The sequence below is a fragment of the Mycobacterium sp. 852002-40037_SCH5390672 genome (assembly GCF_001665875.1).
Lineage (GTDB): Bacteria > Actinomycetota > Actinomycetes > Mycobacteriales > Mycobacteriaceae > Mycobacterium.
This window is the reverse complement of record NZ_LZTA01000078.1, coordinates 1-115,343: the sequence shown is the minus strand read 5'-3', so window position 1 is coordinate 115,343 and position 115,343 is coordinate 1. Positions and strand designations below refer to the sequence as shown.

99 protein-coding genes, 1 tRNA gene, 2 pseudogenes and 1 riboswitch are annotated in these 115,343 nt (G+C 67.3%); of the genes and pseudogenes, 61 read left to right on the top strand and 41 right to left on the bottom strand.

Annotated elements, in window-relative coordinates; all coding sequences use genetic code 11:
• Positions 1–76: 76 nt before the first annotated feature.
• Positions 77–262: riboswitch (M-box (ykoK) riboswitch) on the top strand.
• 287 nt (positions 263–549) lie between these two features.
• Positions 550–801 carry an Rv1535 family protein gene (locus tag A5782_RS13465; protein ID WP_067100458.1) on the top strand — a complete coding sequence of 84 codons (252 nt, stop codon included), beginning with the start codon at positions 550–552 and terminating at the stop codon, positions 799–801.
• Positions 802–1,173: 372 nt separating this feature from the next.
• Positions 1,174–4,302: an isoleucine--tRNA ligase gene (gene ileS / locus A5782_RS13460; RefSeq protein ID WP_067100454.1), complete on the top strand. Its 3,129-nt coding sequence runs from the start codon at positions 1,174–1,176 to the stop codon at positions 4,300–4,302.
• 13 nt (positions 4,303–4,315) lie between these two features.
• Here the strand turns inward: ileS and A5782_RS13455 are convergent, their stop codons facing one another.
• On the bottom strand, positions 4,316–4,837 hold the full coding sequence (locus A5782_RS13455; RefSeq protein WP_197694219.1) for a hypothetical protein: 522 nt from the start codon (positions 4,835–4,837) through the stop codon (positions 4,316–4,318).
• 72 nt (positions 4,838–4,909) lie between these two features.
• Here A5782_RS13455 and A5782_RS13450 point away from each other — a divergent pair, with 72 nt between their 5' ends.
• Entirely contained in the window at positions 4,910–6,295 is a 1,386-nt protein-coding gene (locus tag A5782_RS13450; protein WP_197694218.1) for a DNA polymerase IV, read from the top strand.
• On the opposite strand, the gene A5782_RS13445 is transcribed toward A5782_RS13450, so the two are convergent.
• Positions 6,260–7,216 carry an asparaginase gene (locus A5782_RS13445; RefSeq protein WP_067100382.1) on the bottom strand — a complete coding sequence of 319 codons (957 nt, stop codon included), beginning with the start codon at positions 7,214–7,216 and terminating at the stop codon, positions 6,260–6,262. The two genes, A5782_RS13450 and A5782_RS13445, sit on opposite strands and share 36 nt — an antisense overlap.
• A gap of 54 nt (positions 7,217–7,270) precedes the next feature.
• Here A5782_RS13445 and lspA point away from each other — a divergent pair, with 54 nt between their 5' ends.
• Both lspA and A5782_RS13435 read left to right on the top strand, forming a co-directional pair.
• Positions 7,271–7,951: a signal peptidase II gene (gene lspA / locus A5782_RS13440; RefSeq protein WP_067100378.1), complete on the top strand. Its 681-nt coding sequence runs from the start codon at positions 7,271–7,273 to the stop codon at positions 7,949–7,951.
• Positions 7,944–8,870, top strand: coding sequence for an RluA family pseudouridine synthase (locus tag A5782_RS13435; RefSeq protein ID WP_067100374.1), 927 nt, complete (start codon positions 7,944–7,946; stop codon positions 8,868–8,870). Before lspA ends, A5782_RS13435 begins: the two co-directional genes overlap by 8 nt.
• A gap of 1 nt (position 8,871) precedes the next feature.
• On the opposite strand, the gene A5782_RS13430 is transcribed toward A5782_RS13435, so the two are convergent.
• Together A5782_RS13430 and A5782_RS13425 are read right to left on the bottom strand one after the other, a co-directional pair.
• Positions 8,872–9,630: a class I SAM-dependent methyltransferase gene (locus A5782_RS13430; protein WP_067100371.1), complete on the bottom strand. Its 759-nt coding sequence runs from the start codon at positions 9,628–9,630 to the stop codon at positions 8,872–8,874.
• Between the two features lie 104 nt (positions 9,631–9,734).
• Positions 9,735–10,145, bottom strand: coding sequence for a group 1 truncated hemoglobin (locus tag A5782_RS13425; protein ID WP_067100368.1), 411 nt, complete (start codon positions 10,143–10,145; stop codon positions 9,735–9,737).
• A gap of 283 nt (positions 10,146–10,428) precedes the next feature.
• On the opposite strand from A5782_RS13425, the gene A5782_RS13420 reads away from it, so the two are divergent.
• The 4 genes from A5782_RS13420 to dnaE all read left to right on the top strand — a co-directional run bounded on the left by A5782_RS13420 (position 10,429) and on the right by dnaE (position 16,628).
• On the top strand, positions 10,429–11,469 hold the full coding sequence (locus A5782_RS13420) for an SDR family NAD(P)-dependent oxidoreductase (protein WP_067100365.1): 1,041 nt from the start codon (positions 10,429–10,431) through the stop codon (positions 11,467–11,469).
• Between the two features lie 4 nt (positions 11,470–11,473).
• Entirely contained in the window at positions 11,474–12,277 is an 804-nt protein-coding gene (locus A5782_RS13415; protein WP_067100361.1) for an SDR family oxidoreductase, read from the top strand.
• A gap of 224 nt (positions 12,278–12,501) precedes the next feature.
• Positions 12,502–12,933 carry an SRPBCC family protein gene (locus A5782_RS13410; RefSeq protein WP_067100358.1) on the top strand — a complete coding sequence of 144 codons (432 nt, stop codon included), beginning with the start codon at positions 12,502–12,504 and terminating at the stop codon, positions 12,931–12,933.
• A gap of 122 nt (positions 12,934–13,055) precedes the next feature.
• On the top strand, positions 13,056–16,628 hold the full coding sequence (dnaE, locus tag A5782_RS13405) for a DNA polymerase III subunit alpha (protein WP_067100356.1): 3,573 nt from the start codon (positions 13,056–13,058) through the stop codon (positions 16,626–16,628).
• Here the strand turns inward: dnaE and A5782_RS13400 are convergent.
• Complete coding sequence (locus A5782_RS13400; protein ID WP_067100353.1) at positions 16,617–17,558, bottom strand: MBL fold metallo-hydrolase; 942 nt, start codon at positions 17,556–17,558, stop codon at positions 16,617–16,619. The genes dnaE and A5782_RS13400 overlap by 12 nt on opposite strands.
• On the bottom strand, positions 17,555–18,001 hold the full coding sequence (locus A5782_RS13395) for a PPOX class F420-dependent oxidoreductase (protein WP_067100350.1): 447 nt from the start codon (positions 17,999–18,001) through the stop codon (positions 17,555–17,557). The genes A5782_RS13400 and A5782_RS13395 overlap by 4 nt, the downstream gene beginning before the upstream one ends.
• A 62-nt stretch (positions 18,002–18,063) precedes the next feature.
• Between A5782_RS13395 and A5782_RS13390 the strand changes: the two genes are divergently transcribed.
• From A5782_RS13390 to A5782_RS13375, 4 genes are all read left to right on the top strand, one after another.
• Positions 18,064–18,465, top strand: a complete 402-nt coding sequence (locus A5782_RS13390; RefSeq protein ID WP_067100349.1) for a helix-turn-helix domain-containing protein — start codon at positions 18,064–18,066, stop codon at positions 18,463–18,465.
• A complete protein-coding gene (locus A5782_RS13385) occupies positions 18,462–18,938 on the top strand; it encodes a VOC family protein (RefSeq protein ID WP_067100347.1) in 477 nt (158 codons plus the stop codon). Before A5782_RS13390 ends, A5782_RS13385 begins: the two co-directional genes overlap by 4 nt.
• Before the next feature lie 99 nt (positions 18,939–19,037).
• Positions 19,038–20,864, top strand: coding sequence for a fatty acid--CoA ligase FadD11 (gene fadD11, locus A5782_RS13380; RefSeq protein ID WP_067100344.1), 1,827 nt, complete (start codon positions 19,038–19,040; stop codon positions 20,862–20,864).
• Positions 20,861–22,753: a lysophospholipid acyltransferase gene (locus tag A5782_RS13375; protein ID WP_067100341.1), complete on the top strand. Its 1,893-nt coding sequence runs from the start codon at positions 20,861–20,863 to the stop codon at positions 22,751–22,753. The genes fadD11 and A5782_RS13375 overlap by 4 nt, the downstream gene beginning before the upstream one ends.
• 27 nt (positions 22,754–22,780) lie before the next feature.
• Here A5782_RS13375 and A5782_RS13370 read toward each other — a convergent pair whose 3' ends face one another.
• Positions 22,781–23,329, bottom strand: coding sequence for a helix-turn-helix domain-containing protein (locus A5782_RS13370; RefSeq protein ID WP_067100338.1), 549 nt, complete (start codon positions 23,327–23,329; stop codon positions 22,781–22,783).
• A 91-nt stretch (positions 23,330–23,420) separates the two neighbouring features.
• On the opposite strand from A5782_RS13370, the gene A5782_RS13365 reads away from it, so the two are divergent.
• Positions 23,421–23,951 carry a hypothetical protein gene (locus A5782_RS13365; RefSeq protein WP_082942912.1) on the top strand — a complete coding sequence of 177 codons (531 nt, stop codon included), beginning with the start codon at positions 23,421–23,423 and terminating at the stop codon, positions 23,949–23,951.
• A gap of 25 nt (positions 23,952–23,976) precedes the next feature.
• The gene (locus tag A5782_RS13360; protein ID WP_067100335.1) at positions 23,977–24,756 is read left to right on the top strand and encodes an SDR family oxidoreductase; all 780 of its coding nucleotides are present in this window, start codon (positions 23,977–23,979) and stop codon (positions 24,754–24,756) included.
• A 26-nt stretch (positions 24,757–24,782) separates the two neighbouring features.
• Here A5782_RS13360 and A5782_RS13355 read toward each other — a convergent pair whose 3' ends face one another.
• A complete protein-coding gene (locus tag A5782_RS13355) occupies positions 24,783–25,385 on the bottom strand; it encodes a TetR/AcrR family transcriptional regulator (protein WP_067100332.1) in 603 nt (200 codons plus the stop codon).
• Between the two features lie 211 nt (positions 25,386–25,596).
• On the opposite strand from A5782_RS13355, the gene A5782_RS13350 reads away from it, so the two are divergent.
• The 4 genes from A5782_RS13350 to A5782_RS13335 all read left to right on the top strand — a co-directional run bounded on the left by A5782_RS13350 (position 25,597) and on the right by A5782_RS13335 (position 30,319).
• Positions 25,597–26,766 (top strand): spirocyclase AveC family protein, encoded by a 1,170-nt coding sequence (locus A5782_RS13350; RefSeq protein ID WP_067100329.1) that lies wholly within the window; start codon positions 25,597–25,599, stop codon positions 26,764–26,766.
• Complete coding sequence (locus A5782_RS13345; RefSeq protein ID WP_067100326.1) at positions 26,767–27,585, top strand: CbbQ/NirQ/NorQ/GpvN family protein; 819 nt, start codon at positions 26,767–26,769, stop codon at positions 27,583–27,585.
• Positions 27,582–29,294 carry a nitric oxide reductase activation protein NorD gene (locus A5782_RS13340; RefSeq protein WP_067100324.1) on the top strand — a complete coding sequence of 571 codons (1,713 nt, stop codon included), beginning with the start codon at positions 27,582–27,584 and terminating at the stop codon, positions 29,292–29,294. The genes A5782_RS13345 and A5782_RS13340 overlap by 4 nt, the downstream gene beginning before the upstream one ends.
• 239 nt (positions 29,295–29,533) lie before the next feature.
• Positions 29,534–30,319: a DUF6065 family protein gene (locus A5782_RS13335; protein WP_067100321.1), complete on the top strand. Its 786-nt coding sequence runs from the start codon at positions 29,534–29,536 to the stop codon at positions 30,317–30,319.
• A 6-nt stretch (positions 30,320–30,325) separates the two neighbouring features.
• On the opposite strand, the gene A5782_RS13330 is transcribed toward A5782_RS13335, so the two are convergent.
• Positions 30,326–31,795 carry an FAD-dependent oxidoreductase gene (locus tag A5782_RS13330; protein ID WP_067100318.1) on the bottom strand — a complete coding sequence of 490 codons (1,470 nt, stop codon included), beginning with the start codon at positions 31,793–31,795 and terminating at the stop codon, positions 30,326–30,328.
• A 142-nt stretch (positions 31,796–31,937) separates the two neighbouring features.
• Between A5782_RS13330 and A5782_RS13325 the strand changes: the two genes are divergently transcribed.
• The 3 genes from A5782_RS13325 to ilvA all read left to right on the top strand — a co-directional run bounded on the left by A5782_RS13325 (position 31,938) and on the right by ilvA (position 34,434).
• Positions 31,938–32,495, top strand: a complete 558-nt coding sequence (locus tag A5782_RS13325) for a TetR/AcrR family transcriptional regulator (RefSeq protein ID WP_067100314.1) — start codon at positions 31,938–31,940, stop codon at positions 32,493–32,495.
• 170 nt (positions 32,496–32,665) lie between these two features.
• Positions 32,666–33,103, top strand: coding sequence for a nitroreductase family deazaflavin-dependent oxidoreductase (locus A5782_RS13320; protein WP_067100311.1), 438 nt, complete (start codon positions 32,666–32,668; stop codon positions 33,101–33,103).
• Between the two features lie 38 nt (positions 33,104–33,141).
• Complete coding sequence (gene ilvA / locus A5782_RS13315) at positions 33,142–34,434, top strand: threonine ammonia-lyase (RefSeq protein WP_067100308.1); 1,293 nt, start codon at positions 33,142–33,144, stop codon at positions 34,432–34,434.
• Here the strand turns inward: ilvA and A5782_RS13310 are convergent.
• Positions 34,431–35,093: a pyridoxamine 5'-phosphate oxidase family protein gene (locus A5782_RS13310; RefSeq protein WP_067100305.1), complete on the bottom strand. Its 663-nt coding sequence runs from the start codon at positions 35,091–35,093 to the stop codon at positions 34,431–34,433. The two genes, ilvA and A5782_RS13310, sit on opposite strands and share 4 nt — an antisense overlap.
• A 40-nt stretch (positions 35,094–35,133) precedes the next feature.
• Here A5782_RS13310 and A5782_RS13305 point away from each other — a divergent pair, with 40 nt between their 5' ends.
• A complete protein-coding gene (locus tag A5782_RS13305; RefSeq protein WP_067100302.1) occupies positions 35,134–36,462 on the top strand; it encodes an aminotransferase class I/II-fold pyridoxal phosphate-dependent enzyme in 1,329 nt (442 codons plus the stop codon).
• A gap of 7 nt (positions 36,463–36,469) precedes the next feature.
• Here the strand turns inward: A5782_RS13305 and A5782_RS13300 are convergent, their stop codons facing one another.
• The 7 genes and pseudogenes from A5782_RS13300 to A5782_RS13270 all read right to left on the bottom strand — a co-directional run bounded on the left by A5782_RS13300 (position 36,470) and on the right by A5782_RS13270 (position 46,957).
• A complete protein-coding gene (locus tag A5782_RS13300) occupies positions 36,470–36,652 on the bottom strand; it encodes a hypothetical protein (RefSeq protein WP_067100299.1) in 183 nt (60 codons plus the stop codon).
• Between the two features lie 56 nt (positions 36,653–36,708).
• Entirely contained in the window at positions 36,709–38,439 is a 1,731-nt protein-coding gene (gene treZ, locus A5782_RS13295) for a malto-oligosyltrehalose trehalohydrolase (protein WP_067100296.1), read from the bottom strand.
• Entirely contained in the window at positions 38,432–40,732 is a 2,301-nt protein-coding gene (gene treY, locus A5782_RS13290; RefSeq protein ID WP_067100293.1) for a malto-oligosyltrehalose synthase, read from the bottom strand. Before treY ends, treZ begins: the two co-directional genes overlap by 8 nt.
• Positions 40,733–40,735: 3 nt before the next feature.
• Positions 40,736–42,937 carry a glycogen debranching protein GlgX gene (gene glgX / locus A5782_RS13285; RefSeq protein WP_067100289.1) on the bottom strand — a complete coding sequence of 734 codons (2,202 nt, stop codon included), beginning with the start codon at positions 42,935–42,937 and terminating at the stop codon, positions 40,736–40,738.
• Positions 42,938–42,998: 61 nt separating this feature from the next.
• Entirely contained in the window at positions 42,999–45,167 is a 2,169-nt protein-coding gene (locus A5782_RS13280) for an acyltransferase family protein (RefSeq protein ID WP_067100286.1), read from the bottom strand.
• Positions 45,168–45,470: 303 nt separating this feature from the next.
• A pseudogene (gene ripD, locus A5782_RS13275) lies at positions 45,471–46,151 on the bottom strand (NlpC/P60 family peptidoglycan-binding protein RipD); the annotation flags it as partial.
• A gap of 329 nt (positions 46,152–46,480) precedes the next feature.
• Positions 46,481–46,957 (bottom strand): hypothetical protein, encoded by a 477-nt coding sequence (locus A5782_RS13270; RefSeq protein WP_067100280.1) that lies wholly within the window; start codon positions 46,955–46,957, stop codon positions 46,481–46,483.
• Between the two features lie 62 nt (positions 46,958–47,019).
• Here A5782_RS13270 and A5782_RS13265 point away from each other — a divergent pair, with 62 nt between their 5' ends.
• From A5782_RS13265 to A5782_RS13250, 4 genes are all read left to right on the top strand, one after another.
• Positions 47,020–48,324, top strand: coding sequence for an adenosylmethionine--8-amino-7-oxononanoate transaminase (locus tag A5782_RS13265; RefSeq protein WP_067100277.1), 1,305 nt, complete (start codon positions 47,020–47,022; stop codon positions 48,322–48,324).
• A gap of 61 nt (positions 48,325–48,385) precedes the next feature.
• Positions 48,386–49,531, top strand: coding sequence for an 8-amino-7-oxononanoate synthase (locus tag A5782_RS13260; RefSeq protein WP_067100273.1), 1,146 nt, complete (start codon positions 48,386–48,388; stop codon positions 49,529–49,531).
• 9 nt (positions 49,532–49,540) lie between these two features.
• The gene (gene bioD, locus A5782_RS13255; RefSeq protein WP_067100271.1) at positions 49,541–50,221 is read left to right on the top strand and encodes a dethiobiotin synthase; all 681 of its coding nucleotides are present in this window, start codon (positions 49,541–49,543) and stop codon (positions 50,219–50,221) included.
• Positions 50,221–50,727 carry a 2'-5' RNA ligase family protein gene (locus A5782_RS13250; protein WP_067100268.1) on the top strand — a complete coding sequence of 169 codons (507 nt, stop codon included), beginning with the start codon at positions 50,221–50,223 and terminating at the stop codon, positions 50,725–50,727. Before bioD ends, A5782_RS13250 begins: the two co-directional genes overlap by 1 nt.
• A 57-nt stretch (positions 50,728–50,784) precedes the next feature.
• Here A5782_RS13250 and A5782_RS13245 read toward each other — a convergent pair whose 3' ends face one another.
• The 4 genes from A5782_RS13245 to A5782_RS13230 all read right to left on the bottom strand — a co-directional run bounded on the left by A5782_RS13245 (position 50,785) and on the right by A5782_RS13230 (position 54,648).
• Positions 50,785–52,149: a hypothetical protein gene (locus tag A5782_RS13245; protein ID WP_067100267.1), complete on the bottom strand. Its 1,365-nt coding sequence runs from the start codon at positions 52,147–52,149 to the stop codon at positions 50,785–50,787.
• Complete coding sequence (locus tag A5782_RS13240; protein WP_067100266.1) at positions 52,146–52,508, bottom strand: hypothetical protein; 363 nt, start codon at positions 52,506–52,508, stop codon at positions 52,146–52,148. The genes A5782_RS13245 and A5782_RS13240 overlap by 4 nt, the downstream gene beginning before the upstream one ends.
• A gap of 4 nt (positions 52,509–52,512) precedes the next feature.
• A complete protein-coding gene (locus A5782_RS13235; protein WP_067100265.1) occupies positions 52,513–54,345 on the bottom strand; it encodes a hypothetical protein in 1,833 nt (610 codons plus the stop codon).
• Positions 54,346–54,462: 117 nt separating this feature from the next.
• Positions 54,463–54,648, bottom strand: coding sequence for a hypothetical protein (locus A5782_RS13230; protein ID WP_067100263.1), 186 nt, complete (start codon positions 54,646–54,648; stop codon positions 54,463–54,465).
• Between the two features lie 134 nt (positions 54,649–54,782).
• Between A5782_RS13230 and bioB the strand changes: the two genes are divergently transcribed.
• The 3 genes from bioB to A5782_RS13215 are packed head-to-tail and all read left to right on the top strand — an operon-like array spanning position 54,783 to position 56,749.
• Complete coding sequence (gene bioB / locus A5782_RS13225; RefSeq protein WP_067100260.1) at positions 54,783–55,820, top strand: biotin synthase BioB; 1,038 nt, start codon at positions 54,783–54,785, stop codon at positions 55,818–55,820.
• 33 nt (positions 55,821–55,853) lie between these two features.
• On the top strand, positions 55,854–56,081 hold the full coding sequence (locus A5782_RS13220) for a hypothetical protein (RefSeq protein WP_067100256.1): 228 nt from the start codon (positions 55,854–55,856) through the stop codon (positions 56,079–56,081).
• Positions 56,078–56,749, top strand: a complete 672-nt coding sequence (locus A5782_RS13215; RefSeq protein ID WP_067100252.1) for a DUF2567 domain-containing protein — start codon at positions 56,078–56,080, stop codon at positions 56,747–56,749. Before A5782_RS13220 ends, A5782_RS13215 begins: the two co-directional genes overlap by 4 nt.
• Here the strand turns inward: A5782_RS13215 and A5782_RS13210 are convergent.
• Positions 56,744–58,084, bottom strand: coding sequence for a lipase family protein (locus A5782_RS13210; protein WP_067100443.1), 1,341 nt, complete (start codon positions 58,082–58,084; stop codon positions 56,744–56,746). The genes A5782_RS13215 and A5782_RS13210 overlap by 6 nt on opposite strands.
• A gap of 163 nt (positions 58,085–58,247) precedes the next feature.
• The gene (locus A5782_RS13205; RefSeq protein WP_067100248.1) at positions 58,248–58,973 is read right to left on the bottom strand and encodes an NUDIX domain-containing protein; all 726 of its coding nucleotides are present in this window, start codon (positions 58,971–58,973) and stop codon (positions 58,248–58,250) included.
• A 46-nt stretch (positions 58,974–59,019) separates the two neighbouring features.
• On the opposite strand from A5782_RS13205, the gene nadA reads away from it, so the two are divergent.
• From nadA to nadC, 3 genes are read left to right on the top strand one after another with little or no spacing between them, the layout of a single operon-like run.
• The gene (gene nadA, locus A5782_RS13200; protein WP_067100246.1) at positions 59,020–60,069 is read left to right on the top strand and encodes a quinolinate synthase NadA; all 1,050 of its coding nucleotides are present in this window, start codon (positions 59,020–59,022) and stop codon (positions 60,067–60,069) included.
• Complete coding sequence (locus A5782_RS13195; RefSeq protein WP_067100243.1) at positions 60,066–61,646, top strand: L-aspartate oxidase; 1,581 nt, start codon at positions 60,066–60,068, stop codon at positions 61,644–61,646. Before nadA ends, A5782_RS13195 begins: the two co-directional genes overlap by 4 nt.
• Positions 61,643–62,503 carry a carboxylating nicotinate-nucleotide diphosphorylase gene (nadC, locus tag A5782_RS13190; RefSeq protein ID WP_067100240.1) on the top strand — a complete coding sequence of 287 codons (861 nt, stop codon included), beginning with the start codon at positions 61,643–61,645 and terminating at the stop codon, positions 62,501–62,503. The genes A5782_RS13195 and nadC overlap by 4 nt, the downstream gene beginning before the upstream one ends.
• A 50-nt stretch (positions 62,504–62,553) precedes the next feature.
• Here nadC and A5782_RS13185 read toward each other — a convergent pair whose 3' ends face one another.
• Positions 62,554–62,967: a nitroreductase family deazaflavin-dependent oxidoreductase gene (locus tag A5782_RS13185; RefSeq protein ID WP_067100239.1), complete on the bottom strand. Its 414-nt coding sequence runs from the start codon at positions 62,965–62,967 to the stop codon at positions 62,554–62,556.
• 95 nt (positions 62,968–63,062) lie between these two features.
• Here A5782_RS13185 and hisD point away from each other — a divergent pair, with 95 nt between their 5' ends.
• The 9 genes from hisD to A5782_RS13140 all read left to right on the top strand — a co-directional run bounded on the left by hisD (position 63,063) and on the right by A5782_RS13140 (position 70,759).
• Positions 63,063–64,409: a histidinol dehydrogenase gene (gene hisD, locus A5782_RS13180; RefSeq protein ID WP_067100238.1), complete on the top strand. Its 1,347-nt coding sequence runs from the start codon at positions 63,063–63,065 to the stop codon at positions 64,407–64,409.
• Positions 64,406–65,548 (top strand): histidinol-phosphate transaminase, encoded by a 1,143-nt coding sequence (locus tag A5782_RS13175; RefSeq protein WP_067100237.1) that lies wholly within the window; start codon positions 64,406–64,408, stop codon positions 65,546–65,548. The genes hisD and A5782_RS13175 overlap by 4 nt, the downstream gene beginning before the upstream one ends.
• On the top strand, positions 65,545–66,165 hold the full coding sequence (hisB, locus tag A5782_RS13170; protein ID WP_067100236.1) for an imidazoleglycerol-phosphate dehydratase HisB: 621 nt from the start codon (positions 65,545–65,547) through the stop codon (positions 66,163–66,165). The genes A5782_RS13175 and hisB overlap by 4 nt, the downstream gene beginning before the upstream one ends.
• Positions 66,162–66,782, top strand: a complete 621-nt coding sequence (hisH, locus tag A5782_RS13165; protein ID WP_067100235.1) for an imidazole glycerol phosphate synthase subunit HisH — start codon at positions 66,162–66,164, stop codon at positions 66,780–66,782. The genes hisB and hisH overlap by 4 nt, the downstream gene beginning before the upstream one ends.
• Positions 66,783–66,864: 82 nt before the next feature.
• Positions 66,865–67,596, top strand: coding sequence for a bifunctional 1-(5-phosphoribosyl)-5-((5-phosphoribosylamino)methylideneamino)imidazole-4-carboxamide isomerase/phosphoribosylanthranilate isomerase PriA (priA, locus tag A5782_RS13160; protein WP_067100234.1), 732 nt, complete (start codon positions 66,865–66,867; stop codon positions 67,594–67,596).
• A gap of 6 nt (positions 67,597–67,602) precedes the next feature.
• Positions 67,603–68,403, top strand: a complete 801-nt coding sequence (locus A5782_RS13155) for an inositol monophosphatase family protein (protein ID WP_067100233.1) — start codon at positions 67,603–67,605, stop codon at positions 68,401–68,403.
• A 1-nt stretch (position 68,404) separates the two neighbouring features.
• The gene (gene hisF / locus A5782_RS13150; protein ID WP_067100232.1) at positions 68,405–69,193 is read left to right on the top strand and encodes an imidazole glycerol phosphate synthase subunit HisF; all 789 of its coding nucleotides are present in this window, start codon (positions 68,405–68,407) and stop codon (positions 69,191–69,193) included.
• Positions 69,190–69,537, top strand: a complete 348-nt coding sequence (gene hisI / locus A5782_RS13145; RefSeq protein ID WP_067100231.1) for a phosphoribosyl-AMP cyclohydrolase — start codon at positions 69,190–69,192, stop codon at positions 69,535–69,537. The genes hisF and hisI overlap by 4 nt, the downstream gene beginning before the upstream one ends.
• A 130-nt stretch (positions 69,538–69,667) precedes the next feature.
• Positions 69,668–70,759 carry a calcium:proton antiporter gene (locus tag A5782_RS13140; RefSeq protein WP_067100230.1) on the top strand — a complete coding sequence of 364 codons (1,092 nt, stop codon included), beginning with the start codon at positions 69,668–69,670 and terminating at the stop codon, positions 70,757–70,759.
• A 3-nt stretch (positions 70,760–70,762) separates the two neighbouring features.
• Here the strand turns inward: A5782_RS13140 and A5782_RS13135 are convergent, their stop codons facing one another.
• Positions 70,763–71,221: a peroxiredoxin gene (locus A5782_RS13135; protein ID WP_067100228.1), complete on the bottom strand. Its 459-nt coding sequence runs from the start codon at positions 71,219–71,221 to the stop codon at positions 70,763–70,765.
• Between the two features lie 127 nt (positions 71,222–71,348).
• On the opposite strand from A5782_RS13135, the gene A5782_RS13130 reads away from it, so the two are divergent.
• The 11 genes from A5782_RS13130 to A5782_RS13080 all read left to right on the top strand — a co-directional run bounded on the left by A5782_RS13130 (position 71,349) and on the right by A5782_RS13080 (position 83,578).
• Complete coding sequence (locus A5782_RS13130; RefSeq protein WP_067100439.1) at positions 71,349–72,887, top strand: anthranilate synthase component I; 1,539 nt, start codon at positions 71,349–71,351, stop codon at positions 72,885–72,887.
• Positions 72,880–73,563 carry a TIGR02234 family membrane protein gene (locus A5782_RS13125; protein ID WP_067100225.1) on the top strand — a complete coding sequence of 228 codons (684 nt, stop codon included), beginning with the start codon at positions 72,880–72,882 and terminating at the stop codon, positions 73,561–73,563. Before A5782_RS13130 ends, A5782_RS13125 begins: the two co-directional genes overlap by 8 nt.
• A 112-nt stretch (positions 73,564–73,675) precedes the next feature.
• The gene (trpC, locus tag A5782_RS13120) at positions 73,676–74,494 is read left to right on the top strand and encodes an indole-3-glycerol phosphate synthase TrpC (RefSeq protein ID WP_007776189.1); all 819 of its coding nucleotides are present in this window, start codon (positions 73,676–73,678) and stop codon (positions 74,492–74,494) included.
• Between the two features lie 70 nt (positions 74,495–74,564).
• The gene (trpB, locus tag A5782_RS13115) at positions 74,565–75,827 is read left to right on the top strand and encodes a tryptophan synthase subunit beta (RefSeq protein WP_197694215.1); all 1,263 of its coding nucleotides are present in this window, start codon (positions 74,565–74,567) and stop codon (positions 75,825–75,827) included.
• On the top strand, positions 75,824–76,639 hold the full coding sequence (gene trpA / locus A5782_RS13110) for a tryptophan synthase subunit alpha (RefSeq protein ID WP_067100218.1): 816 nt from the start codon (positions 75,824–75,826) through the stop codon (positions 76,637–76,639). Before trpB ends, trpA begins: the two co-directional genes overlap by 4 nt.
• Positions 76,636–78,195: a prolipoprotein diacylglyceryl transferase gene (locus A5782_RS13105; RefSeq protein ID WP_067100216.1), complete on the top strand. Its 1,560-nt coding sequence runs from the start codon at positions 76,636–76,638 to the stop codon at positions 78,193–78,195. Before trpA ends, A5782_RS13105 begins: the two co-directional genes overlap by 4 nt.
• 177 nt (positions 78,196–78,372) lie before the next feature.
• A complete protein-coding gene (locus tag A5782_RS13100) occupies positions 78,373–78,726 on the top strand; it encodes a DUF2752 domain-containing protein (RefSeq protein ID WP_067100435.1) in 354 nt (117 codons plus the stop codon).
• 66 nt (positions 78,727–78,792) lie between these two features.
• The gene (gene pyk / locus A5782_RS13095) at positions 78,793–80,211 is read left to right on the top strand and encodes a pyruvate kinase (protein WP_067100214.1); all 1,419 of its coding nucleotides are present in this window, start codon (positions 78,793–78,795) and stop codon (positions 80,209–80,211) included.
• Positions 80,212–80,303: 92 nt separating this feature from the next.
• On the top strand, positions 80,304–81,152 hold the full coding sequence (locus A5782_RS13090; protein ID WP_156623932.1) for an acyl-CoA thioesterase II: 849 nt from the start codon (positions 80,304–80,306) through the stop codon (positions 81,150–81,152).
• A gap of 144 nt (positions 81,153–81,296) precedes the next feature.
• Positions 81,297–82,697: a bifunctional lysylphosphatidylglycerol flippase/synthetase MprF gene (locus A5782_RS13085; protein WP_067100204.1), complete on the top strand. Its 1,401-nt coding sequence runs from the start codon at positions 81,297–81,299 to the stop codon at positions 82,695–82,697.
• A 164-nt stretch (positions 82,698–82,861) separates the two neighbouring features.
• Positions 82,862–83,578 (top strand): maleylpyruvate isomerase N-terminal domain-containing protein, encoded by a 717-nt coding sequence (locus tag A5782_RS13080; protein WP_197694214.1) that lies wholly within the window; start codon positions 82,862–82,864, stop codon positions 83,576–83,578.
• Here A5782_RS13080 and cydC read toward each other — a convergent pair.
• From cydC to A5782_RS13050, 6 genes are all read right to left on the bottom strand, one after another.
• Positions 83,540–85,228 carry a thiol reductant ABC exporter subunit CydC gene (gene cydC, locus A5782_RS13075; protein ID WP_082942916.1) on the bottom strand — a complete coding sequence of 563 codons (1,689 nt, stop codon included), beginning with the start codon at positions 85,226–85,228 and terminating at the stop codon, positions 83,540–83,542. The two genes, A5782_RS13080 and cydC, sit on opposite strands and share 39 nt — an antisense overlap.
• Positions 85,229–85,262: 34 nt before the next feature.
• Positions 85,263–86,876 (bottom strand): thiol reductant ABC exporter subunit CydD, encoded by a 1,614-nt coding sequence (cydD, locus tag A5782_RS13070; protein WP_067100197.1) that lies wholly within the window; start codon positions 86,874–86,876, stop codon positions 85,263–85,265.
• 62 nt (positions 86,877–86,938) lie between these two features.
• Positions 86,939–87,979 (bottom strand): cytochrome d ubiquinol oxidase subunit II, encoded by a 1,041-nt coding sequence (gene cydB, locus A5782_RS13065; RefSeq protein WP_067100193.1) that lies wholly within the window; start codon positions 87,977–87,979, stop codon positions 86,939–86,941.
• Positions 87,980–88,019: 40 nt separating this feature from the next.
• Entirely contained in the window at positions 88,020–89,492 is a 1,473-nt protein-coding gene (locus A5782_RS13060) for a cytochrome ubiquinol oxidase subunit I (RefSeq protein ID WP_067100190.1), read from the bottom strand.
• Positions 89,493–89,580: 88 nt separating this feature from the next.
• The gene (locus A5782_RS13055; RefSeq protein WP_156623927.1) at positions 89,581–90,174 is read right to left on the bottom strand and encodes an HdeD family acid-resistance protein; all 594 of its coding nucleotides are present in this window, start codon (positions 90,172–90,174) and stop codon (positions 89,581–89,583) included.
• Positions 90,175–90,219: 45 nt separating this feature from the next.
• Positions 90,220–91,551: an adenylate/guanylate cyclase domain-containing protein gene (locus tag A5782_RS13050; protein WP_067100184.1), complete on the bottom strand. Its 1,332-nt coding sequence runs from the start codon at positions 91,549–91,551 to the stop codon at positions 90,220–90,222.
• A 1,052-nt stretch (positions 91,552–92,603) separates the two neighbouring features.
• On the opposite strand from A5782_RS13050, the gene A5782_RS13040 reads away from it, so the two are divergent.
• Positions 92,604–92,996, top strand: a complete 393-nt coding sequence (locus A5782_RS13040; RefSeq protein WP_067100181.1) for a nuclear transport factor 2 family protein — start codon at positions 92,604–92,606, stop codon at positions 92,994–92,996.
• 451 nt (positions 92,997–93,447) lie between these two features.
• Here the strand turns inward: A5782_RS13040 and A5782_RS13030 are convergent.
• Positions 93,448–93,524 (bottom strand) — tRNA-Leu (locus tag A5782_RS13030).
• Between the two features lie 113 nt (positions 93,525–93,637).
• Between A5782_RS13030 and A5782_RS13025 the strand changes: the two genes are divergently transcribed.
• Positions 93,638–94,252 (top strand): ANTAR domain-containing response regulator, encoded by a 615-nt coding sequence (locus tag A5782_RS13025; RefSeq protein ID WP_067100175.1) that lies wholly within the window; start codon positions 93,638–93,640, stop codon positions 94,250–94,252.
• Between the two features lie 142 nt (positions 94,253–94,394).
• Here A5782_RS13025 and A5782_RS13020 read toward each other — a convergent pair whose 3' ends face one another.
• Positions 94,395–95,603: a lipid-transfer protein gene (locus tag A5782_RS13020; protein ID WP_067100151.1), complete on the bottom strand. Its 1,209-nt coding sequence runs from the start codon at positions 95,601–95,603 to the stop codon at positions 94,395–94,397.
• Positions 95,603–96,100, bottom strand: a complete 498-nt coding sequence (locus A5782_RS13015; protein ID WP_067100149.1) for a Zn-ribbon domain-containing OB-fold protein — start codon at positions 96,098–96,100, stop codon at positions 95,603–95,605. Before A5782_RS13015 ends, A5782_RS13020 begins: the two co-directional genes overlap by 1 nt.
• 164 nt (positions 96,101–96,264) lie before the next feature.
• Here A5782_RS13015 and polA point away from each other — a divergent pair, with 164 nt between their 5' ends.
• From polA to coaE, 3 genes are all read left to right on the top strand, one after another.
• On the top strand, positions 96,265–98,925 hold the full coding sequence (gene polA, locus A5782_RS13010) for a DNA polymerase I (RefSeq protein ID WP_197694217.1): 2,661 nt from the start codon (positions 96,265–96,267) through the stop codon (positions 98,923–98,925).
• A 215-nt stretch (positions 98,926–99,140) separates the two neighbouring features.
• Positions 99,141–100,577 carry a 30S ribosomal protein S1 gene (gene rpsA, locus A5782_RS13005; protein WP_067100145.1) on the top strand — a complete coding sequence of 479 codons (1,437 nt, stop codon included), beginning with the start codon at positions 99,141–99,143 and terminating at the stop codon, positions 100,575–100,577.
• Positions 100,578–100,595: 18 nt separating this feature from the next.
• The gene (coaE, locus tag A5782_RS13000) at positions 100,596–101,810 is read left to right on the top strand and encodes a dephospho-CoA kinase (RefSeq protein ID WP_067100143.1); all 1,215 of its coding nucleotides are present in this window, start codon (positions 100,596–100,598) and stop codon (positions 101,808–101,810) included.
• A gap of 125 nt (positions 101,811–101,935) precedes the next feature.
• Here the strand turns inward: coaE and A5782_RS12995 are convergent, their stop codons facing one another.
• The 6 genes from A5782_RS12995 to A5782_RS12970 all read right to left on the bottom strand — a co-directional run bounded on the left by A5782_RS12995 (position 101,936) and on the right by A5782_RS12970 (position 108,480).
• The gene (locus A5782_RS12995; protein WP_067100140.1) at positions 101,936–102,349 is read right to left on the bottom strand and encodes a hypothetical protein; all 414 of its coding nucleotides are present in this window, start codon (positions 102,347–102,349) and stop codon (positions 101,936–101,938) included.
• 48 nt (positions 102,350–102,397) lie between these two features.
• Positions 102,398–103,183 carry an Fpg/Nei family DNA glycosylase gene (locus A5782_RS12990; protein WP_067100137.1) on the bottom strand — a complete coding sequence of 262 codons (786 nt, stop codon included), beginning with the start codon at positions 103,181–103,183 and terminating at the stop codon, positions 102,398–102,400.
• Entirely contained in the window at positions 103,176–104,066 is an 891-nt protein-coding gene (ligD, locus tag A5782_RS12985) for a non-homologous end-joining DNA ligase (protein WP_067100134.1), read from the bottom strand. The genes A5782_RS12990 and ligD (A5782_RS12985) overlap by 8 nt, the downstream gene beginning before the upstream one ends.
• On the bottom strand, positions 104,066–105,064 hold the full coding sequence (gene ligD / locus A5782_RS12980; protein ID WP_067100132.1) for a non-homologous end-joining DNA ligase: 999 nt from the start codon (positions 105,062–105,064) through the stop codon (positions 104,066–104,068). The genes ligD (A5782_RS12985) and ligD (A5782_RS12980) overlap by 1 nt, the downstream gene beginning before the upstream one ends.
• Positions 105,065–105,183: 119 nt before the next feature.
• A complete protein-coding gene (locus tag A5782_RS12975) occupies positions 105,184–105,624 on the bottom strand; it encodes a DUF402 domain-containing protein (RefSeq protein WP_067100129.1) in 441 nt (146 codons plus the stop codon).
• 96 nt (positions 105,625–105,720) lie between these two features.
• Positions 105,721–108,480 (bottom strand): FHA domain-containing protein, encoded by a 2,760-nt coding sequence (locus A5782_RS12970; RefSeq protein WP_197694213.1) that lies wholly within the window; start codon positions 108,478–108,480, stop codon positions 105,721–105,723.
• A gap of 307 nt (positions 108,481–108,787) precedes the next feature.
• Between A5782_RS12970 and A5782_RS12965 the strand changes: the two genes are divergently transcribed.
• The 3 genes from A5782_RS12965 to A5782_RS12955 all read left to right on the top strand — a co-directional run bounded on the left by A5782_RS12965 (position 108,788) and on the right by A5782_RS12955 (position 114,729).
• On the top strand, positions 108,788–110,863 hold the full coding sequence (locus A5782_RS12965) for a serine/threonine-protein kinase (RefSeq protein WP_067100127.1): 2,076 nt from the start codon (positions 108,788–108,790) through the stop codon (positions 110,861–110,863).
• Positions 110,864–111,060: 197 nt separating this feature from the next.
• Positions 111,061–113,220 carry an excinuclease ABC subunit UvrB gene (uvrB, locus tag A5782_RS12960; protein ID WP_067100123.1) on the top strand — a complete coding sequence of 720 codons (2,160 nt, stop codon included), beginning with the start codon at positions 111,061–111,063 and terminating at the stop codon, positions 113,218–113,220.
• A gap of 57 nt (positions 113,221–113,277) precedes the next feature.
• Positions 113,278–114,729, top strand: a complete 1,452-nt coding sequence (locus tag A5782_RS12955) for an MFS transporter (RefSeq protein ID WP_156623925.1) — start codon at positions 113,278–113,280, stop codon at positions 114,727–114,729.
• On the opposite strand, the pseudogene A5782_RS12950 reads toward A5782_RS12955, so the two are convergent.
• A pseudogene (locus A5782_RS12950) lies at positions 114,713–115,343 on the bottom strand (hypothetical protein); the annotation flags it as partial. The gene A5782_RS12955 and the pseudogene A5782_RS12950 overlap by 17 nt on opposite strands.

Genomic DNA, 115,343 nt, shown 5'->3' with positions numbered 1-115,343 from the left:
ATGAATGCGTACAGAATCCGCGACACACTGTGCAGGGATTTGACCGCGTCATACCCGTCGTGCATTATCGGTCGGGTATGCACCTCGTTAGGTGAGGCGTCTACACGAATACAGGCCACTGACCCCGAACGTCGAAAGACGCCCCGGGTCAGGACAGCTCCTCCCGGCTTAAGGGTTGAGCCCAGGTGGCTTCCGGCTCGGATTGTTTCTCCAGGCCAGGACACGTCGTGTGGTGCCGAAGCTCTGACGAGAGGGGTGCGGATATCCGACGGTCGTCGGGTTCTGTTCCTTTGCTGCGCATAGATTGCATGCGACCCGCGCATGCGTCGTGACCGCGAGGAGGTGAGGGACACAATGCGTTCTAGCGATAGTCCGGATCGAAGTCCGAACTGTGTTTCGTCCCCATCCGGTCTCCGGCGCGACCTTCTCGGCTGAGTCGTCGCAACGCTAAGTGGTTATCGGCCAAGCGTTCTTGAGATCGGAACCGACACGGGACGGGACACGTCAGTCCAATCAATCCCCGTTGGATGTCCCCTCTAGGAGGCGATGATGACCGCAGCTCTGCACGACGAAGTGGTAACCGTAGCGCCCGCCCGCGCGCTGACCGTGGTGCGCGACACCGCCACGATTCCGGCTCCCGCTCAGGCTCCCGTGGCCACGGCCCGCCGCCGGGCCGACACCCCGCCTTTGGGCACCGGGGGCGACCCGCTGGTGGACGGCGCCGCGCGCCTGCTGAGCGTCCCGCTGCGTCACGTGTACGCCGCGCTGTGGCGGGTTGGCGTCCTCGAAGTCCGGGCCTGAAAGCCGACCTTCGATGGACGCCGAGCAACTCCTGCTCCAAGGGGTCGCTTGGTCGCAGACCTAGTTCTGCGCCTTGGCGACCCCTTGGAGTGCGCCCGGATTTGCGGGTCTTCGTAGAATCGACTTACTGGCGTCGATCCGGCCATCACCGGGGAGCCTTCGGAAGAACAGCCGTCCTGGCTCAGTAGAACCGAACGGGTAGGCCCGTCACAGCCGTCATCGAGTGGCCACGCGAAAGCGCGGCAAGCGGGGTGGTACCGCGGCGCTCGCGCAGCCAGCGCGTCGTCGTCCCCGGTTTGCACCGTGGCACAGGAGACAACGCGCACCGTGACCGACACATCCGGCCCCGAAGCCGACCGCGACGCTCAGCTCGTGGACTCCGTCCAGGCCTACCCCAAGCCGTCCGGTGGAGCGCCCGACTTCCCCGCACTCGAACTCGAGGTGCTCGACTACTGGGCCCGCGACGACACCTTCCGTGCCAGCATTGCCCGCCGTGACGGGGCACCGGAATACGTGTTCTATGACGGCCCGCCGTTCGCCAACGGGCTGCCGCACTACGGGCACCTGCTCACCGGCTACGTCAAGGACATCGTCCCGCGATACCGCACCATGCGCGGCTACAAGGTGGAGCGCCGCTTCGGCTGGGACACCCACGGACTGCCGGCCGAACTCGAAGTCGAGCGCCAGCTGGGAATCACCGACAAATCGCAGATCGACGACATGGGCATCGCCGCGTTCAACGACGCCTGCCGCGCTTCGGTGCTGCGCTACACCGACGAGTGGCAGGCCTACGTCACCCGCCAGGCCCGCTGGGTCGACTTCGACAACGACTACAAGACGCTGGACCTGCCCTACATGGAGTCGGTGATCTGGGCGTTCAAGCAGCTCTGGGACAAGGGCCTGGCCTACGAGGGCTACCGGGTGCTGCCCTACTGCTGGCGCGACGAAACCCCGTTGTCCAACCACGAATTGCGGATGGACGACGACGTGTACCAGAGCCGCCAGGACCCCGCCCTCACGGTGGGGTTCAAGGTGGTCGGCGGTGCGCTGGACGGGGCTCACCTGCTGGTGTGGACGACGACGCCGTGGACCCTGCCCTCCAACCTCGCCGTCGCCGTCAACCCCGACGTGACCTACGTCGAGGTCAACGCGGACGGCCGTCGATTCGTCCTCGCGCAACCCCGGCTGGGCGCCTACTCCCGCGAGTTGGGGGAAGAACCCGAGATCCTGGCCACCCATCGCGGCGCCGACCTGCTCGGCACGCGGTACCTGCCGCCGTTCCCGTATTTCATGGCCGGGGAACCGGGAAGAGAGGAAGCGTTTCAGGTGCTGCCCGGTGAGTTCGTCACCACCGAGGACGGTACCGGCATCGTGCACATGGCGCCGGCCTACGGCGAGGACGACATGGCGACCACCGACAAGGTCGGCATCGTCCCGGTCACGCCGGTCGATTCCAAAGGACGGTTCGACGCAGAGGTCCCGGATTACCAGGGACAGCATGTCTTTGACGCCAACCCGCACATCATCCGCGACCTGAAGAACGGCAGCGGACCCGCCGCGGCCAACGGGGCGGTGCTGCTGCGCCACGAAACCTACGAGCACCCCTACCCGCACTGCTGGCGATGCCGCAATCCGCTGATCTATCGTGCGGTGTCGTCGTGGTTCGTCGCGGTCACCCAATTCCGGGACCGCATGGTCGAACTCAACCAGCAGATCACCTGGTATCCCGAGCATGTCAAGGACGGTCAGTTCGGCAAGTGGCTGCAGGGCGCCCGCGACTGGTCGATCTCACGAAACCGCTACTGGGGCACCCCGATTCCGGTGTGGAAGTCCGATGACCCCGCGTACCCGAGAATCGATGTCTACGGCAGCCTCGACGAACTCGAACGCGACTTCGGGGTGCGGCCCACCAACCTGCACCGGCCGTTCATCGACGAGTTGACCCGGCCCAATCCCGACGACCCGACCGGCGCTAGCACGATGCGGCGCATCCCCGACGTGCTCGACGTGTGGTTCGACTCGGGTTCCATGCCCTATGCGCAGGTGCACTTCCCGTTTGACAACGAGGAGTGGTTCGACACCCACTATCCCGGTGACTTCATCGTCGAGTACATCGGGCAGACCCGCGGCTGGTTCTACACGCTGCACGTGCTGGCCACCGCGCTCTTCGACCGCCCCGCATTCAAAACCTGTGTGGCACATGGCATCGTGCTGGGATCCGACGGCCAGAAGATGAGCAAGTCGCTGCGCAATTATCCCGATGTCAGCGAGGTGTTCGACCGCGACGGATCCGACGCCATGCGCTGGTTTTTGATGGCCTCACCGATCCTGCGCGGCGGCAACCTCATCGTCACCGAGCAGGGCATCCGCGAGGGCGTGCGCCAGGTGCTGCTGCCGTTCTGGAACGCCTACAGTTTTCTGGCGCTCTACGCGCCCAAAGTCGGTACCTGGCGTACCGATTCAACGCAGGTGCTGGACCGCTACATCCTGGCCAAGCTCGCCGAACTGCGCGACGACCTGACCCACGAAATGGACACCTGCGATATCTCGCGGGCCTGCGAGCAGCTGCGCCAGTTCACCGAGGCGCTGACGAACTGGTATGTGCGGCGGTCGCGTTCACGGTTCTGGGAAGAAGATGTCGATGCCATCGACACCCTGCACACCGTGCTGGAGGTGACCGCGCGGCTGGCCGCGCCGCTGCTGCCGTCGGTGACCGAGATCGTCTGGCGCGGCCTGACTTCTGCGCGGTCGGTGCACCTGACCGATTGGCCGCAGGCCGGCGACGTGCCCGCCGACCCCGACCTGGTCGCCGCGATGGATCAGGTCCGCGAAGTCTGCTCGGCCGCGTCCTCGCTGCGTAAGGCCAAGAAGTTGCGGGTGCGGTTGCCGCTGCCGAAACTGACGGTGGCGGTAGAGAATCCGCAGCGACTGGAGCCGTTCGTCGACCTCATCGCGGACGAACTCAACGTCAAGAGTGTTGAGCTGACCGATGCGATCGACACCTATGGCCGTTTCGAGCTCACCGTCAACGCGCGGGTGGCCGGGCCGCGGCTGGGCAAGGACGTGCAGGCGGCCATCAAGGCGGTCAAGGCGGGGGAGGGCGTCGTCAATCCGGACGGCACCCTGACCGCCGGCCCCGCGGTGCTGCAACCCGAGGAATACAGCTCACGGCTGGTCGCGGCCGACCCGGAATTCACCGCGGCCCTGCCCGGCGGGGCGGGCCTGGTGGTGCTGGACGGCACCGTCACCCCGGAACTTGAGGCCGAAGGCTGGGCCAAGGACCGGATCCGCGAATTGCAGGAGCTGCGCAAGTCGACCGGTTTGGAGGTGTCCGACCGGATTTCGGTGGTGATGGCGGTGCCCGCCGGGCGCGCCGACTGGGCGCGCACCCACCGCGAACTCATCGCGGGTGAAATCCTGGCCACCAGTTTCGAATTCGGCGATCCGGCCGACGGTGCCGAAATCGGTGACGGGGTGCGGGTGAGCATCGCCAAGGCCTGAGCGCTCGCGGCGGTCAGCTTCTGGATCGCAGTGCCCGGTGGGCATGCGCCCAGAACGGCATGCCCGCCACCACGGTCGCCCCGGCGGCGATGACGCCGACGGCGACGTCGACGCTCTCGCGGCCATCCGACGCCCAATAGACATCCTTGAGGTCCAACAGCAGCGCCAGTTCGTCGACGATCATGGCGTTGGCGGCGCCGTACGCCACCGCCGCCGCGGGGTGCTGCCGTTGCTTGTCGCTTCCGCGTAGGCCCACACCGGCCACCGTCGCCAGCATCCCGATGCCGATGTTGTAGTGGTGGAAGTGCTTGCCGCCCAAGGACACACCACCTCCGGATGGACCATGCCCGGCCCGGATCCAGTGGGTGAGGCCGCGCAGCCCGGCGAAGGTCAGGGTGAACGACGTCCAGGCCAGCACGGTGGCCTGCTCGCCGGGTTGCAGGCGCTGATTCCATTGATGGCGCAGCCGCGCCCACCGCGTCGCGGTCGGCGCACCCCCCGGCGGAACGGCCGCGTCGGCAGGCCCGGTGTGCATGGCCATGCCAAAACGTTAGTCCTACTGGCCCGTCGCGTGGGACCTAGCATCGATCGTGTGGAGTCGCGGTGGGTGCTGCACCTGGACATGGACGCGTTCTTCGCGTCCGTCGAGCAGCTCACCCGCCCGACGCTGCGCGGACGCCCGGTGCTCGTCGGCGGTTTGGGTGGGCGCGGCGTGGTGGCCGGTGCCAGCTACGAGGCGCGCGTCTTCGGGGCGCGGTCGGCCATGCCCATGCATCAGGCCCGCCGGCTGGTGGGCGTGAGCGTGGTGGTACTGCCCCCGCGCGGCGTGGTGTACGGCCTGGCCAGCCGGCGCGTCTTCGACACCATTCGCGCCGTGATGCCCGTCGTGGAGCAATTGTCCTTCGACGAGGGATTCGGCGAACCCGCCCAACTCGCCGGGGCGTCCGCCGAGGACGTCGAGGCGTTCTGCGAGGATTTGCGGCGACGCGTCCGGGATCGCACCGGGCTGATCGCCTCGGTGGGCGCCGGTTCGGGTAAGCAGATCGCCAAGATCGCCTCCGGACTGGCCAAGCCCGACGGGATTCGGGTGGTGCGCCGCGCCGAAGAACGCCCGCTGCTGGGCGGGCTGCCGGTGCGCCGGCTGTGGGGGATCGGCCCGGTCGCCGAGGAGAGGCTGCACCGCCTCGGCATCGAGACCATCGGCGAGCTGGCGGCGCTGACCGAGGCCGAGGCGGCCAACATCCTGGGCGCCACGATCGGGCCGGCGCTGCACCGGCTGGCCCGCGGTATCGATGACCGCCCGGTCGCCGAGCGCGCCGAAGCCAAGCAGATCAGCTCCGAATCGACGTTCGCCGTCGACCTGACCAGCCTCGAGCAGCTACGTGAGGCCATCGAGCCGATCGCCGAGCACGCCCATCACCGCCTGCTGCGCGACGGCCGCGGCGCGCGCACCGTCACGGTCAAGTTGAAGAAATCGGACATGAGCACGCTGACCCGGTCGGCGACGCTGCCGTATGCGACCACCGAGGTCGCCACGCTGGTCGGTCAGGCCCGCCGGCTCCTGCTCGATCCGCGCGAGATCGGGCCCATTCGCCTTCTGGGCGTAGGCTTTTCGGGGCTGAGCGACGTACGTCAGGAATCGCTGTTTCCGGACCTGGATCTGCCGGAGCCGCAACAGGATTCACCGTCCGTGGAAACCGCATCCGAGGCCATGTTCGCCCCGGGGGCGGACGAGGCCGGTTGGCGGGTGGGAGACGATGTGGCCCACCGCGACCTCGGGCACGGCTGGGTGCAGGGCGCCGGGCACGGCGTGGTCACCGCGCGGTTCGAAACCCGCAGCTCCGGGCCGGGCCCGGCCCGGACATTTCCCGCCGACAGCGGCGACCTGGTCCGCGCGAACCCGGTCGATTCACTGGATTGGCCCGATTATGTCGGTGGGCTGCAGGCCGACGCGCTGTCAGCCCCACCGCGCGATGACGTCGGCGACCGGTAGCTTTGCGGCCAGTGCGGCGATCAACAGAACGCGCGCCTGAGGCGGCCGCAACCTCGGCACCATCACCGCCCCGGCGGCCGCCATGTCATGCCCGGGGCCGTAGCTGGCGCCGACCCGTCCGCCGGGGACTCGGGTGGACACCGCGACGACGACCCCGTTGCCGCAGTGCCGGCGCACCGCGTCGACCACGGCGGGCCCGGCGTTTCCCGAACCCAACGCCTCGAGCACCACGGCCTGCGCCCCGGCGGCCACGCACGCATCGAGTGCCACCCCGTCACTGCCCAGGTACGCCGCGACGATGTCGACGCGCGGCGCGGTGCCGGCCCGCAGATCGCCGAGGTACGGGCGCGTCTTCGGGCCGGCCAGTGCCGGGTCCCCGGCCACGGCACCGAGCAGCTGACCGGTGAAACCGCCCAGGTCCTCGGTGGCCACCTTGCTCATGCCCAGCGGTTGCAGCACCCGGCCGGCGAAGCACATCACCACGCCCAGGCCACGGGCGGCCGGGCTCGCCGCCACGGCCAGGGCGTCGCGCACATTCGCCGGGCCGTCCGCGTCGGGGGCGTCGGCGCTGCGCATGGCGCCGGTCAGCACGACCGGGGCCTGGCCCGCATAGGTGAGATCGAGCCACAGCGCGGTTTCCTCCATGGTGTCGGTGCCGTGCAGGACGACCACACCGTCGGCACCGGCGTCGACCGCGGCCGTCACCGCGTCGCGGATGCGGTCCCAATCGGCCAGTGTCAGCTCGGAGCTGTCCACCGCCAGCAGGTCAACGACGTCGACATCGTGTTCAGCGCGGAAGGGCGCGGTCAGATCAGCCCCGCTGTACGAGGGTCGGTGCACCCCGTCGGCGCCGGTGCCGGTCGATATCGTGCCCCCGGTGGCGATCACGGTGAGGCGGGCCATGCTGGCATCATTGCGCATCGCCGCTGCGCGAACATGGCTAGCCTGCGTGGGGCAGTAGGAGATGATGGGGAAGTGCCTGAAGAACCAACGAACTCGACTGAGCCGGTGACCTCAGCCGAAGAGGCTGGTGGGGCCGCCCCGGCTGAGCGGGACGCGGAGCCCGCGACCGTCGCGCCGCCGCGGCGGCTGCGGCTGCTGCTGTCCATCGCGGGAATCGTCCTGGCCCTCGACGTCGTCACCAAGGTCCTTGCCGTCAAGCTGCTGCCGCCGGGCCAGCCGGTGCCGATCATCGGCGACACGGTGACCTGGACGCTGGTGCGCAATTCGGGTGCGGCGTTCTCGATGGCGACCGGTTACACCTGGGTGCTGACCCTGATCGCGACCGGAGTGGTGGTCGGCATCTTCTGGATGGGGCGCCGGCTGGTGTCACCCTGGTGGGCGGTGGGCCTGGGCATGATCCTCGGCGGCGCCATGGGCAACCTGGTGGATCGTTTCTTCCGCGCCCCCGGACCGCTTCGCGGGCACGTCGTGGACTTCTTGTCGGTCGGCTGGTGGCCGGTGTTCAACGTCGCCGATCCCTCGGTGGTCGGTGGGGCCATCCTGCTGGTGGTGTTGTCGATCTTCGGGTTCGACTTCGATTCGGTTGGCCGGCGCACCGCCGACGGCGACTCTGGGGGCCGGCGCGAGGACGACGGCGACTCTGGGGGCCGGCGCGAGGACGACGGCGACTCCGGAGACCGCGCGGGTGAGTGACCGCTCGATGCCGGTCCCGGAGGGACTGGCGGGGATGCGCGTCGACGCCGGGCTGGCACGGCTGCTGGGGCTGTCGCGCAGCGCGGCGGCGGCGCTCGCCGAAGACGGCGGGGTGGAGCTCGACGGAGTCCAGGCCGGCAAGTCCGACCGCCTGACCGGCGGTGCCTGGCTGCAGGTGCGCCTGCCCGAGGCGCCGGCGCCCCCGCAGAACACGCCGGTCGACATCGAGGGCATGACGATCCTGTACTCCGACGACGACATCGTCGCGGTCGACAAGCCGGCGGCGGTGGCCGCGCACGCGTCGGTGGGCTGGACCGGACCCACGGTGCTCGGTGGCCTGGCCGCCGCCGGTTACCGGATCACCACATCGGGGGTGCCCGAGCGGCAGGGGATCGTGCATCGCCTCGACGTCGGCACGTCCGGGGTGATGGTGGTGGCGCTGTCCGAGCGCGCCTACACCCTGCTCAAGCGGGCGTTCAAACAGCGCACCGTGGACAAGCGCTATCACGCGCTGGTGCAGGGACATCCGGACCCGTCCAGCGGGACCATCGACGCGCCGATCGGACGTCACCGCGGCGGCGAATGGAAGTTCGCGGTCACCAAGGACGGCCGGCACAGCCTCACCCATTACGACACCGTGGAAGCCTTCGTCGCCGCCAGCCTGCTCGACGTGCACCTGGAAACGGGCCGCACCCACCAGATCCGGGTGCATTTCTCCGCGCTGCATCACCCGTGCTGCGGCGACCTCGTCTACGGCGCCGACCCCAAGCTCGCGAAAAAGCTTGGCCTGCAACGCCAATGGCTACATGCCCGCTCGCTGTCGTTCGCCCATCCCGCCGACGGCAGGCGGATCGAGATCGTCAGCCCCTACCCGCCCGATCTGCAACACGCGCTGGATGTGTTGCGCGACGAGGGCTGACTCACCGGGGCTTGCGGGCCTCGACGAGAAGCCGCACCGAGTGGGTGACGAACGGACCGTCGGATTCGATGCGCTCGTGCAGTTCGGCCAGCCGGTCGCGGTAGCGCTGCACGGTGAAGTCGGGCACCGCCCAGATCACCTTGCGCAGGAAGTACACGACGGCGCCCACGTCGAAGAACTCGGCCCGCATCCGCTCCATCCGCACATCCACGATCTGCAGCCCGGCGGCCTCGGCCTGTGCGCGCACGGCGTCCGGGTGAAACTCGGCCCATTTCTTTGGCTGCGGACCGATGAAGTACTCGACCAGCTCGCCCGTCGTGGCGGGGCCGATGTGCTGCGCGAAGTAGGTGCCGCCCGGCCGGAGCACGCGACGGATCTCGGTCCACCAGACCGAGATCGGGTGACGCGTGGTCACCAGGTCGAACGCGTCGTCGGCGAACGGCAGCGGCGGCTCATCCCGGGTCGCGACGACCACCACGCCGAGCGGATGCAGGCGCCGGGTGGCCAGGGCCGCGTTGGGCGGCCACGTCTCGATGGCCGCCATGGTGGGCGGGAACGGTGCCGCACCGGACAGCACCTCCCCGCCGCCGGTGTGAATGTCCAGCGCGGCCGACACCGTCGCCAGCCGGCTCCTCAGTAGCCGCTGGTAGCCCCACGACGGGCGTTCCTCGGTGGCCCGGCCGTCCAGCCACGAAAAATCCCAGCCGTCGACCGGGGCGGCGTCCGCCTCGGCGATCAGGTCGTCAAATGTGCGCCGCATGCCAGGCATGCTAGGCACTGTTGCCTGCCCGTAAGCCGAGATTGCCGTCCTTGGCCGTCTTAGTCGCCCCGGCTACAGCCCTTACGGTGATCTGGACGGACCGGTCAGACCGTGACCTTGCCGGCGTCGCCGGTCGCGATCTCGGGAGCCAACGGCGCGATCGCGCCGAGTATCTCGGTCACCGTCTCGGACGGCACGCCGGCGCCGGCCAGCGCGTCGGCCAAATGCCCGGCCACCAAACTGAAGTGGTGCATGGTGATCCCGCGGCCCTGGTGTACCTGCTTCATCGGTGCGCCGGTGTAGGGCTGCGGGCCGCCCAGGGCGGCGGCGAAGAACTCCGCCTGTTTGCCCTTGAGGCGGTTCATATTCGTGCCGGAGAAAAAGCCGGCCAGTTGCTCGTCGGCAAGCACCCGAACGTAGAAGTCCTCGACCACGACTTCGATCGCCTCGTGCCCACCGATCCGGTCGTAGATGGGTGCCGGTGCGGACTTGCGGAAGCGCGCCAGAATTTTCATAAGCACGATTGGAGCATCTCGGCGTTGCTCGTCAGTTAGTGCGCGATCACGCCCGGATTGCCCTGTGTAACAAGCCGATTGCCCACTGCTGGCGGTTGTTCTCGGCGCAACGTGAGAGTCGGTGTCGCGTTACATGACCGCAATCTGTACCGGGCCGGTCCGCTGATGTCCTAGGTTGGCTTAATGATGCACGTCACATCACTCGCGCAGCCCCGCAAGGCGGTCGTGGTCAACGGGCAGGCCAGTTGCGGCCGGGGGGCTCACATCATCAGGAGCGAAGCCGATGAATCTTGGTGACTTAACGAACTTGGTGGAGAACTCGCTCGGGGGCCTGGTGGAGAAACCACTGGCGGCGGTGTCTCACATCGTCAACACCCCGAACTCGGCCGGACGGTATCGACCGTTTTATCTGCGGAATCTGCTCGACGCGGTGCAGGGCCGCACCCTCGAGGACGCCGTCGCGGGCAAGACCGCCCTGATCACCGGCGGGTCCTCGGGCATCGGTGAGGCCGCCGCGAAGAAGATCGCGGAATCCGGCGGCGCGGTGGCGCTGGTGGCCCGTACCCGGGAAAATCTCGAGAAGGTCGCCGACGAGATCCGCGATAACGGTGGGACCGCCCACGTCTACCCGTGCGACCTGACCGACATGGACGCCATCGCCGCGATGGCCGATCAGGTGCTCGACGACCTGGGTGGCGTCGACATCCTGATCAACAACGCGGGGAAGTCGATCAGGCGCTCGCTGGAGCTGTCCTACGACCGGATCCACGACTATCAGCGGACCATGCAGCTGAACTACCTGGGCGCGGTCCAGCTGATCCTCAAGTTCATCCCCGGGATGCGCGAGCGGGGATACGGCCACGTGCTCAACGTGTCCTCGGTCGGAGTGCAGACCCGCGCGCCGCGCTTCGGGGCCTACATCGCCAGCAAGGCCGCCCTGGACAGTCTGTGCGACGCGCTGCAGGCCGAAACCGTGAACGACGACGTGCGGTTCACCACGGTGCACATGGCGCTGGTGCGCACGCCGATGATCAGCCCGACCACGCTCTACGACAAGTTCCCGGCGCTGACGCCCGAGCAGGCGGCCGGCGTGATCGCCGACGCGATCGTGCACCGGCCGCGCCGGGCCAGCTCGCCGTTCGGGCAGTTCGCCGCCGTCGCCGATGCGGTCAACCCGGCGGTGATGGATCGGGTGCGCAATCGGGCGTTCGCCATGTTCAGCGACTCCAGTGCCGCTAAAGGAGATGAATCATCAACCGACACAACGGAATTCGATAAGCGCAGCGAGAACTTCGTGCGGGCGACCCGCGGGATACATTGGTGACACCATGAGCCTTCCAAAACCTGACATTCAGACCACCGTTGTCATCACCGGCGCCTCGTCGGGTATCGGCGCCGAACTGGCTCGCGGATTGGCCCGCCGCGGCTTCCCGCTGTTGCTGGTCGCGCGGCGCCGCGAGCGCCTCGACGATCTGGCCAACGAGGTGGGCCAGGAATACTCGGTCGCCGTCGAGGTGCTGCCCCTGGATCTCAGCGACGGCAAGGCTCGCGCCAAACTGACGAACCGGCTGCGCAGCGAATCGATCGCCGGGCTGTGCAACAGCGCCGGTTTCGGCACCAGCGGGGTGTTTCACGAGTTGCCGGTGGACCGCGAGAGCGAGCAGGTCACCCTCAACGCGCTGGCGTTGATGGAGCTCACCCACGCGACGCTGCCCGGCATGGTCGAGCGCGGCGCCGGCGCGGTGATGAACATCGCGTCGATCGCGGGATTTCAGCCGGTTCCCTACATGGCGGTGTATTCGGCCAGCAAGGCGTTCGTGCAGACGTTCTCCGAAGCGGTGCACGAGGAGTTGCACGGAACGGGGGTGTCGGTCACCTGCCTGTGCCCGGGACCGGTGCCGACCGAGTGGGCCGAGATCGCCAACGCCGAGCGGTTCAGCATCCCCATCGCTCAGGTCTCGCCGCGCGACGTGGCCGAGGCGGCCATCGGCGGCATGCTGTCCGGCCGTCGCACGGTGGTGCCCGGCGTGGTGCCCAAGGTGGTCAGCACCGGCGGGCGGTTCGTGCCGCGCAGTTTGCTGTTGCCCGGCATCCGGATCGGCAACCGATTCCGCGGCGGTCCCACGACCTGACGACCTCGCCGGTCAGAGCGGGCCGATCACACCCGCCACATGCGTCTCTCCGCCGGACGGGTGGCGAAATGCCCGCCTTTGAGCGACAACTGGTGGCCGCGGATCGGGTTGCCGGCGGGCTGCCGGCGCGTCGTCTCCCGTTGTCGCGCAAAGGCGGGCAACGGACCATGTCCCTGGGCGGTGAGACCCCAGTGGCGGATGTGACGAAGCGCTAGGCTCAGGCGGTGGCTGCTGTGGACCTGACCGCCGATGTCCCGATGACCCCGCAGGACATGTGGGACCACGTCGCCGATCTCTCCGACCTGGGCGACTGGCTGGTGATGCACGAGGCATGGCGCAGCGACCTGCCCGACGAGATCGCCGAGGGCACCCAGATCGTCGGGGTGGCGCGGGCCAAAGGCCTCCGCAACCGCGTGACCTGGACGGTGACCAAGTGGGACCCGCCGCACGAGGTGGCGATGTCGGGGTCCGGCAAAGGCGGGGCCAAATACGCCGTCACGCTCACGGTGCGGCCCACGGGCGACGGATCGACGCTGGGTGTGCGCCTCGAACTGGGTGGGCGGGCGCTGTTCGGTCCGGTGGGTTCGGCGGCGGCGCGTGCCGTCAAAGGCGACGTGCAGAAGTCGCTGAAGAACTTCGTCGAGTTGTACGGGTAAGAGGCCCGGGGCGATCGCAAGCGCGGCGGGAACCGGGCGCAGCGGGTCGTCACCGAATCATCGAGACACACGCGGCGACACGCCGAACTCGTGTCGGTCCGCGGTCATAGACTGGCGTCCCTATGACCGGTTCGTTGCCTCCTCACGCGAGCGTTCGTCGCGAGTCGTCGTTCGTGCACCTGCATAACCACACCGAGTACTCGATGTTGGACGGTGCCGCGAAGATCACGCCGATGCTGGCCGAGGTGGACCGGCTGCAAATGCCCGCGGTCGGGATGACCGACCACGGAAACATGTTCGGCGCCAGCGAGTTCTACACCGCGGCGACCAAGGCCGGGATCAAGCCCATCATCGGCGTCGAGGCCTACATCGCGCCGGCCTCGCGCTTCGACACTCGGCGGATCCTGTGGGGTGACCCCGGCCAGAAGTCCGACGACGTGTCGGGCAGTGGCTCCTACACGCACATGACGATGGTGGCCGAGAACGCCACCGGCCTGCGCAACCTGTTCAAGCTGTCCTCGCTGGCGTCCTTCGAGGGCCAGCTCGGCAAGTGGTCGCGGATGGACGCCGAGATCATCGCCGAACACGCCGACGGCATCATCGCCACCACCGGCTGCCCGTCGGGTGAGGTGCAGACCCGGCTGCGGCTGGGCCACGAGCGCGAGGCGCTGGAATCGGCCGCCAAGTGGCGCGAGATCTTCGGCGCCGACAACTACTTCCTGGAGCTGATGGACCACGGGCTGTCCATCGAGACGCGGGTCCGCGAAGGCCTGCTGGAGATCGGCCGCAAGCTGGGCATCCCGCCGCTGGCCACCAACGACTGCCACTACGTCACCCGCGACGCCGCCCACAACCACGAGGCGCTGCTGTGCGTGCAGACCGGCAAGACGCTCTCGGACCCCAACCGGTTCAAGTTCGACGGCGACGGCTACTACCTGAAGTCGGCCGCCGAGATGCGCCAGATCTGGGACGACGAGGTTCCCGGCGCCTGCGACTCCACCCTGCTGATCGCCGAGCGGGTGCAGTCCTACGACGAGGTGTGGGCGCCGCGCGACCGGATGCCGATCTTCCCGGTGCCCGAGGGACACGACCAGGCCACCTGGCTGCATCACGAGGTGCTCGCCGGGCTGCAGCGCCGTTTCCCGTCCGGTGTCGGGCAGGACTACATCGAGCGGGCCGAGTATGAAATCAAGGTCATCTGCGACAAGGGCTTTCCGTCCTACTTCCTGATCGTCGCCGACCTGATCAACTACGCACGCTCGGTCGACATCCGGGTGGGACCCGGCCGCGGCTCGGCGGCGGGCTCGCTGGTGGCCTACGCGCTGGGCATCACCAACATCGACCCGATCCCGCACGGTCTGCTGTTCGAGCGCTTCCTCAACCCGGAGCGTCCGTCGGCACCCGACATCGATATCGACTTCGACGACCGTCGCCGCGGCGAGATGGTGCGCTACGCCGCCGAAAAGTGGGGCTCGGACCGCGTCGCCCAGGTCATCACCTTCGGCACCATCAAAACCAAGGCGGCGCTTAAGGATTCGGCCCGTATCCACTACGGCCAGCCCGGGTTCGCGATCGCCGACCGGATCACCAAGGCGCTGCCGCCGCCGATCATGGCCAAAGACATTCCGCTGTCGGGCATCACCGATCCTGGCCATGAGCGGTTCAAGGAGGCCGCCGAGGTCCGCGGTCTCATCGAGACCGATCCGGACGTGCGCACCATCTACCAGACCGCGCGCGGCCTGGAAGGCTTGATCCGCAACGCCGGCGTGCACGCGTGCGCGGTGATCATGAGCAGTGAGCCGCTGACCGAGGCCATCCCGCTGTGGAAGCGGCCCCAGGACGGGGCCATCATCACCGGCTGGGACTACCCGTCGTGTGAGGCAATCGGCCTGCTGAAGATGGACTTCCTGGGCCTGCGGAACCTGACGATCATCGGCGACGCGCTGGAAAACATCAAGACCAACAGGGGAATCGACCTCGACCTGGAGTCGGTGCCGCTGGACGACGAGCCCACCTACGAGCTGCTCGGCCGCGGTGACACCCTGGGCGTCTTCCAGCTGGACGGCGGCCCGATGCGAGATCTGTTGCGCCGCATGCAGCCCACCGAATTCAACGACATCGTCGCGGTGCTGGCGCTGTACCGGCCCGGGCCGATGGGCATGAACGCCCACAACGATTACGCCGACCGCAAGAACGGTCGACAGGCGGTCAAGCCGATCCACCCGGAGCTCGAGGAGCCGCTGCGCGAAATCCTGGCCGAGACGCACGGCCTGATCGTCTACCAAGAGCAGATCATGCTAATCGCCCAGAAGGTCGCCTCCTACACGATGGGTAAGGCCGACGCGCTGCGTAAGGCGATGGGTAAGAAGAAGCTCGAGGTGCTCGAGGCCGAGTACAAGGGCTTCTACGAAGGCATGACGGCCAACGGCTTCTCCGAAAAAGCGGTGAAAGCGTTGTGGGACACCATTCTTCCGTTCGCCGGGTACGCGTTCAACAAGTCACACGCGGCCGGCTACGGCCTGGTCTCCTATTGGACCGCCTACCTGAAGGCCAACTATCCGGCCGAGTACATGGCCGGCCTGCTGACGTCGGTGGGCGACGACAAGGACAAGGCCGCGGTCTACCTGGCCGACTGCCGCAAGCTCGGCATCACGGTGCTGCCGCCGGACGTCAACGAGTCCCTGGTGAACTTCGCGTCGGTCGGGAAGGACATCCGCTTCGGGCTGGGGGCGGTGCGCAACGTCGGCGCCAACGTCGTGGGCTCGCTGATCGGCACCCGCAACGGCAAGGGCAAGTTCACCGACTTCTCGGATTACCTGAACAAGATCGACGTCGCGGCCTGCAACAAGAAGGTCACCGAGTCGTTGATCAAGGCCGGCGCCTTCGACTCGCTGGGACATGCCCGCAAGGGCCTGTTCCTGGTGCACACCGACGCGGTCGACTCGGTGCTGGGCACCAAGAAGGCCGAGGCGATGGGCCAGTTCGACCTGTTCGGCGGCGGCAGTGACGGCAGCGTCACCGACTCTGTGTTCAACATCAAGGTGCCCGACGACGAGTGGGAGGACAAGCACAAGCTCGCCCTGGAGCGAGAAATGCTGGGCCTGTATGTGTCCGGGCATCCGCTCAACCAAGTGGCGCACCTGCTGACCGCGCAGGTCGACACCCAGATTCCGGCCATCCTCGACGGCGATGTCCCCAACGACACCCAGGTGCGGGTGGGCGGCATCCTCGCGTCGGTCAACCGTCGGGTCAACAAGAACGGAATGCCTTGGGCATCAGCCCAATTAGAGGACCTCACCGGTGGCATCGAGGTGATGTTCTTCCCGCAGGCGTACTCCGTGCACGGGGCCGACATCGCCGACGACGTCGTGGTGCTGATCAAGGCGAAGGTGTCGCTGCGCGACGACCGCGTCGCGCTGATCGCCAACGAGCTTGTGGTGCCCGACTTTTCCAGTGCGCAGCCGAACCGGCCGCTGGCGGTCAGCCTGCCGACGCGGCAGTGCACCATCGACAAGGTCACCGCGCTCAAGCAGGTGCTGGCCCGCCACCCCGGCACGGCTCAGGTGCACCTGCGGCTGATCAGCGGGGACCGGATCACCACGCTGGAACTGGATGCCTCGCTTCGGGTTACGCCATCGCCGGCGCTGATGGGGGATCTCAAGGCGCTGCTCGGCCCGGGCTGCCTAGGCGGGTAACCCCAGCGCCGCCTGGTGGTCGTGGGTCGGGATGATCGTGGCCGCGTGCCGCGCCAGGTGCAGGCGCTGCAGGGTCTTGAAGGTCTCTTCGCGGTCCTCGTCCACCAAAACACCCGGATAGCTTGACTTTTGGCGGACCTTCTCGATCTGCATCGCGTGCCAGGCCGCGTCACCGGCGATGAGGATCCACCCCCGCCCGGTGTGGGCGAGCACCCCGACGCTGCCCGGAGTGTGTCCGGCAAGGTCGACCAGCAGCACGGACTGGTCACGGAAGAGATCGTGGCTTGCGGTAAAGGTCAGTACAGGCGGCCCATCCAGGTCGTATTCGCTGACCGGCCTGCCGCGCAGCGAATCACGCACGCCACCGACGGGCGCGACAAGACCGGAACTGATCCATTCATGTTCGCCGCGGTGCAGGCGTACGGGAAGATCCGGCAGGTCCAGCAGACCCGAGACGTGGTCCCAATGCGCGTGGGTGGGCAAGGCGAAATCCAGGTGCGGCGCGTCGGGCAGCTGAGCCAATGCGGTGACGGTGGGGATGGTGCTGTCCGGCGGGCGGACGGCGACCCGTAACACCGCGGGCAGTTGGGCGATGGCGCGCTGGTCGACATCGAGGCACACCGCGGGGTCGACGATGAACGTCGCTTCGGAGTGACAGACGACGAACGACGTCAGGGAGTTCTCGACGCGGGCCGGTGTGAAGGTGCCCTCGACGATCGCGGCGGTCGGCACCGAACGTGGCACTTGGGGCAGCGCGGTCACCGTCACGGTGCCGCCGGGAGCCGGTAGGCCCGCGTCCACGACGCTGCGGATGAACCGCTCGTCGGGCCGCCTCGGGCGGACCATGCCAAGCACCAGTCCTGCTGCGGCACCGCAGCATTGGAGAATGCCGGGGGAGCGGACCGGGTCGGACACCGGTGGTCGCGTCATGGCAGCTCCACCCGCACGATGACGCTGCCCGGCCACACCCCGCGGTCGCGGGCGCGCCGTAACTTCTCGCGCGCGCAGAGATCTCGGTGCACGTTGGTCACGCCCGGAATCTTGATCAGCGGGACGATGTTCCATTGCCAGCCGTAGCGTCGGTGCAGCACCCGGTTGGCTCTGGCGGCCTCGGCGCCGGACAGGATCGTGGCGCGGCCGGCCACCGTCGTCGCGCCGGGGCGCACCCGGCCGCGGTAGTCGCAGGCCGCGAGCTCGACGTCGCGGCGCGCGGCCAGCCGCTGAGTCTTCGGGCCCACCTTGGTCCGGAACAGCAGGCTGTCTTCGTCGAACGCGAACCAGACCGGGGTGTCGACGGGCGTGCCGTCGCGGCGGAAGGATCGCAGCCGGGCATAGCGGGAACCGGTCAGTTTCGCGGGTGGGGGGATAGCCATATCCACAGTGAAAGACTTAGAGTTGGCTCGAAGTCAAGCAAGCGGATTCCCGGGAGGGTGCGATGGCGCCAAGCCTGACGATCGGGGAGGTGGCGCGCGAGGCGGGAGTGGCCGCAACGGCGCTGCGTTACTACGAACAGATCGGCCTGGTGCCGGAGCCGGCGCGGCGGGGTGGTCAGCGCCGGTATGACGACTCGATTCTGGCCCGCCTCGAGGTGATCGCGCTGTGCAAGGCCGCCGGGTTCTCGTTGGAAGAGATCCAGCTGCTGTTCGCCGACGACGCGCCCGGGCGGCCGGTGAGCCGCGCACTGGCCGAGGCCAAACTCGCCGAGATCGACGCCCACATCGAGTCGCTGACCCGGGCCCGCGCCGTGATCGAGTGGGGGATGCGCTGTACCTGTCCCTCAATTGACGCCTGTACCTGTGGCATTCACCCACCCCACACCGCCAAGGACTCCTCATGACCCAACAGCACCCCATCGCCGTGCAGAACTTCTCCCACCTCTGCATCGGCGTCTCCGACATCGAGGCGTCGCTGGCCTTTTACACCGCGGTGCTGGGCATGGACGTGGTGTTCGACGTCGAACTCGAGGGCGCCGGGCTGGATTCGGTGACCGGCGGTGCCGCCCAGCAGGGCCGCATGGTCGGCGGGCTGATCGGGGCGGCGATGGTGGAGTTGTTGTCGTTGGGCGCGGTGCCCGAGTGCCCGAGCGGCCCGCACCTGGGCTACACCAACATGTCGTTTCGCGTCGACGATCTCGACGCCAGCTACGAGACCGTGGCGCGAGAGCACCCCGGCGTCCGGGCCGACCAGCCCGTCGACATCGGGGGAGTGCGGATGTTCTTCATCTACGACCCCGACGGCACGCCGATCGAGCTGGTGGAATTGCCTGGCGGCGTGACGAGCACGGTGCAGCTGTGGCGCCCCGAGGCGTGACCCGGCCGCACCGGCGAAGTCACGCGATATGTTCCCTGCCCCTTTGCCCGGACGTAGGCTCACGAAGGCAGTGCCGACGTGGCGCCGAGGAGGACGGAAATGACGACAGCCCAGGGTCCGGCCACCTTGTGCGAGGCGTTTCAGCGCAACGCGGCGATCGACCCCGACGCGGTCGTGCTGCGCACGCCCGGCGGAACCCAGACACTGACCTGGCGCGAGTGCGCCGAACAGGCGCGCAAGGTCGCCGCCGGCCTGGCCGGGTTGGGCATTCGGCGCGGCGACACGGTCTCGCTGATGATGGCCAACCGGATCGAGTTCTACCCGCTCGAAATCGGCGCCCAACACCTTGGCGCCACATCGTTTTCGGTGTACAACACGCTGCCCGCCGAGCAGCTGACCTACCTGTTCGACAACGCCGGCACCAACGTCGCGATCTGCGAGGAGCAATACGTGGATCGCATCCGCGCCAGCGGTGCACCCATCGAGCACATCGTCTGCATCGACGGCGCACCGCCCGGCACCTTGTCGATCGAGCAGCTGTACGCGGCCGCTGAAGACGACTTCGATTTCGAATCAACCTGGCGGGCGGTACAACCCGACGATGTCGTCACACTCATCTACACCTCCGGAACCACCGGAAACCCCAAGGGTGTGGAGATGACCCACGCCAATCTGCTGTTCGAATCGCACGCCCTCAACGCCGTCCTGCCTTCGCAGTTCGGTGACCGCGTCACCTCCTATCTCCCCTCGGCGCACATCGCCGACCGGGCGATGGGGCTCTACGGCCTGGAGGTGTTCGGCGCTCAGGTCACCGTCGTCGACGACCCGCGCGCCATCGCGCTCGCGCTGCCCGACGTACGGCCCACGGTGTGGGCAGCGGTTCCGCGGATCTGGGAAAAGCTCAAAGCGGGAATCGAATTCACCATCGCCAACGAGACCGACGACGTCAAGCGCCAGGCGCTGCAGTGGGCGATGTCGGTCGCCGCCAAGCGCGCCGACGCCCTGGTGGCCGGCGCCGAGATGCCCGCCGAGCTGACCGCCGAATGGGCCCACGCCGACGAGCTGGTGCTCTCGAAGCTGCGCGAGCGGCTCGGTTTCGGCGAACTGCGCTGGGCGGTCTCCGGTGCGGCGCCGATCCCCAGGGAGACGTTGGCCTTCTTCGCCGGCATCGGCATTCCGATCGCCGAGGTGTGGGGAATGTCCGAGTTGAGTTGTGTTGCGGCCGTGAGCCATCCGAGCGAGGCCAGGTTGGGCTCGGTCGGCAGATTGCTGCCGGGGTTGGAGGGCAGGATCGCCGACGATGGCGAGTATCTGGTGCGCGGTCCGCTGGTGATGAAGGGCTACCGCAAGGAACCGGCGAAGACGGCTGAGGCGATCGACGCCGACGGGTGGCTGCACACCGGCGACATCCTCGAGGCGGACGCGCAAGGCTATCTGCGCGTGGTGGACCGCAAGAAGGAGCTGATCATCAATGCGGCCGGAAAGAACATGTCCCCGGCCAACATCGAGAACACCATCCTGGCCGCGTGCCCCATGGTCGGGGTGATGATCACCATCGGCGAGGGGCGACCGTACAACACCGCGCTGATGGTCTTCGACGCCGACTCGGTCGGCCCGTATGCGGCCCAGCGCGGCCTGTCCGACGCCTCACCCGCCGCCCTGGCGGCCGACCCGGAGGTCATCGCTGAGATCGCCGCCGGGGTGGCCGCGGGCAACGACAAACTCGCCCGGGTGGAACAGATCAAACGATTTCGCATCCTGCCCACCCTGTGGGAGCCCGGCGGGGACGAGATCACGCTGACGATGAAACTCAAACGCAAACCGATCATGGCGAAATACGCCGACGAGATCGAGCAGCTCTACGCGGATCGACCACATCCTGAGGTGCACGAGCCCTCCCAAGCCGCCACGGTGCAGCCGGCATGAGCAGGGGTCCGGCGGGGACGGCCCGCGAAATTGTCGAGGCCGGCATGCGAAAGGTGTTGCAGCGCAGCGGTATCGTCGAGGAATCAACGTCGCCGCTGTCGACGGATCCGGCCGAGGTCGCCGAATTGCTCTGCGCACCATGGTATGACGAGCGGCTGAGCCGGCTGGCCGACGAGCTGGGCCGCGATCTGGGCGGCGTGCGCGCCGAGGCCGCCTGCTACCTGCGGGAGATGGCGCCCTCGCTCGACGAGCGGGCGGTAAAAGCCTGGCGCAGCTTCAGTTGCTGGCTGATGCGGGCCTACGACGTGCTGACCGACGAGGATCAGATCGCCCAGCTGCGCAAGCTCGACCGCAAAGCCACACTGGCGTTTGCCTTTTCGCATCGCTCTTACCTGGACGGGCTGCTGCTGCCCGAGGTGATCCAGGCCAACCGGCTCTCGCCCGCGCTCACCTTCGGCGGGGCCAACCTGAACTTCTTCCCGATGGGTGCCTGGGCAAAGCGCACCGGAACCATCTTCATCCGGCGCCAGACGAAAGACATTCCCGTCTACCGATTCGTGTTGCGCGCGTACGCCGCGCAGCTGGCGCAGAACCACGCCAACCTGACCTGGTCCATCGAAGGCGGCCGGACCAGGACGGGCAAGCTGCGGCCGCCGGTGTTCGGGATTCTGCGGTACATCAGCGACGCTGTCGACGAAATCGACGGCCCCGAGGTGTATTTGGTGCCGACCTCGATCGTCTACGACCAGCTGCACGAGGTGGAAGCCATGACCACCGAAGCCTACGGTGCGACGAAACGGCCTGAAGACTTTCGCTTCCTGATCAGGCTGGCGCGACAGCAGGGTGAGCGGCTCGGCCGCGCCTACCTCGACTTCGGTGAACCGCTGCCGCTGCGCAAGCGCCTCGAGGAGCTGCGCGCCGAGGAGTCCGGCACCGGCACCGAGATCGAACGCATCGCGTTGGACGTCGAACACCGAATCAACCGCGCCACGCCCGTCACGCCGACCGCGGTGGTGAGTCTGGCGCTGCTGGGCGCGGACCGCTCGCTGTCCATCAGCGAAGTGCTGGCCACCGTGCGCCCGCTGGCGAGCTACATCGCGGCGCGCAACTGGAAGGTGGCAGGCGCCGCCGACCTGACGAATCGTTCGACCATCCGCTGGACCCTGCACCAGTTGGTCGCCTCCGGGGTCGTCAGCGTGTACGACGCCGGCACCGAACCGGTCTGGGGCATCGGGGCCGAGCAGCACCTGGTCGCCGCGTTCTACCGCAACGCCGCCATTCACATCGTGGTCGACCGGGCGATCGCCGAGACGGCATTGCTGGCTGCTACGGAGGACGCCGAGGGTTCGGTGGACGGGTTGGTACAACCGACCGCTGTGCGCGATGAGGCGCTGCGCCTGCGCGAGTTGCTGAAATTCGAATTCCTGTTCTCGGCGCGCGCGCAGTTCGAGAAGGAACTCGCCGACGAGGTGCGCCTGATCGGGCGGGTGGATGACACCAGCAAGGCGGCCGGGGCGGCCGACGTGCGCGGCCTTCTGGAAAAGGCCGACGTCCTGCTGGCCCACCTGGTGCTGCGCCCCTTCCTCGACGCTTATCACATCGTCGCCGACCGGCTCGCCGACTACGAGGACGAATCGTTCGACGAGGACGCATTTCTCGCCGAGTGCCTCGAGGTGGGCAAGCAGTGGGAGCTGCAACGCAGGATCGCCAGTGCCGAGTCGAGGTCGATGGAGTTGTTCAAGACGGCGCTGCGATTGGCCCGGCATCGCGAACTGGTCGACGGTGTCGAGAACCTGGATATCGCCCGGCGGCGCCGCGAGTTCGCCGACGAGATCGCCGCGGCTGTCCGGCGGGTCAACACCATCGCGGAGCTGGCCGGGGCGCGGTGATCAAGGTGTCACCATGCCGGATGTGGCTCAGTAGCGCGGGCTTCCGGATGACGTTGTGGTCGGCTGGATGGGTTCCAACAGCCGGTGCGGGTGCTGCAGTGCCTTGCTGATCGCGTCGTCGCGTCTGACCCGGGATTGCCGCGGCGGCGACGTCGCCATGTCCGCCGGGCCCGGGGTTTCTCCGCAGCGGGCGCACACGCCGCGCGGGCTGAGCTTTCCGCCACACCCGGCATGGACGAAGGTCCGCCGTTGCTCGGCCGTCTGGTAATTCTGGGCGCCCCACTGGGCGAGTGTGGCTAACACCGGCCACAGCTGTCGGCCCTTGGACGTGAGGACGTACTCGTCGCGGCCACCGGTAACCGACGCCGCGGTGCCCAGCACTCCTTCCTGGACGAGAAGCGCCAAACGTTGGGACAGAACCGCTTTGGGGATGTCGAGGTGGGTCTGGAAATCGGTGAACCGTCGGACGCCGTAGAACGCGTCGCGCACGATGAGCAGCGTCCAGCGTTCACCGATGATCTCCAGCGACCGGGCGATCGGGCAGTTTTCGCCGGGATACTCACGCGGTAGGGCCATGCCCCATTATTGCACTTGCAGGTTCGGTCAATGAACTCTATGGTGAGACCACAACGGTTCATTCAACGAACCAACAATCGAGGAGGCGAACGTGGGTGGTTGGACAGTGAACACGGCGTCACATGTCATGACCCGGGTCGACGTCTCCACCGGAATGCCGTTCGACGAGTTCAGATCACGATTCGAGCAGGCCGCGCCGGAGTTCGACGCTGAGCCCATCGAGCGGATCACCGAGGCCGGTGGTTCCTGGTCGGACATGCGGGCCGCGGTCGAGAAGATGGCGCCACACCAGCTGATCCGCTACGCGACCATTGACGCGACGGCGGTGATGTCATTGGCCGGCAACACCACCAAGGCGGTCGAATATCTGCTGGGGAACCACGTCATCGCGGAGAGCATGTTCCGCCACGACCCACACGCCCTGCTGTACGCCCCGTTGCGGGTGCTGCTGTTCAGCGACGCCAACGGCGACGCCGTGTTCAGTCTCGATCAGCCCAGCACGGCGTTCGGCAGTCTGGGCATCGACGAGGTCACCCGGGTCGGCCTCGGACTCGACGACAAAGTGGCCGCACTGCTGCAGTTCCTCGGTGTCGAAGCCTCACCCTTCCGCCAGCCCCTCTGATGCGGACCTTGATTCGGGAGTCCCCATGAACCTCAACAATGACACCGCGTTGATCACTGGTTCCAGCGGTGGGATCGGCGAGGAGTTCGCTGTCCAGCTGGCCAGACGCGGAGTTAACCTCGTGCTCGTCGCGCGGCGTCAAAACAAGCTGGACCAACTGCGCAGCAGACTGCTCCAATCGTTCCCGGGGCTGACGGTAGATGTGATTGCCGCCGACCTGTCGGTTCCGGGCTCAGCGGCCGAATTAGCCTCCCAGATAGGCGAACTCGGGCGCCGGATCGACATTCTCATCAACAATGCCGGCATCGGTCTGCACGGTGACTTCGCTCAGCAGAAGGCCGATGAAAATGCGTCGCAGATCCAACTGAACTGCACGACGCTCGTTGAACTCACCGCGTTGTTTCTGCCCGCGATGGTCGTGGCCCGGCACGGACTGATCATCAACGTCTCGTCTATCGCGGGCTTTCAGCCCGACCCCGGGATGGCCGTCTACGGCGCCACCAAGGCGTTCGTGTTGTCATTCACCGAGGCGCTGTGGCAGGAGACGAAGTCCACCGGCGTACGCGTGCTCACCCTCTGCCCAGGTGCCACTGAGACGGAGTTCTTCGCACGCACAGGTGAAGAATTTCTGACCAGCGGACGGCAGACGCCTGAGCAGGTCGTCGACACAGCGATGAAGGCGATCGACAAGACAACGCCCACCGTCGTCTCGGGGTGGCGCAATGCGCTACTGGCCCAAAGTTATCGATTCACGCCGAGGCGAGTGATGCTCCAGGTTTCACAACGGCTGGTGAAGGCCAAATAGTCAGTATCGCGTGAACGCCCTTGTGCTCAAGGCAATTTGATCACGGACACATACATTTCGAGCGTGGGCCGGTAAAGGTCGATGTCGTCGAGCTGGCTGCCCAGCATGACGGAGTCAGTGGTGGCGACGAGTATGTGGGCGAATGTCAATGGAGGGATCAGCAGCGCTCCGCCCAGGCGGTTTATCCCCTCGACGATGAACTTGGCCAGTGCCTCGACGACTTCTGCTCGCTTCGCGGCCACCCGTTCCCGTGCGTCGGGGTTGCGAAGTAGATACAGGGTGAATTCGTGTCCCAATGCGGCGTGCTCGGCGCCGCGATCCTGGCTTAGTTTGCGCCATCGCTCGGCGATTTGGTCGAGTTCGCGCGCCCCGATCTGGGTGGCGGTCGACATCACCTCGGAGAAGTTGTCGAAATACCGACGCCAGTACCGATCGCTCACCGCCAGGAACAGGTCTTCCTTCGTGGCGAAGTGCTTGTAGATGGCGCCCTTCGTATAGCCCGCGGTGTGTGCGATGTCGTCGAGAGACGCTGCCATGAAGCCCTTTTCGGCAAACACCTCCTCCGCTGCATCCAGCAGCAGCGAACGGGTGTGCTCGAGGCGCCGCTCTCGAGTCCAGCGCTCCACCATGTCGCGATTCTGCCATAGAATCTGAGAATATCCTTGGTTATTGAGATACCGATTGGTATGTTAACCGGAGGCCCGGCTGTCGGAGCTCAGCGACTAATCACTCATCGTGAGCGTGGGCATGCCTAGTGCGGGTGCACCGTGGCCGGTTCGCGTCTCGGGCGCAGTCGGGTTCGCGGACGCTGTATCACGACGATTCAGGAGGGGCAGTGTCATGACCGAACTGTCGAATAAGAAGAGCGCGCCCTTCGTTACCGAGTCGCTCGGGGACGTGGGTTCACTGGGGACCAAGCCTGCTCCCAAGGCCAAGCCCGTGCGGATCTGGGCCATCGCCGGGGGCGCCATTCTGGCATTTCAGCTGTACGTGTGGATCCGCTGGATCGCCGGGCCCAACTTCGAGCGGGTTCCTCCGGGACCCAGCGAGCCACCGACCCTCATGAAGGCGATCCTCTTCACCTGGACCGCCGTCATCGTCGTCGGGCTGCCGGTTGCCTTCTGGTGGTTCATCATTCGGCCGTGGCGTCGGGAGCGGCGAATCACCCTGGACGGCATGCTCCTGATCTCATGCGGCCTGCTGTTCTTTCAGGATCCGCTGCTGAACTACTTCAACACGTGGAGCACGTACAACACCTGGATGTGGAACCGGGGCTCGTGGGTCCAGGACATTCCGGGTTGGGTGTCGTTCGGGAAACCGGGTGCCATGATGGCCGAGCCGTTCCTGATGAACGCTCCCGGCTACTTTTTCGTCCTGCTATGCACGATGCTCGGCTGCTGGGTGATGCGCAAAGCCAAGCAGCGGTGGCCCAACATCAACACCTTCGGCTTGATCGGCGTGGTGATCGCCTGGACCTTCTTCTTCGACTTCGTCATCGAGGGTCTGTTCCTCATGCCGATGGGGCTGTTCACCTACCCCGGTGCGATTCGGGCGCTGTCGGTCAATGCCGGCACGTACTACCAGTGGCCCCTCTACGAAGGGCTGATGTGGGGCGGCGTACAGGCCGGCCTGTGCTGCATGCGCTTCTTCGCCGACGACCACGGCCGGACGTTCGTTGAACGGGGACTCGAACGAGTCCAGGGCGGCTTTGCCAAGCAGCAGCTCACCCGCTTCCTGGCGATCTTCGCCGCCTGCAGCGCCTTCTTCTTCGTCTTCTACAACCTTCCGGCGCAGTGGTTCGCCATGCACCAAGACCCCTGGCCCGACGACATCCTGAAGCGCTCGTACTTCCTGATGGGCATCTGCGGCGCAGACACCGATCGGCCGTGCCCCGATCCTGCGCTACCGGTGCCCCTGACGAATTCCGGCTACATCAACCACGACGGGAAGCTTGTCCTACCCGAGGGCGTAAAACTTCCCAACAACGTTCCGCTCGATCGGGGGAAGTAATTGCTGAACAGTCAACCCGCGACCGTTCGCTCGGTTTCGAACGCGCCGTTCTACCGTGCCGTCGGCGACGAGGTGGAGGTCTTCCGCGCGGCGGCCGGCCGAGGCCTGCCGGTCCTGTTGAAAGGCCCGACGGGATGCGGGAAAACACGATTCGTGGAGGCGATGGCCCACCAGCTGGGCCGGGACCTGATTACCGTTGCGGGCCACGAGGACATGACGTCGGCCGATCTGGTGGGCCGGTTCCTGCTCAAGGGCGGTGAAACGGTCTGGGTGGACGGGCCGTTGACCCGCGCGGTGCGCGAGGGCGCCATCTTCTATCTGGACGAGGTGGTGGAGGCGCGCCAGGACACCACCGTGGTCATCCATCCGCTCGCCGATCACCGCCGCGAGCTGCCCGTCGACCGGCTCGGCACGACGTTGCGGGCGGCGCCCGGATTCCAGCTGGTGATTTCCTACAACCCCGGATACCAGAGCGTCCTGAAGAACCTCAAGGAGTCGACCCGTCAGCGCTTCGTCGCCATCGAGCTCGGCTACCCATCGCCCGAGATCGAGACCGAGGTGGTCGCCTACGAAGCCGGGATCGACACCGAGACCGCACGTTCGTTGGTCAAGCTCGCGTACGCCATCCGAAACCTCGACGGCTCACCGTTGCGCGAAGTGTCCTCCACTCGCATGTTGATTCTCGCCGGCGGCCTTGCCGCCGAAGGACTGAATCTGCGCAGTGCAGTCCACGCGGCCGTCGTCCAGGTGCTCTCCGACGACGACGATGTCATCCGTGCCCTCGACGAACTCGTCAATACCGTCCTGCCCCAGAAGTGACCGACGCTTCCAATCCCCACCACCCTGACCGGTTCCGGTTCCTCGCCACCTACATCGCCGGCAGGTCCGTCGAAGTCACCGAGGCGCCGGCCGGCCAGCCCGCGCACACGAACGGCCAGTTCATCTTCGTCTCGTCCGGCGCCCCCGTCGAGGAGCAGCGCCGCGAGATGGTGGTTCAGGCCGCACTTCTCGGCGCGGGCAGCCTTGAGCCGCGATTGGTGAAGGGATTGCGGGCACGTTCCACATTGGCGCGCCGCTACCTGGCACTCGAAGGTCGGCGGGTTCTCGGCGAACTCGCCCGACAGATTCCACTCGATGCCGCGCTGCTACCCGATGGACGACCGGGCACCGCCACCGCCGATGAGTCACTCAAGGTGGCCAAGAGCCGAACCAAGGTGCCCGACCCACCCGAGTGGTTCGGTGTCATCAAGCCCTCGCGCTTGATGGCGGCGCCCGCAGGACCGGGCGGGCAGGCCACCAACAAAGATCTCCGACTGCAGTTCGATCCCATCGACATGTCCGAATCGCAGGACGACGACGAAGACGATGACGGCGGGAAGTCCGGGGAGAGCAAGATCCTCAAACTGTTTGAAAGCCCGCTCTTCAACAACCAGTCGATGTCGGACTACTTCCGCAAGATGTTCGGAGGATCGCGTTCCCCGGGAGAGGGTGCCGCGGGCGCCGAGATGACGGTTCGCTCGATCCGGCGGGTGCAGGAGATCGGCCCGAATGCGCGTCCCGTGCCCACCCGGGTCCACTTCACCGATCACGGCAAACCCGGTGCCGCGATGGGCGTCGGCGGCGCCCTGTATCCGGAGTGGGACGTCTTCAACGACCGGTACAAGCCTGACTGGTGCCGGGTCATCGACTTTCCACTGACCATCGCCGCCGACGTCTCCGATGCCGGTGTGGCACACGACGACGTGCTGCGGCGACGCCTGGCTCGCGTGGGGCTCGGCCCGAAGGTACTGCGCGGCCGCGCCGACGGCGACGACCTGGACATCGAGGCGCTCATCGACCTGTTCGTCGATCTGCAATCCGGCTTCTCCCCGCCCGAACACGTCTACACCGAGCGCCGCAAACTCGCCCGCAATCTCGGCGTGCTCATTCTGATCGACGCCTCCGGGTCAGCCGTCGACGCCGATTCGGACGGCCTCGCGGTGCACGACCACCAGCGACGGGCGGCCGCCACTCTGGCCGTCACACTCGAAGAACTTGGTGACCGCGTCGCCGTCTACGCATTTCGATCACAGGGCCGCCACGCGGTCCATCTGCCGGTCATCAAGACGTTCGACCAAAATTTCGGCGCTATCGGCCGAGCGCGGCTCAACCAGCTCGAACCGTCGGGCTACACACGCCTTGGTGCCGGGATCCGAGGTGCGGGCGAAATCCTCAAAACCGATGCGGGCACACCGAATCGGCTGCTGGTCGTCCTTTCCGATGGGTTTCCCTACGACGACGGCTACGAAGGCCGTTACGCCGAAGCCGACTGCTACAAGGCCCTCGACGAACTCCGCACGGAAGGCGTTGCCTGCCTTTGCCTTTCCATCGGCGCCACTACTGCTACCGATGCGCTCGAACGCGTCTTTGGTTCCGCCGGCTACGCCAGCGCCGCGACGCTGGCCGACTTGAGCCCAAGGATGGATGAGCTGTTCCTGTCTTCGCTGCGGGAACTTGCCGCGCCGAAACCTTCGCGAGGTATCGCATGACAGTGTTGTCGACGGGTGGGCTGGGCGATATCGGCCCCTGCCCATAGGAGACGTTGCGCAACGCCGCGGAGCAGCTCACGTGACGGTTCTGACATTCGTCGGCGCGCATGACAGGTGCTATGCCTCTATGGTGGACGTGATTTCAACGGCGGGCAGCGGGAACCCGGATAGTCAACTTTCGACCGGCCGTCTCGGTTGAGATACTTGCTATCCCGGGAAACCAGCGAATCGAGGAGCCGATGAGTGACAACGCCGACAGGCGGTCCCGCCCACTGATCGCGTACGTCACCCATGAAATCGCGCCGCCGATCAGCCCCGCACCGATCGGCCGCGAGTGGATGTCGGAGATACGCCAAGGGTGGCCGCACCGGTGTTTGCCGATGCTGATCGCCAATCAGAGCGGCTGGGAGGTGCGCAACCGCAGCGCGTTCACCGCGACGTGGATGGGCGGCAACGACCGCACCAATCTGATGATCGCGCCCGACACCCGCGAAAGCGGTCAGTTCCTGCCCTCGAGCCACTTCGGTTATGGCATCTTGACCTGGCACCTGCCGATGCTGTTTCGCACCCCGCCGGGCTACAACCTGCTGGTCCGCGGGCCGGCGAACTATCCGAAGGATGCCATCTGCCCGCTGGAAGGCATCGTCGAAACCGATTGGTCCAGTTCGAGTTTCAGCATGAATTGGAAATTCACCCGCGAGTTCATGCCGGTGCGATTCGAGGTCGACGAGCCGATCTGCATGATCGTGCCGCAACGCCGGGCCGACCTCGAGGAGTTCGTCCCCGAGCTCAGGCCCATCGAATCCGACGAAGAGCTGCACCGCAAGCACGAACACTTCCTCGGTTCACGCGGCGCGCTGGGCCGCGAGCAGGAAGCCGCGGGCGGCGCCGGCAACGAGAAAGTGCCGTGGCAGGGCGATTACACGCGGGGCCGGCACAGCGACGGCGAGCCCGGCGCGGAAGATCACCAGACCCGCCGGCGTCTCCGATCGTTCACTCAGGACCAGCCCGAGCACACCGGCTAGGGCGAATCACCGCGCGCGCACGGTAGTCGCCGCGGCCTCCGCCATGTTGGTGACCCCTTCTGGCGCCTGTGCCGACGCACCGGCCCACGCAATGTACCCGTCGGGACGCACCAGCACGGCCGGTCCGCGGTCGGCCCGCTCGGCCTGCACCATTCCGGGCGCCTCGACCGGGGCGGCGCCGTATTCGCGGATGAAGACGTACTCGCCGGTGCGCAACAGTCGGGTCAACCGCCCCTCGACGAGCGGAATCGCGGTGGCGCGGGTGCCCACCGGTCCGCGCCGGCCGTAACGCAGGGTCGTGCCCGCAAAACTGCCGGCCACGAACTCCTGCACCGCGGGTATCCGAAGCAGGTTGGGAGCCAACAGGTTACGCAACCAGATCGCAGGCCGCCGATGCAGCGTCGCGGCGCGGGCGATCATCCCGGACTGCAGCAGCACCCGTTCGCCGATCGGGTGGCGTTCGCCGTGGTAGGTGTCCAGCAGGCGGCCGTCGGCGCCACCGAGCACCGCATCGAGCTTCCAGGCCAGGTTCGCGGCGTCCTGGATACCGGTGTTCATGCCCTGGCCGCCCATCGGCGAGTGCACGTGCGCGGCGTCACCGGCCAGGAACACCCGGCCGTGCCGGTACTGCGCGACTTGCCTTTCGTCGCAATGGAATCGCGACTTCCAGCCGATCTCGATCACGCCGAAGTCGGTCCCCATGGCCCGGCCCAGGACGTCGATGATCTCGGCGTTGTCGACGGGCGCGCTGTCGGGCAGCTGATTGTCGCGGTCCCACACCAAGGCCCGGTACCACGAGCCGTCCCCGTCGTGGCGGTTGTAGGGGGCCAAGAAGCCCAACGCGTCACCGGTGGTGCCCACCACTAATCGGCCGCCCGACGGGCCGTGGGCGAGCTTGACGTCGGCCAGCATGAGTGAGCTCAGCACCGTCTTGCCGGGAAAGTCGGCGCCCACCAACGTCCGGACAGAGCTGTGCGCACCGTCGGCGCCGATCACGTACCGCGCGCGCCACGTCTGCTGGTGTGCAGGATCGCAATCATCCTTGGGGCGCGCGATGACCGTGACACCGTCGGTGTCCTGCTCGAGCGCGACCACCTCGACGCCGCGCCGGATGTCGGCCCCTTCGGCCGCCGCATATCGGAGCAGGGCCGCGTCGACGTTGGTCTGAGGGGTGATCAAGACGAACGGGTAGGCCGAGTCGAGCCGGGTCAGGTCGAGGCGGGCCTTGGCGAACAGCGTCACGTCCGGCCCGCGCTGCCCGAGCGCGAGCAGCTCGTCGGCCGCCCCGCGCGCATCGAGGACTTCCAGCGTCGAGGCCATGACGGCGAACGCGCGGCTGGTCGGGTTTTCGGCGGGCCAGCGCTCCAGCACGGTCACCGATCGCCCGGCGCGGGCCAGGTCGCCCGCGGCGGTCAGGCCCGTGGGGCCCGCTCCCACCACCAGGACGTCGACGTCGTGGACGGCGGTTGTACTCATGGCTTCGCTCCTTCCGGCTCGGAGTACCAGCGACGGATGTCGCCGGGGGTGGATCGCGCTGACGAACCGATTCAACAACTGTTGAAATCAACGTAAGCCCGAGTGGTAGCGATGTCAACAGTTGTTGAACTAGAATTTCGGCATGCCCGGTAAAACCCGCGACGGCAAAGTCACCCGCGCGACGATCCTCGGTGCCGCGCGCGCCCTGTTCTCCACCCACGGCTTCGAGCGGACCACCATCCGTGCCGTCGCGGCCGAGGCCGGCGTCGACCCCGCGTTGGTCATGCACTACTTCGGCAACAAGGCCGATCTGTTCGCCGCGGTCTCGCGGCTCGAGATCACCTTCCCCGACCTCACCGGCGTCGCCCCGGAGCGCATCGCAGACGTCCTGGTGCCGTTCCTCGTCCGGGTGTGGGATCCGGCCGGGTCTTTCCTGCCGCTGCTGCGCGCGGCCGCCACCAACCGGACCGCCGCCGACGCGCTGCTGGAAGTGTTCGTCGAAAAAGTTGCGCCGGCGCTGACCACCGTCACTCCCGACCGTGCCGCCGAACGCACCGCGATGGTGGGTTCGCAGGTGTTGGGAATCGCCATGGCGCGCAACGTCGTCGGGGTGCCCGCGCTGGCCGCGATGGACGACGCGACGCTGACCGAATGGCTGCGCCCGGTGCTCGCCCACTACCTCACCGGCTCGGCGCCGTGATCGCCGGCCGCAGCGGGGAGCGTGTGGTTTGTGCCCGCCTTTCAGCGACAACGGCTGTCGCTGAAAGGCGGGCATTCGCGCATGTGCTCGGCTTCTCGTGACCAGTGCGGCAGGTGCGGCCAATGTGGTGAAGCGACGCGACCGGAAAACCGCCGCCTAGAGTGAGTGGCATGCCGCTTACCGGAGAATACGAACCGTCGCCATTGGATTGGTCTCGCGAACAAGCTGACAAATACGCCGAGTCGGGGGGAACCGAGGCCGCCGACATGAAGGGCAAGCCGATCATCCTGCTGACCACGGTCGGCGCCAAGACCGGCAAACTGCGCAAGACGCCGCTGATGCGCGTCGAGCATGACGGCCAGTACGCGGTCGTCGCCTCCCTGGGCGGGGCGCCGAAGCACCCGGTCTGGTACCACAACATCAAGAAGAACCCCCGCGTCGAGCTGCAGGACGGTCCGGTGACCCGCGAGTACGACGCCCGGGAGGTCTTCGGCGATGAGAAGGCCACCTGGTGGGAGCGTGCCGTCCAGGCGTGGCCCGACTACGCCGAGTATCAGACCAAGACCGACCGCCAGATCCCGGTGTTCGTGCTGACCCCGGTCGGCTGAATTCCGGAGTTGGTCGGCCGTCGTGGCACCATTGACCAGTGTCCGCCGAATTGAGCCAGAGCCCGAGCGTCTCGCCGTTATCCGCGGCTGACATCGACGGCGCGGCCAAGCGGATCGCCGCAGTGGTCACGCCGACCCCATTGCAGTTCAGCGACCGGTTGTCGGCGATCACCGGCGCGCAGGTCTACCTCAAGCGCGAGGACCTGCAGATCGTGCGCTCCTACAAGCTGCGCGGCGCCTACAACCTGCTGGTCCAGCTGTCCGAGACGGAGCTGGCCGCCGGCGTGGTGTGCTCGTCGGCGGGCAACCACGCGCAGGGCTTCGCCTACGCGTGCAAGATGCTGCAGGTGCACGGCCGCGTCTATGTGCCCGCCAAGACGCCCATGCAAAAGCGCGACCGGATCCGCTACCACGGCGGCGACTTCATCGACCTGATCGTGAGTGGCACCACCTACGACCTCGCCGCCGAAGCGGCCCTGGCCGACGTGGAAAGCACCGGCGCCACCTTGGTTCCGCCCTACGACGACCTGCGCACCATGGCGGGCCAGGGCACAATCGCCGCCGAACTGCTCGATCAGCTCGGCCCGTCCGTGGGGGAGCCGGATCTGGTGGTGGTCCCGGTCGGCGGCGGCGGCTGCATCGCCGGCATCACGACCTATCTCGCCGAGCGGACGAACAACACGTTGGTGCTGGGCGTCGAGCCGGCCGGCGCCGCGGCGATGATGGCCGCGCTGTCCGCCGGGGAGCCGGTGACCCTGGACCACGTCGATCAGTTCGTCGACGGCGCCGCGGTGCGGCGGGCCGGAGACCTGACCTACGCCGCGCTGGCGGCCGCCGGCGACATGGTCTCGATCACCGCGGTCGACGAGGGCGCGGTCTGCACCGCGATGCTCGACTTGTATCAGCACGAGGGCATCATCGCCGAGCCCGCGGGTGCGCTGTCGGTCACCGGATTGCTGGACGCCGACATCGAGCCCGGTTCGACGGTGGTGTGCCTGATCTCGGGCGGCAACAACGACGTGTCGCGCTACGGCGAGGTGCTCGAGCGCTCGCTGGTGCACCTCGGCCTCAAGCACTACTTCCTGGTGGACTTTCCGCAGGAACCCGGTTCGCTGCGCCGCTTCCTCGACACGGTGCTCGGGCCGAACGACGACATCACCCTGTTCGAGTACGTCAAGCGCAACAACCGGGAGACCGGCGAGGCGCTGGTCGGCATCCAGTTGGGATCCTCGGCCGACCTTGACGGCCTGCTGGCCCGGATGCGTGCGACGGAATTGCACGTCGAGACCCTGAAACCGGGCTCGCCGGCCTACCGCTACCTGCTGCTCTAGCCCGACAGATACGGCGGCAACGCGATCGCCGGGTCGAGGTCGTCGGCCGGCACCGGTGTTCCGGCCGTCAGGCTCAGCGGCACCACGCCCGCCCAATGGGGCAGCGGGAGGTCCTGCGGATCGTCAACCGGGGGACCGCTGCGCACCTTCGCCGACACCTCGACGAGGTCGAGCGCGAGCACCCCGGTCGCGGCGAGCTCGCGGGCATCGGGGGCTCTGCAGTCGGCGGCGCGCCCCGGTGCGATGTGATCGAGCAGGCAGTTCAGCGCCCGCGACTTTTCCGCCGGATCCTCGACCACGCGCGCATCACCCTGCACGACCACCGAGCGGAAGTTCACCGAGTGGTGCATCGCCGACCGGGCCAGCACCAGACCGTCGACCAGGGTGACGGTGACGCAGACCGGCAGGCCCGACCCCGATGCGTTGGCCGCCTTTGCCGCCAGCAACGGGCCGCTGCCGGTCGAACCGTGCAGATAGAGCGTTTCCGCGAGCCGGGCATGTGTCGTGGGCAAGACGACCGGCCGCCCGGCGCTCAGGTAGCCCAGGTGGCAGATCAGCGCCCCATCGAGGATGTCGTGAACGGCGCGCCGGTGGTAGTGAGCGCGTTCCCGGTAGCGGGTCGGAGTGCTGCGTGCTGTCGGCTGGTATGCGGTGTCCACGATGTTGCCCTCGGGTTTGTCCTAGTACATAATATATTGCGTGCCAGTACAAAACAGCATAACCGGAACGGGCGCGGAGTCCATAGCCGCCAGCATCGAAGCGGCGATCTCGGCCGGCGCCCTGGCACCCGGCGATGCGCTACCGCCGGTGCGCGAGCTGGCCGCACAGCTCGGCGTGAACGCCAACACCGCCGCTTCGGCCTACCGCCTGCTGCGTCATCGCGGGGTCGTCGAGACCGCCGGCCGGCGCGGCACCCGCGTGCGACATCGGCCCGCGACCACCCCGCGCTCGCTGCTCGGCCTCGAGGTGCCCGCGGGCGTGCGCGACCTGTCGACCGGCAACCCGCATCCGGACCTGTTGCCGATCGCCGGCGCATCACCGGCCGGTTGGGGCACGGGCCGGCCGGTGCTCTACGGCGAGCCGGCGCTCTCGCCGGCGCTGGAGGAGTTCACCCGCCGCACGCTGGCCGCGGACGGCGTTCCCGCCGATCACCTGGCCGTGACCAGCGGCGCGCTGGACGGCATCGAACGCGCGCTCACCGCGCATCTGCGCCCCGGTGATCGTGTCGCCGTCGAGGACCCGGGCTGGGCCAACCTTCTCGATCTCCTTGCCGCACTGGGGCTTTCGGCTCAGCCGGTGCGGGTCGACGACGAAGGGCCGTGGACCGAGGACCTGGCTCGGGCGCTGGGGAGCGGGGTGCGTGCGCTGGTGCTCACCAACCGCGCGCAAAACCCCACGGGCGCAGCACTTTCGGCCGATCGCGCCGATGCGCTGGGTGAGCTGTTGACGCGGCGGGCCGACGATCTGCTGCTGGTCGAAGACGACCACTGCGCGGGCATTTCGGGAGCACCGCTGCACACCCTGGCCGGCCGCACCACCCATTGGGCCTTCGTCCGCTCGGCGTCCAAGGCATACGGACCCGACCTGCGAGTGGCCGTGCTCGCCGGCGACCATCGCACCGTCGAACGGGTCCATGGCCGGTTGCGGCTCGGACCGGGCTGGGTGAGCCACATCCTGCAGGGCCTCGCCGTCGGCCTGTGGTGCGATTCGGCCGCGGTGGAGTTGGTCGCGACGGCCGAGCGGCGCTACGCCGAGAGCCGCCGACGGCTATGCGACGCCTTGGCCGAACGCGGCTTGCAGGCTCATGGGCGCTCCGGGCTCAACGTATGGGTGCCGGTTCCCGACGAGGCGGTCGCGATTTCCCGCCTGCTCGGCGCCGGCTGGGCGGCCGCGCCGGGCAGCCGATTCCGGCTGCACACGCCGGCGGGCATCCGCATCACGATCTCCGACCTGACTCCCGATGAGATCGATCCACTCGCCGATGCCGTCGCCGGGGCAGTGCACCCGGCCGGGCGGGCCATCGTGTAACCGCAGCTCAAGCGCCCTCGTCGTCGTCGGCGGCACCGAGTCCGGGGCCGTTCCACAACAGCTCGACGCTGGGGTGCGGCGGCATGTCGTGGCGCGCGGTGTGCCGGCCCGACACCGGGTTGGTGGCGCGGCGACCAGGCTTGCGCGGGCAGATGCGTCGCAGTGTGTGACCGAATTCAGAATGATTCATGGCGGCATCATCGGCTGTAAGCCCGCCGCGCCGCTAATCAGTTATCCACAGCCCACTCACACCGACAGGATGGCGAACGAATGGCCTTGTAGCGCAGTGCCGTCGGCATCGACGGCCGGCTCGCCCCAGGCCAGCACCACGTCACCGGTGACCGGGATCCTCACCTGCTCGGCGCCGAGGTTGCACACGATGCGCAACCGGCCGCGAGAGACCATGATCCAGCCTTGGTCCTCGTCGTAGTCGACCGTGAGGTTTTCCAGCCAGGGATCGGCCATGTCGGGGTGGTCGCGCCGCAGCGCGATCAGGTCGCGATACAGCCCGTGCAGCCGCGCGTGCTCGCCGGTGTCGATCTCACCCCAGTCGAGTTTGGAGTTGGCGAACGTCTGCGGGTCCTGCGGGTCGGGGATCTCGTCGGCGTCCCAGCCGTGTTCGGCGAACTCCGCCTTGCGTCCCTCGGCGGTGGCCTTCGCCAGCTCCGGTTCGGGGTGCGAGCTGAAGAACTGGAACGGGGTGGACGCCGCATATTCCTCGCCCATGAAAAGCATGGTGGTGTAAGGAGATCCGAGGACGAGCGCCGCCTTGATGGCCAGCTGGCCGCCGGTCAGGTTCTGCGACGGCCGATCTCCCAGGGCGCGGTTGCCGACCTGATCGTGCGTGCAGGTATAGGCGACCAGACGGGTGGCCGGGATGCCGGATTTCTCGCTGGTGTCCAGCGGCCTGCCGTGGCGGCGATGCCGGAATGACGAATACGTGGCGGCGTGAAAGAATCCGTGCCGCAGCGTCTGCGCCAGGGCGGCCAGGCTGCCGAAGTCGGCGTAGTAGCCCTGACGCTCGCCGGAGACCGCGGTGTGGATGGCGTGATGAATGTCGTCCGCCCACTGCCCGGTCAAACCGTAACCGCCACGATCGCGCCGGGTGATCAGCCGCGGGTCGTTCAGGTCGCTCTCGGCGATCAGCGACAGCGGACGCCCCAACTGCTGTGCCAGCCAGTCCGTTTCGGTGGCGAGCTCCTCGAGAATATGGATCGCGGTGGTGTCCACCAACGCGTGGACGGCATCCAACCGCAGGCCGTCGGCATGGAAATCGCGCATCCAGCGCAACGCGCACCCGATGATGTAGCGGCGCACCTCGTCGGAATGGGCGTCGGCGATGTTGATGCCCTCGCCCCACGGGTTGCTCGCCGACGACAGGTAGGGCCCGTATCGCGGAAGGTAGTTGCCCGACGGGCCCAGGTGGTTGAAGACCGCGTCGATCAACACCCCCAAACCCTTTGCGTGGCAGGCGTCGACGAAGCGCACCAGCCCGTCGGGCCCGCCGTAGGGTTCGTGCACGCTGTACCACAGCACGCCGTCGTATCCCCAACCGTGGATGCCGGCAAAGGAATTCACCGGCATCAGCTCGACGAAGTCCACACCGAGATCGACCAGATAGTCCAGCTTCTCGATGGCTGAGTCGAAGATGCCGGCCTCGGTGAACGTGCCCAGGTGTAGCTCGTAGATCACCGCGCCCTCGACCGGGCGGCCGGCCCATGCGGTATCGGTCCACGCCGCCGCGGCCGGATCCCACAATTGCGAGCGGGCGTGCACCCCCTCAGGCTGGCGGGGTGAGCGCGGGTCGGGCAACACGGTGGGGTCGTCGTCGAGCAAATAGCCATAGCGGGCGTCCGGCGCGGTGTCCACGGTCGCATGCCACCAACCGTCGGCCGAGCGCGTCATGGCGTGCGTCTGGCCGTCGACGTCCAGCCGAACCAACGCGGGTTTGGGCGCCCAGACCCGGAATTCAGTCATGGTGACGCTCCAACAGCACGACCGGCAGGTCGGCGAACAATTGGGCGGCCGACGTGGGTCCGTCCGCGATCGCCCCGGTGAGCGCATCTTTCCAGGTTCCGTGCGGCAGCGGCAAAACCGTGTTGCCCCAGCCCGTTTCGGCCAGCCGAATCGTCCAGCGGGTTACTGCCACCACGATGTCCTCGCCCCGGCGGAAGGCCAGCACGTGCTCGCCGGCATCGCCGTCGGCCAGAACCGGGACGTAGTCGCCGCGCAGGAAGGTGTCCGGATGGTCACGGCGCACGCGCAGCGCGGTGGTGACGACCCGGATTTTCGGATGCTCCAACTCCCGTAGGGCGGCGCGCCGGGCGGCGTAGTCGACGGGACGACGATTGTCCGGGTCGACCAGGCTGTCGTCCCACAGCTCGGTGCCCTGGTACACATCCGGAATCCCGGGCACGGTCAGCGCCAACAGCTTCTGGGCCAGCGCGTCACTGGCGGCATGCGGATTGAGTTGGGCGACAAGCTCGGTCAGCTGGCCCGCCACCGGGCCGTCGAGCACGGAGTCCAGCCAGCGGTGCACCGCATCCTCGAACGCGGCGTCCGGGTCGTTCCACGAGGTATGCCAGGCAGCTTCCCGGATGGCCTTCTCGGTGTAGGCGTGCAGCCGGTCGCGCAGCGCGTCGGTGACCTCACCGTTGACGGGCCATACGCCGAAGATGTTCTGCCACAAGAAATGTCCGGTTGCCGGATCGGGGGAGGGGGCGCGGACCTCCCAGCGGGAGAGGAACTCGGTCCACAGCGACGGCACCTGTGACAGCACCGAAATCCGGGCCCGCACGTCCTCGCCGCGCTTGGTGTCATGGGTGGTCAGCGTCGTCATGGTCTGCGGCCACAACCGGGCTCGGGTGGCGGCGCTGTGATGAAATTCGGCCGCACCGACACCGAAGCGGTGCGGCTCGCCGCCCACCTCGTTGAGCGAGACCAACCGGGCGTCACGGTAGAACAAGCAGTCTTCCACCGCCTTGGCGGTGACGGCGCCGCAGAGCTGCTGCAGCCGCGTGGCCGGCTCGCCACCGCGGGCCAGCGCCGCGGCCAGCACCTGCAGTGCGGGCCCCAACTGCGGTGCGGCCGCCTCGGTTTCGGCCAACGCGGTGGGCAGCAGCGCGACCAGCCCGGGGTAGTCGCAGCGGTAGACCCCGATGTGGGTGAGCAGCGCGGCCACCGCTTCGGGCAGCTGCGGGTGGTCGACGCCGGCCGCGGCCACGATGCTGCGGCGCAGCCTGGCCAGCTCGCTGGCCAGCGTCACGGTGGCCGCGTGGACTTTCAGCTCCGCCAGCCGCGCGGGCATCGTGTCGTAGGCCGGACCCGCGGAGTCGACCAGCCCGGTCAGCGCCGGCGCCCCGGCGGGGTCCACGAAAACCCCGCCGACTTCCCGCAACACGTCATAGCCGGTGGTTCCGCCGACCGGCAGCGTCGGCTCGAGCGCCTCGTCGACGGCCAGGATCTTCTCGATCACGATCCAGGCCGCCGGACCGGTCAATTCGCGCAACCAGGCCAGGTATCCGCACGGGTCGGACAGGCCGTCGGGGTGGTCGATGCGTATGCCGTCGACGAGTTCCTCGGCGAACCACCGGCCGACCTCGGCGTGGGTGGCGTCGAAGACGGCGCGATCCTCCTGACGTAACCCCGCGAGCGAGGTGATCGAGAAGAAGCGGCGGTAGCCGCACACGCCGTTTCGCCAGCCCACCAGCCGGTAGTGCTGGCGGTCGTGCACTTCGGGGCCGGTGCCCTCCGCGGTTCCCGGCGCGATCGGCAGCGCGAGATCTCCCAGCCGCAGCAGGTCCCCGTCCACGGTGAGGTCGGCGGCGTCGTCGTCGGAGCCCAGCACCGGCAGCACGAGGCGGCCGTCGTCATCGAGGTCCCAGTCGATGTCGAAATATGTTGCGTAGGGCGAAGAACGGCCGTTCCGAAGGACATCCCACCACCATGGGTTCTGCTGGGGCGCATCGATGCCCACATGGTTGGGCACGATGTCGACGACCAGCCCCATGCCGCGCGCCCGGGCCGCCGCCGACAGCCCCGCCAGGCCCTCGCGCCCGCCGATCTCGGGGGACACCGTCGTGGGGTCGGTGACGTCGTAGCCATGACTCGATCCCGCGGTCGCGGTCATGATCGGGGACAGGTACAGATGCGACACGCCGAGGTCGTTGAGGTAGTCGAGCAGGTCCTCCGCGTCGGCGAAGGTGAACGCGAACCCACTGGATTCACCACGCAGTTGCAGCCGGTAGGTGGAGATGACGGGTAAAGCCATGCGTTACTGCGTCTTACGCAACACGAGCAGCGAACGTGAGGGCAGTGACACCTTCTCTTCGGCGGTCACCGTCGGATCGGCCCCTTCTTTGCGGCCCGTCGGTTCGTTGGTGTCCAGTTCCACGGTCCACTCTTTCGCATAGTCGCTGTTCGGCGTTACGAACTCCACCGGGTCTTCACCGGCGTTGAAACACAACAGGAATGAGTCGTCGACCACCCGCTCGCCGCGGAGGTTCGGCGCGCTGATGGCCTCACCGTTGAGGAATACCGCCACGCACTTGTGGAAGCTTTCGCCCCAATCCTCATGCGTCATCTCCGCCCCGGCCGGCGTCAGCCAGGCGATGTCGCGCACCTCGTCGCCGGTCCGGATCGGTTCGCCCTCGAAGAACCGGCGCCGCCGAAACACCGGATGCCGCTTGCGCAGCGTGCTCACCTTGCGCGCGAATGCCAGCAGGTCAGCATTCTTGTCGACCAAAGACCAGTCCATCCAGGACAATTCGGAGTCCTGGCAGTACACATTGTTGTTGCCGTTCTGCGTGCGCCCAAACTCGTCACCGTGGGCGATCATCGGCGTGCCCTGGCTGAGCATCAGGGTCGCCCAGAAGTTGCGCATCTGACGGCAGCGCAGCTCGGTGATGTCGGGATCGTCGGTGGGGCCTTCGACGCCACAGTTCCACGATCGGTTGTGACTCTCCCCGTCCCGGTTGTCCTCGCCGTTGGCCATGTTGTGTTTTTCGTTGTAGGACACCAGGTCGTTGAGCGTGAATCCGTCGTGCGCCGTGACGAAGTTGATGCTGGCGCTGGGGCGCCGACCCGTCGCCTCGTACAGGTCCGACGACCCGGTCAGCCGGGAAGCGAACTCGCCCAGGGTTGCGGGCTCGCCCCGCCAGTAATCACGCACAGTATCGCGATACTTCCCGTTCCACTCGGTCCACAAACCCGGGAAATTCCCGACTTGGTAGCCGCCCTCGCCGACATCCCACGGTTCGGCGATCAATTTGACCTGGCTGACGATCGGATCCTGCTGCACCAGATCGAAGAACGCGCTCAACCGGTCGACGTCGTGCAGTTCGCGGGCCAGCGTGGCGGCCAGGTCGAAGCGGAACCCGTCCACGTGCATCTCGGTCACCCAGTAGCGCAGCGAGTCCATGATCAACTGCAGCACGTGCGGGTGGCGCGGGTTGAGGCTGTTACCGGTGCCGGTGTAGTCCTTGTACAACCGCAGGTCGGTGTCGACCAGCCGGTAGTACGCCGCGTTGTCGATGCCGCGGAAATTGATGGTGGGACCGAGGTGGTTGCCCTCGGCGGTGTGGTTGTACACCACGTCGAGGATCACCTCGATGCCGGCTTCGTGGAAGCTGCGCACCATGGATTTGAACTCGGCGACGCTGGACGTGCGGTTGGCGGCGTACTGGTTGTGTGGGGCGAAGAATCCGAAAGTGTTGTACCCCCAGTAGTTTCGCAAACCCAGGTCGAGCAGCCGCGAGTCGTGCATGAACTGGTGTACCGGCATGAGTTCGATGGCCGTGACACGCAGCGACTTGAGGTGGTCGATGATGGCGGGGTGGGCCAGGCCGGCATAGGTGCCCCGAAGCTCCTCGGGGACGCTGGGATGGTTCTGCGTCATTCCCTTGACGTGGGCTTCGTAGATGACCGTCTCGTAGTACGGGGTCAGTGGCGCGCGGTCGGATCCCCAGTCGAAGAAGGGGTTGCTCACCACACTGGTCATGGTGTGGCCCAGCGAATCGACCATGGGCGGGGTCCCCGGGTCGGCCCCATCGGCGTTGGGCCCGTCCGGGTCGACAGCCTTCATGTCATAGGAGAACAGCGCCTGACCGAAGCTGAAGTCGCCGTGAAAAGCCTTGCCGTACGGGTCGAGCAGCAGCTTGCTGGGGTCGCAGCGGTGCCCGGCGGCCGGGTCGAAGGGACCGTAGACACGATAGCCGTAGCGCTGGCCGGGAGTGATGTTCGGCAGGTACGCGTGCCAGACGAATCCGTCCACCTCGTCCAAGGGAATCCGCGACTCGCTGCCGTGATGGTCGATCAGGCACAACTCGACTTTCTCGGCGATTTCGGAGAACAACGAGAAGTTGGTTCCGGCGCCGTCGTAGGAGGCGCCGAGCGGATACGGGTTGCCCGGCCACACGGTGGCGAGCTTGGGTTGGTGGTTGCCGCCTGCTTCTGAAGCGGGACTGTTGGTTGACACCTATCGACCTTATCCGCGTGCGGTTGGGCTCACGCGCGTTAGAGGCGAGGAGTAAGGCGGGTCACCACCAGCCGGTGGCCTCGGCGATCTGGCGCCCCAATTCGGGTGCCATGGTCCGCACGTAGGTGGGGGACAGGTGGTGGGCGCCGTGATAGATCAGGATGTTTCCCTCGACCGGGCGGCACACGTCGGTGCGGCAGATCGCGTCCGACATGTCGAGCACCTTGAGCTGCGGGAACTGCGCGACGAAGTCGAGCGTCTGGTTGCGGTCGGAGAGCACGTCGGAACGCTTGATCGCGCATGACTGCGCGGTGCCGCCCCGTTTGGCGAGGCAGTCGGCCGGGTCGAACGGTTGGCCGTTCTTCACCAACCACGGCGTGTCTCGCATCCCGAGGATGGGAATGTTGTTGTCGGACAACGCCTGCCAGATGCCGATATAGGTGGCGGGCATCACATCGCCGGTCTTGATGTTCCACGGCCGGGTCGTGGTGGTGAATACGTAGTCGGGCCGGTCGGTGACCAGTTTGGTCATCGTTCGCTGCACCCATTCCCGGCACTGCGGGTAGGGGGCGTTATTGCCCATGATCAGCGGGACCTGCTCGGTCGACAGCGGGCAGCCCATCTTGAGGTACGTCACGACCTTGACGTGGTGCAGCTTGCCCAGCATGTCCAGCGCGGGTAGCCAGTGTTCGGCATGTGACCCGCCCGCCAGCGCGATGGTCCGGTCGGCGGCCACATCACCGTAGGTGCAGGTGACCACCGTCGGGTTGACGAAGTCGCTGATGCACCCGTCCCGGGTCGAGACGGGCAGGTCCTGTTTGACCTCTAGGACGGTCGGCCGCATGGGCAACGCGGGCACCCGCACGTGTTCGGTGAGGGCACGCGCGCCGGGATAGTCCTGCGGGTTGAGGACGCTGAGCTCCTTGCCGGCCGACCGCAGGACCGTGACGTGCTGACGCCAGGTGAATGAGGTCGCGGTCAGGGTCACGCCCAGCAACACGATGGCCGATCCCAGCGCCATCGTGGCTCGGGGCAGGCGCTTCAGCCACGGAATGGCCGGCGCGGCCGTCGGCTTCGAGGATGCGCGGTAGCGCAACGGATCCTCGACGAGCCGGTTGGTCAGATAGGCCAGCACCCCGGACACCAGCAGCAGCATGGCGCCTTCGACGAAATTGGCGTGCTTGTGCCCGCTGTAGGACAGCCAGAAGATGAGCAGCGGCCAGTGCCAGAGGTATAGCGCATACGCCATGGCGCCCAGCTCCACCAGCGGCCTTGTCGCCAGCAGGCGATTGGGCAGTGGTAACCGGGCGCCCGTGCCGCGATCACCCTGCAGGTTGGCTCCGACGAGGATCATCAGCATGGCGGCGCCGACCGGCACCAGCGCCCACGGGCCGGGGAACTCCCGCACGCCGTCGATCAGCGCCCCGCAGGACAGCACCGCGCCCAGCGCGACGGTGGCCAACACCGTCCGCAACCACATGGGCCAGCGGATGTGGGTCACCAGCGCGCCAACCAGCGCGCCGAGCAACAACTCCCAACCCCGCGCGAAGCTGTTGTAGTAGGCGGCAGCCTGGTCTTGCTGATGCGCGATGATCGCGTAGACGAACGATGCCACCGTCAACGCGGTCAGCACCACCAGGAAGACGGTCCGGAGCCGGGCACCCGCCGAGCGCCGGAACAGGTAGCCCAAGCCAGCGATCAACACCAGGAAGCTGACGTAGAACTGGCCCTGCACCGACATCGACCAGATGTGCTGCAAGGGACTGACGGCTTCGCCCGCCCGCAGGTAGTCGGCGGCCGTGTTGGCCAGCTCCCAGTTCTGGTAGTAGCCGAGGCTGGCAAGGCTTTGGTCGGCGAATGTCTCCCAGCGGGTCTCCGGTTGAACCAGAATGGTCAGCACCGCACAACCGGCCAGCACCACCACCAGGGCGGGTACCAGCCGACGGATGAGCCGGATCACCTCGGCCAGCGGCGACAGCGTCACAGCCGGGTTCAGTGCGACGCGAATGACCTTGCCGCCGAAGAAGAATCCGGACAGCGCCAGGAACACGTCCACGCCGCCGGAGACCCGGCCGAACCAGATATGGAAGACGGCAACCAGCGCAATAGCAACGCCGCGCAGGCCGTCGAGGTCGTAGCGATAGAACCCCTGGGACCCCGTCCTGCGGACTCCCGCGGTCCCCGGATCGACGGTGGCGTCCGGTGCGGGAGACGGTGACAAGGTCTGCATGATCGACAGTCAATTTACCGAAAACCCGCCACCCGCTCCCGACAGCTCGCGGCGGGACGGCTGCTCAGCGGGACACTGAACATCCGCGCCGGGCGGCGGGGGAGCAAGTGACGGGCGTCGGACGGGAAACGAACGGGGAAACTACCTGCCGATACCGGCGCCGGTCGGCTGCAACGGCGACTGCTGGGTCGGCAGCTGCTGTACGGGCGCCTGCTGGAACGGCGACTGCTGCAGCGGGGCCTGTTGCGTCGGGACCTGCTGCAACGGCGCCTGTTGGGTGGGCAGCTGCTGCGGTGTCTGCTGGTAGGGCGCCTGTTGCAGCGGGGCCTGTTGGGTGGGCGCCTGTTGCAGCGGCGCCTGTTGGGTGGGCAGCTGCTGCGGTGTCTGCTGGTAGGGCGCCTGTTGCAGCGGGGCCTGTTGCGTCGGTGCCTGCTGGGCGGGCGGCTGCTGGGGCGCCTGCTGCAACGGTGCCTGCTGCGCCGGCGCGGTGGCGCCGAGAATCCGGACCATGTAGGGCGTCATGCCGTTGCCGCGGACCGGCGAGACCTGCACGACGTCACCGACCTCGAGCATCTGGTTATTGCCCAGGTACATCGCGACGCTTTGCGTGCCCTCGGGGCCGTAGAAGATCAGGTCACCCTTGCGGGCCTGCTGGGGCAGGACCTTCTGACCCACCCGGTAGATCGCGCCCGACGACCGCGGCAGCTTGATGCCGGCGCCCGCGTAGGCGTACTGCATCAGGCCCGAAGCGTCGAAACCAACGGTGTTGATGCCGGTCCCGGTGCCGCGGGTGGGGCCGTTGATGCCGCCACCGGCCCAGGAGAACGGCACACCGCGCTGCGACAGACCGCGGGCGATCACCACGTCGGTGGCCTGCTGATAGTCCATCGACCTGGCGCCCGGGTCGGCGGTCGCGATGGTGGGAACCACCATCGGCGCCCCGAGCAGGGCCAAACCGATCGCGAAGGCGTAGATGCGTTTCATTTTTTTTCGTGGCCTCTCAGGCGCTCAATGGGCCTCGGCGCGGTGACCTAGCGCGTCCGCCCCCGGTTCATGTACGAAGCGCGACCTCCACGCTGGGGCCGAACACCGTCCATGGCACTTGCGAAGTGAATCAGCGGTCAGCCCGCTGTATTCACATCAGTCACACAAGCCACTTTGACAACAGAAACTGTCAGCCGCCAGGTCCACGCGGGATTATTTGTCGTACCGTGACCGGACGGTGACTGGCGTGCCGAATCCCGTATGCACGGTTGTGATTTCGGTCTCAGTCGGTGACGAAATCACACACCCGCAAAGGCGGCAGCGGGCGATCAGAGCCAGTAGCGTTCGCTGAACATGGTCAGCATCGATCCGGCCACCGAACTGGCCATGACCAGCGCCAGCGCCAGAACCGGCCAGAAGGACATGTACCAGCCCTTCAGGATCGAAACCACCGGTCCGATGACGGCGGCGGTCATGGCCGCACCGATACCGCCCCACACCACCGGGTGGATGTACAGGTCCAGCCCGTAGGGAACTGGGCCGCAGGTTTCGTCCGTACAGACATTCGCCAGGAAGCCGAAAAGCCGCGTCGGCCAGGTCGTCGCCGTGGCCAGCACCGCCAGCAGGACCAGCAACGCGACGGTGCAGATGATGTCCCAGGGCGCCACCCGCACCCGCAGCACCCGCGGCGCCTCGTCGTCGTAATCCACCAGCGGGTAGTGCGTGTCCCTGGACCAGCCGGGACCCGGCGCGGGCCCGGCCACGGGTCCCGGCGCTGCGCTCTCGGGCTGCTGCGGCGTGGCCATGATGTCCCATGCTTCCCGACGTCGGAGTTTTGCGCGAATCGGCTGCTTTACCCTCGATCACTATGCCCGCGGCGAAGGCCGGGCTGACGCCCGAGCAGATCAGTGCGATCGACGCCGCGCACCTGTGGCATCCCTACAGCACCATCGGTGCCGAATCCGTCGCCCCCGTGGTGGCGGTCGGAGCTCGCGGGGCCCGGCTCACCCTGATCCGCGACGGCAAGTCCATCGAGGCGCTCGACGCCATGAGCTCCTGGTGGACCGCGATCCACGGGCACGGCCACCCCGTGCTGGATGCGGCGCTTTCCGCCCAGCTCGGCGCGATGAACCACGTGATGTTCGGTGGGCTGACCCACGAACCCGCGGCGCGACTGGCCCAGCTGCTGGTGGACATCACCCCGGCCGGGCTGGAGACGGTGTTCTTCAGCGACTCCGGATCGGTGTCGGTGGAGGTGGCGGTGAAGATGGCGCTGCAGTACTGGCGCAGCCGCGACCGGCCCGGCAAGCACCGGCTGATGACCTGGCGCGGCGGCTACCACGGCGACACCTTCACGCCGATGAGCGTCTGCGACCCCGACGGCGGCATGCACTCGTTGTGGACCGACATTCTGGCCTCACAGGTGTTCGCCCCGCAGGTGCCCCGTGAGTACGACCACGGCTACAGCGCGGCGTTCGAGGAACAGCTGGCCGGGCACGCGGCCGAGTTGGCCGCCGTCGTCGTCGAGCCCCTCGTCCAGGGCGCCGGCGGCATGCGCTTCCACGACCCGCAATACCTGCGCGACCTGCGCGACATCTGCCGGCGGCACGAGGTACTGCTGATTTTCGACGAGATCGCCACGGGCTTCGGGCGCACCGGCGAGCTCTTCGCCGCCGACCACGCCGGCGTGAGCCCGGACATCATGTGCGTGGGCAAGGCGCTGACCGGCGGATACCTGACGTTGGCCGCCACCTTGTGCACGACCGACATCGCCCACACCATCAGCGCCGGTGAGGCCGGGGCGCTGATGCACGGTCCCACGTTCATGGCCAACGCGCTGGCCTGCGCGGTATCGGTGGCCAGCGTCGAGGTGCTGCTCGGACAGGACTGGCGGTCGCGGGTCGCCGAGATCGGCGCCGGACTGGCGGCCGGACTCGAGCCGGCGCGGACACTGCCCGGCGTGAGCGACGTACGGGTGTGCGGCGCCATCGGCGTCATCGAATGCGAGCGCCCGGTCGACCTGGCCGTCGCCACCCCCGCGGCACTGGACCACGGCGTGTGGCTGCGCCCATTTCGCAACCTGGTCTACGCGATGCCGCCCTACATCTGCACGCCCGACGAGATATCCCAGATCACCTCGGCGATGCTGCAGGTCGCCCGCCTCGTGGGCTAGCAGTGACGACCCGCTGCGCCCGGCTTCGCCGCCCTGGCGATCGCCACTAGGCTGAACGCCGATGAAGGCACCGATCGAGGTTTCCCCGCTGGCCTGGCTGGAGGCGGTGGAACGGCAGCGCCGCGAGGCGGGGCTGCGCCGCTCACTGCGGCCGCGCCCCGCCGTTGCCACCGAGCTGGACCTGGCCTCCAACGACTACCTCGGGCTCTCACAACACCCCGACGTGATCGACGGCGGAGTCGCCGCGCTGCGCATGTGGGGCGCCGGGGCGACCGGGTCCCGGCTGGTCACCGGTGACACCGAACTGCACCAGAAGTTCGAGTCCGAGCTGGCCAACTACGTGGGCGCGGCCTCGGGACTGCTGTTCTCCTCCGGATATGCGGCCAACCTGGGGGCCGTCGTCGGCCTGTCGGGCCGGGGTTCACTGCTGGTCTCCGACGAGTATTCGCACGCGTCGCTGGTGGACGCCTGCCGGCTGTCGCGAGCGCGGGTGGCTGTGACGCCGCATCGCGACGTCGGTGCCGTTGAGTCGGCCCTGCGGGCTCGCGACGAGGAGCGCGCGATCGTCATCACCGAGTCGGTGTTCAGCACCGACGGCGCGCTGGCGCCGCTGCGCGAATTGCACGACCTGTGCCGCCGCCACCGCGCCCTGCTCATCGTCGACGAGGCGCACGGTCTGGGGGTGCGCGGCGGCGGGCGCGGGCTGCTGCACGAAGCCGGGCTGGCCGGCGCCCCCGACGTGGTCATGACCACGACGCTGTCCAAGGCGCTGGGCAGCCAGGGCGGCGCGGTCCTGGCGCCGGCACCCGTGCGCGCGCATCTGATCGACGCGGCGCGCACGTTCATCTTCGACACCGGCCTGGCCCCGGCGGCGGTGGGCGCCGCGCAGGCGGCGCTGACCGTGCTGCGGGCCGAACCCTGGCGGGCGGACGCGGTGTTGCGCCATGCCGCCATGCTGGCCGAGGTCTGCGGCGTACGGGAGGTTCCCCAGTCGGCGGTGGTGTCGGTGATCCTGGGCGACCCGGACGTGGCGGTGGCCGCAGCGACCGCCTGCCTGGACGCCGGCGTGCGGGTGGGATGCTTCCGACCCCCGACCGTGCCCGCCGGGACGTCGCGGCTGCGGCTGACCGCGCGTGCGTCGCTGGACGACGCCGAGCTCGAGGTCGCGCGCCGGGTGCTGACCGATGTGCTCGCCAATCTTGGTTGAGGTACGCCGGTGACGGTTCTGGTCGTCACCGGCACCGACACCGGCGTCGGCAAGACGGTCGTCACCGCGGCGCTGGCCTGTCACGCCCGTCAGGCCGGCATCGAGGTGGCGGTGTGCAAACCGGTGCAGACCGGCACCGACGCCGGCGACGACGATCTCGCCGAGGTGGCTCGGCTGTCCGGGGTGACCGAGCTGGCCGGGTTCGCCCGCTATCCGCGGCCGCTCGCGCCGGTGGCCGCCGCCGAGGCTGCCGCAACGCCGTTGCCCAGCCGCGAGCAGCTGCTGGCGCTCATCGGCGAGCTGGACCGGCCGGGGCGGCTGACGTTGGTCGAGGGCGCCGGGGGGCTGCTGGTCGAACTCGGCGAACACGGTGTCACCGCACGCGATCTCGCCGAAGCACTCGGCGCCGCGGTGCTGGTCGTGGTCAGCCCGGCGCTGGGAACCCTCAACCACACCGCGCTGACTCTGGAATCCATTGCCGCGCGCAATCTTTCGTGCGCCGGCCTGGTCATCGGCAGCTGGCCCCGGCATCCCGGGGTGGTGGAGACGACGAATCGGTCCGCGCTGGGGCGACTGGCGGCGGTACGCGCCGCGCTGCCGGAAGGGGCGGCGGCGCTGAATGCCGCCGAGTTTGCGTCGCTGTGCGCCCAGGCCTTCGACCGCGACTGGGTCACCACGCTGGTCGGCTGATGGTCCACTCCATCGAGCTGGTCTTCGACCGCGACACCGAGGCGGCGATCCGCCACATCTGGGAAGGCTTGGCTGCGGCCGGAATTCCCAGTCAGGCACCGGCCAGCCGGCCACACGTGACGCTGGCCGTGGCCGAAGGCATCGCCGCAGACGTCGACGAGCTGCTCAGCGCGGTGCGCGAGCAGCTGCCGCTGCGCTGTCTCATCGGCGCGCCGGTGTTATTCGGCCGCGCCAGTGTGGTTTTCGCGCGGCTGGTGGTGCCCTCCGGCGAACTGTTGGCCCTGCATGCCCGGGTGCACCGGTTGTGCGGTCCGTATTTGACGCCGGGACCGATGCCCAACAGTCTGCCCGGTCAGTGGACCGCGCACGTCACTATGGCGCGGCGCGTCGGGGGCGCCCACCTGGGGCGGGCGCTGCGCATCGCGGGCCGGCCCGCCCAGATCGACGGCAGCTTCGCGGGTTTGCGCCGCTGGGACGGCAACAAGAAGGTCGAGCACCTGATCTAGGTCGAATGGCGGCGGCCCGCTGCGCCCGGCTTCGCCGCGCTTGCGACCGCCGCCGGGTTAACCCCCGAAGAGCAGATACAAACCGGTGAAGGTGTAGCTCACCATCACCAGCATCATGGTCAGCTGGCCGGTGAGCTGATGGCCGGCGGGTAGCAGCCGCAGCGCCTTGTCGTGGGCCGCGATCACCGCGACGATGTGCCCGGTGACCACGCAGGTCACCTTGACCGCGGCGAGCACCGGCGGGTGCATGGACAAGACGTAGGCGGGGTGCAGATGCGCCAGGCCGAGCAGATTCCACCCGCGGCCGAACGGATCGGCCAGCGCGAACACCGCCTGCTGTCCGCGCTCCACCAGGTAGGACAGGTAGTGCGCGAAGATGTAGCCCACCACGATCGGGATCAGTGAATGCGCCATCCGGCCGGGCAATTCGCGGCGCTGCTCTGGACTGACGCCGCCGGTGGCGCGTGCTGCGAGTGAAAAGGTCACTGCCACAACGCAAATGAAGACGATTAGTCCGGCGGTGCGCAGCACCGACGACGCCAACGTCGGGGGTGCGCCGAATTCACGGGTGAGTTGATCGGAGAAGCCGCGCCAGGTCGGCGACGACGAGAAACTGTCGAACGCCGTCGATCCGAGCAGCACCGCCAGCAGCACCACGACGCCCGGCCGCACCGGCAGCGACGGCAGATGGTCGAGCGGGTTTCCGATAACGATCTTTTGAGTCTCCGCGTTGCGGCGAAACGGCGAGAGCCGCGAGACGGCCATGCTGTACACGCCGAACGGGTCGGCGCGGGCCAGCCAGCGCTGTCCGCACAGCCACGCACCGGCCAGCATCAGCACGGCGTAGGCGGCTATCCACGTCCTGACCCAAGGCAGTGACGCCGGGTTCGGGCTGGCCAGCTCCATCCAGACGAAGGCGAACAGGCCGAATGCGGCGGGCCGATAGCCCCAGCCTTCGGGGTAGGACAGCCGTGGCCGGCCGAGCCGCTCCGGGGTGATGCGCCGCAGCAGCAGATACACCGTGCGCATCGGCGAAATCACCCGCCACACGGGCCCGATGGCCAGCGACAGCGCCACCAGCCCGACCCACAGCAGCACGTAGAACGCGCCGAGCAGTGCGTTGGAATCCGATTCGGGACCCCACACCCCGGCGGCCACCGCCCACGCCGCGAACACCAGGGCCGGCGCGGCCGCCGACCACCGGGTCACCGGGGAGTCGACGAACGTCGTCAGCGCCGTCGGCAAGGGCCGGCCCGGCTTGAGCGGATCGAACCGCGGCTGTCGCCACGCGAACGCCACGAGCGCGAACGTGAACGTCAATGCCCATGCCGCCCCGACCATCGCGTAGGCATACGGCACCGGAAGGTCACCTGAACCACCGAGGCCGTGCGCGAGCACCACCGCCGCAGCGGCGGAGCTCACGGCTGTACTTGGATGGTTGCGACGGTGCGGTCCAGATGGTGCAGCTCGACCGCGACGTTGCCGGGAACGTCGACGGCGAACTGGAACGTCTGGTTGGGTGCGGCCGCGACCTGGAATTTGTGGTCGGGCGTCGAATGCACGTGGAGCTCGTCGGTGGCGTCGCTGGTCACGTGCAGGGTGATCTGCTGATGCACCTTGGCCTGCAGCGTGGCGTTGGTGGGCGTTACCTGCCCGTTGGCGATGGTCACGTCGACCGCCAGCGGTGCGGCCGGGGCCTTATTGGTGGAACCGCCACAGCCGACCAGGCCGCAGACCAGCGCCGCCGTCCACGCCGCGATGACGGTGCCGCGAAGTGTCATGGATTCACGCCGCCCGGGGGATCTGTTGCTTGTCCTCGACGGGTTCGGGTTCGGTGACCGCGTAGCCGAGCCGGCCCGCGCCCCACGTCAGGCCGGCGATCACCATCAGCGTCAGGAACAGCACCACGAAGGAGCCGGCGGTGAACAACCACACCGGGGCGTTCTGGTCGCGTTCGCGCTGCAGAATGGTGATCTCCTGCACGAACGGCCGGTTCATCGCCGACAGCGCGGGAACCTCGGGCGCCGGAATGGCGTCATCGGCCGGTTCGTAGATCGGCACCGCGGTCATCGTGTAGCCGTCCTGGACCCGCAGCAGGGTCTTCCACGATCCCCACACCGGCAGCGGCCGAGTGGACCGGTAGTGGCCGGGTCCGACCTTGTCGAGCCGGTCGATCTGCAGACCGCGATCGTTCTCCATCCGGCCCTGCCAGGACAGGATGGTCACCCAGTCCGGGTGCGCGCTGACCATGTCGGCCGGTTGGAGTTGAATATCGGCTGACACCATGCGTTTCCCGGGTGCGCTGGGCACGTCGGTCAGGGTGATGGTGGCGTTGTTCTGCCGCGGCACCACGATGTGCAGCCCGTTGGCCACAGCGCCGCCGATCACCAGCACCGTCGCCACGATCACCGAGATGCCGGCGGCGCGGCTCGGGAGCCGCTGCCCGGTGAGCACCAAGCCGAACAACGCACCGCACATGCCCATCAGAACCGCGACCGGCACCGCCATGGCCAGGGCCTCGCCCCACATGCTGACCGGCCAGGGGTAGTGGTACACCGCCGACACCCACAGCGACTCCAGCCACAGCCCGATGGTGCCCACGCCCAGGCCCGCGACGGCGCCGAAAACGATGGGGCGCTTGAAAAGCGGAGTCAGCGCGATCACCTCGACCGCCAGCGCGGGGCCGAGATAGAGCGGGAACCAGTTGATCGGGGCCCCGAGGACCGGCCCGACCAGCAGGGCGACGCCACCGCGCAGGGCGATGGCGAAGACGGCCGCGATCAGGGCCGCTCCCCGGCCCATGGTGATGCGGGCGGCGACCGCTGCCAGCGCCGCCGCCGCGGCGATCATCATCGGCTGCAGAACGAGCCGGAATTGCTCGACGCCGAAGTCGTATTCGATTTGGTACACCGACAGGCCGATGAACATGCCGCCGAAGGACAGGTAGCGCAGGAAGGTGATGAAGACGCCGTGGTAGACCTCCTCGCCTTCGTCGGCCTCACCCTCACGCTCCAGCATCAGCACCGCGAACAGCGAGAAACAGGCGCCGCCGATCATCATCAGATGTGTTGGGCCCCAAAGAGTTACGTCCTGGCCGAAGATGCGGTGCCAGATGTCGTCGAGCGGGAACCCGATCATCGCGTACAGCCCGCAACCGGCCATCAGCACGCCGCCCACCGGCGCGTGCCAGTTGCGCGTGATGCGCACCGCCGCCGGGCCGGGCTTGTCGAACGGCAGCACGACCGCCGTCATTCCGCCCAGGAAGATTCCGAACAATCCGATGATGATGAAGTAGTGCGCCGGGTTGGCCAACGGGCCGGGGTCGCGGCCGTTGCCGATATGCCAGCTGACGTCCCAGATGAACCCGAACAGCGCGCAGATGATCGACGTGGTGAACACCAGAACCGGCAGGGCGACCCAACCGGGCCGGTGAAACTTGTCGCCCACCCTGTCGGCGGTGCGGGTCAACCACTCGATGCGGTGGGTGCGGTGGGCATGGCCCACCCACAGCAACAGCAGGGTGATCACCACCGCGGCGATCGAGAGCCCGATCACCTGATTCAGTCCCGCACCGCGTGCCGGTGCCTCAGCGACAATTGTCAGTTCGTTCGACCGCATCGTTGTGCCTCCCAACCGCGCCGGGCCGCCCCGGAGGATCCGATTGAAGTCAACCGCTTATTACTGCCAAGTAGGTTCGTGATTGTTTGTTTAATGCCCCGCTACAGGCCTCGTCAATCACTTTTTGTCGGGCGTGTCGGGATGGGAGGCGTCCGTCGAGGCCTTCGTTGTGTTCCGGCCCTCGCGACGGTCGCGCAGCGCGATGAACAAAATCACCCCGACGACGATCACCGCAGGCAGGAACGCCGGCGCCGCCAACAGGAGGTAATGGTGTGCCAGGAATTCGACGTGCGGAGTCACCATGGTCGTATACCCAGAGGTAGGTCGTGTCCTTCGGCCGTTACCCTACTTTGAACACCTTTACATTCACGCTGCCATCACCACGTGGCAGATGTGTCCCCACGCGCGGACACGAAGATGAGGCAGGGGAGTACCTGGTGACTCAAGCGGCAACTCGACCGACGGACGAAATCGGCAACGACGAGGACATCTTGGCGGTGGCCCGGCGGCAGGTGCTGGAGGACGGCCAGGGATTGAGCAGGGACCAGGTGCTGCGGGTGCTGCAGCTGTCCGACGACCGGCTCGATGAACTGCTGGCGCTGGCCCACGAGGTGCGGATGCGCTGGTGCGGCCCCGAGGTCGAGGTCGAGGGCATCATCAGCCTGAAGACCGGCGGCTGCCCGGAGGACTGTCACTTCTGCTCGCAGTCGGGGCTGTTCGCGTCGCCGGTGCGCAGTGCCCGGTTGGACATTCCCAGCTTGGTGGAGGCGGCCAAGCAAACCGCTAAGTCCGGCGCCACCGAATTCTGCATCGTTGCCGCGGTGCGCGGCCCCGACGAGCGGTTGCTGGCCCAGGTTGCGGCCGGTATCGAGGCGATCCGCAACGAGGTCGAGATCAACATCGCCTGCTCGCTGGGCATGCTGACCGCCGAACAGGTCGAGCAGCTCTCCGCGATGGGCGTGCACCGCTACAACCACAACCTCGAGACCGCCCGCTCGTTCTTCACCAACGTCGTGACCACCCACAGCTGGGAAGAGCGTTGGGAGACATTGTCGATGGTCCGCGACGCCGGCATGGAGGTCTGCTGCGGCGGCATCCTGGGCATGGGAGAGACCCTCGAGCAGCGGGCGGAATTCGCCGCCGAACTGGCCGAACTCGGCCCCGACGAGGTGCCGCTGAACTTCCTCAACCCGCGTCCCGGCACCCCGTTCGGCGACCTGGAAGTGATGCCGGCGAGCGAAGCGCTGAAGTCGGTGGCCGCCTTCCGCCTGGCGCTGCCGCGCACCATGCTGCGGTTTGCCGGCGGCCGCGAGATCACCCTGGGCGACCTGGGCGCCAAGAAGGGCATCCTGGGCGGTATCAACGCCGTGATCGTCGGCAATTACCTGACCACGCTGGGTCGTCCCGCCGAATCCGACCTGGAATTGCTCGACGACCTGCAGATGCCCCTCAAGGGGCTCAACGCCAGTTTGTAGGGCCGGCTGCCGCGGCTAGGGGGTTGGAGACTTGTGGTTGGCGATCTGGGCGCTGCGGTCAGTGCCGGCGTCTACAACGTCTACACCGGGGAATTAGGGGGCACCTCAGTGCCGACAGCGGCCCGGTTGGGTCTTGAGCCTCCCCGGTTCTGCGCGGCATGCGGGCGCCGGATGGTGGTGCAGGTTCGCCCCGACGGCTGGCGGGCGCGCTGCTCGAGGCACGGCGAGGTCGATTCCGCCGATCTGGAGACGCAGCGGTGACCGAGCAGGCCAAGACGGGCGCCGCGGATTTCTCCACACCCGCCACCGTTTCCCGCCGGACGCGAGTGCGCGCGCTCCTGATCGTCGCCCTGGGGTCGGCGGCAACCGGTCTGGCGATCGGCGGCCTGTGGGCGTGGATCGCCCCGCCGATTCGCGCCGTGGTGGCACTCACCCGCTCGGGCGAGCGGGTACATGACTATCTGGGCAACGAGTCCGAGCACTTCTTCGTCGCACCGGCCCTGATGCTGGGGCTGCTGACCGTGCTGGCGGTGGTGGCCTCGGTGGGGGTGTGGCAGTGGCGCGAGCACCGCGGGCCGGGGATGGTGATCGCCCTGTCGACCGGCATGGCGGCGGCCGCCGCCGCGGCCTCTGCGGTGGGCGCCGGGTTGGTGCGGCTGAGCTATGGCGCCCTGGACTTCGATGCGGTACCGCTGACGAAAAGCCCGTCGGTCGCATACGTCACGCAGGCGCCGCCGGTGTTCTTCTCGGACGGTCCGCTGCAGATCGCGGTGAGTCTGTTATGGCCCGCGGGTATCGCGGCCCTGGTCTACGCCGTGCGCACCGCAGCGGACGCCCGCGACGACCTGGGTGCGCTTCCGCCGGAGCCTAGGCCTTCGGATGCGCTGCCGGTCGGGGCCGGAGGCGCCGCCGAAGCGCCCGTGTCATAGCGGACGGCGGCCGATCTTGCGGCCCGTGACGACTTTGGCCGCGATCTTCACCAGCCGGGCCATGCCGACGTAGGTCATCGGGTTGAACATCGTCGGCCACGTGGTTCGGACCAGGTGATCGGTCAGCGGGCGGCCTTCGAAGCGATCCGTCAGCCAGCGCAGCGCCATCGGCGCCGACAGCGGATGCAGCATCATGTGCTCGTTGAAGGCGTCGCGGTGGTAGGTGACCCGCGCACCGCCGGCCGAATACGCGTCGGCGAGCACGTCGATGTCGTGAACGTCGATCAGGTAGTCGTGCACGGCCTGCACGATCAACACCGGTGGCGTCGGGACGGCGGCGCCCAGCTTGATGTGGTCGAAGACGTAGGTGATCTCCGGGGTGGACAGGATCTGCTCGAGCGGCTCGTCGAGGTAGTCGCCCATGTTCTTGCCGGCCATCCGCACCACGGCTTCCACCGTCGTCATCTTCTCCAGCGAGTCGAGCAGGGCGCGCCCCTCCTCGTTGGTGTGCTCTCTGATCACCCGGTCCAGGTCGGGATAGATGTGCGCGAGCGCGGCCACCACCAGCGCGGGAAGCCCCGACAGGAAGCTGCCGTTGAGCCGGCGGAAGGTGTTGCCGAGGTCCCCGACGGGCGAGCCCAGCACCGCCCCGACGATGTCCAGTTCGGGCGCGTACTCGGCGCACATCTCAGCGGCCCACGCGCTGGCCAGTCCGCCACCGGAGTACCCCCACAGGCCGATGGGGGCGGACGCGGACAGGCCCAGGCGCCCCGAACTCCGCGCGGCCCGGATGCCGTCCAGGACGCGGTAGCCGGGCTCGTACGGCGCGCCCCACAGCCCGCGCAGACCTTCGTGGTCGGGCACCGAGACGGCCCACCCCTCGGCGACGGCGGCGGCGATCAGAAAAAGCTCGAGCTGGCCGATCGCCCCCAGCGCCTTCGCCCTGCGCCGCAGCGCATAGGACGGGAAACAGCGCGACGAGACGGCGTCGATGGCGCACTGATACGACAGCAGCGGGCAGGACTGCCCTGGAGCGAGGTGGGCGGGGACGATCACCGTCGTGGCGGTGGCCTCCGGCTCGCCGTTCATGTCCATGGTCCGGTACAGCAGCTGGACGGCTTTGATCGGCTGCGGGATCAGGCCGAGGAACGCCAGCTCGACGTCGCGCGAACGCAGCACGGTGCCGGGCTCGGCGTGCTGGAAGCCCAGTGGCGGCTGGTAGAACGGGTCGTCCGACGGCAGCAGCGGACGCACCTTGTGCTGCAGTTCCTCGTGTGGCGGCCGGGCGATCCATTCCGCGCCGTGCGTGCCTGCCAGGTTGCCGAGCTCAGCCATTGAGGCTCCCTTCGTGGCCACCCGGCATTCTCGCGCACAAACGGCAGGTAACCAAAACGCAATCGCCGCACTGTGAGCGACTTTTCCGTCACTCCAGCCAGGTCAGACGCGGACCGAAAAATCGATTTACGCCCACGTCGCCCGAGGACGCTTTCTTCCAAGCCTAGCCTGGCGGCCCCGGCGGCTTGAGCGCGGCGAACTCATCGGTGACCCGCAACGCCGCCTCGGTGAACCGGTACAGCGCGGCCGGGCGCCCCCCGCTGCGGCCTGATTGCGCGATGGTGCCGGTCGCCGTGATGACGCCCCGTCGGGCCAGCACGCGCTGCAGGTTCGTCGCGTCGACCTGATAGCCCAGGGCGGCGCCATAAATGTCGCGCAGCGTGGAGAGCGCGAATTCCCTTGGCGCCAAAGCAAAGCCAATGTTCGTATAGGACAGTTTCGCGTTCAGCCTGGTGCGGGCGTTCTCCACCATCTGACCGTGGTCGAAGGCCATCGGCGGCAGGGAGTTCACCGGATGCCAGCGGGTATCCGGCGGCAGCTCGGGGCTGGCGGGGAAGGGCACCAGGCCCAGGAAGGTAGACGCGATCACGCGGGTGTCCGGTACCCGTTGCGGGTCGGAGAACACCGCAAGCTGTTCCAGGTGCGCCAGCTCTTTGAGGTCGACTTTCTCGGCGAGCTGGCGCCGGACCGAGGTGATCATGTCCTCGTCGTTGCGCAGCTGCCCGCCCGGCAGCGCCCACCTGCCCTGTTGCGGATCCCTGGCGCGCTGCCATAACAGCACGTTCAGCTGCGGTTTCGCCGCGTGGCGTTCGTTCGTAACCGGTCCGGCCACTTCGCGAACCTGGAACACGACCGCGAGCACTTCGTGGGCGGTGCTACCATGGGCCATGTTTTCGATTATAAGTCGAAAACCTCCTGGTCTGAAAGGAGCCGCCATGACGGTTATCAATCGCATGGACACGCTCGCCGAAGGCATGATCGCCGACATCACGGATTCCCCCACCGGCTACGCGGGCGTGGCCGGTGATGAGCAGTGGGCCGCCGAGGTTCGCCGCCTGGCCAAGCTTCGCGGCGCCACCGTACTGGCGCACAACTATCAGCTGCCCGAGATCCAGGATGTCGCCGATCACGTGGGCGACTCACTGGCGCTGTCGCGGATCGCCGCCGAGGCGCCCGAGGACACCATCGTGTTCTGCGGGGTGCACTTCATGGCGGAGACCGCCAAGATCCTGAGCCCCGACAAGACCGTGCTCATCCCGGATCAGCGCGCCGGCTGCTCGCTGGCCGAGTCCATCACCGCCGACGAATTGCGCGCCTGGAAGGACGAACACCCCGGCGCGGTCGTCGTCTCCTACGTCAACACCACGGCGGCGGTCAAGGCGCTCACCGACATCTGCTGCACCTCGTCCAACGCGGTCGAGGTCGTGGAGTCCATCGACCCGGACCGTGAGGTGCTGTTCTGCCCGGATCAGTTCCTCGGCGCCCACGTCCGTCGGATGACGGGTCGCGAGAACCTGCACGTGTGGGCGGGCGAATGCCACGTGCATGCCGGGATCAACGGCGACGAACTCAACGACCAGGCCCGCGCCAACCCCGACGCCGAACTCTTCGTGCACCCCGAATGTGGTTGCGCCACTTCGGCGCTGTATCTCGCCGGCGAGGGCGCCTTCCCGCCGGACCGGGTGAAGATCTTGTCCACCGGCGGCATGCTGGAGGCCGCCAACCAGACCAACGCACGCAAGGTGCTGGTCGCGACCGAGGTCGGCATGCTCTACCAATTGCGCCGGGCGGCACCGCAAGTCGACTTCCGCGCGGTGAACGACCGGGCCTCGTGCAAGTTCATGAAGATGATCACCCCGGCGGCCCTGCTGCGCTGCCTGGTCGAGGGGGCCGACGAAGTTCACGTTCACCCCGACGTCGCCGCCGCCGGCCGGCGCAGCGTGCAGCGAATGATCGAAATCGGACAGCCGGGCGGTGGCGAATGACCGCCAGTCCCCAGTGGACCCACAGCGCTGACGTCGTCGTGATCGGTACCGGTGTCGCGGGATTGGCCGCCGCCCTGGCCGCCCATCGGGCCGGCCGCAACGTCGTCGTGCTGAGCAAGGCCGACCATGCCCGGGGGGCGACCGCGACGCACTACGCGCAGGGCGGCATCGCGGTGGTGCTGCCGGACAATGACGACTCGGTGGAGGCCCACGTCGCCGACACCGTGGTGGCCGGCGCGGGTCTGTGCGATCCCCAGTCGGTCTACTCTATCGTCGCCGACGGGTACGCGGCCGTCGCCGAATTGGTCGGCGCCGGAGCGCGATTCGACGAATCCGCGCCCGGCAAGTGGGCGCTGACACGCGAAGGTGGACACTCCCGGCGCCGCATCGTGCACGCCGGCGGCGACGCCACCGGCGCGGAGGTGCAGCGCGCCCTCGACCACGCCGCACGCATGCTGGACATCCGCAGCGGCCATGTGGCGCTGCGGGTTCTGCACGACGATGCAGCCGTGACCGGCGTCCTGGTGGGCACCCCGGAGGGGTACGGAATCATCAGCGCGCCTTCCGTGATCCTGGCCTCCGGCGGTCTCGGGCACCTGTACGGCGCGACCACCAACCCCGAGGGCTCCACCGGCGACGGAATCGCGCTGGGCTTGTGGGCCGGGGTCGCGGTCAGTGACCTCGAGTTCATCCAGTTCCATCCCACGATGCTTTTCGCGCCGGATGCCGCCAGCGGGCGGCGTCCGTTGGTCACCGAGGCCATCCGCGGCGAGGGCGCGAGATTGATTGACCGGCAAGGCGATTCGGTGACAGCCGGTGTTCACCCGATGGGGGACCTGGCGCCCCGCGACGTCGTCGCCGCGGCCATCGACTCCCGGCTGAGGGCCACCGGCGATGCCTGCGTCTTCCTCGATGCGCGACACATCGGCGACTTCGCCAACCGGTTCCCGACGGTGACGGCCGCCTGCCGGGCCGCCGGCATCGATCCCGTGCACCAACCCATTCCGGTCGTTCCCGGGGCGCATTACAGCTGCGGCGGAATCGTCACCGATGTGTACGGCCAAACCGAGCTGCCGGGATTGTTCGCCGCGGGCGAGGTGGCGCGCACCGGACTGCACGGCGCCAACAGGCTGGCGTCCAACAGCCTGCTGGAAGGTCTGGTAGTCGGCGGCCGGGCCGGCAAATTGGCGGCCGCGCATGCGGCAGCGACCGGGCGTGTTCACGCCGTCGCGCCAGAATCGGTCGTCCATACCGCGCCCGGGCGTGCGGAACTGCAGCGCGCGATGAGCCGGGATGCTTCGGTGGTACGCGACGCCGCCGGACTGACCCGCTTGTCCACCATGCTGTCGCAGGCGAAGATCCGCAAAGTATCCGCCCGCCGCGACTTCGAGGATGTCGCGCTGGCCGTCGCCGCCCGCGCGGTCGCGGCCGCCGCGCTGGCCCGCACCGAGAGCCGGGGCTGCCACCACCGCCAGGACTATCCGCGGACCGCATCCGAGCTGGGACGCAGCAACGTGCTGCGCCTGGCTGACGACCAGAGCGCTGTGCTGGTGGAGGGGTTGGCGGCGGTCGTATGACCACGATGTCCGACTGTGAACTGACCGCCGCGCGCGAAACCGTCAAACGCGGCCTGGTGGAGGACCTGCGCTACGGACCCGACATCACCACCCTGGCGACGGTGCCCGCCGAGGCGGTGGCCACCGCAGCCATGGTGCCCCGCCAGCCCGGCGTGATCGCCGGCATCGATATCGCTTTGCTGGTCCTCGACGAGGTGCTCGGCGCCCGCGGCTACGAGGTCCTCGACCGCGTTGAGGACGGTGCCCACCTGGAGCCGGGTGAGTCGGTGCTGACGCTGCGAGCCGAAACCCGCGGCCTGCTGACCGCCGAGCGAACCATGCTGAACCTGATCTGCCACCTGTCCGGGATCGCCACCACGACGGCGCACTGGGTGGCCGCCGTGCACGGCACCAAGGCCAAGGTGCGAGATACCCGTAAAACGCTGCCCGGCCTGCGTGTCTTACAGAAATACGCGGTCCGGGTCGGCGGCGGCGTCAACCACCGCCTCGGGCTCGGCGACGCCGCCCTGATCAAGGACAACCACGTGGTGGCCGCGGGATCGGTGGTCGACGCGCTGCGGGCCGTGCGCGACGCGGCACCGGATCTGCCGTGCGAGGTGGAAGTGGATTCACTCGAGCAGCTGGATGAGGTGCTGCCCGAGAAGCCCGAGCTGATCCTGCTGGACAACTTCCCGGTGTGGCAGACGCAGATGGCCGCGCAGCGCCGGGATGCGCGCGCACCCGCCGTGCTGCTCGAGTCCTCGGGTGGGCTCAGCCTCGAGAATGCGGCCGCCTACGCCGCGACGGGCGTGGACTACCTGGCCGTCGGCGCGCTGACCCATTCGGTCCGGGTGCTCGATATCGGCCTCGACATGTAGGTGTTCGCTTGAGGTGCGTCCGCGCGGCCCGGGAACCCGGGCGGTCGGCCTCAGGCGATGTCGGCGACGAAAACGCCGATTCGGCGCAACTGCATCTTTGCCATTCGCGGCAGCCCGTCCCCGTCCGAGCCGGCGGGCAGGATGCGCGGGTTGATCAGGTGCACCGTCCGGTTGCGGCCGAATTCCACGTCCGCCTCGCCGGCGGCCAGCACGTTCTTCACCCAGTTCGTCTTGCCGTGACCCAGCGCGATCGCCAGCACGTTCCCTTTGCGATAGGGGGTGACGATGGTCTCGTAGGGCTTGCCGGACGTGCGGCCCCGATGCTTGATGGTGGCGGTCCCGGGCAGAAAACGGGCGATCGGCTTCATCGCCGGGTTGAAGTATTTGATCTGGAATCGCTCAAACCAGGGCGGGAAGACCATCGGGACGCCCGGAGCGTTGTTGGGGTGATCCTTAGCGGACATGGCGGCTCCCTGGGTCGGCTCTTCTTTTGGCGCGGGATAAGGCCTCGATACCGGCACTGTACCGGTCGGATATTGACTTGAGTTCCTCTGGGACAATGGACACCGTGAGCACCACCCAACCGTCGCCGATGGCCCGTATCGACCTGCGGGGCGCGGAGTTGACGGCTGCCCGATTGCGCACCGCGCTGCCCCGCGGCGGCGCCGACGTGGAGACGGTGCTGCCCAAGGTGCGGCCCATCGTGCAGGCCGTCGCCGAGCGCGGCGCCGAAGCCGCGTGCGAGTTCGGCGCCACGTTCGACGGAATCCGGCCCCCGGCCGTGCGGGTGCCCGGTGCTGCGCTCGAGCAGGCGCTGGCCGAACTGGACGCGGGGGTGGCCGACGCGCTGCGGGTGATGATCGAACGCACCCGCGCCGTCCATGCCGACCAGCGTCGCACCGACGTCACCACCACCCTGGGCCCCGGCGCGACGGTCACCGAGCGGTGGGTGCCGGTCGAGCGGGTGGGCCTGTACGTGCCCGGCGGCAACGCCGTCTACCCGTCCAGCGTGGTGATGAACGTCGTGCCGGCCCAGGTCGCCGGCGTCGCTTCGCTGGTGGTGGCCAGCCCGCCGCAGGCCCAATTCGACGGCCTACCGCACCCGACGATCCTGGCCGCGGCCCGGCTGCTGGGGGTCGACGAGATGTGGGCAGTGGGTGGTGCGCAGGCGGTGGCGCTGCTGGCCTACGGCGGCACCGACCTCGACGGCGCCGAGCTGGTGCCCGTGGACATGATCACCGGGCCCGGCAACATCTACGTCACCGCCGCCAAGCGGCTGTGCCGGTCGCGGGTGGGGATCGATGCCGAAGCCGGCCCGACGGAGATCGCGATCCTGGCCGACCACACCGCCGACCCGGCGCATGTGGCCGCCGATCTGATCAGTCAGGCCGAGCACGATGAGATGGCGGGCAGCGTGCTGGTCACCCCCAGCGTGGCCTTGGCCGACGCCACCGACGCCGAGCTGGCCGCCCAGCTGCAGACGACCGTGCACCGCGAACGGGTGACGGCAGCACTCGGTGGACGCCAATCGGCGATCATCCTGGTCGACGACCTGGACGCCGGTGTCACAGTCGTCAACGCCTACGCCGCCGAACACCTGGAGATCCAGACCGTAGACGCGGCCGCCGTGGCGGGCCGGATACGTTCGGCAGGAGCCGTTTTCGTCGGACCGTACGCACCGGTGAGTCTCGGTGACTACTGTGCGGGCTCCAATCACGTGTTGCCGACCGCGGGCAGCGCCCGGCATTCCAGCGGCCTGTCCGTGCAGACCTTCCTGCGCGGCATCCATGTCGTCGACTACACCGAGGCGGCCCTGAAAGACGTGTCCGGACATGTGATCGCGCTGGCCGAGGCCGAAGACCTGCCGTCACACGGTGAAGCGGTGCGGCGGAGGTTCGAGCGATGACCGGACAGTCTGAGCCCACCCTGGATGACCTGCCGCTGCGCGACGACCTGCGCGGAAAATCGCCGTACGGCGCACCGCAATTGGCGATCCCGGTGCGGCTGAACACCAACGAGAACCCGCACCCGCCCAGCAAGGCGCTGGTGGACGACGTGGTGCGGTCGGTGGGCGAGGCGGCCACGGATCTGCATCGCTATCCCGACCGCGACGCGGTGGCCCTGCGGACCGACCTGGCCGGCTATCTGAGAGCCCAGACCGGTGTCCAGCTCGGAGTCGAAAACCTCTGGGCCGCAAATGGTTCCAATGAGATCCTGCAGCAGCTGCTGCAGGCCTTCGGCGGTCCCGGGCGCACCGCCATCGGTTTCGTCCCGTCCTACTCGATGCACCCGATCATCTCCGACGGGACCCGCACCGAATGGCTGCAAGCCGCCCGGGCCGACGACTTCGGCCTCGACGTCGACGCCGCCGTGGCTGCCATCACCGACCGCCGGCCTGATGTGGTATTCGTCGCCAGCCCGAATAACCCGTCCGGGCAGAGTGTTTCGCTGCCGGACCTGCGGCGGCTGCTCGATGTGGTGCCCGGCATCCTGATCGTCGATGAGGCCTACGGCGAATTCTCGTCGCAGCCCAGCGCGGTCGAGCTGGTGGGGGAGTATCCGACCAAGCTCATCGTCTCGCGCACCATGAGCAAGGCGTTCGCCTTCGCCGGTGGCCGGCTGGGCTACCTGATCGCCACCCCGGCCGTGATCGACGCGATGCTGCTGGTGCGGTTGCCGTATCACTTGTCGTCGCTCACCCAGGCCGCCGCGCGCGCCGCGCTGCGGCACGCCGATGACACGCTCGGCAGTGTGGCGACGCTGATCACCGAACGCGGACGCGTCTCAACGGCGTTGACCGGCATGGGTTTTCGGGTGCTTCCCAGCGACGCGAACTTCGTGCTGTTCGGTGAATTCGCCGACGCGCCCGCCACCTGGCAACGCTATCTGGATGCCGGCGTGCTGATCCGTGATGTCGGGATCCCCGGCTATCTGCGCGCCACGACCGGACTGGCCGAGGAGAACGACGCCTTCCTGCGCGCCAGCGCCCAGATCGCCGCCACCGAACTGGCACCAGTTACCCCCAGCCCCGTAGGAGCACCATGACAGCGACCGCTACCCGCCGTGCGCGCATCGAGCGCCGCACGAAGGAATCCGATATCGTCGTCGAACTCGACCTCGACGGCACCGGCCAGGTCGACATCGACACCGGTGTGCCGTTCTATGACCACATGCTCACCGCCCTGGGCAGTCACGCCAGCTTCGACCTGACCGTGCGCACCAAGGGCGATGTCGAGATCGAGGGACACCACACCATCGAGGACACCGCGATCGTGCTGGGCCAGGCGCTGGGGCAGGCCCTGGGCGACAAGCGGGGCATCCGCCGGTTCGGCGACGCCTTCATCCCGATGGACGAAACGCTGGCCCACGCGGCGGTCGACGTGTCCGGCCGGCCCTACTGTGTGCACAGTGGGGAGCCGGATCACTTGCAGCACACCACCATTGCCGGAAACTCGGTGCCCTATCACACCGTCATCAATCGGCACGTGTTCGAATCATTGGCCATGAACGCGCGCATCGCGCTGCACGTGCGCGTCCTGTACGGGCGCGATCCGCACCACATCACCGAAGCGCAGTACAAGGCGGTTGCCCGCGCGCTGCGCCAGGCGGTCGAGTCCGACCCCCGGGTCTCGGACGTGCCGTCCACCAAAGGTGTTCTGTGACGGGGAAATCGGTTGTTGTCCTTGACTATGGCTCGGGCAACCTGCGGTCGGCTCAGCGTGCGCTCGAGCGGGTCGGGGCGTCGGTCGAGGTGACCGGCGACGCGGGTGCCGCGGCGGCCGCCGACGGACTGGTGGTGCCCGGCGTCGGCGCCTACGAGTCGTGCATGACGGGACTGCGCAACATCGGCGGGGACCGCATCATCGCCGACCGGGTCGCCGCGGGGCGCCCGGTGCTGGGTGTCTGCGTCGGCATGCAGATCCTGTTCGCCCGCGGCGTCGAATTCAGTGTGGAAACCGCGGGATGCGGTCAGTGGCCGGGATACGTCACCCGGCTGCAGGCGCCGGTCATCCCGCACATGGGCTGGAACATCGTCGAATCCGGGCCCGGCACGGTCCTGTTCAAGGGACTCGATGCGGACACCCGGTTCTACTTCGTGCACTCCTATGCCGCGCAACAGTGGGAAGGTTCACCCGATGCGGTGCTGACGTGGGCCGCCCATGAAGGCCCGTTTCTGGCCGCGGTCGAGGACGGGCCCCTGTCCGCCACCCAATTTCACCCGGAGAAGAGCGGGGATGCCGGCGCGGCGGTGTTGAGCAATTGGGTCCAGGGATTGTGAAGGATCTCGCGAAAGCGCTTTCTGCCAAGCAACAGCCGAGGACGCACGTGATTCGCTGCGGTCGCGGCACACAGGAGGGAATGTGTTGATCTTGTTGCCCGCGGTCGACGTGGTCGACGGCCGTGCCGTGCGTCTGGTGCAGGGCAAGGCGGGCAGTGAAACCGAATACGGCTCAGCGCTGGACGCCGCGCTGACCTGGCAGCGCGACGGCGCCGAATGGATCCATCTGGTCGACCTGGACGCGGCGTTCGGCCGCGGTTCCAACCGCGAACTGCTGGCCGAGGTGGTCGGCAAGCTCGACGTGCAGGTGGAGTTGTCCGGCGGGATCCGCGACGACGATTCGCTGGCCGCCGCCCTGGCCACCGGCTGTGCCCGGGTGAATCTGGGTACGGCGGCCCTGGAAGATCCGCAGTGGTGCGCCCGGGCGATGAGTCAGCATGGCGACAAGGTCGCGGTGGGGCTGGACGTACAGATCGTCGACGGCGCGCACCGGCTGCGCGGGCGGGGCTGGGAAACCGACGGCGGCGACCTGTGGGAAGTGCTGGAACGCCTTGACGGGCAAGGATGTTCGCGGTTCGTGGTCACCGACGTGACCAAGGACGGCACGCTGGGCGGTCCCAACCTGGACCTGCTCGCATCCGTCGCCGACCGCACCGACGCCCCGGTGATCGCCTCGGGCGGCGTGTCCAGCCTCGACGACCTGCGCGCTATCGCCACCCTCACCGGCCGCGGGGTCGAGGGCGCCATCGTGGGCAAGGCCCTCTACGCCGGGCGATTCACCTTGCCGCAGGCGCTGGCCGCGGTGGCGGAGTAGAACGGCATGGACGTGCACACGTTGGTGGCGCAGGCGTCGGCGATTCTCGACGACGCATCCGAGCCGTTTCTTGCCGGTCATCGCGCCGATTCCGCGGTCCGCAAGAAGGGCAACGACTTCGCCACCGACGTCGACCTCGCGATCGAGCGGCAGGTGGTCGCCGCGCTCGTCGAAGCCACCGGGATAGGGGTGCACGGCGAGGAATTCGGCGGTTCGGCCGTCGACTCGCCATGGGTGTGGGTATTGGATCCCGTCGACGGCACGTTCAACTACGCGGCCGGATCGCCGATGGCCGGGATCTTGCTGGGCCTGCTGCACCATGGTGACCCGGTGGCCGGACTGACCTGGCTGCCGTTCATGAACCAGCGCTACACCGCGGTGGCGGGCGGCCCGTTGCACAAGAACGGGGCGCCGCAGCCGCCGCTGACCCGTATCGACCTGGGCGACGCCCTGGTCGGTGCCGGGTCGTTCAGCGCGGATGCCCGCGGCCGGTTTCCGGGACGCTACCGAATCGCGGTGCTGGAGAACCTCAGCCGGGTCTCGTCCCGGTTGCGCATGCACGGCTCCACCGGTCTGGACCTCGCGTTTGTCGCCGACGGAATACTCGGTGCGGCAATAAGTTTCGGTGGCCACGTGTGGGACCACGCGGCCGGGGTCGCGCTGGTCAAAGCCGCCGGCGGTGTCGTCACCGACCTGGCCGGACAACCGTGGACTCCCTCATCGGATTCCGCGCTGGCGGCGGGGCCCGCCGCGCACGCCGAGATCCTCGAAATCCTGCGCGCCACGGGCCGACCGGAGGATTACTGACATGCCCCCGAACCCCAAGGGCCTGGCGGTGCGAGTCATCCCGTGCCTGGACGTCGACGGGGGCCGCGTGGTCAAGGGGGTCAACTTCGAAAACCTCCGGGACGCGGGCGATCCCGTGGAACTTGCGGCCGCCTATGACGCCGAAGGCGCCGACGAGCTCACCTTTCTCGACGTGACCGCGTCGTCGTCGGGACGGGCGACCATGCTCGATGTGGTGCGACGCACGGCCGAGCAGGTCTTCATCCCGCTGACCGTCGGCGGCGGGGTGCGCACCGTGGCCGACGTCGACGTGTTGCTGCGTGCGGGAGCCGACAAGGTCTCCATCAACACCGCCGCGATCGCCCGGCCCGAGTTGCTCGCAGAGATGGCGCGGCAGTTCGGCTCCCAGTGCATCGTGCTGTCCGTCGATGCCCGCACGGTGCCCCCCGGCGCGGTGCCGACACCGTCGGGCTGGGAGGTCACCACCCATGGCGGGCGCCGCGGCACCGGGCTCGACGCGGTCGAGTGGGCTTCGCGCGGGGCCGATTTGGGGGTGGGCGAGATCCTGCTGAACTCGATGGACGCCGATGGCACCAAAGCCGGATTCGACTTGGAGATGCTGCAAGCGGTGCGTTCGGCGGTCACGGTGCCGGTCATCGCCAGCGGCGGCGCGGGGGCGGCCGAACACTTCGCGCCGGCGATCGCGGCCGGCGCCGATGCGGTGTTGGCGGCCAGCGTGTTCCATTTCCGGGAATTGACCATCGGGCAGGTGAAGGCCGCCATGGCCGCAGAAGGGATCACCGTGCGATGACGCTCGACCCGCTGATCGCCGCGCGGCTGAAGCGCAACGCCGAGGGCCTGTTTGCCGCCGTGGTGCAGGAGCGCGGCACCGGTGACGTGCTGATGGTCGCCTGGATGGACGACGCGGCGCTGGCCCGAACCCTGGAAACCCGTGAGGCGACCTACTATTCACGGTCGCGCGGCCAGCAGTGGATCAAGGGGGCGACGTCCGGTCACACCCAACACGTCCACTCGGTGCGCCTGGATTGCGACGGCGATACCGTGCTACTGACGGTCGACCAGGTCGGCGGGGCCTGCCACACCGGCGAGCACAGCTGCTTCGACGCCGACGTGCTGCTGGCTCCGGAGCACTGACCTTCGCAACCGATTATCGCCCACCGAGTCGGCCGGACGGCCGCGATGCGACACCCAGCAAGCGTGGCCAGGCGTGTCTACGGTCACTTTCCGCAGGCATGGGCCACGACTTCGACAAGAATGGCAGTCAATGTCGAAATGGTCGTCCTGGAACGTCGTCGTGCCGGTGCTTTCCGTCGTCGTGCTGGCATTGATCTGGGGCGAGACGCTCGGGCCGGTGCTGGTCGGGCTGGCGGCGCTGTTCCTGATCGGTGCGGTGGTTGCCGCGGTGCATCACGCGGAGGTGGTCGCACATCGGGTCGGCGAACCGTTCGGGTCGCTGGTGCTCGCGGCGGCGGTGACCGTCATCGAGGTGGCCCTGATCGTCGAACTGATGGCGTCCGGCGGCAACGAGACGGCGACGCTGGCCAGGGACACGGCCTTCGCCGCGCTGATGATCACCACCAACGGAATCGCCGGATTGTCGCTGCTGCTCGGGTCCCGGCGCTACGGCGTGACGTTGTTCAATGCCGAGGGCAGCGGCGCCGCGCTGGCCACGCTGACCACCCTGGCGACGATGAGCCTGGTGCTGCCCGCGTTCACCACCACGACCGTCGGCAAGGAGTTCTCACCGGGCCAGCTCGCTTTCGCCGCGGTCGCCTCGCTTCTCGTTTACCTGCTTTTCGTCTTCACCCAGACGGTGCGGCACCGCGACTTCTTTCTGCCCGTCGCGCAGAAGGGCCAAAAGCGCTTGTTCGAAGACGAGAGCCACGCGGAACCACCGACCGCCCGCGCGGCGCTGACCAGCCTCGGGCTGATGCTCGGCGCCTTGGTGGCGGTGGTGGGCCTGGCCGAGGAGGAGTCACCGGCCGTCGAGCGAGCGGTGACCGCGGTCGGCTTCCCCCAGTCGTTCGTGGGGGTGATCATCGCGGCGCTGGTGCTGCTGCCCGAGACCCTCGCGGCGGTGCGCGCGGCGCGGCAGGGCCGCATCCAGATCAGTCTGAACCTGGCGTACGGCTCGGCGATGGCCAGCATCGGGCTGACCATCCCGGCGATCGCGCTGGCGTCGATATGGCTCAAAGGGCCGCTGGTGCTCGGCCTGGGCGCCATCCAGCTGGTGTTGCTCGCCCTGACCGTCGTGATCAGCGTGCTGACGGTGGTCCCCGGCCGGGCCACTCGCCTGCAGGGCGAGGTGCACCTGGTCCTGTTGGCCGCCTACGTGTTCCTCGCGATCAGCCCCTGACGGTCACGCCCGGGCGCGCAGCGTCGCGAGCGACTTGTCGGCGTGGGTGTCCATGTTGAATTCGCTGGAGATCACCTCGAGCACCGTGCGGTCGGTGTCGATGACGAACGTCGTGCGCTTGACCGGCATCAGCTTGCCGAGCAAGCCGCGCTTGACGCCGAACTGCCTGGCCACGGCGCCGTCGGTGTCCGACAGCAGCGGGTAGTCGAACTTGCGCATGTCGGCGAACTTGGCCTGCTTTTGCACGGCGTCGGCGCTGATCCCCACCCGGTTGGCCCCGACCGCGGCGAATTCGGAGGCCAGGTCGCGGAAGTGGCATGCTTCCTTGGTGCAGCCGGGCGTCATCGCGGCCGGGTAGAAGAACAGCACGACGGGCCCGCCGGACAGCAGTTCGCTGAGCTTGCGGGGCGTCCCGGTCTGATCGGGCAACTCGAAGTCCGCGACGGTGTCACCAGGTTTCATGCCGGACACGCTACGCCGGAAGCCCTCCCGCGAGATCGCCGAGCGTAACGCCACGACGAAACTCGGGCCGAGAATCGCGATGGCGTTACGCTCGCGGCCGGTTCAACGCGTCTGGGAGGATGGTTCGGTGCACGCCCACCTCGCCGCGACGACCTCACGAGAGGATTTTCGGCAGCTGGCGGCCGAGCACCGGGTCGTCCCGGTGACCCGCAAGGTGCTGGCCGACGCCGAGACGCCGCTGTCGGCCTACCGCAAACTCGCCGCCAACCGACCGGGCACGTTTCTGCTGGAGTCGGCCGAGCACGGCCGTTCCTGGTCGCGGTGGTCGTTCATCGGCGCGGGTGCGCCGTCGGCGCTGACCGTGCGCGACGGTGAAGCCGTCTGGCTGGGCGTGGTGCCACAGGACGCACCGACCGGGGGCGACCCGCTGCAGGCACTGCGGACCACGTGCGAGCTGCTGGCCACCGTCCCGCTCGAGGGGCTGCCGCCGCTCTCGGGCGGCATGGTCGGGTTCTTCGCCTACGACATGGTGCGCCGCCTGGAACGGCTGCCCGAACTGGCCGTCGACGACCTCAAGCTCCCCGACATGTTGCTGCTGTTGGCCACCGATGTCGCGGCGGTCGATCACCACGAGGGCACCATCACGCTGATCGCCAACGCCGTGAACTGGAACGGGAACGACGAGCGGGTCGACGAGGCCTACGACGACGCGATCGCCCGCCTGGACGTGATGACCGCCGCGCTGGGCCAGCCGTTGTCGTCCACCGTCGGCACGTTCGCGCGGCCCGAGCCGCGCTACCGCGCGCAGCGCAGCGTCGAGGAGTACGGCAAGATCGTCGACTACCTCGTCGAGCAGATCGCCGCGGGCGAGGCCTTCCAGGTGGTGCCGTCGCAACGGTTCGAAATGGACACCCATGTCGATCCGATCGACGTGTACCGGATGTTGCGGGTCACCAACCCGAGCCCCTACATGTATCTCCTGCATGTGCCGAATGGCGCTGGCGGAACTGACTTTTCGATCGTCGGCTCCAGCCCGGAGGCGCTGGTCACCGTCGCCGACGGCACCGCGAGGACCCATCCGATCGCCGGAACCCGGTGGCGCGGGGACACCGACGAAGAGGATCAGCTGCTGGAAAAGGAGCTGTTGGCCGACGACAAGGAACGTGCCGAGCACCTGATGCTGGTCGATTTGGGCCGCAATGATTTGGGCCGGGTCTGCGCGCCGGGCACCGTGCGTGTCGAGGACTACAGCCACATCGAACGCTATAGCCACGTCATGCACCTGGTGTCGACGGTGACCGGCACGCTCGCCGAGGGCCGGACCGCCCTGGATGCGGTGACGGCCTGTTTCCCGGCCGGCACGCTGTCGGGCGCACCGAAGGTCCGGGCCATGGAGCTCATCGAAGAGGTGGAGAAGACGCGTCGCGGCCTGTACGGCGGCGTGGTCGGCTACCTGGACTTCGCCGGCAACGCCGACTTCGCGATCGCGATCCGCACCGCCTTGATGCGCGACGGCACCGCCTATGTGCAATCCGGTGGTGGGGTCGTGGCGGACTCCAACGGCCCCTACGAATACACCGAGGCGACCAACAAGGCCCGTGCGGTGCTCAGCGCGATCGCGGCCGCCGAGACGCTGACCGGACCGGACGCAAGCGGCGATGAGTGAGGCCCGCGCGGACACCCGGCCCAACGGCCGGTGGCTGATCCGGATTGCCCAGCTGGTGCTGGTGGTTGCCGCCGGGACGTTGTGGGTGGCCTCGCGCCTGCCGTGGGTCGTCATCCGCTCGTTCGACGGGCTGGGGCCGCCCAAGCAGGTGACCCTGGCCGGCGGCGCCTGGTCGACGGCGCTGCTGCCGTTGGCGCTGCTCCTGTTGGCCGCGGCCGTCGCCGCGATCGCCGTGCGGGGCTGGCTGCTGCGTGCGCTGGCGGGGTTGTTGGCGGTGGTCAGCTTGGCGATCGGCTATCTCGGGATCAGCCTGTGGGCGTTGCCCGACGTGGCGGTCCGCGGCGCCGAGCTGGCGCACGTTTCGGTGATGTCGCTGATCGGAAGCGAGCGTCGGTACTGGGGCGCGGGCGTCACGGTGGCCGCCGCGGCGTGCACGCTGATCGCCGCCGTCTTACTCATGCGATCCGCGTCGGACTCGGGGTCGGACCGCTCGAGCGCGACAAAGTACGCGACACCGGCAACGCGCCGGTCGATTTCGCGACGCGAAGAGGCCGACGGGGCGATGCTGGAGCAGCAGGAGACGCCGGGAATGTCGGAGCGGATGCTCTGGGACGCGCTTGACGAGGGACGCGACCCAACCGATCGGGCAGGTGAGTCTGACACCGAGGGTCGGTGACGGACCGCGAGCCGTGGGCCGCTACCCTTCATTCACGTCGTCGCAATCGGCTGGGGACAACACAGTGGCCGTGGGATGACAGCGGGCGACAGGGCGAAGGGAAACGACAGGCATGAGTCCGGCAACCGTGCTTGACTCCATCCTCGAGGGAGTCCGGGCCGACGTTGCCGCGCGCGAAGCGCTCATCAGCCTGTCCGAGATCAAAGCCGCCGCAGCGGCCGCGCCGCCGCCACGCGACGTGATGGCAGCCTTGCGCGAGCCCGGAATCGGCGTCATCGCCGAAGTCAAGCGTGCCAGCCCGTCGGCGGGTTCCCTGGCGACCATTGCCGATCCGGCCAAACTGGCCCGGGCCTACGAAGACGGTGGCGCCCGCATCATCAGCGTGTTGACCGAGGAGCGACGTTTCCACGGCTCGCTCGATGACCTCGACGCGGTTCGCGCGGCGGTCTCGATACCGATCTTGCGCAAAGACTTTGTCGTCCAGCCCTACCAGATCCACGAAGCGCGTGCGCACGGCGCCGACATGCTGCTGCTCATCGTCGCCGCGCTGGAGCAGTCGGCATTGGTGTCGATGCTGGACCGCACCGAGTCGCTGGGTATGACAGCGCTCGTCGAGGTGCACACCGAAGAGGAAGCCGACCGGGCGCTCAAAGCCGGGGCCAACGTAATCGGCGTCAACGCCCGCGATCTGGCGACTCTCGAGGTGGACCGGGATTGCTTCGCGCGCATCGCTCCGGGGCTGCCCAGCAACGTGATCAGGATCGCCGAATCCGGTGTGCGCGGTACCGGAGACCTGCTGGCGTATGCCGGTGCGGGCGCCGACGCCGTGTTGGTCGGCGAAGGTCTGGTCAAAAGTGGTGACCCGCGCGCCGCGGTTGCCGACCTGGTTACCGCGGGCACCCATCCATCCTGTCCGAAACCGGCTCGCTAGTCGCTTCGTCACTGAAGAGCCCCCGCGCTGATACGTTGAACCCCATGAGCCATCCCCGCGTAGAGCATTGGTGATGGTGGACATGTCCCGCCCGGACCTTCCGCTCCCGAGCGCAGCCATCGCCGAACCCACCCGCCACGAACCCGATGCGGGTGGCCATTTCGGCGTGTACGGCGGCCGCTACGTCGCCGAGGCATTGATGGCCGTGATTGAAGAGGTCACCGCGGCCTACGAGAAGGAACGTGTCAACCAGGATTTCCTGGACACTTTGGATTACTTGCAAGCGAACTATGCCGGCCGGCCGTCGCCCCTGTACGAGGCTCCGCGGCTGTCCGAACAGGCTGGCGCGCGCATCTTCCTCAAGCGAGAAGACCTGAACCACACCGGTTCTCACAAGATCAACAACGTGCTCGGTCAGGCGTTGCTGGCCCAGCGCATGGGCAAGAAACGAGTGATCGCCGAGACCGGGGCCGGTCAGCACGGCGTGGCGACCGCCACCGCGTGTGCCTTGCTCGGCCTGGAATGCGTGATCTACATGGGCGCAGTGGACACCGAGCGCCAAGCGCTCAACGTGGCACGGATGCGCTTGCTGGGAGCCACGGTCGTCTCGGTCAAAAGCGGTTCGAAGACGCTCAAGGATGCCATCAATGAGGCGTTTCGGGATTGGGTTACCAATGCCGACAACACCTTCTATTGTTTCGGCACCGCGGCGGGCCCGCATCCCTTCCCCGCCATGGTGCGCGACTTTCAGCGCATCATCGGCCTCGAGGCGCGCGCCCAGATCCAGGCGCAGGCCGGCCGGTTGCCCGACGCCGTGGTGGCCTGTATCGGCGGCGGATCCAACGCTATTGGCATCTTCCACCCGTTCATCGACGATCCCGGCGTGCGGCTGGTCGGATTCGAGGCGGCCGGCGACGGTGTCGAAACCGGAAGGCACGCCGCGACCTTCAGCGGCGGCTCACCCGGTGCATTTCAGGGATCGTTCTCCTATCTGCTGCAGGACGAGGACGGGCAGACCATCGAATCTCATTCCATCTCAGCGGGACTCGACTACCCGGGCGTGGGTCCAGAACACGCGTACCTGCGCGAGACCGGGCGCGCCGAGTACCGTCCGATCACCGACTCGGAGGCGATGGATGCGTTCCGCGTCCTGTGCCGCACCGAAGGGATCATCCCGGCCATCGAATCCGCGCACGCCGTCGCCGGTGCTCTGAAACTGGGCCCCGAATTGGAGCAGGGGGCGATCATTGTGGTGAACCTGTCCGGGCGCGGTGACAAGGACGTCGAGACGGCCGCGAAGTGGTTCGGGCTGTTGGGGTCCAGCGATCGATGACCGTAAAACAAAGCGAAGCGAGCAGGCTTCAGTCGATCTTCGATGGCTGCCGCAAGGACAATCGCGCGGCGCTGATCGGCTATCTGCCCACCGGTTACCCCGACGTGCCGACGTCCGTGAACGGAATGATCGCACTGGTCGAATCGGGTTGCGACATCATCGAAGTCGGGGTTCCCTACTCGGATCCCGGCATGGACGGCCCGACCATCGCCAAGGCCACCGAGACCGCGCTGCACGGGGGAGTGCGCGTCCGCGACACCCTTGCCGCGGTCGAGGCGATCAGCGCGGCAGGTGGCCACGCCGTGGTGATGACCTACTGGAATCCCGTGTTGCGCTACGGGGTTGACGCATTCGCTCGGGATCTGACCTCGGCCGGCGGTTACGGCCTGATCACTCCCGATCTCATCCCCGACGAAGCCGTGCAGTGGCTGGCGGCATCCGAGGGACATGGTCTGGATCGGATATTTCTGGTGGCGCCGTCCTCGACGCCGCAACGGCTGGCGATGACGGTCGAGGCGTCGCGTGGATTCGTCTACGCGGCTTCGACGATGGGCGTGACGGGGGCGCGTGACGTGGTGTCTAACGCCGCGCCGGAGTTGGTGAGCAGGGTCAAAGAGATATCCGACATACCCGTCGGCGTCGGGCTGGGAGTGCGGTCGCGAGAGCAAGCCGCCCAGATCGGCAGCTACGCCGACGGTGTCATCGTCGGGTCCGCACTGGTGTCGGCACTGGGCGACGGGGGGTTGACTGCATTGCGTGCACTGACTGAGGAACTCGCCGCGGGTGTTCGTCAGGGGGCGACCACCTCGTGACGAAGTTACTGGCCTATTTCCCGAGTCCGCCGCAGGGTGTCTGGCACCTCGGGCCGCTACCCATCCGGGCCTACGCGCTGTTCATCATCGCCGGTATCGTGGCCGCGCTGCTGATCGGTGACCGGCGCTGGGAGGCGCGTGGCGGCGAGCGCGGCGTGATCTATGACATCGCGCTGTGGACGGTGCCGTTCGGGTTGATCGGTGGTCGGCTCTATCACCTGGCCACCGACTGGCGAACCTATTGGGGCCCCGGCGGCGCGGGACTCGGCGCAGCCGTGCGGATTTGGGACGGCGGCCTGGGCATTTGGGGTGCGGTGGCGCTCGGTGGCGTCGGCGCATGGATCGGTTGCCGCCGGCACGGGATTCCGCTTCCGGCCTTCGCCGACGCGCTGGCCCCGGGAGTCATTTTGGCGCAGGCCATCGGCCGGTTCGGTAATTATTTCAACCAGGAGCTCTACGGCCGCGAAACGACGTTGCCGTGGGGCCTGGAGATCTTCTACCGTCGAGACCCCTCGGGATACATCGACCCGCACTCGCTGGATGGCATCTCGACGGGCCAGATCGCATTCGTGGTGCAACCGACGTTTCTCTACGAATTGATCTGGAACGTCCTGATTTTCGTCGCGCTGATCTATGCGGACCGGCGCTTCACGCTGGGCCACGGCCGGTTGTTCGCTCTCTATGTGGCGGGCTACTGCGTCGGGCGGTTCTGTGTCGAGCTGTTGCGCGACGACACCGCGACCCACATCGCCGGCATCCGGATCAACTCGTTCACCTCGACTTTCGTGTTCATCGGGGCGGTGGTCTATCTGATGGCGGCGCCCAAGGGCCGCGAAGATCCCGAGAGCCTGCGCGGCCGCCAATACCTCGACGAGGAAGCGGCAGAACCCGACTCAGACGAGGAGCCCGCGACGGTGGCGTCAGCGACGGCTGCGACGGGCGCCGAGGCCGTCGCAGCCGCCAGTGCGCCGCCGGGCTCGGCGGACACGGCGGAAGCTGACGAAACTGCCGCGGCAGAGCCGGAAGTCGAAGAACCGGTGACGGACTCGGTGGAGGCGACCGCAGCGGCGGAGCCCAGCGAAGCCGAGGCCGAAGAGCCCGACGCCGAAGCGGAATCCGAAGAGCCGGAGGTTGAGGCCGCAGCTGACGAGGCCGAAACCGAGGCCGTGGCCGAAGATTCCGAAGCGGAGCAGCCGGAAGCCGAAGCGCCCGAAGCCGAGGAGTCCGAGGCTGACGAGTCGGAGTCCGTAACCGAGGAACCGGCTCCGGAGGTCGTAGCGGCCGCAGCCGAAGAACCGGAAACCGAAGCTGAAGCCGAAGAACCGGAAACCGAAGCTGAAGCCGAGGAACCGGAAGCTCAAGAAGCCGAAGACGAGCCCGTCACCGAGGCTTCGGAAGACGAGCCCGTCGTCGAAACAGCTGAAACGGCCGATGCCGAATCAACGGCGGCGACCGAGACCGAATCCGAAAAACCCACCGCCGAAACGACCCCGGCGCAACCGGAATCCCGTCGGCGATGGGGCTCGCGACTGAGGAACCGGCTGTCGGGCCGCTGACCGCCGAGATGCACCGATCTCACCGGGCCGGGCGCAACGGATCTGGCATGCTGAACGCGTGACCAACGCAAGCTCAGCCGCCAGGTGATGCAACCGCATTCGCCCGCGCACGCTCCGGGGCAAACCCATCCGCACGATCTGCGGCGTCATCGCCGCTACGTCGCCGCCGGAACCGGCTTGGCGCTGGGCGGCGCGCTCGGCTACGTCGCGCTGGCCGACCCGCACAGCCCGAGTTCGATCTACCCGGCGTGTCCGTTCAAATGGCTTACCGGCTGGAATTGCCCGTTTTGCGGTGGGCTGCGGATGACGCATGACTTGCTGCATGGTGACGTGATGACCGCCGTCCACGACAACGTCTTTTTGCTGGTAGGAATCCCGCTGCTGGCCGCATGGGTGCTGGTGCGTCGCGCCCGCGGCAAGGTGTTGGCGCCCAGGGCGGCGTTGCTGGCGATCGTGGTCGCGGCGATCGCCTGGACAGTGCTGCGTAACCTGCCGGCCTTCCCACTGTTTCCCAACGTTCTTGGTGGGTAAGAGCACACTGCGCGGCGTCGGCTATCTGCGGGCCGTGGGGGTCACACACGACTATGCTGGGTCGGCGTGAGTAGACGCGGAAAGATCGTCTGCACCCTTGGCCCTGCGACCAATTCGGATGAGGCGATCCAGGCCCTGGTTGAAGCCGGAATGGACGTCGCCCGGTTGAATTTCAGCCACGGCGATTACGCCGATCACAAAGCCGCCTACGAGCGGGTCCGGTCCGCGTCCGACGCCACCGGCCGCGCCGTCGGCGTGCTCGCCGACTTGCAGGGCCCCAAGCTCAGGCTGGGGCGTTTCGCCACCGGGCCCACCTACTGGGCCGACGGTGAAACGGTGCGGATCACCGTCGCGGACTGCGAGGGCGACCACGACCGGGTGTCGACCACCTACAAGAAGCTGGCCGAGGACGCCGCCGTCGGTGACCGAATTCTGGTCGACGATGGCAAGGTCGGCCTGGTGATCGAGGGCATCGAGGGTGACGACGTCATCTGCAGCGTCCTCGAGGGCGGGCCGATCAGCAACAACAAGGGCATCTCACTGCCCGGCATGAACGTGTCCGCGCCGGCTTTGTCGGAGAAGGACATCGACGACCTCACCTTCGCCCTGGAACTCGGTGTCGACCTGGTCGCGCTCTCTTTCGTGCGTTCGCCATCCGACGTCGAGTTGGTGCACGAGATCATGGACCGGGTCGGCAGGCGCGTTCCGGTGATCGCGAAGCTGGAGAAGCCGGAAGCCGTCGACAATCTGGAAGCCATCGTGCTGGCCTTCGACGCGATCATGGTGGCCCGCGGCGACCTCGGCGTCGAGCTGCCGTTGGAAGAGGTTCCACTCGTGCAAAAGCGGGCCATCCAGATGGCCCGGGAGAACGCGAAACCCGTGATCGTGGCGACCCAGATGCTCGATTCGATGATCGAGAGCTCACGGCCGACCCGCGCCGAGGCCTCCGACGTCGCCAACGCCGTCCTCGACGGCGCCGACGCGGTGATGCTGTCCGGGGAAACCTCGGTGGGGAAGTATCCGCTGGCGGCCGTTCGGACCATGTCGCGCATCATCTGCGCGGTCGAGGACAATTCCACGGCCGCCCCGCCGCTGACGCACGTGCCGCGTACCAAACGCGGCGTGATCTCGTATGCGGCCCGCGACATCGGCGAGCGGCTCGATGCCAAGGCGCTGGTCGCCTTCACCCAGTCCGGCGACACGGTCAAGCGCCTCGCGCGCCTGCACACCCCGCTGCCGCTGCTCGCCTTCACCGCGTGGCCCGAGGTGCGCAGCCAGCTGGCCATGACCTGGGGCACCGAAACGTTCATCGTGCCGATGATGACCTCCACCGACGGCATGATCCGCCAGGTCGACAAGTCGTTACTGGAACTCGGTCGCTACAAGCGCGGCGACCTGGTGGTCATCGTCGCCGGTGCGCCACCTGGCACAGTAGGGTCAACCAACCTCATCCATGTGCACCGGATCGGGGAGGACGACGTCTAACTAGAGGAGAGCGTGTGCCGGCCGGCTGTGAGTCTCGAGAGCCGAATGCGGTAGAAGAAGCCGCGACACGGAACCATCCGGATTTCACGGAGCTGCTGGCCACACTCGACCTCCATCGTGTCGACGACGATCTGTTCATCGGCTCGCATCCCAGCAAGAACCCCATGCGAACCTTCGGTGGACAGCTCATGTCGCAGTCGTTCGTCGCGAGCAGCCGCAGCCTGGTTCGCGACGACCTGCCGCCCGGCGCCCTGTCGGTGCACTTCATCAACGGCGGAGACACCGAAAAAGACATCGAATTCCGCGTGACGAGGCTGCGTGACGAGCGCCGCTTCGCCAATCGGCGCGTGGATGCGATGCAGGACAGCACGCTGCTGTGCTCGGCGCTGGTCTCCTACATGGCCGGTGGCCGCGGCCTGGAACACGGCATCGAGCCGCCGGACGTGGCCGAGCCGCAGACGCAGCCCACGATCGGCGAACTGTTGCGTGGCTACGAAGAGACCGTTCCGCACTTCGTCAATGCCCTGCAACCCATCGAATGGCGTTACACCAACGACCCGGCCTGGGTGATGCGGACCAAAGGCGAGCGGCTGCCGCACAACCGGGTATGGGTGAAGGCGCTGGGAGACGTTCCCGACGACCCTGTATTGCACACGGCAACAATGGTGTATTCCTCGGACACCACGGTATTGGACTCGGTTATCACCACGCATGGTCTTTCCTGGGGATTCGACCGCATATTCGCCGCCTCCACCAATCATTCCATTTGGTTTCACCGGCAGGTCAACTTCAACGACTGGGTGTTGTACTCCACATCGTCGCCGGTAGCAGCTGATTCGCGGGGGCTGGGCACCGGGCACTTCTTTGATCGGTCCGGGCAGCCGCTCGCCACGGTGGTGCAGGAGGGCGTACTGAAATACTTCCCTTCTTCTGGCCGGTAAACCGTTATCCAATAGCTGCGAGATATCCTCCCGAATTCGGCCCCTAAACGGCCCTGATCCGGCGTAACTTTGACGTAGTCGGGTATTCGGTGCAGAGGCGGTAGTCAACCCGCCCAGCTGTCGTCAGCGCATCGGGAGGTGAGTGTGAACGGGCCAGTGGTGGACGTCACGGTAGCAAGACCGCGCGCGCGCGAACGCGTTGTGGTATCGGTGGATTCACTCGCGGCCCGCTTGATCGGTGCTCTGGCGATGTTCGGCGCGGCGTGCTGGTTCATCGAGATACTCGCCCGCCACCACAGCCATCCAAGCTGGCAGTACACCGATCGGTTGGCCTGGTCGCTGACGGTGCTGGTTGCGGTGGCCTGGATGGCCCGCGGCATCTTTCTGGGCCGGCCGGTGACGACGATGCATGCCATCGCCGCAGGCTTTTTCGTGCTGGCGGGCCTGGGGCTGCATGTGTTGTCCTTTGATCTGCTTGGCGATGTGGTGATTGCCAGCTCGGGCATGGTGTTGATGTGGCCGACGACCTCGTACCCGCGGCCCGGCGACCTGCCACGGGTGTGGAAACTGATCGACGCGACCGGGGCGGACGCGCTCGCGCCATTCACCATGCAGACGGGCAAGAGCTATCACTTCACCGCCGACGGGACCGCGGCGCTGGCCTACCGGACGCGGATGGGCATTGCCGTCGTCAGCGGTGACCCGATCGGTGACGAGGCGCACTTTCCGGATCTGGTAGCCGATTTCGCCGCTACCTGCCACGCCCACGGATGGCGTATCGCCGTGGTGGGCTGCAGCGAGCGGCGCCTCAACCTGTGGAACGATCCGGCGGTATTGGGACAATCGTTGCGGCCCATACCGATTGGCCGTGACGTGGTCGTTGATGTGGCCAACTTCGACATGGTGGGCCGCAAGTTCCGCAACCTGCGTCAGGCGGTGAAGCGCACCCACAACTGTGGCGTGACAACCGAAATCGTGGCGGAGCAGGCGCTCGACGACAAGCTGCTGGCCGAGCTGACCGAGGTGGTGCGGGAGTCATCCAAGGGGGCCCATGCCGATCGCGGATTCCACATGAACCTCGACGGCGTGCTGGAAGGTCGATTCCCCGGAATACAGTTGATCATCGCCAGGGACAAAGCGGGCAAGGTGCAGGCATTCCACCGGTACGCCACCGCGGGCGGCGGGAGCGACATCACCCTCGACGTACCATGGCGCCGGCGCAGCGCTCCGAACGGGCTCGACGAGCGGCTCAGCGTCGACATGATCATGGCCGGCAAAGAGACTGGCGCACAGCGGGTATCGCTAGCGTTCGCCGCATTCCCGGAGATCTTCGACGATAAGAACCGGGGCTGGACCCAGAGCATCCTCTACCGGTTGACCCACATTCTTGACCCGTTGATCGCCCTCGAGTCGTTGTACCGGTATGTGCGTAAGTGGCATGCCCTTGACGCCCGGCGTTATGCAGTGATCTCCATGACGCAGATCATCCCGTTATTGTTCGTGCTGCTGTCACTGGAGTTCATGCCGCGCAGGCGACACCTCTGATCCAAGTCGCGCCAGCCGGTATCGCCGGCTGTGATGTCGGAAAATGGCTAGCGCTTTTGCCGTCTCGGACGGTTGGGTGGGAACTGGACAACAACATCAGAGCGAATTCGTCCAGGAGTTCTTTCCACGCCATGACAAACAGCGTAAGCCTGCACGATGGAGCCATGCGCGCGTTCATCTCTAGCTTGTCTCAATTGCAGGCATCTGCACCAACCTGGTGCTCGGGCTGGAGCGCCCACGAACTCACCGCCCATGTAACAGCCGCTGCGGCCGAACGGGCCGACCTGATCGAAGAGTACCTGGCGGGCCGGCCAACGAGGGCGACGCGCACATGGGAGGTGCGCGAGCCGCCATTTCGGGCAATGCCGGACGATGTTCTCCGAGAACGTTTGGTGGAACACGCCGTTCGCTTCGAGTCGGCTATCGCCGCTCTCAACGGAGGCGACACCATCATGTACACCGGCTGGGAAATGACCGCAACGCGATTGCGCATGCACAGCCATAGCGAAGCGGTGCTACACCGATGGGATCTTGTGGGCGACGACGACATCAGCATTCGATTGCTCTCGGATCCGGCAATGGTCACCCACGCGCTCGCCGCATTCGACGCGCTGCCGGCTCTGGCGGAATCGGGCCGCTGGCGTGATGTCGGCGTGATGTCGCGGCCGGTGGCGTTGCGACGCCGGGGTCGGCCCGATGTGGTTGTGACACCGGGAAAGGGATTATCGGCAACGCCGGCCGACGCCGGCATGCTGCTAGAACTTGCGCACCACGAATTGCCGCTTGTCTTATGGGGACGCTGCCCGTCGAGGTTGCGCGACCCGAGCGCCAGCGCGGAGACACTAGACGACGTCTTGCGCCGCCTCGTTTTCGACGCGTAGTTCCGCGCAGCCGAAACCCTCGGGCAGGTGGTGAGTCGCCACCACCACCGTCCGTTGCGGGGACATCAACCGCGAATTCGGCGCCAATAGGTCGCGTAGCACCCGTTCGGCGTCGGCGACATCGAGGTGTTCGGTGGGCTCGTCGAGCAGCACGATCCGCGTGGGCGAGATCAGCGCCCTTGCCAGCAACAGTCTTCTGCGCTGGCCGGCCGAAAGAGCCTGCGCGCCACCGGTGAGCACTGTGGACAAACCGTCGGGCAGACCGGAGCACCAGGCGCCGATGCCGACGGCGTCCAGCGCTGCGGTCAGTTCCTCGTCGGGGCAGTCCCCGCGCGCGACCAACAGGTTGTCGCGGATGGTGGTGGCAAAGATATGTGCGTCCTCGGCGAAAAAGCCGACTGCGTTGCGCACATCGACTTCGTCGAGCTGGCTCAGGGCGGTGTCGTCCAGCGTCACCTGCCCGTCCAGCGGCGGCAGCAGGCCGGCGAGCGTCATCAACAGGGTCGTCTTCCCCGAGCCGCTGACGCCGGTGACGGCCAGTCGAGCACCCGGCGGCAGGTCCACCTTTATCCGGGTTGAGCGTGCCCCGTCGTGGTGACCTGAACGCACGTCGGCGGACAACCGGCCGGTGCCGAGCGGTCTGGGTGCACTCGCCGTGGGGTTTTCGGGCCCGGAAGGGGTTAGTTCGAGCAATCGACGCGCGGCGATCCGCGACCGCGTCAACTGGACGGCCGCGGCCGGTAACGGCGTCATCGCCTCGAAGGCGGACAGCGGCAGCAGCATCAGCACGGCCAGCGTGGTAGGCGCGACCGCGGGAGCCAACGCGATTCCGGACACCACCGCACCCAGCACGCTGGCCCCGATCGCGGCGGTGGGCATCGCCTCGGCAATGGCGGCCGGTTTCGCGGCGGCGTCCAGGGCATCACCCCAAGCGCGTTGACGGCCTTGCGATTCGGCGATGACATTCCGAAGCAGGCCGGCAACCCGAAGTTCGGGGGCGTGTTCGAGAGCGATCATCGCCGATGTGTCGCGTTCGGAATGATGCTGGCGCGCAATGTCTTCCTGGGTCGCCGCGGCCCGGCCCGCGAGACGGGGAGCGACAAACCCGGCGATCAGCAAGCAGATGGCCAGCACCGCGGCCGCCGACGGCGAAATGGCCGCGACGACCGTCGTTGCCGCCAGCGCCAGCACCACCGCGACGCCGATCGGCACCAGGGCGCGCACCAGGACGTTGGCCAGTTCGTCGACGTCAGCACCCACCCGCGCTACGAGTTCACCGCTGTGCAGCCGAACCGCGGCGGCGGCCGGTCCGTGCGCCAGCCGTTGGTAAATCTGCACCCGCGCGGTGCCGGCCGCCCGTAACGCCGTGTCGTGGGTGGCCAGCCGCTCGCAGTAGTGCAGCACGCCCCGCGAGATGGCGAACATCCGGACCGCGACCGCCGCGACCGACAGGTCCAGCACGGGCGGCATCTGCCAGGCGCGCGTGATCAGCCATGCCGAAACGCCGGCCAGGGCGAGCGCGCTGCCCAGCGAGAGCACCCCGAGCGCAATCGCCGCCAGGACGCGGGGCAACCGCGGGCGCAGTAGGTCGGCGATCGCCGCGGCATCATGGCGCCGACCCGCCGCGCCCGGCTTCGCCGCGCTTGCGATCGCCGCGGCATCATGGCGGCGACCCGCCGCGCGATCACGCCGGCGCAAGACGCACCCCCTGGTCGGCGACCACCTCGATGACCCGGTCGCCGATGGCCAGAACCGGCGCGCGGTGGCCGACGACGATCACGGTCGCACCGGCCCGGGCTCGCTCGACGATGGCGCGCAGGACGCGTTCCTCGGTGCGTGCGTCCAGGTGCGCGGTCGGCTCGTCGAGCAACAGCACGCCGGCCGTCGAGCCGAGCGCGCGGGCGAGACCCAGCCGTTGTCGTTGTCCCAGCGACAACCCGGCACCGCCGCGCCCGAGCACGGTGCTGCTCCCATCGGGCAGCTCGGCCAACACCGTGTCGAATCCGGAGTCGGCACAGGCCTTTCCGATATCTTCGAGGTCCCCGAGCAGTGTCAGGTTGTCGTCGACGGTGCCCGGGACGAGCACCGGGCGCTGCGGCAGCCAGGACAGCTGCGCCCACCACCGGGCGGGCTCCAGGTCGGCGACGTCGACTCCGTTCACGGTGACGCGGCCGGATGAGGGTGCGCTGATGCCGGCAATGGCCTGCAGAGTGGTGCTCTTGCCGGCGCCGTTTCGCCCAGTGAGCACCGTCACCGAGCCGGGTTCTATGACCGCGTTCAGATCGTGGGGCGCGCACCCGTCGCGGCCGTCCACGGTTAGATGTTCGAGGCGAATCCGCGCGCCGCGCGCGGTGACCGTCTGGGGCCGTGCCTTCGACGCGGCCGGCTCGCCGATGAGGGCGAACGCCGCACCCGCGGCGGTCCTGCCGTCTTGCGCGGCATGGAATTCCACGCCGATTCGGCGCAGCGGCCAGTACACGTCCGGCGCCAGCAGCAGTACGGTCAACCCCGTGGTGAGGGTCATCTCGCCGAAAACCAGGCGAAGGCCTATTCCGACGGCGATCAACGCCACCCCCAGCGTGGCCAGCAGCTCCAGCACCAGGGCCGACAAGAATGCGATCCGCAGCGTCGCCATGGCCGAGCGGCGGTGCGCGGCGGCCAGTTCGGCGATGCGGTGTTCCGGGCCCGAGCTACGTCCCAGCGCCCGAAGGGTGGGGATCCCGGCGATCAGATCCAGCAATCGGGCCTGCAGCGTCGTCATCGCGGCCAGCGCCGCCGCCGACCGGTCAGCGGTCGCCAGCCCGATCAGCACCATGAAGATCGGTATCAGTGGCAGCGTGATCGCCACGACCGCTGCCGATTTCAGGTCGTAGGCCGCGATGACGGTCACGGTGGCCGGAGTCAGGATGGCGGCGAGCAGCAACGTCGGCAGGTAGCCGGTGAAGTACGGGCGTAAGCCATCCAGACCGCGGGTGACCACGATGGTGGCCGCGTCGCGTTGCGCGGCGAGTTCCCGGGGTTGCCTGGCGGTGACCGCCGTAAGGACCTGGCCGGACAGGTCGGCGATCACCGCGCTGGCTCCGCGTTGCCCCAGGCGGGCCTGAACCCAATGCGCCAACGCGCGGACTACCCACAGCGCCAACAGGATTGACAACGGACCCAGCCAAACGCGCAGACTACAGGCGGAGGGATCGCCGACGGCGCGCGCGACGATGCCCGCCAACACGATCGCCGAGCCGATCGCGCAGCCGGAGATCAGCACACCGCAGCTCACCACGGCGACCAGATAGCGGCGCAATGCCGCCGACGCTCGCCACAATCTCGGGTCGAGCGGCGCCCGGCTGGTGCGGTCCGTATCGCTCAGGACGCGCGCCTTGCCAGGCCGATGGGCGCAGGTATCCGGTCAGCCGAGATCCGTTGCCGGAAAATCCAATACGACCAGGCTTGGTAAACCACCGTCAGCGGGGCCATGAACGCCGTCACCCAGGTCATGACTTTGAGGGTGTAGTGGGTGGAGGAGGCGTTGTAGATGGTCAGGCTCCATTGCTTGTTCAGCGTCGAGGGCACCAAGTTCGGATACAACGAGCCGAAGAGCAAGATCACCACGGCCGCGACCACCAGCGCCACACAGGTGAAGGTCCAGCCATCGGAGGAGCGTCGCCACACCAACAGCGCCGCCGCCAGTTGGGCTACCACCGCCACGGCAAGCACCAGCCAGGTCCAGCCCTTGCCGTGCGCCAGTTGGGTCCAAAGGCCAAAGGCCGCAACCAGTCCGGTGACCGGCAGCGACAGCCAGACGCCGAATCGGTAAGCGTCGTCGCGGATGGCGCCGGAGGTCTTCAAGGCGACGAACGTCGCTCCGTAGAACATGAACAATCCGGCGGTGGCCAACCCGCCCAACAGCGTGTAGGCGTTGAGCACATCGGTGATCGACAGGTGAATGCGGCCGTCGGCGCCGACCGGGAGCCCGCGCACCAAGATGGCGAACGCGACGCCCCACAAGACGGCCGGCAGCCACGACCCGGCCGCGATGCCGGCATCTGCCCACCCGCGCCATTTCGTGTCGTCGATCTTGCCGCGCCACTCGATCGCCACGGCGCGCACGATCATGCCGAACAGGATCGCCAACAGCGGCAGGTAAAGCGTGGAGAACACGGTGGCGTACCAGCCGGGGAAGGCGGCGAACATCGCTGCGCCGCCGACGATCAGCCAAACCTCGTTGCCGTCCCACACCGGACCAATGGTGTTCAGAGCCGTGCGGCGCAGCGGTTCGGGTTCACCGATGCCGACGCGGGCGAACGGTTCCATCAACATGCCCACGCCGAAGTCGAAGCCCTCGAGAATGAAGAAACCCAGGAACAACAAGCCGATGATGCCGAACCACAACTCCTGCAGTCCCACCGTCTCAACTCCTTTCGGCGTCGGAAAATCCCGTCAAGCGTCAGTACGCGAACGACAGAGGTGCCACCTCGTCGTCGCTGGGAGCCTGCGGGGGAGCGGGTTCCGCGTCGTGTTCCAGCGGCCCTTCGACGACGTAGCGCTTGAGCAGAAAGAACCACAGGACCGCGAGCACCGCATAGACGAGGGTGAAGGTCACCAGGGACGTGATGACCATGCCGGGCACGTGATTCGACACCCCTTCGCGGACCGTCATTCGAATCAATTGGTCCCCAGTGGGATTGGGAGCCACCACCCACGGCTGGCGGCCCATCTCGGTGAACACCCAACCCGAGATGTTGGCCAGAAACGGCGTGGGAATGGTCAACAGGGCAAACCAGGAGACCCAGCGGTTCTCAGGCGTTCGCCCGCCGCGGGTCACCCACAACACGGTCAGGGCGAACAACACTGGGATTACCAGGAATCCGATCATCGCCCGGAAAGACCAGTACGTGACGAACAGGTTCGGCCGGTAGTCGTCGGGTCCGAAGCGCTGCTGGTACTCCTGCTGCAACTCGTCCACTCCGCGCAGCGTCACGCCGCTGAACTTGCCTTCGGCCAGGAACGGCAGCACGTAATGCATCTTGATCACTTCGGCGACGCTGCCGCAGTTGTTGTGCGTTCCGATCGTGAGCACCGAGAAGTCGGGGTCGGTCTGCGTGTGGCACAACGCCTCCGCCGACGCCATCTTCATCGGCTGCTGGACGAACATCAGCTTGCCCTGACGGTCACCGGTGAAGAACAAGCCGAGAGTGGCGATCAGCACAACCCCGCATCCCAGGATGGCCGCGGGGCGAAACATGGTGCGGGCATCGGTTTGTGCTTCGGGGGTGGTGGACCCCGGCCTGCGCGAGCGCACCATCCACCATGTGCTGACCGCGGCAACGAAGGTCCCCGCAACCAGCAGCGCCCCCACCACAGTATGTGAAAATGCCGCTTGCGCAGTGTTATTGGAGAGCAGGGCAAAGATGTCGTCCAGTTCGGCGCGTCGTGTCGCCGGGCTGTAGTGCGCGCCGACCGGATGCTGCATGAACGAGTTCGCCGCGATGATGAAGAACGCCGACGCGTTGACGCCGATCGCGACGATCCAGATGCAGGCCAGATGTATCAGCTTCGGCAGCCGGCTCCAGCCGAAGATCCACAAGCCGATGAACGTGGACTCGAAGAAGAAGGCGAACAGCCCCTCCATCGCCAGTGGCGCCCCGAAGATGTCGCCGACGAATTTCGAATACTCCGACCAGTTCATCCCGAACTGAAATTCTTGGACGATCCCGGTCGCCACGCCGATGGCGAAGTTGATCAGGAACAGCTTGCCGAAGAATTTGGTCAGTCGGTACCAGGCGGTGTCGCCGGTGGCCACCCACGCCGTCTGCATCACGGCGATCAGCGGAGCCAAACCGATGGTGAGCGGCACGAAGATGAAGTGGTAGACGGTAGTGATACCGAACTGCCACCGCGAAATATCGACGACATTCATCTGTCATCTCCCGAACTGCGGAGGCCCGATCAAACGGCTACGACAGAGTGTAGTAGATGAGTCGGCGCCAGCGCTAGCTGCGGCCTCCTCAGCCGGCGAGAGTTTTGGAGGCCTTGCGGATTCCGAACGACGAAATCACCTCGAACACGCCGATGACGACGAACCACGCGCCGACCACGATCGCCAGGGTGACGATGGATTCCAGTGGTGAGGCCAGGACGACGATCCCGGCGAGCAGGCTGATCACGCCGACGAAGATGTTCCAGCCTCGTCCCGGCAGGTGCGGATCACTGATAGCCGAAACAGTCGTGCCAACACCGCGGAAGATGAACCCGATGCCAATCCAAATGGCTAGGAACAGAATTGCGGTCAGCTGATCTCTACCGAAATGGCGAAACGCTAGGACGGCAAGGATGAGTGACGCGGCCCCACTGATGAATAGCAGGATCCGGCTTCCCGCGGAGACATGCAGGCTGAACGCGAAGAAAACCTGCGCGGCACCGGTAATCAGCAGATAGACACCGAACATGACGGCAGCGACCAGGATCGTTCTTCCCGGCCACGCCAGCACCAGGACACCGAGGACAAGAGACAGAATTCCCGACAGCAGAGCGGATTTCCACAAATGCGGAAGCAAGCTTGGAACCGGGCGGGTTCCAGGAGAGTCAGGGGTGATAGTCATGGCCGAAGTCTGGCACAAACGCACGCTGTGGTACAGGGACTTTGGTCAGACATGGACCGTGCGTGGATCCTCGGCGCGCAGGTCGGTGGGTTCTTCACCCGCCTTGCGGCCGATGAGATACCAGGTGCGCATAACGCCCTTGCCCTTGATTTCGATGCGGCCGCGCTCTTGCAGAACGAAGTCGTGTTTGAGGCGTTCGTACATCGCCTCGGGCACCTGGATTCGGCCCGCCGAGTCGGTGGACTCCATCCGAGACGCGACGTTGACCGCGTCGCCCCACACGTCGTAGAAGAACCGACGCGAACCCACGACACCCGCGACGACGGGCCCGCAGGCCATGCCCATCCGTAGTGGGACCGCCGCACCGTGCGGATCCTTCAGTGTGGCAGCAACATTGGCCATGTCGAGCGCGAAATCGGCGAGAGCGTAGGCGTGGTCCGGCCTTGCCCGCGGGACCCCGCTGACCACCATGTAGCAGTCACCGCTGACCTTGATCTTCTCCAGGCCGTGCTTGTCCGCCAACTCGTCGAAAACGCCGTACAGCCGGTCCAGAAACCGCACCAGGTCGGCGGGCGCGGTGTTGCTGGCGCGTTCGGTGAACCCGACGATGTCGGCGAACAGGACGGAGGCCTCGTCGTACTTGTCGGCGATGACGCCGCGGTCCGCGCTCTTGAGACGCTCGGCGATGCTGCCCGGCAACATGTTGGCCAGCAGTGCCTCCGAGCGCTCGTACTCGGATTCCATCACCGCCTCGGCGCGCTGAGTATCACGAAGCGCGAACCACACCGCCACGAATACCATCACGAAGGCGGAGACGATGGTGACGACAAACATCATCGACTGGGCCCAGGCCGGTTCCAGGCCGGTATTGCGGGGGACCAGGAACTCCAGCGCGATGACCAGGCCGGCCGCGATCGCGGCCAGGCTTGCCGCCAACACGATGTGGTCGATGCCAAGTACCAGCACCACCAGGCTGGCCGCGACCAGGAAGAAAAACTGCGAGCCCGACGCGGTTCCCGCGTCCCAGCAGCTGGAGAACAGTGAGATGTAAGCCGCGCCGATGAAGGTCAGCGGCGCAACCAGATCGCCGAAGCGATGCAGCCATGGCACGGCAGCGAAAATCATCGCGGCGCTGGCGTTGACCGAGACGATCTGCCAGGTCCACGCTCCGGTGACCACTTGCAGGAGCACAAACGTAGCGCTGACGATCACCGCCAGCCATGCGCTGATGGTGAGTACTCGAAACTGGCGTGCGGCGCTGTCGGCGTAGTGCTGATTGCGGGCGCGCGACTGGGTGCGCGCCGCGGCCACACAGTCCGGGCGCTTCGATGAGCCGTCAGGCGAGTTCGGTGGGGCACCACACTTCTTGGCCGCCACGGTGCAAGCCTAACCGCCGAGCAGGGAATTTTGTCGACGTCGCATGAATATTGCCGTTTTCGCCCCCGCAAGTTTCCCGAGTCTGATACGACATTTGTTATCGGGTTGTAATCGGGTTTACGAGTCATTGATTTTGGTTATTTAACACGTGTTCTGCAGGGCTCATGGACACGTGTTCGCCTCGACCAAGGGGTGCCTGATGGCGGGTCTCAAGAGGTTTGTTCTTGCATCAATCCTGGTTTTCGCCGCGTTTTTGATGGAGGGCTGTAGCGCCGCTTGTAGCGAGCCCAGTTGGTTGCTGCGGGTTGCCACCGATTCGATCGGCAACTACACGCCGGGATCAGACGTGTCGGCCTCAGGCCAGGTATGCGTCAGTCGGTCGATCGGCGATTGAGTTGACGCACTTGCGAATTGGTGACTTCGGCGAGATTTGAACTCACGCTCGACGGGTCGTGGTAGGTCATCGCGACCCCGAGCAAGCTGATGGCTGGGCGTTGCTGAGTGTATGGCGGCGTCGCGGTTCCCGAGTGCTGCGAAATGGTATGAATTCAACTGAGCATGTGTTTTTGGAACCTCTCGCCGAAATGCACACGAATTCGTCGGAAATGCGTGCGGTTTATTAAACAAGACTATTCCATACCATTGGAAGGTATTTAGGGCGATTAGCAGACCGCCCGGCATGCGAAACGCTTTCGGAACTCCGTACCGGAAAGCGCCCCCGTACCTGTCGGCCGGAGCGCCGGCATCGCGTCGATGCTGACAACGAGAATCGCGACCACCCGGCCGCATCGGATGCGCTCCTAGACGAGCGCCGGAGGGCGGGCGCGGGGTAGCGGCCGATCTCACCTGAAGGGGCGGCCACGCTGACGGCCGCCCGGCAGGTAATCCATTACCCCATTCCCAGCGTTACGGGTCAATCCGCTGCGCCAAGGCTTACGTTTAGCGGGCGGCGAATGGTCTGACTGATCGGAGACCCGACCTAGCGCGACTGCCCAGACCGGGCGAGTCCACCGCGGCTGAAATATCGGGGGGTGAAGTGAAGGGAACTGACAATGTCAGATCAAGAACAGAACATCGAGTTCGTCAAGCGCGGCTACGAAGCTTTCAATGCAGGTGACGGCAACGCAGTGATGGACCTGTTCGACGACAACATCGAGTGGGTGCAGCCGGGCGACAGCGCGATCGGCGGCTCCTATCGCGGCAAGCAGGATCTCGCAGCGTTGCTCGCCAAGATGGCCGAGAAGCAGACGCATGCCGACCCGCAGCGCTTCATCGCAGATGGCGACGACGTGATTGCTCTTTGCCAGACCACGGCCGGTGGCGAGACCTCCGAGATGGCCCAGGTGTTCACCCTGCGCGGCGGCAAGGTGGTCGCGGCGCACGCCTATGCCGACACCGCAGCGCTGGAACGGATCTTTGGCAAGAAGGAGGTCGCGACAGCCTAGGACTACCTGTCCGACGAAACAGCCGGCCCGTCATCCCACCGGGGGCGGGCCGACTGCTGAATAATATGTAGCGGCGTGGTGGACAGTGGCATACCAATCAGCGCCCGCTTCGATCTCGACGCCGCGCAAGCTTTGGGACTGCTCCGAACAATGTCACGGAGTACCAGGACGCAGATGTGCGTCCTTGCCGAGCAGATAATCAACCACCAGGTCCCAGTGGAAGCCCTGCGTGGGCTTGAGGAGGAAATACCCGGCCCCGGCTGACCCCAGAAGCGTTTTGCGGCATCGTCCGTACCAACGACAGCCAGCGGTATTACATCGAAACTCGTGTGCGAAATATCGGCGCCCCGGCCCTTGGTGGTGGCCCTTGATTTTTTGGGCGGCCCCGCTGCGTACGGCTATCCAGGAAAGGTGAATTCGCCTTTCTACCTACGCCAATGCCTCTACAGCTTGGTGCCCTCGGTGAGATTCGAACTCACACTGGACGGGTTTTGAATCCGTTTCCTCTGCCAGTTGGGATACGAGGGCGCGCGGTCTCTTACCTTAGAGGCAGCCTCCCACCATAGAGGATCAGGAGTGCTCACCTGTCTCACCGCCCCCCGAGGTCGCTGGTCTGAGGCCTTCACGACACAATATTCGTCATGACAGGCCCCACGACCGACACCGACGCCGCTGTGCCGCGCCGGGTCCTGATCGCTGAAGACGAAGCGCTCATCCGAATGGATCTCGCCGAGATGCTCCGAGAGGAGGGTTACGAGATCGTCGGGGAGGCCGGCGACGGACAGGAGGCCGTCGAGTTGGCCGAGCGCCATCAACCGGATCTGGTGATCATGGATGTGAAGATGCCGCGCCGCGACGGCATCGACGCGGCCTCGGAGATAGCCAGCAAGCGCATCGCCCCGATCGTGGTGTTGACCGCCTTCAGCCAGCGTGACCTGGTGGAGCGGGCGCGGGACGCCGGGGCGATGGCCTATCTGGTGAAGCCGTTCACCATCAGCGACCTCATCCCGGCTATCGAATTGGCCGTCAGTCGCTTCAGTGAGATCGCCGAGCTCGAACGCGAGGTGGCCTCGTTGACCGACCGGCTGGAGACCCGCAAGCTCGTCGAGCGCGCCAAAGGGCTGCTGCAGACCGAACAGGGCATGACCGAGCCCGAGGCCTTCAAGTGGATTCAACGCGCCGCCATGGACCGCAGGACCACCATGAAGCGAGTGGCCGAGGTCGTCCTGGAAACTCTCGGCACTTCTGACGAGTAGCCCCCACCCGTCGACCTTCGACCATCGAATGTGAAGAACCCACGGCGTTGACACGCCGACCACCTCCGCCGTGGCTGCACATTCAAAGCCGGCGCTTCACACTGGCGGCCACGGCGGCAGCTATCGACAGCGGCCGAGAACCCTAGCGGGCCACGATCACCGACGAACCATGGCCGAACAGGCCCTGATTCGCGGTGACCCCGACCTTGGCGTTTTCCACCTGCCGGCCGGTGGCCTGGCCACGCAGCTGCCAGGTCAACTCGCAGACCTGAGCGATCGCCTGGGCGGGAATCGCCTCGCCGAAGCACGCCAGCCCGCCAGACGGGTTGACCGGGACCCTGCCGCCGATCGTGGTCGCGCCGCTGCGCAGCAGCTCCTCGGCTTCGCCCTTGGCGCACAGCCCCAGGTGCTCGTACCAGTCGAGTTCCAGCGCAGTGGACAGGTCGTAGACCTCGGCCAGGCTCACGTCCTCGGGTCCGATGCCCGCCTCGGCATAGGCCGCGTCGAGGATCTGATCCTTGAACACCCGCTCCGGTGCCGACACGGCAGCGGTGGAATCCGTTGCTATATCCGGCAATTCGGGCAGATGCTGTGGATAGCGCGGGGTGACCGTGCTGACTGCGCGCACCGAAGGCAGTCCCTCCAGCGTGCCGAGGTGCTTGCGGGCGAACTCGGCGCTGGCGACGACCAGCGCCGCCGCGCCGTCGGAGGTGGCGCAGATGTCGAGCTGGCGCAGCGGGTCGGAGACCACCGGGCTGGCCAGCACGTCCTCGACCGAAGATTCCTTGCGGTAGCGGGCATTCGGGTTCTGCAGGCCGTGCTGGGAGTTCTTGACCTTCACCTGTGCGAAGTCCTCCGACGTCGCGCCGTACAGGTCCATCCGGCGCCGCGCGAGCAGCGCGAAGTACACCGGATTCATCGCGCCGATCAAGTGAAAGCGCTGCCAGTCGGGATCGTTCTTGCGTTCCCCGCCGACCGGGGCGAACGCGCCTTTCGGCGTGGTGTCTGCACCGATAACCAGAGCGACGTCGCAGAAGCCGGCCAGAATGTGCGCTCGGGCGCTCTGCAGCGCCTGCGAACCGCTGGCGCAGGCGGCATAGCTGGAGCTGACCGGGACGCCGTTCCAGCCCAGCTTCTGCGCGAACGTCGACCCCGCGATGAAGCCCGGGTAACCGTTGCGGATGGTGTCGGCGCCGGCGACCAGCTGGATCTGTTGCCAGTCCAGCCCGGCCTCGGCCAGCGCGGCGCGCGCGGCGACCACGCCGTATTCGGTGAAGTCGCGGCCCCATTTACCCCAGGGGTGCATGCCGGCGCCGAGGATGTACAGCGGTTCGGGAGTGCTCTTCGTCATTAGCGCCGCTCCTCCGACCCTTTTCCGATCGCACCGCTTTGTTTATCGTCGCCGGTGGAGGCCACCTTCCAGGCGTGCACGAGGCGCTCGACGCCGTCGTCGTCGGTGAACAGCGGCATCGTGGTCAGCTCCATCTGCATGCCGACCTTCAGGTCGGCCGCCAGCGTGCCCTCGACCACCTTGCCTAGAACGATGATGCCCTCGTCGGCCAGCTCCACCGCGGCGATGGCGAACGGCTCAAACGGGTCCGCCGCCGGGTAGGGGGCGGGCGGCGGGTACCGGTTTTCCGTGTAGCTCCACAGCGTTCCCCGGGTCGACAAGGCGACGGACTCCAGGGCGTCGCTGGCGCAGGCCGGGTTGGGGCAGTTGTTCGCCCGGGGCGGGAAGACATAGGTGCCGCACTGCGGGCACTTGCTGCCGATCAGATGGGGATTTCCGGCGTCATCGGTGGCGAACCATCCGTCGATCGCGGCTTCTTGACTGGTGACCTCTGGCACTGGGCCAGACTACCCAGCCCCAACTCAAAACTGAAACGTGTTGCAGTTCTGCTGGTGGCACGGTTGGGGCGCCTAGCTCGTCACACCGGGTGCTTAGAGTGAGACCCGTGCCCGCCACGAAAACCACCACGAAGGCCAGCGAGGAACAAACCACGCCCACGCTCATGCTGCTGGACGGCAACTCGCTGGCGTTTCGGGCGTTCTACGCGCTGCCCGCCGAGAACTTCAAAACCCGCGGCGGCCTGACCACAAACGCGGTCTACGGCTTCACCGCCATGCTGATCAACTTGCTGCGCGACGAAGCCCCGACCCATATCGCCGCGGCGTTCGACGTGTCCCGGCAGACCTTCCGCTCCGAGCGCTACCCGGAGTACAAGGCTGGCCGGTCGGCGACGCCGGACGAGTTCCGCGGCCAGATCGACATCACCAAGGAAGTCCTTGCGGCATTGGGCATCACGGTGCTCGCCGAGGCGGGGTTCGAGGCCGACGACCTCATCGCGACGCTGGCCACCCAGGCCGAACGCGAGGGCTACCGGGTGCTGGTCGTCACGGGCGACCGCGACTCGTTGCAGTTGGTCAGCGACAACGTGACGGTGCTGTATCCGCGCAAGGGTGTCAGCGAGTTGACCCGGTTCACCCCGGATGCCGTCGTGGAGAAGTACGGGCTGACGCCACGGCAGTACCCCGACTTCGCCGCCCTGCGCGGCGACCCCAGTGACAACCTGCCCGGCATTCCCGGCGTGGGGGAGAAGACCGCCTCCAAATGGATCGTCGAATACGGGTCGCTGCAGGCGCTGGTCGACAACGTCGACTCGGTGCGCGGCAAGGTGGGTGACGCGCTGCGCGAACATCTGGCCAGCGTCATCCGCAACCGCGAGCTGACCGATCTCGTCAAAGACGTGCCGCTGGCCCAGACTCCGGACACGCTGCGGCTGCAACCGTGGGATCGCGATCAGATCCACCGGCTCTTCGACGACCTGGAGTTCCGGGTGTTGCGGGACCGGTTGTTCGAAACCCTGGCCGCCGTCGAGCCCGAGGTCGACGAGGGCTTCGACGTGCGCGGCGGCGCGCTGGAGGCCGGCGAGCTGGCCGTGTGGCTGGCCGAGCACAGCTCGGGAAAGCGATTCGGACTGGCCGTCGTCGGCACCCACCTGGCCTACGACGCCGACGCCACTGCGCTGGCCATCGTCTCCGCCGACGGCGACGGCCGCTACATCGACACCGCGACGCTGGATCCCGAAGACGAGGCGGCGCTGGCGTCGTGGCTGGCCGACCCCGGTCCGCCCAAGGCGCTGCACGAAGCCAAGCTGGCGATGCACGACCTGGCCGGGCGCGGCTGGACGCTGGCCGGCGTCACCTCCGACACCGCGCTGGCGGCCTACCTGGTGCGCCCCGGGCAGCGCAGCTTCTCCCTCGACGACCTCTCGCTGCGCTACCTGCGTCGCGAGCTACGCGCCGAAAACCCCGAACAGCAACAACTTTCGCTGCTCGATGACAACCAGGGCACCGACGATCAGGCGGTGCAGACGCTGATCCTGCGCGCCGTGGCGGTGCTGGATCTGGCCGACGCGCTCGACGAGGAGTTGGCCCGCATCAACTCCACCTCGCTCTTGAGCGGCATGGAGCTGCCGGTGCAGGCCGTGCTGGCGGGAATGGAAAACGCCGGAATCGCAGTCGATTTGGACTTGCTCACCGAGCTGCAAAGCGATTTCGCCCACCTGATCCGCGACGCGGCCGAGGCGGCGTATGCGGTGATCGGCAAGCAGATCAACCTGGGTTCGCCCAAACAGTTGCAGGCGGTGCTCTTCGACGAGCTGGAGATGCCGAAGACCAAGCGCACCAAGACCGGCTACACCACCGACGCGGATGCCCTGCAGTCGCTGTTCGACAAGACCGGCCATCCGTTCCTGCAGCATCTGCTGGCCCACCGCGACGCCACCCGGCTCAAAGTCACCGTCGACGGGTTGCTGAATTCGGTGGCCTCGGACGGACGCATCCACACCACGTTCAACCAAACCATCGCTGCGACAGGCAGATTGTCGTCGACCGAGCCGAATCTGCAGAACATTCCGATCCGGACCGAGGCGGGCCGGCGGATCCGCGACGCGTTCGTGGTCGGCGATGGCTACAGCGAGCTGATGACGGCCGACTACAGCCAGATCGAGATGCGGATCATGGCGCACCTGTCCAAGGACGCGGGTCTCATCGAGGCGTTCAATACCGGCGAGGATCTGCACTCGTTCGTCGCCTCGCGGGCATTCGGCGTGCCGATCGAGGAGGTCACCGCCGAGCTGCGCCGCCGGGTCAAGGCGATGTCCTACGGGCTGGCCTACGGATTGAGCGCATACGGGTTGTCCGCCCAGCTCAAGATCTCCACCGAGGAAGCCAAAGATCAGATGGAGCAATACTTCGCCCGATTCGGCGGGGTGCGCGACTACCTGATGGACGTCGTCGACCAAGCCCGCAAGGACGGCTACACGTCGACGGTCTTCGGCCGCCGTCGCTATCTCCCCGAGCTCGACAGCAGCAACCGCCAGGTGCGCGAAGCCGCCGAGCGGGCGGCGCTCAACGCGCCCATCCAGGGCAGCGCGGCCGACATCATCAAGGTGGCGATGCTCGAGGTCGACAAGGCGATCAACGAGGCCGGGCTTTCCTCTCGGATACTGCTGCAGGTGCACGACGAGCTGCTGTTCGAGGTCGCGCCCGGTGAGCGGGAACGGCTGGAAGCGCTGGTACGCGACAAGATGGGCGGCGCCTACCCGCTCGACGTCCCGCTGGAGGTTTCGGTGGGGTACGGCCGCTCATGGGACGCCGCCGCGCACTAGCGGCCTCCGAGGGCCATATTTGCTGCTCAATCACCCGCCGGACGTGACGCCACGACGAAACATCGCCTGAAATTCCGCCGTGGCGTCACGTTCGGGCAACCGTTCGACCAGAATCGACCGTGCTGGGTTTGGCCAGCATGTGCCCAGTCGAGTAGCCTCGACAGGTAAATCCCAATTGTCCCTACGACCTAACCTGTCCGGAGCAACCCAACAACATGCCGAGTCCCGCCGTCACCTCGCCGCAAGTAGCCGTCAACGACATTGGCTCGAGCGAGGATTTTCTCGCCGCAATAGACAAAACGATCAAGTACTTCAACGATGGCGACATCGTCGAAGGCACGATCGTCAAAGTGGACCGGGACGAGGTGCTCCTCGATATCGGCTACAAGACCGAAGGGGTCATCCCCGCCCGCGAGCTCTCCATCAAGCACGATGTCGACCCCAACGAGGTCGTTTCCGTCGGTGATGAGGTCGAAGCCCTGGTTCTCACCAAGGAGGACAAAGAGGGCCGCCTGATTCTGTCCAAGAAGCGCGCGCAGTACGAGCGCGCCTGGGGCACCATCGAGGCGCTCAAGGAGAAGGACGAGGCCGTCAAGGGCACCGTCATCGAGGTGGTCAAGGGTGGCCTGATCCTCGACATCGGGTTGCGTGGCTTCCTGCCCGCCTCGCTGGTCGAGATGCGCCGGGTGCGCGATCTGCAGCCGTACATCGGCAAGGAGATCGAAGCCAAGATCATCGAGCTGGACAAGAACCGCAACAACGTGGTGCTGTCGCGGCGCGCCTGGCTTGAGCAGACCCAGTCCGAGGTGCGCAGCGAATTCCTCAACCAGCTGCAGAAGGGCGCCATCCGCAAGGGTGTCGTCTCCTCCATCGTCAACTTCGGTGCATTCGTCGACCTCGGCGGTGTGGACGGTCTGGTGCACGTTTCCGAGCTGTCCTGGAAGCACATCGACCACCCGTCCGAGGTTGTCCAGGTCGGCGACGAGGTCACCGTCGAGGTGCTCGACGTCGACATGGATCGCGAGCGGGTTTCGTTGTCGCTGAAGGCAACTCAGGAAGACCCGTGGCGCCACTTCGCCCGCACCCATGCGATCGGCCAGATCGTGCCGGGCAAGGTCACCAAGTTGGTTCCGTTCGGTGCGTTCGTGCGCGTCGAGGAGGGCATCGAGGGTCTGGTGCACATCTCCGAGCTGGCCGAGCGCCACGTCGAGGTCCCCGACCAGGTGGTCACGGTCGGCGACGACGCGATGGTCAAGGTCATCGACATCGACCTGGAGCGCCGCCGGATCTCGTTGTCGCTCAAGCAGGCCAACGAGGACTACACCGACGAGTTCGACCCGGCGAAGTACGGCATGGCCGACAGCTACGACGAGCAGGGCAACTACATCTTCCCCGAGGGCTTCGATTCCGAGACCAACGAATGGCTCGAGGGATTCGAGAAGCAGCGCACCGAGTGGGAGGCCCGCTACGCCGAGGCCGAGCGCCGACACAAGATGCACACCGCACAGATGGAGAAGTTCGCCGCCGCCGAGGCCGCCGGGCACGCCGAGCAGTCGCCGGGTAACGGTGCTCCTCCGGAGAAGGCGGGCGGATCGCTGGCCAGCGATGCCCAATTGGCCGCTCTGCGGGAGAAACTCGCCGGAAACGCGTGACGTTTTCCTGACCACGCCATGCTGCGGATCGGCTTGACCGGTGGCATCGGCGCCGGCAAGTCGGCGCTGTCCTCCACCTTCGCGCAATCCGGCGCCGTCATCGTCGACGGGGACGTCATCGCGCGTGAGGTGGTCCAGCCGGGAACCGAGGGCCTGGCCTCGCTGGTGGAGGCATTCGGGAGCGACATTCTGCTTCCGGATGGATCACTGGATCGGCCGGCGTTGGCCGCCAAGGCTTTTCGCGACGACGAGGCGCGCAAGACGCTGAACGGGATTGTCCACCCCCTGGTGGGCAATCGCCGTTCGGAGATCATCGCCTCGGTGCCCGGGGATTCCGTTGTGGTCGAGGACATTCCGCTGCTGGTGGAGTCCGGGATGGCGCCGCTGTTCCCGCTCGTGGTCATTGTGTACGCCGATGTCGAGGTACGGCTGCGGCGGCTGGTGGACCAGCGTGGCATGCCGGAGGACGATGCCCGCGCGAGGATCGCCGCGCAGGCCAGCGACGAGCAGCGCCGGGCGGTCGCCGACATCTGGCTGGACAACTCGGGCAGTCCCGAGGAGTTGGTACAGCGGGCCCACGACGTGTGGAACAACCGCATCGTGCCGTTCGCGCACAACCTGAACGCTCGCCAGATCGCCCGTGCGCCGGCCCGATTGGTGCCGCCTGACCCGAGCTGGGCCGACCAGGCGCAACGAATCCTCAACCGCCTGAAGGCCAGCTGCGGTCACCGGGCGTTGCGCGTCGATCACATCGGCTCGACGGCCGTGCCGGATTTTGCCGCCAAGGATGTCATCGACATCCAGGTCACCGTCGAATCCCTCGCCGTCGCCGACGAACTCGTCGAACCGTTGTTGGCCGCCGGTTACCCTCGCATCGAGCACGTCGCCGAAGATGTCGCCAAGAACAATGCCCGCAGTAGGGTGAACCGCTACGACCACGACGACGATCCAACTTTGTGGTCCAAGCGAATTCACGCGTCGGCGGATCCCGGTCGGCCCACCAACGTGCATATTCGGGTGGACGGCTGGCCCAACCAGCAGTTCGCTCTGCTGTTCGTGGACTGGCTGACCGCCAACCCCGACGCCCGCGCCGACTACCTGAACGTCAAGCGTGCCGCCGAAAAGAGCGGTGGCGCAGACACTGCGGCCTATGTCGAGGTCAAACAGCCGTGGTTCCTCGACGCCTACCGGCGGGCCTGGGAATGGGCAGACTCGACGGGCTGGAAGCCCTAGCCAGATGGTGGCGACCCGCTGCGCCCGGCTTCGCCGCGCTTGCGATCGCCACGAGCCAGATGGTGGCGACCCGCTGCGCCCGGCTTCGCCGCGCTTGCGATCGCCACGACCAGATGGTGGCGTGCCTACGGTAAGGGTGCGCCGCACTGCAGCGCCCCGTTCATGGGGTCGGCATTCCCCGCCACCGGTCTGACCATCTGGTCGGACTGGACGAAAACGTTGTCGTCCACGTCGATCTCGCAGTGCACGTTCGCCGAGTACGGGAAGCGCACCACGATGCGCATACCGGCCTGCTGAGGATCGGGCAACACCGTGTCGGCTTCGAAAGCGTTGCCGGGCATTGAGCTCAGCGCGGCCGTGTTCGTCTGACCGCCGTTGATGACGAATGTGGCCTGACTGCCGGTCGTGACGCCGTCGATCCTGGCGCGATAAGTGACGTTGTGCAGATCCGCCCGTGCCGTCGCAGGATTCAACGCGACGCCGGCGGCGATCACCGTCGCCGCTGCGATCGGCAGCAGCCTGCGGCCTTTGCAACTCATAGGCGCTGACATTACAACCAGCATGATCGGCGGACCAGGGGGTTTGCTCTACGGCTGGCAGTGCGGACACCACAGCGTCGTCCGGCCACCCACCCGGGCACGCTCGAGCCGGGTGCCGCAGCGTGGGCAGTGTGGGTCCGGTTCGTCACGCACCCCGGTAAGCCAGCGCGCCAGGCCCGGTACCCGGCCATGCCGCACCGCGGTGCGCAGCACCTGCGTCATCGCGCGATGCAGGCCCTTCACGTCGTCGTCCTCCAACTCCGCAACAGGCAGGGTGGGTCGTAGCCTGGCCCGCCAACAGATCTCGTCGGCCAGCAGATTACCGAGCCCGGCAATCACCGACTGGTCCATCAGCGTGGGCTTGAGCTGCCTGGCCCCCTTGCGCCGCCCGGCGATTACGTCGCGAAACTCTCGCAGGCCCATGCCCAGCGCGTCGGGTCCCTGGGGGCCCAACACGCCGGCGAGCTCGTCGTCGTCGTCGGCCAGCCAGACCCCACGCAGCTTGCGGAGGTCGGCGTAGCGCAGTTCACCTTGGTCGAGCGACACCACCAGGCGTTCATACTTTTCCGGCTCCGCGCCGGCTTTGGCGTAGTACGGGTGTCCGGTCATGCCACTGTGGATCAGCATTGTCGGACCGTCGGTCGGCAGTATCAGCCATTTGCCGTGCCGGCGCGGGGTTTCGAAGCGGTGCCCGGCCAGGCGCCGGGCGAGCGCGGCGGCGGACCTGTTGCGCAGAATTCCCGGATCGCGGACGTCTACGTGTTGAATTCGGCGGCGGGGCAGGGTTTTGGCCAGCTCGCAGCGGAACCCTTCGACGTCCGGCAGTTCAGGCACGAAGTTTCGCCAGTCGTTCGAGCGGCCCGGTCAGCGAGCGGGCGTGCCGGAACATGTCTGCCCACGGATCGCCTTGCCCCGCAATCCGTTTGGGGACATCGCGGATGCTGAACCGATCGGCCCTCAGACCGCGCGTGTCCAGTTCGTCCCACTCCAGCGGGGTGGCCACCGGCGCACCTGCGCGGGCCCGCACCGAGTAGGGCGCGACGGCGGTCTGCGCGTAGGCGTTGCGCATGACGTCCAGGTAGATGCGGCCATCGCGGTTGTCCTTGCGGACTTCCAAGGTACGGTGCGCGTCATCGTCGGCGACGACGACTTCGGCGACGTCTCGGGCGAATTGCCGCACAGTGTCGAAGTCCACCTCGGCGCGTATGGGCACCACCACATGTAGCCCCCGCGATCCGGTGGTCTGCACGTAGCGGGCCAGTCCTAGGTCATCGAGCACGTCGGCGATCGTGCGTGCGGTCGCGCGCACCACCGCGAAATCGGCGTCGGACGGATCGAGATCGAAGACCAACCGGTCGGGATTGTGCAAGTTGCCTTGCCGCGACTGCCACACATGCAGGGTTATGCAGTTCTGGTTGGCCAACCAGCGCAGCGCTTGGGGACGTTCGGCCAGCGGATGCACCAGGGTGCCGCCTTCCTTGCCGACCTCCACCCCGCTCATCCAGGCTGGCAGTGTATCAGCGAAATCTTGCTGCACAAAACCTTTTTCGCCGATGCCTCGCGGGAACCGTTGCACGGTGAGCGCGCGGCCCTTCAGGTGCGGCAGCATGGTGTCGGCCACCTCGCCGTAGTAGTCGACCAGGTCAAGCTTGGTGATTCCGTTCTTTCCGAACATGACCCGATCCGGGTGGGTGATCTCGACCTCGATGCGCGGCATCAGCGCGTCTCCCGTACCACGTCTGCGGCGTCCTTATCGGTGCGCAGGCCCTGGTAGCGCGGATGGCGTAGTTTGCCGTCGCGGGTCCACTCGGTAAACCCGACCTGGGCCACCAGCTCCGGGCGCACCCAGCGAGCACCGTTCTCGCGCACCAACCCTCGGGTGAACGACGGTGCGTCCTGTTCAATGGGCGAGAGCCGCTCGTGCAGGCTGCGCAGCGTTGCCTCATCGAAGCCGGTGCCGACCTTGCCGGCGTAGACGAGGTCGTGGCCGTCGTGGTAGCCGAGCAGCAATGCGCCCAACTCGATTCGGCTCCCCTTCGGGCGGGTGTAGCCGCCGACGACGAACTCCTGGTCGCGGACACATTTGAACTTCAGCCAATTTTGTGACCGGCCGCCCTCGTAGGTGGAGTCGGTCAGCTTGGCGATCACTCCTTCGTCGCCGCGCTTGCATGCGGCGTGGTAGGCGGCGAGGCCGTCACCAACGCGATGCGCGGTGTTGCGCAATGGGTCATCGAAGTTGATCACATCGCGTAGTAGTCGCTTGCGCCACCGCAACGGCAGCCCGGTGGTATCCCTGCCGCCCAGGTGCAGCAGATCGAAAATGTAGTAGTAGACCCGGATTGGCGAGGCCCGGGCCACCTCGGGGTCGGTGATGCCCAGCCGCCCCTGTAGTCGCGCGAAGCTGGTGCGGCGTCCCTTGAACGCGACGACCTCACCGTCAACTACGAATCGGGTGGTGTGCTGGGCCGCGAGCGCATCGACCAGCTCCGGATAGGTTCTGTTGAGCGGCTTACGATTTCGTGATAGTAGACGGACTCGGTCGCCGTCGCGGAACGCCAGGCAACGCATGCCGTCGAATTTGCGTTCGAAAATCCAATGCGGGTCACAGAACCGCTCGTCGGTAAGGCTGGCCAGTGTGGGGGCTCGCCAGTCAGGTACCGGTTCGGCGTTCAGCGCTTCGCGCATCGCATTGGGCAGATCATCGAACTCGGTCATGACGAGTCGTCCCTCAAACGTCGCGAATTCCGGGGCTGGCCCGGGGCGCGGCGTGGCGTGTGATGCTGGACGACAAAAGGCATGTCAACGGCATACCCACCGTCGGATCGCGAAAACCGCTACCGCCCGCGCCACGTCAGCGCCATGCCGTGGTGTGCCAGCCACCGCGACAGGTCATAGCCGTTGCGGGCCAACCCATCGACGGCGGCCACGGCGCGTCGCACCGCCTGCTCGGCGACCTCGGGAGTCAGCAGTCCGTGGCGGACGGCATCCAGCAGCTCATCGATATCGGTGAGCTCCGCTCCGGCGCCGGTACGGACCTCGATGTCCAGGTAGTGGTCTTCGGAATGCCACACGGTGGCACCGGGAAGGTATTCACCCACATCCAGGTAGTAGTCGTGGTCGCGCTCATGTCCCGGATTGAAGTGAAACACCGTGGCGCGCAGTCCCAACGACGGCAGTAGCCACGATTCGAGGTAATGGAACTGGGCTCGACCGGGAGTGGGGCGGGCGACGTAGAGGCCCCACGGGTGCACCGCGTACTCGTCGACGGTCCGCACGATGCCCTTGGGATCGGTGTTCGTGCGGGCCGGCAGGTCGAACGTCTCGTGCTTCGGCGGGTGAATGGTGTCACCCTACCGCCACTGGGTTAATCCTTACCGGCGCAACCGGATCTTCCATCGCACGAAGCCGGCGTAGAAGAGCGACAAGACGGCCAGCATGCCCACGTCGAGCAGCCAGATGTTCGGCGTGTGTTGCCAGAACCGATCCTGCGACAGCAGCGAATCGGGAACCAGGTGGCGCAGATCCACCGTGGACGAGGCCGCGGCGTAGCCCCAGCGTGCCGGCATCGCCCACGACAACTGGTTCAAACCTAGCCGGCCGGTCACCGGGACCATCCCGCCGCACAGCACCAGCTGCGCCATCACCGTCACCACGAACAGCGGCATGATCTGCTCGCTGGAGCGAACGAGCGACGAAATCGCCAGGCCCAGAATGGCGGAGGCGACACACGTCGCCGCCACGGTGGCGAACAGTTCGGAGGCGGCCCCGACAGTCGAGTGGCCGAACACAACCGCGCCGCGCGTCGGGGTGCCCTTGCCTATCACCACGATCGCCGTGACGATCGCGGATTGCAGTATCGCGAACCCGCAGAACACCGCGCTCTTGGCGAGCAGGTAGGCGGTGGTCGACAAACCCACCGCTTGCTCACGCTGGAAGATGGCGCGCTCGCCGACCAAGTCGCGAATTGTCAAGGCGGTGCCCATGAATGCCGCGGCCGGCATCAACAGGGCCAGTATCTGTGCGGCTTCGTCGGGTGTCCCCGCGTTGGGCGCGGGAACATGAAATCCGCTGTTGCCCGGGACGGTCAACGACAGCGAACCCAAAATGAACGGCAGCAGCGCCAGAAAGACGAAGTAGGCGCGGTCGGCGATCACCAGGCGGACCTGCCGTCGGGCGATCGTCGAGACCTGGCGCCGCACGCTGGTGTGAACCGGTTCACCGAGGCTGCTCGGCTCGTCGGTCTTGTCCGGCAGGTACTTCTGGGGCCGCTTCTGGGCCTCGTTCTGTTCCAGGAACCGGCGGTTGGCTTCCTCGGGGTCGGCACCGACCTGAGTGAAGATCTTCGCCCAGTTGGTGGTGCCCATCGCCCCGCCGATCTGGTCGGGCGCGCCGCAGTAGGCCGTCTTGCCGCCGGGGGCCATGAGCAACACCTGGTCGCACACGTCCAGGTAGGACAGCGAGTGCGTCACCACCAGCACCACACGACCGGCATCGGCCAACTGGCGCAACATCGTCATGACCTGCAAATCCAGCGCGGGGTCCAGACCCGAGGTCGGCTCGTCGAGGATCAGCAGGGACGGCCCGGTCAGCAGCTCGAGTGCCACCGAGGCGCGTTTGCGCTGTCCGCCGGACAGCTTCTCGACGCGGGTGTCGGCGTGCTTGGTCAGGTCGAGTTCCTCGAGCACCTGGGCGACGACCTTGGCGCGGTCGGCTTTGCTGGTGTCGGGCGGCAGCCGCAGCTCGGCGGCGTAACCCAGCGCCTGGTTGATGGTCAGCTGACGATGCACCACGTCGTCTTGCGGGACGATGCCGATCCTGCTGCGCAGCGACGCGTACTCGGCGTGAATGTTGTGGCCCTCGAACGTCACTGAGCCGGAGGTCGGGGTGGTGTAGCCGGCGATGAGCCGGGCCAGGGTGCTCTTTCCGGCGCCCGAACCGCCGATTACGGCGGTCAGCGTTCCGGGTCGCGCGGTCAGCGAGATGTCGTCCAGCAATTGCTTGCCGTTGTCGACGACGTACTTGACGTTGCGCACCTCGAGACCGCCGCTGCGGGTGGCGGCGTCCCCCTGTTCGGTCAGAGTGCCGTCGCGGAACACCAGGTCGACGTTGCCGATGGTGACGATGTCGTTCTCGGACAGGATGGCCGATCCGACTCGGGTGCCGTTGACGAACGTTCCGTTGACGCTGTTGTCCCGGATCTCGGTGCCCAGCTGGGTGGGCACCAGGGTGGCGTGCTGGCGTGACGCCAAGACATCGGAGACGACGATGTCGTTCTCGGCGGCGCGGCCGATCGTCATGGCGCCGACGGTGCCCGCGGCCGACGACGCGCGCGGCGAGAGCAATTTCACAAAACGCGTCGCCAGGTTCGACACGTCTGCCGTCTTGGCGTTGATCACCGTGAATTCCGCTGCGGGCGTGGGCGATGGCTGGGGCGGTGCCCCTGTTCCGCTCGCGTCGGGCGGCGTGACCTGCAACCTTGCCGGCGAGCCGGGGTCGATGACGGTCAGCTCCTCGGGTGGTGTGCCTCGTGGCGCCGGTGGTGGTGGCACGCGGGGCGGTGGCGGTTCACGAGGCGGCACCGCCGGCTGCCGCGGCGGTGCGCTCGGCGGTCTCGGCGGCTGCCGGGGTGGCACGGGGCGCGACGGCGCAGCCTGCGCACCGCCGCGGGCCGGGCCCCTGTTCTGGCTGGGGGGCCGGCCCTGCGGGGGGCGCGGCGGGTGCGTCGGATTCGTTTGCTCAGCAAGCGCAGACCACGCCAGGGTCGGCGGCCCGGAATCGTGGCTTGGCCGGGTCCGGGGCGGATGGCCCGCGTGGCCCTGCTGGGGTCCGATCGCAAAGGTCAAACGGGGGCCCTGGGGGTTTCCGATGTGAATGCTCTGGCCGTCGTGGATATCGACCACCGGCATCCGATAGCCGTTGAGGTAAGTCCCGTTCAGCGAGCCGTTGTCGATTGCCAGCCAGCGACCCTGGTCGAACCGCAGGATCAGATGCGCGCGCGAGATCCGCGGATCGGCGATGCGCACATCGGCCTGCACGTCGCGTCCGACGACCACCTCCTGGCCCGCGGCGAAGGATCGTTGGGACCCGTCATGCCGAATTGTCAGGATGGGCGGGGCGGGTCGGGTCACCACTCAAGTATCGGCCAGCCTCGCCAATGCGCTCTATTGGAGCCACCTGTGACTTCCCTTTGTTTCAATTCGGCCACTCATAGCGCTTTCATAACCTGCTGAGACGAATCGCCAACTGGCGTGCGGCATTATTCGAACGGGAGGGGTGCAATCAGGGTTGTGTCCGCGTGCGCCGAGCACAGTGTTGTGCCGGCGGGCGGCGAGACGGAGCAGAGGGCCCAATCGCGATGCGCATGCCCATGGTGCTGCGATCCGCATCACGTTGCGGCGACACCTGGGCGGTGCCGGGAACCGAGGGGGCAGGGCATTGATGGACGAGCACAAAGGAACTACTCGGCGCATCGGCACCGGGCGACGGCTGCTGAGCAACCCGCGACAAGCCGGTGAGGCGTTGCGCGCGGGGTTTCACTCGTTGCCCGCCATGCCAATCGGGCAGCTGTTCCGCCGGATACCACCGGTCGATTCGGCCCCGAGCGTGGAACCCGCCGTTGCGCAACGACCCAATGAGTCCAGTGGATCGCGTCTCGCAGTGGGCAACGGCGCATCGTTCGCCGGCTACACGATTTTGCGGCAGCTGGGCGCCGGCGGCATGGCCGAGGTTTATCTGGCTCTGCATCCCCGGCTGCCCCGCCGCGACGTGATCAAGGTTCTCGCCGAGGCTGTGACCGCCGACCCCGAGTTTCGCGAAAGGTTCAACCGGGAGGCCGATCTCGCGGCGACGCTGTGGCATCCGCACATCGTGGGCGTGCACGACCGGGGCGAATTCAACGGACATCTGTGGATCTCGATGGACTATGTTGAGGGCACCGATGCCTCGCGGCTGGTCAAAGAGAGCTACGCCGAGGGAATGCCGATCCACGAGGTGTGCGCCATCGTGCAAGCAGTGGCGGGTGCGCTCGACTACGCCCACGACCGTGGCCTGCTGCACCGCGACGTCAAGCCCGCCAACATCCTGCTCACCCATCCCGAAGAGGGGGAGCGTCGAATCCTGTTGGCGGACTTTGGTGTCGCGCGTCACCTGGGTGATATCAGCGGGATCACCGAAACCAACGTCGCGGTCGGAACGGTGGCGTACGCGGCGCCCGAGCAATTGACCGGTTCCCCCATCGACGGGCGGGCCGACCAATACGCTTTGGCCGCAACGGCTTTCCACCTTCTCACCGGGGCTCCGCCCTTTCAGCACTCCAACCCGATCGCGGTGATCAGCCAGCACCTGCACGAGGACCCGCCTCGGCTCAGCGATTTCCGCCCGGATCTGGCAGAACTCGACGAGGTGTTTTTTCAGGCCCTTTCCAAACGGCCCGAGGACAGGTTCGAGCGGTGCCGGGCGTTCGCCTCGGCCGTCAGCGAATCGTTCGGCGATGCCTCCGAAGTCGGGCACGGCGCCCGGCCGCGGGCGGTCGTATCTACGCCGCATCGCCGGCGTGGACCCGGCGGCGTCATTGCTGGCCTGAGTCACCGGTTTTCGTCCAAAACCCGGTGGGCGACCGCGCTGGTATGTGCGGTGCTCATCGCGGTCGCGGCGACGTGGTCGCTCCTCTACTCCTTCCAGCCCGACACGCCCCCGGCCAACCCCGCGCTCGCGTCGAAACCATCCGTGCCGGCCGCCAGTGCCGCGCCCACCGCGGGCGGACCGGTGCTCAACGGCACCTACAAGCTGGACTACGACCAGACCAAGCGCACCACCAACGGCATCTCGATCCGGCACGACGGCGCCGCCACCAGCTGGTGGGCGTTCCGGTCGGTGTGCACCACCAATGGATGTGCCGCCACCGGGACCGAGCTGGACGATGCCACCCACCAGGTGGCCAACACCACCGATGGCGGACAGACCGACACCCTGCGCTTCGTGGGTGGCTACTGGCAGGGTGCGCCCGTGCAGCAGCGGGTGGGCTGTACTCAGTCCAATGGTCAGGTCAGGGCCACCCAGCAGGAAACCATCGCCTGGTCGCTAGCGCCGCAGGCCGACGGCACGCTGCGCGGCACGTTGACCGAGACCGTACTCAGCAACGAGTGCGGCGCTCAGGGAGCGGTGGTGCGAGTGCCGGTGGTGGCCACCCGGACCGGCGATGCGCCCGCGAAGGTGGCGTTGGGCGACCCGATCCAGGCCATCAACACCTCGACCACGGCGTCGGCCCCGGCGCCGCCCGTGCTCGGCGGGCTGTGCAGCGACGTCGGCAAGGTCGCCTACGACCCGACCAACAACGAGCAAATCGTCTGCGAGGGCAGCAGCTGGGCCAAAGCGCCGATCACGATGGGCGTGCACGCCGCCGGCGGCTCATGCGACCGGCCGGGCACCTCGGTGTTCGCCATGACCACCTCCAGCGACGGTTATCTGCTGCAATGCGATCCGGTCACCCGGACGTGGACGCGTCCTGCGGGATAGTTGGCGGTTTCGCGGGGCGGTCTGCCTCTGGGTACCAATAGGTGAGTTTCAAAGGCGCTAGCGCATCCGCTAGCGCCTTTGGGAAAAGCGTTGTCCTTCAGGACAGGTACGCACGTGACGGATGTGGCTGGGCGCGGCGCCGACCTGGTAAGACGAGCTCCGCGACACTTGTCGGTGATCGGTTCTACCCTGGTGGCATGGCATTCGCCACGGAACATCCCGTAGTAGCGCATTCGGAGTATCGCGCTGTCGACGACGTCGTGCGCGTCGGCGGCGACTTCGAGGTGGTCAGCCCGCACAATCCCGCCGGGGACCAGCCGGCTGCCATCGAGGAGCTGGAACGCCGGATCAGGGCGGGCGAGCGCGACGTGGTGCTGCTCGGCGCCACCGGTACCGGGAAGTCGGCTACCACCGCCTGGCTCATCGAGCGGCTGCAGCGGCCCACCCTGGTCATGGCGCCCAACAAGACGCTGGCCGCTCAGCTGGCCAATGAGTTGCGAGAGATGTTGCCGCACAACGCGGTTGAATACTTCGTCTCCTACTACGACTACTACCAGCCCGAGGCGTACATCGCGCAGACCGACACCTACATCGAGAAGGACAGCTCGATCAACGACGACGTGGAGCGGCTACGGCACGCCGCGACCTCCTCGCTGCTGTCGAGGCGCGACGTGGTCGTGGTGGCTTCGGTGTCGTGCATCTACGGCCTGGGCACTCCGCAGTCGTACCTGGACCGCTCGGTTGAGTTGCGGGTCGGCGCCGACGTGCCCCGCGACGGCCTGTTGCGGCTGCTGGTCGACGTCCAGTACACCCGCAACGACCTGTCATTCACCCGCGGCTCGTTCCGGGTGCGCGGCGACACGGTGGAGATCATCCCGTCCTACGAAGAGCTGGCGGTGCGCATCGAGTTCTTCGGCGACGAGATCGAGGCGCTGTACTACCTGCACCCGTTGACGGGCGACGTCATCCGCCAGGTCGACTCGCTGCGGATCTTCCCGGCCACCCACTACGTGGCCGGCCCCGAGCGGATGGCCCACGCGATCTCGACGATCGAAGCGGAGTTGGCGGAGCGGCTGGCCGAGCTGGAGGGCCAGGGCAAGCTGCTCGAGGCGCAGCGGTTGCGGATGCGCACCAACTACGACATCGAGATGATGCGCCAGGTCGGATTCTGCTCGGGCATCGAGAACTACTCACGGCACATCGACGGCCGGGGCCCGGGATCGCCGCCGGCGACCCTGCTGGACTACTTCCCGGAGGACTTCCTGCTGGTCATCGACGAATCACACGTCACCGTCCCGCAGATCGGCGGCATGTACGAGGGCGACATGTCGCGCAAACGCAACCTGGTCGAATTCGGATTCCGGCTGCCGTCGGCGTGCGATAACCGCCCGCTGACCTGGGAGGAGTTCGCCGACCGGATCGGGCAGACGGTGTATCTGTCGGCCACCCCGGGCCCCTACGAACTGAGCCAGTCCGGTGGCGAGTTCGTCGAGCAGGTGATCCGGCCCACCGGCCTGGTGGACCCCAAAGTGGTCGTCAAGCCGACCAAGGGGCAGATCGACGACCTGATCGGCGAAATCCGGAAGCGCACCGAGGCCGATCAGCGGGTGCTGGTCACGACGCTGACCAAGAAGATGGCCGAAGACCTGACCGACTACCTGCTCGAGATGGGCATCCGGGTGCGGTACCTGCACTCGGAGGTCGACACGTTGCGCCGCGTGGAACTGCTGCGCCAGCTGCGGCTGGGCGAGTACGACGTGCTGGTCGGCATCAACTTGCTGCGTGAGGGCCTGGACCTGCCCGAAGTGTCGCTCGTCGCGATCCTCGACGCCGACAAAGAGGGCTTCCTGCGCTCGTCGCGCAGCCTGATCCAAACCATCGGCCGCGCCGCCCGCAACGTCTCCGGCGAAGTGCACATGTACGCCGACAAGATCACCGATTCGATGAAAGAGGCCATCGACGAGACCGAACGGCGCCGGGCCAAGCAGGTCGCGTACAACGAGGCCCACGGCATCGACCCGCAGCCGCTGCGCAAGAAGATCGCCGACATCCTCGACCAGGTCTACCGCGAGGCAGACGACAGCGAGACGGTGGAGATCGGCGGATCAGGGCGCAATGCGTCCCGTGGCCGGCGCGCCCAGGGCGAGCCGGGCCGCGCGGTCAGCGCTGGCGTGTTCGAGGGCCGAGATACGACCAGCATGCCGCGCGCCGAACTGGCCGACCTGATCAAGGACCTCACCGCGCAGATGATGGCCGCGGCTCGTGACCTGCAGTTCGAGCTCGCGGCCCGGTTCCGTGACGAGATCGCCGACCTGAAAAAGGAACTGCGTGGGATGGACGCCGCTGGGCTGAAATGAGTTTGCTGGCAACCGATCTCCGGCTCTTGTCGCCGCGCGACCCCATACGGTAGAGGAGTGACCGACGCGGCGACTATCACCGGCGGCTGGCGTGAGCTGCTGGGCGCGAGGTATCTGAGAACTTCCATCCTGCTGGCCGGCGGCGTAGCCCTTTACGCCACCAATGAGTTCCTGACCACCAGCTTATTGCCCAACACCATCGCAGAAATCGGCGGCAGCCGGCTCTACGCGTGGGTGACGACCCTGTATCTCGTGGGGTCGGTGGTCGCGGCGACGATGGTCAATCCGATGCTGCTGCGCATCGGGGCGCGCGCGTCATATCTGCTGGGGCTGGCCGTGTTCGGCATCGCCAGCCTGGTTTGCGCGGCCGCGCCCACCATGCATGTGTTGATTGCTGGGCGGGCTATGCAGGGGATCGCCGGGGGCTTGCTGGCCGGCCTAGGCTACGCGGTCATCAACTCCGCGCTGCCGCGCTGGTTGTGGACGCGCGGTTCGGCGCTGGTGTCGGCGATGTGGGGAGTCGCGACCGTCGTCGGGCCGACGACGGGCGGCCTGTTCGCGCAGTTCGGGATTTGGCGATGGGCTTTCGTCGCGATGGCGATTCTGACCGTGCTGATGGCCCTGCTGGTACCGGTCGCGCTCGCCCGCGTCAACCCGACGCCCGGCCTCTCGAGGATGAAAGTGCCGGTGTGGTCGCTGCTGATCATCGGAGTGGCCGCACTGGCCGTCAGCGTCGCGCAGATTCCACACAACACCGTCGCGACGTTTGGCCTGCTCGCCGCCGGCATCGTCCTGGTCGGTGTGTTCGTGATCGTCGACTGGCGCATGCACGCGGCCATCTTGCCGCCCAGCGTGTTCTCTCCCGGACCCCTGAAGTGGATCTACCTCACCATGGGCGTGCTGATGGGCGCCGCGATGGTGAACACCTACGTGCCGCTGTTCGGACAGCGATTGGCCCATCTGACGCCGATCGCAGCCGGATTCCTGGGAGCGGCGCTCGCCCTCGGCTGGACGGTCAGCGAGATCGTCAGCGCCTCCCTGGAGAACCCGCGGACGATCGGGTGGGTGGTCATGGTGGCGCCGATGGTGGCCGCGTCAGGCCTGGCGCTGGGTGCCGTCGCCCGGCGCGGTGACGGGTCGGCCGGGACCGCCTCGTTGTGGGCGGTGGCCCTGCTGGTGGCCGGCATCGGGATCGGGATGGCCTGGCCGCACCTGTCGGCCCGCGCGATGGCATCCGTCGCCGACCCGGCCGAAGGCGGCGCCGCCTCCGCGGCGATCAACACCGTCCAGCTGACCTCCGCGGCGATCGGCGCCGGATTGGCGGGCGTCGTCGTCAACACCGCCACCGGGGGCGAGGAAATGGCGGCACACCTGCTGTTCACGGTGTTCACCGCATTGAGCGCGGCGGGCGTGGCGGTGTCGTACGCCGCCACTCGCGCGCCACCCGCCAAGCCCAGCCGGTCGCCACCGGGGGCTGAGATCACGTCGGCGCTCACCGCGTGGACCTGACGACCTGCGAGTAGTGGAATTGCCACCGTTCGACAATGTGGAAGCCGAGGTAACCCGGGAACCGGTACGCCGGGGCGCGCCCGAATGCACTTCCGGGCGGTAGCGATGGACCGGATTGGTGGTCGGGCAGTGAGTTGTCTTTATTGGTAATGGTCCAGATCGCCCCGCATTTGTTGATTTTGGCCGTCGTCAGCCATACCGCGACGTGCCCGTCCCATAGCGATCCGACCTTCGGGCCGTATGCACCGCGTTCGACATCGATCAACGACCGGAAGGCCGCCGGTCGGGTGGCCAGTAGCGCACGAATCGGCCCGGGCTTCCACGGCACGGTGTTGTCCACCATCAGGCAATCGCCGGGGGCGGCGTGCGAGCTGATCAGATCGGCGACCTGGCTGTAGTCCCAACCCTCCTTGGCGTACGGCCACCGTTGCACGAACAGGTAATTCGGCACCGCCGCGATGGCGAACAGCAGCACCACCCCGGCGATGGGCCAGGGTCGGCGGGCGAGGGTGACGATGCAGACGGCCAGGACGACGGCCATCGCCGGTGCGGTGAAGATCAAGTAGCGCGGATAGTAGATCGGCTCGCTGATGGCCGAATAGACGACGACCAGG

Coding starts and splice junctions, on each gene's coding strand:
- A5782_RS13240 (WP_067100266.1), bottom strand. CDS start 52,508: ATGACACTTCGCGGCACCGTCATCGCGGCGTGGACGGCGGCGCTGGTC.
- A5782_RS13430 (WP_067100371.1), bottom strand. CDS start 9,630: ATGCGGCGCACATTTGACGACCTGATCGCCGAGGCGGACGCCGCCCCG.
- A5782_RS13185 (WP_067100239.1), bottom strand. CDS start 62,967: ATGTCCGCTAAGGATCACCCCAACAACGCTCCGGGCGTCCCGATGGTC.
- hisB (WP_067100236.1), top strand. CDS start 65,545: ATGACAGCGACCGCTACCCGCCGTGCGCGCATCGAGCGCCGCACGAAG.
- A5782_RS13280 (WP_067100286.1), bottom strand. CDS start 45,167: ATGCAGACCTTGTCACCGTCTCCCGCACCGGACGCCACCGTCGATCCG.
- A5782_RS13395 (WP_067100350.1), bottom strand. CDS start 18,001: ATGGCTATCCCCCCACCCGCGAAACTGACCGGTTCCCGCTATGCCCGG.
- uvrB (WP_067100123.1), top strand. CDS start 111,061: ATGGCATTCGCCACGGAACATCCCGTAGTAGCGCATTCGGAGTATCGC.
- A5782_RS13465 (WP_067100458.1), top strand. CDS start 550: ATGACCGCAGCTCTGCACGACGAAGTGGTAACCGTAGCGCCCGCCCGC.
- hisF (WP_067100232.1), top strand. CDS start 68,405: ATGCCCCCGAACCCCAAGGGCCTGGCGGTGCGAGTCATCCCGTGCCTG.
- A5782_RS13355 (WP_067100332.1), bottom strand. CDS start 25,385: ATGGTGGAGCGCTGGACTCGAGAGCGGCGCCTCGAGCACACCCGTTCG.
- A5782_RS13360 (WP_067100335.1), top strand. CDS start 23,977: ATGAACCTCAACAATGACACCGCGTTGATCACTGGTTCCAGCGGTGGG.
- A5782_RS13230 (WP_067100263.1), bottom strand. CDS start 54,648: ATGGTGACTCCGCACGTCGAATTCCTGGCACACCATTACCTCCTGTTG.
- fadD11 (WP_067100344.1), top strand. CDS start 19,038: ATGACGACAGCCCAGGGTCCGGCCACCTTGTGCGAGGCGTTTCAGCGC.
- A5782_RS13040 (WP_067100181.1), top strand. CDS start 92,604: ATGTCAGATCAAGAACAGAACATCGAGTTCGTCAAGCGCGGCTACGAA.
- A5782_RS13140 (WP_067100230.1), top strand. CDS start 69,668: ATGTCGAAATGGTCGTCCTGGAACGTCGTCGTGCCGGTGCTTTCCGTC.
- A5782_RS13025 (WP_067100175.1), top strand. CDS start 93,638: ATGACAGGCCCCACGACCGACACCGACGCCGCTGTGCCGCGCCGGGTC.
- A5782_RS13390 (WP_067100349.1), top strand. CDS start 18,064: ATGGCGCCAAGCCTGACGATCGGGGAGGTGGCGCGCGAGGCGGGAGTG.
- A5782_RS13320 (WP_067100311.1), top strand. CDS start 32,666: ATGCCGCTTACCGGAGAATACGAACCGTCGCCATTGGATTGGTCTCGC.
- A5782_RS13155 (WP_067100233.1), top strand. CDS start 67,603: ATGGACGTGCACACGTTGGTGGCGCAGGCGTCGGCGATTCTCGACGAC.
- A5782_RS13370 (WP_067100338.1), bottom strand. CDS start 23,329: ATGGCCCTACCGCGTGAGTATCCCGGCGAAAACTGCCCGATCGCCCGG.
- polA (WP_197694217.1), top strand. CDS start 96,265: ATGCTGCTGGACGGCAACTCGCTGGCGTTTCGGGCGTTCTACGCGCTG.
- A5782_RS13265 (WP_067100277.1), top strand. CDS start 47,020: ATGCCCGCGGCGAAGGCCGGGCTGACGCCCGAGCAGATCAGTGCGATC.
- A5782_RS13260 (WP_067100273.1), top strand. CDS start 48,386: ATGAAGGCACCGATCGAGGTTTCCCCGCTGGCCTGGCTGGAGGCGGTG.
- treZ (WP_067100296.1), bottom strand. CDS start 38,439: ATGACTGAATTCCGGGTCTGGGCGCCCAAACCCGCGTTGGTTCGGCTG.
- A5782_RS13270 (WP_067100280.1), bottom strand. CDS start 46,957: ATGGCCACGCCGCAGCAGCCCGAGAGCGCAGCGCCGGGACCCGTGGCC.
- ligD (WP_067100132.1), bottom strand. CDS start 105,064: ATGACCGAGTTCGATGATCTGCCCAATGCGATGCGCGAAGCGCTGAAC.
- ligD (WP_067100134.1), bottom strand. CDS start 104,066: ATGCCGCGCATCGAGGTCGAGATCACCCACCCGGATCGGGTCATGTTC.
- trpC (WP_007776189.1), top strand. CDS start 73,676: ATGAGTCCGGCAACCGTGCTTGACTCCATCCTCGAGGGAGTCCGGGCC.
- hisD (WP_067100238.1), top strand. CDS start 63,063: ATGGACACCGTGAGCACCACCCAACCGTCGCCGATGGCCCGTATCGAC.
- nadC (WP_067100240.1), top strand. CDS start 61,643: ATGACCACGATGTCCGACTGTGAACTGACCGCCGCGCGCGAAACCGTC.
- A5782_RS13415 (WP_067100361.1), top strand. CDS start 11,474: ATGAGCCTTCCAAAACCTGACATTCAGACCACCGTTGTCATCACCGGC.
- A5782_RS13400 (WP_067100353.1), bottom strand. CDS start 17,558: ATGACGCGACCACCGGTGTCCGACCCGGTCCGCTCCCCCGGCATTCTC.
- A5782_RS12995 (WP_067100140.1), bottom strand. CDS start 102,349: ATGAGTTGCAAAGGCCGCAGGCTGCTGCCGATCGCAGCGGCGACGGTG.
- nadA (WP_067100246.1), top strand. CDS start 59,020: ATGACGGTTATCAATCGCATGGACACGCTCGCCGAAGGCATGATCGCC.
- A5782_RS12965 (WP_067100127.1), top strand. CDS start 108,788: ATGGACGAGCACAAAGGAACTACTCGGCGCATCGGCACCGGGCGACGG.
- A5782_RS13385 (WP_067100347.1), top strand. CDS start 18,462: ATGACCCAACAGCACCCCATCGCCGTGCAGAACTTCTCCCACCTCTGC.
- A5782_RS13080 (WP_197694214.1), top strand. CDS start 82,862: ATGCGCGCGTTCATCTCTAGCTTGTCTCAATTGCAGGCATCTGCACCA.
- A5782_RS13325 (WP_067100314.1), top strand. CDS start 31,938: ATGCCCGGTAAAACCCGCGACGGCAAAGTCACCCGCGCGACGATCCTC.
- A5782_RS13425 (WP_067100368.1), bottom strand. CDS start 10,145: ATGAAAATTCTGGCGCGCTTCCGCAAGTCCGCACCGGCACCCATCTAC.
- rpsA (WP_067100145.1), top strand. CDS start 99,141: ATGCCGAGTCCCGCCGTCACCTCGCCGCAAGTAGCCGTCAACGACATT.
- A5782_RS13175 (WP_067100237.1), top strand. CDS start 64,406: ATGACCGGACAGTCTGAGCCCACCCTGGATGACCTGCCGCTGCGCGAC.
- hisI (WP_067100231.1), top strand. CDS start 69,190: ATGACGCTCGACCCGCTGATCGCCGCGCGGCTGAAGCGCAACGCCGAG.
- A5782_RS13210 (WP_067100443.1), bottom strand. CDS start 58,084: ATGGCTGAGCTCGGCAACCTGGCAGGCACGCACGGCGCGGAATGGATC.
- A5782_RS13420 (WP_067100365.1), top strand. CDS start 10,429: ATGAATCTTGGTGACTTAACGAACTTGGTGGAGAACTCGCTCGGGGGC.
- dnaE (WP_067100356.1), top strand. CDS start 13,056: ATGACCGGTTCGTTGCCTCCTCACGCGAGCGTTCGTCGCGAGTCGTCG.
- A5782_RS13335 (WP_067100321.1), top strand. CDS start 29,534: ATGAGTGACAACGCCGACAGGCGGTCCCGCCCACTGATCGCGTACGTC.
- trpA (WP_067100218.1), top strand. CDS start 75,824: ATGACCGTAAAACAAAGCGAAGCGAGCAGGCTTCAGTCGATCTTCGAT.
- A5782_RS13375 (WP_067100341.1), top strand. CDS start 20,861: ATGAGCAGGGGTCCGGCGGGGACGGCCCGCGAAATTGTCGAGGCCGGC.
- A5782_RS13060 (WP_067100190.1), bottom strand. CDS start 89,492: ATGAATGTCGTCGATATTTCGCGGTGGCAGTTCGGTATCACTACCGTC.
- A5782_RS13250 (WP_067100268.1), top strand. CDS start 50,221: ATGGTCCACTCCATCGAGCTGGTCTTCGACCGCGACACCGAGGCGGCG.
- A5782_RS13135 (WP_067100228.1), bottom strand. CDS start 71,221: ATGAAACCTGGTGACACCGTCGCGGACTTCGAGTTGCCCGATCAGACC.
- A5782_RS13455 (WP_197694219.1), bottom strand. CDS start 4,837: ATGCACACCGGGCCTGCCGACGCGGCCGTTCCGCCGGGGGGTGCGCCG.
- A5782_RS13350 (WP_067100329.1), top strand. CDS start 25,597: ATGACCGAACTGTCGAATAAGAAGAGCGCGCCCTTCGTTACCGAGTCG.
- A5782_RS13330 (WP_067100318.1), bottom strand. CDS start 31,795: ATGAGTACAACCGCCGTCCACGACGTCGACGTCCTGGTGGTGGGAGCG.
- A5782_RS13205 (WP_067100248.1), bottom strand. CDS start 58,973: ATGGCCCATGGTAGCACCGCCCACGAAGTGCTCGCGGTCGTGTTCCAG.
- A5782_RS13445 (WP_067100382.1), bottom strand. CDS start 7,216: ATGCGCAATGATGCCAGCATGGCCCGCCTCACCGTGATCGCCACCGGG.
- coaE (WP_067100143.1), top strand. CDS start 100,596: ATGCTGCGGATCGGCTTGACCGGTGGCATCGGCGCCGGCAAGTCGGCG.
- A5782_RS13055 (WP_156623927.1), bottom strand. CDS start 90,174: ATGACTATCACCCCTGACTCTCCTGGAACCCGCCCGGTTCCAAGCTTG.
- A5782_RS13195 (WP_067100243.1), top strand. CDS start 60,066: ATGACCGCCAGTCCCCAGTGGACCCACAGCGCTGACGTCGTCGTGATC.
- A5782_RS13020 (WP_067100151.1), bottom strand. CDS start 95,603: ATGACGAAGAGCACTCCCGAACCGCTGTACATCCTCGGCGCCGGCATG.
- A5782_RS13235 (WP_067100265.1), bottom strand. CDS start 54,345: ATGCGGTCGAACGAACTGACAATTGTCGCTGAGGCACCGGCACGCGGT.
- treY (WP_067100293.1), bottom strand. CDS start 40,732: ATGGCTTTACCCGTCATCTCCACCTACCGGCTGCAACTGCGTGGTGAA.
- A5782_RS13125 (WP_067100225.1), top strand. CDS start 72,880: ATGAGTGAGGCCCGCGCGGACACCCGGCCCAACGGCCGGTGGCTGATC.
- A5782_RS13300 (WP_067100299.1), bottom strand. CDS start 36,652: ATGAATCATTCTGAATTCGGTCACACACTGCGACGCATCTGCCCGCGC.